Source organism: Piscinibacter gummiphilus (genome assembly GCF_032681285.1).
Classification (GTDB): Bacteria; Pseudomonadota; Gammaproteobacteria; order Burkholderiales; family Burkholderiaceae_C; genus Rhizobacter; species Rhizobacter gummiphilus_A.
Genome location: NZ_CP136336.1, coordinates 4,302,128 through 4,417,470 on the forward strand (window position 1 = coordinate 4,302,128; position 115,343 = coordinate 4,417,470).

Below are 115,343 nucleotides of genomic sequence, written 5' to 3' on the forward strand. Positions count from 1 at the left end.
CGGCATTCATCGACCGGCCGAGACGCTGAAGCAGCACCTCCCGACTGACGACCTCGCCTTGGGCGTCGACGAAGCATTCCATCACCGACAGGTCGGCCGCGCTCAAGTCCACCCGTGATCCGTCGGGTGCGACCAATTGGCTGGCGCGCCGATCGAGCTTCCACTGAGCCGCGTCCGCCGCCTTCACGCTGCCCGCCCGGCGCTGCACGGCGGCGATCGCCAGCGCGACCTGCTCGAACTGCACCGGCTTGGCGAGGTACATGTCGGCACCCGCGTCGATGATGTCCTTGAACACCTCCGGCGCATGGCGGCCCGACACGACCAGGATCCCGGCGTCGGTGCGGCGGCGCAGCACCTTGATCAGGTTCACCCCATCTACGCCGGGCAGCATCAGATCGACAACATAGAACCCATAGGCATAAGGCTCGGGGTGCACCAGCAGGTCAGCGCTGTCCCGGAAGACGTCGACCTGCACGCCGAGGCCCCGCAGGTGCTCCGAGAGGAATTCCGTGTATTCAAGGTCGTCGTCGACCAGAGCAAGGGTGGCGGGAAGCATTGTCTGTACTGCACTTTGCCAGCGTTGATTGAATCAGGCCGCCACAAGTGGTGGTACTGAAAGCAGGGGCTTTTATCCCACCTTATTCGCTTGACAGCTAATAAATTCGCTTAAGGATGATCTTGTTCGTTCGATAAGCAGTGGACAAGAAGATCTCCGTCATGAACTTCAGACGGCGATCCCTGTTGTGCAAGCCCTCCAATGAACGGAACAGGTATGAGAACCAACCTCCCCATCACCCAGCGCGAGTACCCCATCGGCCCCGACGTGACGCTGATGTCGACGACGGACTGCGACAGCCGCATCACTTACTGCAACGCGGCGTTCCTGCAGGTCAGCGGGTTCGAGCGAGAGGAGCTCATGGGCCAGCCGCACAACGAGGTGCGCCACCCCGACATGCCCACCCAGGCCTTTGCCGACATGTGGGAGACGCTCAAGGCCGGCCAGTCGTGGACGGGCCTGGTGAAGAACCGCCGCAAGAACGGCGACCACTACTGGGTGCGCGCCAATGCCACGCCGGTGCGCCGCAATGGCCGGGTGGTCGGCTACATGTCCGTTCGGACGACCCCTTCACGCGCAGAGATCGACACCGCGGAGACGCTCTATCGGGCGTTTCGCGAAGGGCATGCCGGCAACCGGCGCTTCCACCGCGGCCTGATCGTTCGCACCGGCGCGATGGCGTGGGCGTCGGCGCTGCAGCTCATGCCCGTGCGATGGCGGCTCCACGGCACCTTGCTGGCCGCGCTTCTCACGGCCATCGCGCTGGCGGCGAGCTTCGGCCTGGGCGGCGCGGCCTTGGCCGGATTCTCCGGCGCCACGGCGGGCATGACGGCGTTGCTGGCGATGTGGCTCGAGCGGCAGATCGCCCGCCCCCTCCAGTCGGTGCTGAAGCAGGCCCTGGAAGTGGCAGCCGGACAGCCTGCGGCCAGCGCAGACATGAACCGTGCCGACGAGATCGGACTCATCCTGCGTGCCATCAACCAGGCGGGCTTGAACCTGCGCTCCCTCATCGACGATGTGAGCGAGCAGGTTTCAGGCCTGCAGACGGCCAGCGGTGAAATTGCCCAAGGCAACAGCGAGCTGAGCTCGCGCACCGAGCAGGCCGCCTCCAACCTTCAGCAGACAGCGGCATCGATGGAGCAGATGACGGCCACCGTGGCGAAGAACGCCGACACCGCGCGTCAGGCGACCGTGCTCGCAGGCAGTGCGAGCGACGTCGCGGCCAAGGGCGGCGACATGGTCGAACTCGTGGTGCAGACCATGCAGAAGATCAGCACCTCGAGCAAGAAGATCGCCGACATCATCGGCGTGATCGACGGCATTGCGTTCCAGACCAACATCCTCGCGCTCAACGCCGCCGTCGAAGCAGCACGTGCCGGCGAGCAGGGGCGTGGGTTTGCGGTGGTGGCGGCCGAAGTGCGCAGCCTTGCGCAGCGCAGTGCCGAGGCGGCCAAGGAGATCAAGAGCCTCATCGGCGACAGCGTCGACAAGGTGGAAGCCGGCGCGAAGCTCGTCGACGACGCGGGACGCACGATGGAAGAAATCGTGGCGCAGGTGCAGCAGGTGTCCGACCTGATCGGCGGGATCAGCTCCTCGACCACCGAGCAAAGCACGGGCATCACGCAGGTCAATGCCGCGGTCGGGCAACTCGATCAGATGACGCAGCAGAACGCAGCGCTCGTCGAGCAAAGTTCTGCGGCCGCCGAAGGCATGAAATGGCAGGCGCACCGTCTTGTGGAAGCCATCAAGGTGTACGACAAGACGGTCTGATCAGTCGCTGTGGCTCATCAAGGCTTGCAGTGTCGCCAGCGTGTCGGCTTCGTGCAGCGGCTTGTCGGAACGGACGCGCAGCATGCGGGGGAATCGCACCGCGATGCCGCTCTTGTGGCGGGTGCTGCGGTTGATGCCTTCGAAACCGAGTTCGAACACCATGCTGGGCCTGACGCTGCGCACCGGGCCGAACTTCTCGAGCGTGGTGGCGCGGATCACACGGTCGACGTCACGAAACTCCTCGTCGGTGAGACCGGAGTAGGCCTTGGCGAAGGGCACGAGCTGCAGGCCGTCGGGCTGGGCGGGCTCGCGCCGCTCGATGGCGTCGAGCACGGCCTTCGCCTCTTCCGCATCGGCCGGCTGGCGGTTCCACACCGCGAAGGTGTAGTCGGTGTAGACGCTGGCACGGCGGCCGTGGCCGGCCTGGGCGTAGATGAGCACGCAATCGACCGAGAGCGGCGCAATCTTCCACTTCCACCAGGTGCCATCTGCCTTGGTGCGGCCGCTGCCGTAGCGGGCGTCGCGGTGCTTGAGCATGAAGCCTTCGACACCGCGGGCGCGCGACTCCTGTCTCACCTCTTCGAGTTCAGCCCAGGTGCGGCGCTCGACGGTCGGCGACACCATCAGCCCCGGCAGCGCCAGCAAGGCCTCGCGGCGCCGGTGCTGCGGCCAGCTGCGGATGTCTTCGCCCTGCCACTCCAGCAGGTCGTAGGCCATGAAGCTCACCGGGGCCTCGGCGAGGATCTTCTTGCCGAGCAGCTTGCGGCCGATGCGCTGCTGCAAGAGGTTGAACGGTGCCGGCTTGCCATCCTTCCACACGAGGATCTCGCCATCGACCACCGTGCCGTCGGGCCACTGGCCGGCGATGGCCATCACCTCTGGGAAGCGCTCGGTCACGAGCTCTTCGCCACGCGACCAGACCCAGATGTTGCCGGCGCGGCGCACCACCTGCGCGCGGATGCCGTCGTACTTCCATTCGACGAGCCAGTCGCTTGGCGGCCCGAGGCGCGTGTCGAACTCCGTCAGCGGCTGCTCGAGCGCATGCGCGAGGAAGAAGGGATAGGGCTGGCCCGAGCCGCTCGGCGCCTGCACCGACGCGTGGTCGAGCAGCGCCCTGTAGCCCGCCGCATCGGGCCGCGCGGTCTTGTCGGTGTAGCCCATCATGCGCTGCGCCACGAGCTTCGCGTCGAGACCCGCATGCGCGGCGAGCGCACGCTGCACCAGCAGCTTGCTCACCCCCACGCGAAAACCACCGCCGATGAGTTTGGTGAGCAGGAAGCGGCCCGTGGCGTCGAGCTCGCGCCAGTAGCCGGCGATGCGCTCGGCCTGCTGCTCGGGCGTGGCCGTGCGCAGCGGCAGCAGGCGTTGCTCGACCCATTCGGCCAGGCCCACATCGCTCGTGTGCATCGACATCGGCAGCACGTGCGCGATCGTCTCGGCGAGGTCGCCCACCGCCTGGTAGCACTCGTCGAAGAGCCAGGGCTCGATGCCCGCCTGGCGGCGCGCCATCTCGCTCAGCACGCCCGTCGGGATCACCTGCCGTGGCTTGCCACCGGAGAGAAAGTACACGGCCCAGGCGGCATCGGCGTCGGGCGCTTCGTCGAAGTAGCGCTTGAGGGCATCGACCTTCGCGTTGGTCGCGGTGCTCGCGTCGAGCTCGTTGAAGAGTTGCGCGAATCGCTTCATTCGTTGCTCTCGGGGAAACGCCGGGCCGCCCCCAAGTTTCCCGAGCCCCCCTGGGGGGCCGCCGCCGTACTCGGCGGCTCGGGGGTCTCATCTCCACCGGCGGGCTTCTCGACGTCGGCCCGCTCGTCGTCGTACTCGGTCTCGAAAGCCTCGGCCTGCAAGCCCTGCTCCTGCAGCCAACGCACCATGATCGCCTCGTAGCCGTGGGTCACGATCACCCGCTCGGCGCCGGTCTCTCGGATGGCGCGTTGCAGGCCCGGCCAGTCGGCGTGGTCGCTCAGCACGAAGCCGCGGTCGACGGCACGACGGCGGCGTGCGCCGCGCAGCTGCATCCAGCCGCTGGCGAAGGCATCGCTCGCATCGCCGAAGCGGCGGGCCCAGGCGGAGCCCTGTACCGAGGGCGGTGCGATGACGAGCGCACGTGACAGCGCGGCCTTGTCGAGATCGGTCACGCGGTGCGTGGCCGGCAGCGCCACACCGGCCGCGCGGTAGGCCTCGTTCAGCGGGTCAACCGCACCGTGCGTGACGATCGGCCCGATGGCCGGGTCGACACCCGCGAGGATGCGCTGCGCCTTGCCGAAGCTGTAGCCCATCAGCAGGCTCGCGCGGCCCGCGTCGGCGTTGCGCTGCCACCAGCGGTCGATGTCGTCGAACACCTCGCGCTGCGGCTGCCAGCGGTAGATCGGCAGGCCGAAGGTCGACTCGGTGATGAAGCAGTGGCAGCGCACGGGCTCGAAGGGCTCGCAGGTGGTGTTGTGGTCCTCCGCGCCGGAGACGAAGTAGTCACCCGAGGCCACCCACACCTGGCCGCCGTGTTCGAGCCGCACCTGCGCCGAGCCGAGCACATGGCCGGCGGGGTGCAGGCTCAGGCGCACGCCGTGGTGGTCGATCGTCTCGCCGTAGGCGAGTGTCTGCAGCTGGATGTCGGCGCCCAGGCGCGAGCGCAGCACGCCTTCGGACTTCTGCGAGGCGAGGTAGTGGCCGTTGCCCATGCGCGCGTGGTCGCCATGCGCATGCGTGATGACGGCGCGCGCCACCGGCCGCCACGGGTCGATGTAGAAGTCGCCCGCTGGGCAGTAGAGGCCTTCGGGGCGCTGGACGATGAGGTCGCCATTCATGTGCTCAGGCCGGCAAACGGCAGGCCGCGGTGCTGAAGCAAACCCTTGCAATTCTTCCCCACTCCTGGGGGAGGGGCGCGAGGCCGGGGGCTTTCGACAATCGCCGCTTCATTTTCACGGCGACCGAAGCGCCGACATCGATCCCCACCATGACCAAGACCGGACTCGCCACACTGCTCGCCACCTCGCTCTGCCTGACCGCCTGCGACAAGCCACTCGAAGAGCGAGGCTGCACCGACGAAGACGTGCAAGTGCTGGCGCGCAAGCTGCTCGTGATGCAGTTCAACGAGTTCGCCAAACCCATGACCTCGGGCGAGCGCCTGATGCAAAGCTATGGGCAGAGCAGCAGCACCCAGCCGATCCTCAACAGCATCAAGGCCAGCGCCTTGAAGCCCGACAGCGTGCAGCTCTCGGAGGTCAAGGCCTTGTTCGAGCCGAAGACACCGACAGCCGAGCGCCCGGTGGGCCTGCGCGAGGCGTCTTACCTGTATGGCTGCTCGGCGAAGGCGCGCGTCGAGCTGCCGGCGGCTTCGGCAGAGCGCATCGCGAAGATGCCGGTGCTGGCGAAAGTCACCCAGCTCGACGGCCAGGCGCTGACGCTCGACGTGCTCTACACCACCGAGCGCGAAGGCGATCGCCGCATGCAGGTGGGCGTGGCGATGACCCACCCGATGCTCAAGACCCTGCTCGCCGTGGCCTTGCGCAACGAGCGCGAGCCGAGCGCAGAAGAGAAGGCGGAGGCCGCCTCCGCGCCCTGATGCGCCGCGCGCTCAGTACCGCCCGGTGATGCCGGCCACACGAAGGTACACGTGCGCCACCCATGCCACGAAGCCGCGCCGCAGCACGCCACGCAAGCTGGCCCGCCGCGCATGCGCCGGGTCGATCTCGCGTGACGCCGACACCGCGTTGTCGAACTCCTCGGCCAGCGTGTTGACGAAGGCCGCATCCCGGATCACGACGTTGGCCTCGAGGTTGAGCAGCAACGACAACGGGTCGATGTTGGAGCTGCCGATCGTGGCCCACTCGTCGTCGACGAGGCCCACCTTGGCGTGCAGGAAGGCCGGCGTGTACTCGTACACCTTCACGCCGTTGCTCAGCAGCTGGTCGTAGAGCGCCTGCGCCGCCACCGCGGCGATGCGGTAGTCGATCTTGCCCTGCAGCAGCAGGCGCACCTGCACGCCGCGCCGCGCCGCGTTGATCAGCACGCGCATGAAGGCGCGGCCGGGATAGAAGTACGGCGAGATCAGGTCGACGCGCGTCTTGGCCTTGCGGATGGCGTGGATGTAGCTGCGCTCGATGGCGCGGCGCTGGCGCAGGTTGTCGCGCATCACGAAGGCGGCGCGCACCGGCGGCAGGTCACCCACCTCTTCGCCGGCCTTGACCCCCTTGGGCATGCGCAGGCGGCGCAACAGGCGGCGCGCGCGGGCGACGGGCTCGGCACTGCGCGCGAGTGCTGCCATCTCCTTCGCGAAGTTGCGGCCCACGTTGGCGCGTGTCCAGAGCGCGCGCACCGCCTGCTCGATGGGCGCGACGATGGGCCCGGCAAGCTCGACGGCGAAGTCGAGCCGGGGTTGGTCGGACCAACCATGCACCTGGTCGTAGCAGTCGTCGAGCAGGTTGATGCCACCCACGAACGCCACCCGACCGTCGACCACGCAGATCTTCTGGTGCAGGCGGCGCAGCTGGCTCGGCTGCAGCCAGGCCCACCAGCGGTCCATCGGCCGGAAGACGGTGAGCTGCACGCCGGCGTCGCACAAGGCACGCCGCAACTCGGGCAGGTTGGCGCGCGAGCCGAAGCCATCGACGACGAGCTTCACGTGCACGCCGCGCTCGGCGGCCTCGACGAGCGCCTGCGTGAGCGCGGTAACGCTCGCCACGTTGTCGTAGATGTAGGTCGCGAGCCACACCTCGTGGCGGGCCTGCTCGATGGCATGCGCCATCGCCGGGAAGAGCGCATCGCCGCCGCGCAGCAGGCGCGCCCGGTTGCCGCCGCTGTAGACCGCAGGGTGGATCACCCGCATCAGGGCAGCCCGCACGGCGGCGGCGCGCTGCTCGTCGGCGCTGGGGTTCGCCATCAGGCCAGTTCGAGCTCGGCCACCAGCGGCAGGTGGTCGGACATGCGCGCCCACACGTTGCCACGCGGCACGAAGGTGGCGGCGCAGCGGAATCCGCGGGTGTAGATGCGGTCGAGCGAGAAGAGCGGCACGCGCGACGGGAAGGTGCGCTGCGAGGCGCCCTGCTCGGCACGCTGCAGGCCCATCTGGCGCACGGGCACGTCGAGCTTTTCGCCCCAGTCGTTGAAGTCGCCGGCCAGCACCACCGGCTCGTGGTGCGGGATCTGGTTGGCGATGAAGGCCGCGATGCGCTCGATCTGGCGCACGCGGCTGGAGTGCATGAGACCGAGGTGCGCCACGATGCCGTGCACCACCTGCCCGTGCCAGTCGATCTTCACGTGCAGCAGGCCGCGCTGCTCGAAGCGGTGGTCCGACACGTCGTGGTGGCCGATGTCTTCGTCGAGTGGCCAGCGCGAGAGCAAGGCATTGCCGTGTTCGCCGTCGGCGGTGTAGGCGTTGGTGCGGTAGGCCACGTCGTAGCCCTCGGGTGCGAGGTGGTCGGCCTGCGGCACCCGTGGCCAGCCGAAGTGGGTGTCGGGAAAGCGCCGCGCTTCGGCGTTGTTGAAGCTGCGCACTTCCTGCAGAAAGACGAGGTCGGCATCGAGCGCTTCGATGCCCAGGCCGATGTTGTGGATCTCGAGCCGCTTGCGCGGGCCGATGCCACGCACGCCCTTGTGGATGTTGTAGGTGGCCACGCGCAGGATGTGGCTCGGGTGCTGGGTGATGGAGCTGGCGCCTCGTGTCATGTCGTCGTCACGTCAGATGAACTGTGGCAGCTGCAGGATGGCCTCGGCATTGGACGGTGAGAAGCACCGATCGGCGGCTTCCCGCCAGTCCAGCCACTGGTAGCGTAGGTGTTCACGGGGTGCGAGGGCAACTGGTGTTCCACCGGGCACCAAGAGGCCGAACACATGCTCGGTGTTGTGCGTCACGCCCGGCGCATAGCGATGCCGCCACACGGGGTAGATCTCGTAGACGTTGCTGAGTTGCCAGTCGCGCAGGTTGGAAAGCGGCACCTCGGGCGAGCCGATCGCGATGCCGGTTTCTTCGCCGACCTCGCGCACGGCGGTCTGGGTGAGCGGCTCGTCGAGGCGGTCTTTCGAGCCGGTCACGCTTTGCCAGAAGCCGGGGCGGTCGGCGCGCTCGAGCAGCAGCACCTGCCGGTCATCGGTGTGGATGACGACGAGCACGGACTCGGGGATCTTGTGCGGTCGGGGAAGGTCCATGGCATGAAAAAAGGGGCAGCGAACGCTGCCCCTCGATGATGCCAGCGCAACCGGAGGGCCACGCTTGCCGCAGATCAGCCGCCGGCCACCACCTGCGGGTTGCGCAGGCGGATGTGCAGCTCGCGCAGCTGCTTCTCGTCGACCGGGCTCGGCGCATGCGTGAGCAGGTCTTGCGCGCGCTGGGTCTTCGGGAAGGCGATCACGTCGCGGATCGACTCGGCCTTGGTCATGAGCGTCACCAGGCGGTCGAGGCCGAAGGCCAGGCCACCGTGCGGCGGAGCGCCGTACTGCAGCGCGTCGAGCAGGAAGCCGAACTTGAGCTGAGCCTCTTCCGGGCCGATCTTCAGCGCGCTGAAGACCTTGCTCTGCACCTCGGCGCGGTGGATACGGATCGAGCCGCCGCCCAGTTCCCAGCCGTTGAGCACCATGTCGTAGGCCTTGGCGATGCACTTGCCGGGGTCGCTGTCCATGTAGTCCTCATGGCCGTCTTTCGGCGAGGTGAACGGGTGGTGCACCGCGTTCCAGCGCTCGCCTTCGTCGTCGTACTCGAACATCGGGAAGTCGACCACCCACAGCGGTGCCCACTTGTCCTCGAAGAGGCCGTTCTTCTTGCCGAACTCGCTGTGGCCGACCTTGATGCGCAGGCCGCCGATGGCGTCGTTCACGACCTTGGCCTTGTCGGCACCGAAGAAGATCAGGTCGCCGTTGCGCGCGCCGGTGCGCGCGATGATCTCGGCGATGGCGGCGTCGTGGATGTTCTTCACGATCGGCGACTGCAGGCCTTCGCGGCCCTTGCCGGCGTCATTCACCTTGATCCAGGCGAGGCCCTTGGCGCCGTAGATCTTCACGAACTCGGTGTAGGCGTCGATCTCGCCGCGGCTCATCTCGCCGCCACCCGGCACGCGCAGGGCGACCACGCGGCCGTCCTTCGCGTTGGCGGGGCCGGAGAAGACCTTGAAGTCGACGTCCTTCATCACGTCGGTCAACTCGGTGAACTCGAGCTTCACGCGCAGGTCGGGCTTGTCGGAGCCGAAGCGGTACATCGCGTCGGCATACGTCATCACCGGGTAGCCCGGCAGGTCGACACCGATGGTGCTGCGGAAGACCGTGCGGATCATGCCTTCGAACATGCCGCGGATCTCTTCCTCGTTGAGGAAGCTGGTCTCGATATCGATCTGGGTGAACTCGGGCTGGCGGTCGGCGCGCAGGTCTTCGTCGCGGAAGCACTTGGTGATCTGGTAGTAGCGGTCGAAGCCGGCCACCATCAGCAGTTGCTTGAAGAGCTGGGGCGACTGCGGCAGCGCGAAGAACATGCCTTCGTTGACGCGGCTGGGCACCAGGTAGTCGCGCGCGCCTTCGGGCGTGCTCTTGGTGAGCATGGGCGTCTCGATGTCGATGAAGCCATTGGCATCGAGGAACTTGCGCACCTCCATCGCCACGCGGTAGCGCAGGATCATGTTCTTCTGCATGACCGGGCGGCGCAGGTCGAGCACGCGGTGCGTGAGGCGCGTGGTCTCCGACAGGTTGTCGTCGTCGAGCTGGAACGGCGGCGTGATGCTCGGGTTCAGCACCTCGAGCTCGTGGCAGAGGATCTCGACCTTGCCGCTCGTGAGGTTGGCGTTCTCGGTGCCGGCCGGGCGCGGGCGCACCTTGCCGACCATCTTGAGGCAGAACTCGTTGCGCACGCCCTCGGCGACCTTGAAGGTCTCGGCACGGTCGGGGTCGCAAACGATCTGGACGAGGCCTTCACGGTCGCGCAGGTCGATGAAGATCACGCCGCCGTGGTCGCGGCGGCGGTGGGCCCAGCCCATCAGGGTCACGGTCTGGCCGAGGAGCGCTTCGCTGACCAGGCCGCAGTAGGTTGTTCTCATGTTCTTGGCTCCGAAAAAAGGGATTGTGCGACGCCCGACGGGGCGTGCAACGGTGTAGGCGCTAGGTGCGAATGGGCTAACCGGAAGCCAGGCCGATCAGCCCGGCAGATTTCGCGCCGGCTCGGCCGCAGGCACCGGCAGCGGCGGGGCCACCACACCCATGGAAATGACGTACTTGAGCGCTTCGTCGACGCTCATGCCGAGCACGATCACGTCGCTGCGCGGCACCATGAGGAAGAAGCCCGAAGTGGGGTTGGGCGTGGTCGGCACGTACACGCTCAGATAGTCGCCCGACAGGTGGATGGCCGCCTCGCCGCCCGGCTTGCCGGTGACGAAGGCGATGGTCCACGAGCCCTGGCGCGGGTACTGCACCAGCACGGCTTCGCGGAAGGCGTTGCCGCTGCTGGAGAACAGGGTGTCCGACACCTGCTTCACCGAGCTGTAGATCGACTTGACGATGGGGATTTTGATCAGCAGCAGGTTGGCCCGCGTGAGCGCCCACTGGCCGAAGATGTTGGCCGCGAAGACGCCGGTGAGCAGCAGGCCGGCAATCATCACCACCACGCCCAGCCCAGGGATCTTGCGTAGCGCTTCGAGCGACTCGTGCGCGGCGGCCGGCAGCACGGCCTGGGTGCCGGAGATGAGCGCACCGAACACGTCGTCCATCAGGCCGAGCACCGAATGCAGGACCCAGATCGTGATGGCCAGCGGCAGCCAGACCAGCAGGCCCGCGATCAGGTATTTCTTCACATGGTTCCTTGGGAGGGGTCTGGCGGTCAGGGCGTGTCGGCGGCGGGAGCGCTGGCGGCCGGTGCGGGTGCGGGGGTGGCTTCGGTCTTGGCGGGCTCGGACGACGTCGATTCCGATGCGGTCGACGACGACTTGCCGTCGCCGGCGGCGGCCGCGCCGTTGTTGCCGCCGCGGAAGTCGGTCACGTACCAGCCGGAGCCCTTGAGCTGGAAGCCGGCAGCGGTCACTTGTTTCTTGAAGGCCGAGGCCCCGCAGGACGGGCAGGTGCTGAGCACGGGGTCGGAGATCTTCTGCAGCACGTCCTTGGCGTGGCCGCAGGCCTCACACCGATAGGCGTAGATGGGCATGGCTAAACCCTTGATTCAAAACGGGAAATTATAGGTGGCGCACGCCGGCGGGCGGCGTGCGGGGCCTATGTAGGGCCGCGTTTCAGTGCTTCAAGCCACAGCCTGGCGAGCTTCGTGACGGTTCTTGAGAACCTGCGGCGCCAACGAGCCGACGACCATGCCCACGATGGCCGCCAGCAAACCCGCCAGCTGGCCGGGGAAGGCTTCGCCGAAAGTCGAGATCTGCGGAAAGAAGACGATCCAGACCGCGATGCCGGCCGCCACCGAGCTGATCGCCCCCTGCGTGGTGGCGCGCTTCCAGTACAGGCCGAAGACCAGCGGCACGAATGCGCCGACCAGCGTGACCTGGTACGCCGCCGAGACGAGGTCGTAGATCGGCGTGCCCTTCATCGCGATCGCGTAGGCCAGCACCAGGCCGGCGAAGGCGACGATGGTGGCGCGCATGGCGAAGAGCTGCTCGCGGTCGCTCATGCCGGGGCGCAGGTTCTTCATGATGTTCTCGACGAAGCTCGTGCTCGGGGCGAGCAGCGTGGCCGACGAGGTGCTCTTGATGGCCGACAGCAGCGCGCCGAAGAAGATGATCTGCATGATCAGCGGCATCTTGGTGAGCACGAAGGTCGGCAACAGGCGCTGGTAGTCGTTCTTCGCCATCTCGAGGGCGCTGTCGCCCATCACCACCACGGCGCTCAGCACGATGAACATCGGCACGAAGGCGAAGAGGATGTAGCTGAAGCCGCCGATCATGGCGCCGTTGCGGGCGGTGTTGGCGTTCTTGGCCGACATCACGCGCTGGAAGACGTCTTGCTGCGGGATGCTCCCGAGCATCATCGTGAGCCCGGCCCCGACGAACATCGCGATCTCGGTGAAGGTGGGCGGCGGCAGGAAGTTCCACAGATCCTTCTGGCTCGCCAGCGCCAGCACCTTGTCGGAACCACCCGCGAGGTCGCTCGCGAAGATGGCGATGATCGACAGGCCGACCACCAGCACGATCATCTGGATGAAGTCGGTCCACGCAACGGCGAGGAAGCCACCGACCACCACGTAGATCAGCACCGCCAGGGTGCCCACGATCATGCCGGCGGTCTCGCTCATGGCCCCGTTGGTGAGCACGCTGAACACGAGGCCGAGCGCGGTGATCTGCGCAGCCACCCAGCCCAGGTAGCTCAGGATGATCGCCACCGAACAGAAGACCTCGATGCCCTTGCCGTAGCGCTGGCGGTAGAAGTCGCCGATGGTGAGCAGGTTCTGCTTGTAGAGCTTGGCGGCGAAGAAGACGCCCACGAGGATCAGGCAGGTGCCGGCGCCAAACGGGTCTTCGACGATCGCCCCCAGCCCGCTCTGCACGAACTTGGCCGGGATGCCCATGACCGTCTCGGCACCGAACCAGGTGGCGAAGGTGGTGGTGACCACCATGATCAGCGGCAGGCTGCGCCCGGCGATGGCGAAGTCGGTGGTGTTCTTGATGCGGGTGCCGGCCCAGACGCCAAGCGCCAGGGTGCCCAGGAGGTACAGCACGACAAAGGAAATGAGAGTGGTGTTCATTCGACCTTGGCTCGCGGATCGTGTTGGCTGATAGGCGGCGCCCGCCCCGGGCGGCCGGCGTGCATTATCTGTTCCAGGCAGGCGAAATGCGCCCGTTCACCCGGCGGACCAGCGCAGAGCCACCGTCGCGATCACCCCGACGGCAAAACCGAGCCCGCCGTAGATCAGCACCCGCAGCAGGTGGTTGGTGTGGCGCTGCTCGGCCAGGAGGGTCTCGACCAAGCGCGCATCGGCGCCCTGCCCGCGCTGCTGCAAGGCGTGGTGCACCAGGCGCGGCAGCTCGGGCACGATCTGCGCCCAATGCGGTGCTTCCTTCTTGAGGCGCTCGACCAGCCCGCGCCAGCCGATCTGCTCGTTCATCCAGCGCTCGAGGAAGGGCTTGGCGGTGCTCCAGAGGTCGAGTTCGGGGTCGAGCTGGCGGCCCAGGCCCTCGATGTTGAGCAGCGTCTTCTGCAGGAGCACCAGCTGCGGCTGGATCTCGACGTTGAAGCGGCGCGAGGTCTGGAAGAGACGCAGCAGCACCTGGCCGAGCGAGATGTCCTTCAGCGGCCGGTCGAAGTGCGGCTCGCACACCGCGCGGATCGCCCCTTCGAGCTCGTCGACGCGTGTGCCCGGCGGCACCCAGCCCGATTCCAGATGCAGCTCGGCGACACGCTTGTAGTCGCGGCGGAAGAAGGCGATAAAGTTCTGGGCGAGGTAGTCCTTGTCGACCTCGGTCAGCGTGCCCATGATGCCGAAGTCGAGCGCGATGTAGCGGCCGAAGGTCGCCCGGTCGACGCTCACCTGGATGTTGCCGGGGTGCATGTCGGCGTGGAAGAAGCCGTCGCGGAACACCTGCGTGAAGAAGATCGTGACGCCATCGCGCGCCAGCTTCTTGATGTCGACGCCGGCCTCGCGCAGGCGCTGCGTCTGGCTGATGGGCACGCCGTACATGCGCTCCATCACGATGACACCCGAGGTGCACAGGTCCCACACCATCTCGGGCACGAGCACGAGGTCCAGGCCCTCCATGTTGCGGCGAAGCTGCGCCGCGTTGGCCGCCTCGCGCACGAGATCGAGCTCGTCGTGCAGGTACTTGTCGAACTCGGCCACCACCTCGCGGGGCTTGAGCCGCTTGCCGTCGGCCGACAGCCGCTCGACCCAGCGCGCCAGCGTGCGCAGCAGCGACAGGTCGTCGTCGATCACCGCCAGCATGCCGGGGCGCAGCACCTTCACGGCGACTTCGCGGCCGTCTTTCAAGGTTGCGAAGTGCACCTGGGCTATCGAGGCGCTCGCCACCGGCTCCGCCTCGAAGCTCGCAAAGACCGACTCGATCGGAAGGCCATAGGCCTTCTCGACCAGCGCACGCGCCACCGGCGCCGGAAAGGGCGGGACCCGGTCCTGCAGCCGGGCCAGCTCATCGGCCACCTCGGGCGGCAACAGGTCGCGCCGGGTCGACAGCACCTGCCCGAACTTCACGAAGATCGGCCCCAGCCGCTCGAGCGCCTCGCGCAGGCGGCGGCCAGGTGGCGCGTCGAGGCGCCGGCCGAGCGTCATCACCCGCACCAGCGCGCGCACCCAGCGCTGCTTGAAGCCCGAGAGCGCCAACTCGTCCAGGCCGAAGCGCAGGACGGTGAAGACGATGAAGACCAGCCGGAAGAGATGCCTCATCGGGGCGGGCGCGACACAAACCCCTGCAGGACGCGCACCGCTTCGCGGAAGCCGGCCGAGATGGCCGAGGCGGCACGCGAGAGTTCATGCGCCGGCGCCTGGCCGATCACGCGGGCGACATCGTCCTCGATGTCCCAGCGCAGGTTGTCGATGAGCCAGTTCACGTCGGACGCAAGCGCGGAGTCCCCCTCGATCACGACCTGCGGGCGTTCGCCGGTCAGCCACAGGCCGGCCAGCTTCAGCGGGTTCGACGCATCGATGCTCACGCGCAGGTCGGGCTGCGCCGGCACCTGCTCACCACACCACTCGAACAGCCCCGCTGGCGTGATGGTGAAGGCCACCACGGGCGGCGGCGGCAGGAGCTGCGGCCAACCGGTCCACGCCAATTGCAGGCTGCGCCCACTGTGGGCTTTCAGCCGCTCGGTCGCCACGGTCTCGGCCGCGACCACATGGTTGAGCAGCAAGGTGATGCGCTCCATCGCGGCTGTGCCCAGCAACGCGGAAAAGCGCGCCCCGAGAGGGGTGTCGAAGGGGGTAGACATCGGGGAATTGTAGGGGCGGGGTTCTGTCACACCGACAGCGCCACAAGGCCATCCAACGCGCCTTTCCGGGGCCTCGATCCGTGACGCATTCAACGCATCGACACCTCCCTAAAACGAATGTCCCCCCACACTTGCGGGTCCGGTCGGTCACAGGTCTTGGGTGAGAATTCCTGCGGTCAAAACCCCTCGGTCGAGACACCTGGATGGAGGCCCCGCCTCGTGGACCAACCCGTAGCAATGTTTGAAGACCGACCGTACAAGCGAACGTTCTACAGCGCTCCGCAATCGGTGACCTCGCTCGCGGCTGCGTTCCTCGAGCCGACGATCACCGTCCTCACCTTCCTCGGTGCCAATCTCTACCTCGACGCGTTCATCGGGCGGCCCGAACTCGTGCTGTGCCTGCTCGTCTTCGCGCTGACCTTCCCCGGCCACAACCGCTTTCGCCAGAACCTGATCGCCGCCGGCGTCGACATCGTGTCGTCATGGGTGGTGCTCATGGGCGTGCTACTGCTGTGCGGCTACGTGACCCGCAGCCTGAGCTACTTCGAGCAGCAGGCCCTCGTCATCTGGGTCGTCGCCACCCCCATCGTGCAGTGGCTGGGGGTGTGGGTGGGGCGCCGCGTGGTGCTGCACCAGCTCTCTCAGCCGGAAGCGCGCCGCCGCGCCATCGTGATCGGTGCCGGGCCGCAGGGCGTGAAGGTCATGCGCGCCCTCACGCTGAGCGAAGACAAGGGCGTCGACTTCCTCGGCTACTTCGACGACCGCGCCGACGCGCGCGTCGACGGCCTGGCGATGGACCAGGTCAAGGGTGGCCTGAAAGACGTGGCCGACTTCATCCGCCGCCAAGGCATCCATGAGGTCTTCATCACGCTGCCGCTCGGCTCGCAGCCGCGCATCGTCGAGCTGCTCGAGCAGATGCAGGACACCACCGCCTCGCTCTTCTTCGTGCCCGACATCTTCGGCATCAGCATCATCCAGGGCCGCCTGCAGGACATGAACGGCCTGCCCATCGTCGGCATCTGCGAAACCCCCTTCACCGGCACCAACGAGCTCGTCAAGCGCGTGAGCGACGTGGTGCTGGCGTCGATCATCCTGGTGCTGATCTCGCCCATCCTGCTGGCGATCGCCATCGGGGTGAAGCTGAGCTCGCCCGGCCCGGTGATCTTCAAGCAGCGGCGCACCGGCCTCGATGGCGAAGACATCATGGTCTACAAGTTCCGCTCGATGACCACGCAGGACAACGGCGCGGTCGTCAAGCAGGCCACCAAGGGCGACGCGCGCATCACCCCCTTCGGCGCCTTCATCCGCAAGACCTCGCTCGACGAGCTGCCGCAGTTCTTCAACGTGCTGCAAGGCCGCATGAGCATCGTCGGCCCGCGGCCGCATGCGATCGCGCACAACGAGGAGTACCGTCGCATCGTCAAGGCATACATGGTGCGCCACAAGGTGAAGCCCGGCATCACCGGCTGGGCCCAGGTGAACGGCCAGCGCGGCGAGACCGACACGGTCGACAAGATGCAGGCCCGCGTCGAGTACGACCTGGAGTACCTGCGCAACTGGTCGCTAGCGCTCGACCTGCAGATCATTGTGCGTACCATCCGGCTCGTCTTCTTCGACCGCAACGCGTATTGAGCGCCCGTCTCTTCGGGGCGCGTGTCCCGCCTCGGAGCCATCATGAACAGAACCCCAAGAATTGACCGTGGTGCCATCTTTCGCCTGGCGATCTCAATCGGCTGCCTCGCGGTGGTCACCCCGGCGGGCGCCCAGACCACGACAGACGCTAGCCCGTACTACATCGGCGCCAGCCTGGGCTACACGCACGACTCCAACGTCAACCGGACGCGACCCGGCAGCGAGGTGGCCGACAGCTATCTGAGCTACGGCGTGCTCGGCGGCGTGAACCTGCGGTTCGGCCGGCAGCGCGTTTTTGCCGATGTCGACGCTCAGGTGAACCGGTACCAGGAAATTTCTGGACTGAACAACAAGAGCTACGCGGTCACGGGCGGCCTGGATTGGGAAACCATCGAAACGCTTTCCGGCACGCTGCGCTACATCGCACGCAACAACCTGGCAACGTTCTCCACCGGCGCCGGGGGCATCTTCGTCAGCGACCAGCAGAGCCAGCAGTTCGCCGCCACTGCGCGCTACGGGCTGCCCTCGCAAGTGACCCTGGACATCGGCTACGACCACCGCCTGCTGGAGGTGGCGTCCGCCAGTGACCGCGACTTCACGCAAGACACGGTGAGCGCGGGGGTGCGCTGGGCCGTGGGCGGCAAGCTCACGCTCGGCGCTGGCGTGCGCGCGAGCCGGGGCGAGCAGCAGACGGTGCCGGTCGACGAGACAAGGCGGCGCGACATCGACCTGACCGCCACCTACGCCACCGGCAGCTTCAGCACCTTCAATGCGCGACTGAGCGCCACCAAGGAGACGCACTCGCTCGCCACCGCGACCGACATCTCCGAAACCACCGGCGCCCTGAGCTGGAGCTACCGCCCGACCGGCCGATTCAGCTTCAACCTCTCGGCCACGCGCGACACCGGCAGAGAGAGCACCTTCTCCACCGCGACGGCGGGAGACGGTTCGACCGATGGCGTTGCCGTCGACTCCACACGGCTTGGCACCACGTTTGCTCTGGATGGCCAGTACGAACTCACCGGCAAGATTTCCCTGAACGGCAACCTGCGTCAGCGCAAAGGCACCCTCGGCAGCTCCGGAAGCGAGACCTTCCGAGGCTACGGCGTCGGCTTCAGCTACCTGCCCACCCGCAGCGTGGCGTTGCGCTGCAGCGTGGGCCGCGAGGACCGCAGCATTGGCGGCACCACCGCCTATGAGGTGACCATCACAGGGTGCACCGGTGAATTGACCTTCCGGTAACGCGCTCGGGCAACAATCCGACGCCTGCCTCGCCTGCACTCACCACATTCATGGCACCTACCTCCTCGTCTCCCATCGCCGTCCAGCCCGTCATCATGGCGGGCGGCAGCGGCACCCGGCTGTGGCCGCTGTCGCGTGCCCTGTACCCCAAGCAGTTCCTCGTGCTGCAAGGCAACCGAAGCCTCTTCCAGCAGGCGGCCAGCCGCCTCGCCGGCTTGGCCACCGAGGGTCTGTCCGTCGCCGCGCCCTGCGTGGTGGGCAACGAGGAGCACCGCTTCCTGGTCCTCGACCAGTTGCGCGAGCTCGACCTCCCGCCTGCCACGGTGCTCCTCGAGCCAATGGGCCGCAACACCGCCCCGGCCATGACACTGGCCGCCCTGCACGCGACTGCCGCGGGCCAGGATCCGGTGCTCGTGGTCACGCCCGCCGACCAGACGGTGGTCGATGAAGCCGCCTTCACCAACGCGCTGCGCCAAGCCGTGCGCGAGGCTGCCAAGGGCACCTTCGTGATCCTCGGCATCACGCCCGACCGCGCCGAGACAGGCTACGGCTACATCCGCGCCGATGGCAGCAAGGTCGCTCAATTCGTGGAGAAGCCCGACGCCCCCACCGCCGAGCGCTACCTGGCAGCGGGCGGCTACTTCTGGAACAGTGGCATGTTCGTCGTGCGCGCTTCGGTGTGGCTGAAGGCGCTGGAACGCTTCCGCCCCGACATCGCGAGCGCCACCCGCGCCGCGTGGGCCGCCCACAAGGTCGACGCGAGCTTCGTGCGGCCCGGCAAGGCGGAGTTCGCTGCCATTCCCAGCGAGTCGGTCGACTACGCGGTGATGGAGAAATGCCCCGGCTCCGGCGAATTCGACATCGGCATGGTGCCGCTGTCGGCCGGCTGGTCCGACCTCGGCGCATGGGACGCCGTCTGGCAGGTGGGCGACAAGGACGCCGACGGCAACGTCGCCATCGGTGACGCCATGCTGCGCGACAGCCACAGCACATTGGTGCACGCCACGAGCCGCCTCGTCAGCGTGGTCGGGCTCGACAACGTGGTCGTGGTCGAGACGCCTGACGCCGTGCTGGTGGCCGACCGCAGCCGCAGCCAGGACGTCAAGCACATCGTCAACCGCCTGCAGACCGACGGTCGCAGCGAGCAGACCCTGCACCGCCAGGTGCACCGCCCCTGGGGCTGGTATGACAGCATCGACGCCGGCCCGCGCTTCCAGGTGAAACGCATCATGGTCAAGCCCGGGGCGAGCCTCTCGCTGCAGATGCACCACCACCGCGCCGAACACTGGATCGTGGTGAGCGGCACTGCCGAGGTCACCAACGGCGACAAGGTCATCCTGCTCGGCGAGAACCAGAGCACCTACATCCCGCTCGGCCAGACACACCGGCTGGCCAACCCCGGCAAGGTGCCCCTCGAGATCATCGAGGTGCAGTCGGGCAGCTACCTGGGCGAAGACGACATCGTCCGCTTCGAGGACACCTACGGGCGCGGCTAGCGCCCAGCATTCATGGACAAGAACGCCAAGATCTACGTGGCCGGCCACCGCGGCATGGTGGGCAGCGCCCTGGTGCGCCGCCTGCAAGCCGGGGGCTACCGCAACATCGTCACGCGCACGCATGCCGAGCTCGACCTGCTCGACCAGAAGGCCGTGCATGCCTTCCTCGCCGCCGAGAAGCCCGACTACAGCTTCATCGCCGCTGCGAAGGTGGGTGGCATCCAGGCCAACAACGTCTACCGCGCCGACTTCCTCTATCAAAACCTGATGATCGAGGCCAACCTCGTGCATGGCGCCCACCTCGCGGGCGTGCAGCGCATGATGTTCCTTGGCTCGAGCTGCATCTACCCGCGCGACTGCCCGCAGCCGATCAAGGAAGACTACCTGCTCACCGGCCCGCTGGAGCAGACCAACGAGCCGTATGCCATCGCCAAGATCACCGGCATCAAGCTCTGCGACGCGTACAACGCGCAATATGGTCGCCAGTACGTGAGCGTGATGCCCACCAACCTCTACGGCCCCAACGACAACTACGACCTCGCCACCAGCCACGTGCTGCCGGCGCTGCTGCGCAAGGCGCACGAAGCGCGCGAGCGCGGCGACAGCGAATACGTGGTGTGGGGCAGCGGCACCCCCAAGCGGGAATTCCTCTATGTCGACGACTTGGCCGACGCCTGCGTGCACCTGGCCCAGCAGGGCTACGACGGCCCGCTGGTCAACATCGGCACGGGTGAAGACGTGACCATCCGCGAGCTCGCCGAGTCCGTCATGAAGACCGTGGGCTTCGAAGGCCGCATCGTTTTCGACAGCAGCAAGCCCGACGGCACACCGCGCAAGCTGCTCGACGTGAGCCGCCTCGCCTCGCTCGGCTGGCGCGCCAAGACCAGCCTGCAAGACGGGTTGCGCCTCACCTACGAGACGGCGCCGTTCCGCCAGTAAATTCCAAGACCATCCTCAAGAGACCGATCATGTCCCACAAGAAAGTTGCCCTCATCACCGGCGTGACCGGCCAGGATGGTGCGTATCTCTCCGAGCTGCTGCTGAAGAAGGGCTACGAGGTGCACGGCATCAAGCGCCGCTCCAGCCTCTTCAACACCGACCGCATCGACCATCTCTACCAGGACCCGCACGTCGACAACAAGAACTTCATCCTGCACTACGGCGACCTGACGGACAGCACCAACCTGATCCGCATCATCCAGCAGGTGCAGCCCGACGAGATCTACAACCTCGCCGCGATGAGCCATGTGGCGGTGAGCTTCGAGACACCCGAGTACACGGCGAATGCCGACGGCATCGGCACGCTGCGCATCCTCGAAGCGATCCGCATCCTCGGGCTGGAAAAGAAGACCCGCTTCTACCAGGCCAGCACCTCGGAGCTTTACGGCCTGGTGCAGGAGATCCCGCAGAAGGAAACCACGCCCTTCTACCCGCGCAGTCCGTATGCGGTCGCCAAGCTCTACGCCTACTGGATCACGGTCAACTACCGCGAGGCCTATGGCATGTACGCCTGCAACGGCGTGCTCTTCAACCACGAGAGCCCGCTGCGCGGTGAGACCTTCGTGACGCGCAAGATCACCCGTGCCATCGCCCGCATCGCGCTCGGCCTGCAGGACACCCTGCACCTGGGCAACATGAGCGCGCTGCGCGACTGGGGCCATGCGCGCGACTACGTCGAAATGCAGTGGCTGATGCTGCAACAGGACAAGCCGGAAGACTTTGTCATCGCAACAGGCGTGCAATACAGCGTGCGCCAGTTCGTCGAGTTCGCCGCCAAGGAGCTGGGCGTGACCGTCACCTTCACGGGTGAGGGCGTGAACGAAATCGGCACCGTCACCAAGGTCGAAGGCGACAAGGCCAAGTGCAAGGTCGGCGACGTGATCGTGCGCGTCGACCCGCGCTACTTCCGCCCGACCGAAGTCGAGACGCTGCTGGGCGACCCCACCAAGGCCAAGCAGAAGCTCGGCTGGGTTCCCAAAATCACGCTGCCGGAGCTGGTCAAGGAAATGGTCGAAGCCGACTACAACTCGGCCCGCCGCGACAGCCTGGTCAAGATGGCCGGCTTCCAGGCCTACGACTACCACGAGTAAGCGGGGCATCGGCATGGGCCGCCCTGCCCTGTTCCTCGACCGTGATGGCGTGATCAACATCGATCACGCCTACGTGCACAAGCGCGAAGATTTCGATTTCGTCGACGGCATCTTCGATCTCGTGCGCACGGCGCGCGAACGCGGCTACCTCGTCTTCGTGATCACCAACCAGGCCGGCATCGGCCGGGGCAAGTACACCGAGGGCGACTTCCACCTGCTGACCGACTGGATGTGCGGCGAGTTCGCCTCGCGTGGTGCACCCATCGACAAGGTCTACTTCTGCCCGTACCACGCCGAGCATGGCATCGGGCACTACAAGGCCGAATCCCCTTTCCGCAAGCCAAACCCCGGGATGATCCTGCAGGCGGCGCAGGAGTTCGGTGTCGACCTGGCGACGTCGGTGCTGCTGGGCGACATGGAGACCGACATCCTCGCCGGTGCCCGCGCAGGCGTCGGCAGCACGTTGCTATTCCGCCCGCCCGGCCATCCGCAGCCGGAGGTCACGCAGGCGCACGCTGTGGTTGCAGCACATGCCGAGGTGGAGGCCTTCCTGCCCCAGCACGTCGCCGCCTGATCCACCACGCTCCATGAAAAACGGCGCCCCACCAGGCGCCGTTTTCGTTTGAGGGCCAGCGCTTCAGCGCTTGACCTTGTCGGCATAACCCCGCGGGTACTTCTGGTGCCAGGCCCAGGCCGTCTCGACCGTGCGCTTGATGTCGTAGAACTCGGGCTTCCAGCCCAGCTGCGTCTTGAGCTTGGTCGGGTCGGCCACCAGCGCCGGGGCGTCGCCCGGACGGCGAGCCGTGACCTGCAACGGGATCTTCTTGCCCGTCACCTCTTCGCAGGCGCGGTGCACTTCCTTCACCGACTGGCCGTTGCCGGTGCCGATGTTGAACACCTCGGCCGTCGTCGGCGTGGTCGCCATGATGGCGAGCATGTGCGCCTGCGCCAGGTCATCGGTGTGCACGTAATCGCGGATGCAGGTGCCGTCGGGCGTGGGGTAGTCGTCGCCGTAAAGCATCAGCTTGTCGCGCTGGCCGAGTGCGACCTGCAGCAGCAGCGGAATCAAGTGCGTCTCGGGGTCGTGGGCTTCGCCGAACTCGCCGTCACGGTCGGCACCCGACGCGTTGAAATAGCGCAGCAGCGTGAAGCCCAAGCCGTAGGCATGCGCGAAGTCGCGGATCATCCATTCGACCGCCAGCTTGGTGCGCGCGTACGGGCTGCAAGGGATCTGAGCCGCGGTCTCGTTCATCGGCACCACCGGGTTGTCGCCGTAGGTGGCGCAGGTGCTGGAGAACAGCATGCGGTTGACCTTGGCCTCGCGCATCGCACGCAAGAGGCTCAGCGTGCCGGCGATGTTGTTGTTGTAGTGGTGGTCGGGGTTGGTCACCGACTCGCCCACGTAGGTGGCCGCGGCGAAGTGCATCACGGCTTCGCTGCCGTGCTCCTTCATCACCTTGGCGAGTGCAGCGGTGTCGGCGATGTCGCCCTTCACCAGCTTGCCCGCGGGCACGGCGGCTTCATACCCTTCGGAGAGGTTGTCGAACGCGATGGCGTCGTGGCCTTCGGCCAGCAACTTGCGCAGGCACGCGCTGCCCACATAACCCGCTCCGCCCGTCACCAGCACTTTCATGTCTTGTCCTCTTGTGAAATCAGTTGAATCGCCCCGCGAAGACACGCGGTGCATCGGCACGCGCGGCCTCCAGTGCATCGAGGTTGCCGATGTCGCGGTGATAACCCTCGTGCACGTGGCCTTGCATACGGCCGACGAACTTCGGCAGCACGTCGAAGCCGAGGTCGAAGGCCTTCGCGTCGGCCATCTCGCGCCACGCATCCGCGGTCACGGCATACACGCCCGCATTCGCCAGGTCTGACTTCGGTTCCGCCGGCTTCTCGACGAAATCCACGATGCGCCCGCTCCCGTCGACTTCGGCAATGCCGCAGGCCTTCGGGTTGGGGGCATGGAACAGCAGCATCGTCATCGGCAAGCCGTGTGCCCGGTGGCTGGCCATGAAGGCCGGCACGTCGAGGCTCGACAGGTTGTCGGCGTAGACGATGAGCACGTCATCGGCATCGTCGGCCCAGGCGCGGTTGTGCGCCACGGTGCCCGCCGAACCGAGCAGCACCGGCTCATAGGCCTCCACCGCATTGAAGCCTTCACGCTTCTTGGCATCGAGGAACGCCCGCACGGCCTCGGGCAGGTGATGGTTGTTGACCAGCACGTCGGTGATGCCGGCATCGCGCAGCGCCTGAAACCAGTAATCCAGCAAGGGCCGGCCGGCAATTTCAACCAGGCACTTGGGCACAGTGTTCGTCAGCGGGCGCAGGCGCGTGCCGAGGCCTCCGGCCAGCAGCACCGCCTTGGATTTGCGCTGGCTTGTGTTCACGCCTTGTTGACGTCGCGCACCACGTTGAGCGCGGCCATCTGCTGGTTGCAGTAGTCGAGGATCTGCGCTGCGTTGTCCGCAGTGGAGAGCCACGCCTTGTAGGCCTCGACACTCTCGTGGACGGTGCGCGTCGGCTTCCAGCCGAGCGACTTCAGCTTGCTCACGTCGGAGCAGATGTGGCGCGTGTCGCCGAAGCGGAACTTGCCGCAGGGCGCGGCCTGGTAGCCCTTGGCGCCGAAGACTTCCGCCACGACGGTCGCGAACGAGGCGACCGTGTGCGCCTTGTCGCCGCCGACGTTGAACATCTCGTAGTCCGCACGCTCGTCGCGCAGCACGAGCAGGTTGGCGTCGACGACGTCCTGCACGTTCACGAAGTCGCGCACCTGCTGACCGTCTTCGTAGATCATCGGCTCGCGACCCAGATGGAAGCTCAGCGAGAACACACGGCAGGCGCCGCTGTACGCGTTGTAGAAACTCTGGCGCGGGCCCTGCACGATCGAGTAGCGCATCGCCACGCTCGGGATGCCGTAGCGCTTGCCGAGCGACAGCGCCACACGCTCCTCGGCAATCTTCGACAGGCCGTACTGGTTCTGCGGGTTGGCGACCGTCTCGTCGGTCGGCTGCCATTTGAGCGGTCCGGTCGTGCCCTTGGGCGCCTGCACCTCCCACACGCCACGCTCGAGTTGCTCGGTCGGGCGGATGTCGGGCAGCACCGGCTTGCCGTTGGCATCGTGGTACAGGCCCTCACCAAGCGCCGCCTGGCTGGACGCCACGATCACCTTCTTCACCGGCAGCTTCTCACGCACGATCAACTCGTAGATCAGCGCGGTGCTGGTCACGTTGACGTCGAAGAAGCGGCTGAAGGTGGGCAGGTAGTCTTGGAAGGCGGCCAGGTGGTAGACGTAATCGCTGCCGCGCAGCGCGTCGAGCAGCACGGCTTCGTTGCGGACGTCGCCCTTGATGAATTCGATGCGCGGGTCGAGGTAGGCCGGCTTCGCGTGGCCGGGGTGCACCGGCTCTTCGAGCGAGTCGAGCACGCGCACCTGGTAGCCCTCGCGCAGCAGCGCGTCGGCGGTGTGGGAACCGATGAAGCCGGCGCCGCCGGTGATGAGCACTCGCACTTGGCCGTTCCTCTTATTGGTTGTGCAGCAGACGCTGATGGTCGCTGATGAAGATGACGCGACCGCCGCGGCGGTCGATGTCGAGCGTCAGCTCGCGCGGGTTGCCCAGCGCATCGCGGATCAGGTTGTGGCGCTCCTTGGGCGCAACCAGCAGCAGGAAGCCACCACCACCTGCGCCCAGCAACTTGCCGCCTTGCGCACCCAGCTTGCGTGCCTGCTCGTACCAGGCGTCCACGCGCTCCATGCTGATGCCGAAGCCGAGCGAGCGCTTGAGCTCCCAGCCCTGGTGCAGCAGCTTCGAGAACTCGTCGAGGCCGTTGGCGCCGGTGATGGCCACGCGCATCTCCTGCGCGAGGTCGCGCATCGCGCGCAGCACCGGCATGCGGTCCTTCGTGCCTTCGCTCTGGCGCTTCAGGATGCCGTCGGCATCGCGCTGCTGCTCGGTGTAGAGCAGCATCATGCGGCTCGACAGTTCCTTCATCGTCTCGGCCGGAGCCGGCACCGGCTCCACGTCGACGGTGTCGTCGGGGTTGAAGCGGATGTAGTTCAAGTTGCCGAAGGCGGCGGCGTACTGGTCCTGCTTGCCGATCGGCTTGCCGAGGATGTCGATCTCGATCCGGCAGGCCTGCTCGGCGACGTTCTTTGCGCTGACGATCTGGCCCTTGTAGGCATAGAGTGCCTGCAGTAGACCGACAGTCAGCGAGCTCGACGAGCCCATGCCCGTGCCCGCCGGCACGTCGCCCACGGTGGTGATCTCGATGTGGCGGCCGAGGCCGGTGATCTTGAGCGCCTCGCGCACCAGCTCGTGCTGGATGTCGTTGACCGACTCGGCGATCTCCACCTTGGTATAGGCCACACGCGCCGTCTTCTCGAAGCGCGGGCTCACCGTGACGTACATGTGCTTGTCGATGGCCATCGACAGCACGGCGCCGTATTCCTGGCGGTAGAAAGCGGGCAGGTCGGTGCCGCCGCCGGCAAAGCTCACCCGGTAGGGGGTCTGCGAAATGATCATGTCGTCACCCTGGTTGGTGTGGCCGGGCCCGTGCTGCGCTGGCCCGGGGCCGAGGCAGCCAGGCTCTGGCGGAATTTCTCGATCAAGGGCTCGAGGCAGTTGTTCAGGTCGAAGGTCTTCTTGAGCAGTCGCTGGCCGTTCTCGGACAGGCGCGCGGCCAGTGCGGGGTCATGCATCAAGCGGGCCATCGCATCGGCGAGCTGCGCCGGCTGGTTCGGCTCGACGAGCAAGCCGGTGTCTTCATGCTGCAGCAGGTCGGGGATGCCGACGAGCCGCGTCGAGATCGCCGGCAGACCGCTCGCCATCGCTTCCATGATCATCTGCGGCAGGCCGTCGACGTCACCATCGCTCGCCCACACGCAGGGCAGCACGTAGACGTCGCCTTCGTGCATGAAGTCGACGATCTTCTCCTGCAGCAAGGCCTTGCCGGTCACGCTGATGCGGTCGGCGAGGTTGAGGCGCTTGATCTGCGCGTTGAGTTCGGCTTCGAGCGGGCCGCTGCCGCCGATCACGCATTCGAACCTTTCGCCGCGGTCGACGAGGATCTTGCAGGCATCGATGAGGTCCGAGAAGCCCTTCTTCTCGACCAGACGGCCCGACGAGACGATGCGGTAGACCTTGTTGGGGTCGCGCGCTGCCGTCGGGGGATAGAACCACGAGAGGTCGATGCCGCAATAGGCGATCACCAGCTGCTCGGGCCGCGCACCATGCTTCAGGTAGAAGTCGCGGTGGAAGGTGGAGATGCAGATGATGAAGTTGGCTCGCTCGATCTTGTCGAGCAGAGCGCTGCGGTTGCGGAACAAGTCGGTCGCATGCCCCGTCCAGCTGAACGGCGCATCCAGCAGCCAGGCGCCATACATCGCGATCGTGCCGCAGGAGTTGATCCACTGCGAATGGATCTGCGAAACCTTGCGGCCGCTCTTCAGGATGCCGGTCGCCCAGTGCACCGCCACCACCAGATGCGCGATGCCGGCGAGCCGTGCGCGCACATGCTCGCGCCGGCCGAAGAAGGCATTCCACAACGCCGAGAAGAAGCGACCGCGGAAGCGCAAGGGCGCAGCCAGCAAGGAGAAGAACATCGCCACCAGCGGCAGCGGGTACATCAGCTCGGTGCGGCGGTTCATCGCCACCGCCCAGTCGGAGTCGTGCAGCAGCTTGTCGGGGGCGCGCATCGCGTGCAGCGCCACCGGGATGCCAGCCGCTTCGACGCGGCTCAGCTCGTTGGCAACCCAGGCGTTGCCGATGCCGTTCTGCGTGACGTAGTGGATCACCGGAACGTCACTTGCGCTGCTTCAGGTAGAACGCGAGGATCGATCCCGCGGCCATGTGCATGTCTTCGATCACGCCGTACTGGTCGCTCTCGACGTGGAAGCAGATGTCGACGTCCTTGCGAAGCTTGCCGCCGGTAAAGCCGGTGAGGCCCACGGTGGTGGCGCCCACGCTCTTCGCGTAGTCGTTGGCCTTGAGCACGCTCGGCGAGTTGCCCGAGCCCGAGATGATGACCACCAGGTCACCCTTGCCGCACAGGTTGCGCAGCTGGCGCGCAAAGATCTCGTCGTAGCCGAGGTCGTTGCCGATGGCCGTCATGAAGGCGGTGTTGTCGTTGAGCGAGATGCAGCGGATGAGCGGCTTGTTCACGCGCTCCGCCGTCTTCGACCAGTCGGTGGCGATGTGCGAGGCAGTGGCGGCCGAGCCGCCGTTGCCCATCACGAAGATGGTCTTGCCCGACTTCTCGACCTTCTCGATGGCCTTCGCGATCTTCTCGAGCGCGGCGTAGTCGAAACGCTCCCACTGCTCGAGTTCGCGGTCGCGGTACCACTCGGCGAAGGCACGCACCGACAGGCCGCCGGGGCCCGTGCCCGTCATGTTGGAAGCCGCGAGGCCCGGCGTCTTTTTCTCCTGGATCTTCGGGGCTTTGGACTTGGCATTCGCCTGCTTGCTCATGACGTTCTTTCGCTTCTGTGTGTGGATCGGGAAAGCTCGAAAGATTGTATTGGCGGGATCTCTCGGAACCCTCTGTCGGCAGCACTCGCGGGCCCCCCTAGGTGAGCGGGGACCAACAGGCAACCCGCGACATTCCGCACACGCCGCGCGCGATGCGCCGCTCGTCACGAAGGTTTCATGAAGGGTACGAAGAGATCGGCCTGCTGCTCGATCCACAGCGGGTCGAAGTGGCTCTCGTCGTAGTAGATGGGCCGCTTCAACGCTTCGTCGTACACGCGGCACGAGGTCTCGTTGCACAGGCGACCTCGCAGGCTCACGCGGTGAAAGCCCGGCGTCGACCCGAGCCCCTCGAACAAGGGTTCCATCCAGCCGGTCTGCGCCCGCAGGGTAGCCACCGGCAGGCTCAGACGCACCTGGCCGTACCAGAACTGCTCGCGGGCCACACGGTCGGCCACACGCAGGGTGGATTCGGGCGCACTGTCAACGAGCACGACGGTCTTGCCCTGCGCCAGCGTGGCCATCACCGCGGCGCGCAGTTCATCGAGCACCACGCGCTGCTTGGCCGACAGCGAGGCCGGCTCGGTGCAACTTCCGCTGGCCGACAGATGGCAATACGGCGCACCAGCCAACCCGATGGTGGCCCACCGCGCCGCGACGACCACGCTGTCGTAGGGCTCGTGCTGCGCCTTGCGCCAGGCCTCGGCCGCGTACTCCGCGCAGTGGTAGCCGGGCTGCGTGCGGCGCAGGTTCGGCACCGGCGGGCACTCGGCCGCGGTGTAGAAGTCGACCGAGCCCGGGCTGTGCGCCACGAACCAGGCATAGAAGTGCTCGGCATGCGAGTCGCCGATCACCAGCACGCGGGCGGGTGTGTGCTTCTCGATGCGGCAGGGCTTGATCTCCTGCAAGGGCTTCTTGTAGTTGCTGCAGGCATCGGGAAAGTAGCGTGAGTTCACCGAGGCCCAGTACCCGTCGTAGGACTCGCCACGACCCGGCTTGCGAAACGGCAGGCCTGCGGTCGCCAACACGGCGAACGCCACCAGGCCGGCCACCGCCATCGTCGCCATCGGTGCCGCCACGCTGCGCAGCCAACCTGCCCCGCGGTGCTTGAACGGGCGCTCGACGAAGGTGTACGAAGCCCAGCCCAGCAACACCGAAGCGCACGCGATGGCCGCGGCGCTGGCCCACGGGTAGGCCTGCGGAACGTCGGTGAGGCGCAGGCCGATGATGAGCGGCCAGTGCCAGAGGTAGATCGAATACGACCACAGGCCGAGGCCTTGCAGCACCGGGTGGCGCAACACGCGGTTGTCGGCATCGGCCCACAACACCATCGCCGTGCCGAGCACTGGCAGCACGAGCCAGGCACCGGCGCCAACGGTGCGCACGCGCGCGGCGGCGATCAGCAGCGCGCCGACGAGCACCAGTGCCAGGCCGAGATGGCTGACCCACGGCCGCCAGCGGCCGGCAGCGGATGGACGCGCGAGCAGTGCCACCAGCGCGCCCGCCAGCAACTCCCACATGCGCGCGGGCAACAGGAAGAAGCCACTCTCCGCCGCCCGGCGCGACAGCCACAGGTGCCACACGAGCGACGCCAGCAGCAGCAACGCCACGCCCGCCACGGCGAGCGTCTTGCGGCGTGCCGGTGGCGCCCAGCGCGTGATAACGATCAGCAGCAGCGGATACAGCAAGTAGAACTGCCACTCCACCGAGAGCGACCAGGTGTGCAGCAGCCACAACGAATCGCCCGCATGCGTGATGTAGCCGCTGTGCGCGAAGAAGTAGTGGTTCGACACGAACGCCAGCGCACGCACGCCCTGCTCGGCCAGTCGCTGCATGTCGAAGGGCGGCAGCCACGCCGCACCGGCCACGAGCAGCAGCAACACCAGCGCAGCCAGCGCCGGCCAGATGCGCGCGGCGCGGCGCGCGAGGTAGTCGGCGTAGCTGAAGCGACCAGCGTCGAGCCGACGCCACACCATCTGCGTCATCAGGTAGCCCGACAGCACGAAGAACACGTCGACGCCGATGAAGCCGCCGGTCGCCCCCTTGATCTGCAGATGGAACGCAACGACGAGCGCGACTGCCAGGCCCCGCAGCCCGTTGAGGTCGAGCCGGTAGTCGTCTCTGGCGGGGCTCATGCGGCGCGCGAGACGGGCGCCAGCCGGTCGAGCAGCGCGACTAGACGCTCGCGCGCTTCGAGCCGGGTGAAGGTGTGGTCGGCGTCGGGCACGAAGTCGAGCGACGCGAGCTGGCGTTCGATCAGCCGATCGATCGCGCTCCCACCCTGCTTGCGCAGCAGGTCGTAGCCGGGTGCACGCGCCGCAAAGACGAAGCGAAGGCGGATCCCCTGCCGCACCGCTTGCGAGAGCTCATCGGCCAGGTCGTCTTGCAGCGGGATGCGCAGCCGCCGCGCCAGACGCAGCAGATACGGCTCGATGTGCCCCCAGGTGCGCCTGAGCCCGACCTGCACGATGACACGCGCGTCGAGCTGCCCGCGCAGCAGCTTGAGCCAGGGCTCGCGGGTGAAGACCTTGTCGCGGTAGCGCGAGGTGAGTTCGGCCAGCTCGTAGTCCTTCACGTCGCGCAGCGTGTCGCCGTCATGCCAGAAGTAGGTGAGCGGGTTGATCACGGTCGACGAGACCACGGGCTGCCCCGCCACCGCCGCCTTGAACGCGTGGTAGCCGCCCGAGCACAGGCCCAGCAGGTGGCACTCGTCGGCGCCCAGCTCGCCGCGCAGGTAGGCCAGCGCGTCGGTCACGTCCTGCATCGCGTGGGCGGAGTAGACGACGTTCTCCGGCGCACCGGGGCGCGCGGGGCTGTCGCCCACGCCCGACAGATCGATGCGCAGCACCGTGACGCCCCGTGCGGCCCACTGGCGCGCGAGCCGCGTCCACAGGCGGTTGGGGCCGATGTGATGCACGGCGCCGGAGTTGAGCATCAGCACCGCCGGACGTCCGCGTTGCGGCAGCGTGCCTTCGGGTTCGGTGAGCACGCCGAAGATCGCCGACGACGCGCTGGTGGCGATGTGGACCGGCCGCTCCGTGACTGCGTCAGCGGGAAGCCGCAACACCTCGGCGCCGGCAGACGCCACCGGCACGACGGGGCGCAGCGCGAGCGCGTCGTCCCACATCTGCACACGCCGGATCACACCCTCCATCATGAGTTGTGGCGGCACGGTGCGCTGCGGGTCCTGCATCATGTCGGCGTAGCCAGGCAAGCGCTCGACCTGCACGTCCGCGCCGAGCGCCTTGAGCGAGGTCTGCCAATCGAGACCGTCTTCGAGGTCGTCGCGCGGAATGATCAGCACGCGCGGCGCGGGGGCCTTGGGCAGGCGGCGCAGGTCGAGCTGCGAAAGGTGCTCTTCCGTCGCGCGTGTCATCACGAACCCGGCCGATTCGAGCACGTCGGCCCGAGATACGGCGGCCGTGCTGCCGCCCTGCCCGAGCATCGTCAGTTCGCGGATGTAGCCGCGCCCTCGCACCACCGGCGCAATGCTCACGAGGCCCCCCACGTCGTCGCGCCCCATGCCCGCCAGGGCCGCGAGCGTGGCCCCGAGCCGCACGCCGAACAGCACCACCTGTTGCACGCCACCGGCCGCCTTGAGGGTGTCGATGGCGGCGTTCACGCCGGCCAGCCAGCGGGCCGGCACGTCGGGCTCGAATTCGTCGCCTTCGGAATCGCCACAGCCGGCATGGTCGAAGCGCAGGCTGGGCCAACCTGCCGCGCTGAAGACCATGGCGAACTGGCGCAGGCTGCGGTGGGCGCAGACCTCCTCGAAGCCGAAGGGGTTGCACACCACCACGCCGAGGCCTCGCCGGGCTTCCGGCGCCGGCAGGTGCAGCCAGCCGAAGAGCCGAGATCCTTCCGGGCCGAAGTACAGGGGCTGTGCCGGCAGTGGCTTCATGTCGGCACCACGATGGGCACGGGGCTCCTGGCGTTCAGTGCCCACACCCAGCCCTTCAAGGGGCGGCCCGTGGAGGCGCCGGTGCGCTGCAGCGCCAGCGAGCGAGCGGCACCTGGCGCGAGGTGGAAGTCGTTGTCGACCGGGAGGTGCTCGTCGAACTGCACGTGCACATGCTGCGCGGCATGTGTGGTCGCCAGCAGCAACTCGCGACGTTCGGGCTCGTAGCGTGCGCTCAGGCCGAGGTCGTCACGCACCGGCAGCATGGGGCCGGCCGGGAAGTGGAAGGCTTCGCCGACGACCTGGCCGTCGGATGCCTTCAGTTGCGCATGCACCAGCGTCACGGGCGGCGGCCCGAATCGGTAGGCATACGACACGTCGGTGAACCCGCCCAGGTGCTGCGCCAAGGCGATGCTGGCGTCACCCCGCGCGGCCACCGCAACCGGCAGCGTGGCCTCTTCGACGAGTGCGTCGCCGTTGCCGTAGAGGCGCAGCGAAAGTTCGCCCGCGAGCGGCTCGGCGCGCTCGTTGACGAGGTGCACGGCCACGCCGTTCACCCCTTCGTCGGTGATGAGCACCGCCACCGGCTGCAGCACGCGGCGCAGCGCATAGAAGCAGGCCTTGGGCAGGCCGGTGTCGTCGACCAGTCCCCAGCCGGCACCCGCCCACAGGTCGCGCAGGAACCAGACCAGTGCGCCGCCGCAGCGCGAACCGGGACGCCGCCATTCGGTGAAGGCCGAGGCCATCACCTCGCCCGTCACCACGCGGCTGAGCGCGAGGTAGCGCTCGTGGTCGACCGAGCGCAGTTGCACCGGGTCGACCTTGCAGAGCGAGGCGAGGTAATGGTCGCGCACGTCTTCGAAGTCCCAGCCGGCGTTGAGGTCGCGCGGCGTGCGCTCCTTCCAGCCGGGGTGGTGCACGCGCAGGCCGAGGCCCCCCGGCATGCGGGCCACGGTGCGCTCGTCGGGCATGTTGGCGAAGGCCAGGCACTCGGTGGCAAAGCTCAGCGCCGACCGGCGCGCGTCGTCGAGCGGCCGCAGATAGGCCCCCACGCCGTAGTACGACGCAGTGCCGGCGTTCGCCTGGTGCGGAAATGCACCGCCATGCGCGCTCGACGGCCAATAGGGCACGCCCGGCAGTGCCGCTTCCACCGCCTCGCGCAAGGTGGTGTGAAAGAGCGCCGGCGCCCACAGCTCGCGTGGCGCACCCCACATCGCCGCCTGCTGCTCGCCCTCGCTGTTGCCGCAGACGACGGCCACGCAGGCGCGGCCTTGCCAGCGGGCCGTCTGCTGCGCCACCTCGGCGCGCACGCTGTCGAGGAAGGCCTCGTCCTGCTCGGGGTAGTCCATGTTGGCGAACATGAACTCCTGCCACACCAGCATGCCGAGTTCGTCGCAAGCGTCGAAGAAGGCGTCGCCCTCGTAGACCATGGTGCCGCCGACGCGCAGCATGTTCATGCCGGCATCGCGGGCCTGTTGCACCGCGGCGTGCAGTGCTTCGTGGCTGCTCGTGAGCGAGACCACGTCGAGCGGCGTCCAGCAGGCGCCGCGGCAGAACACCGGCACACCGTTGACCTTCAGGCCAAAGCGGCCATCGGTGGTGTCGGCTTCGATGCGTCGAAAGCCAACGGGGCGAAGACCGTGGGTGGTGGGCCCCGGGGCGTCACGCCGCTGCGCGATCAGCCTCGCGTCATAGAGCGCGGGCTCGCCGTGGGTATGGGGCCACCACAAGGCCGGCCGCTCCAGGGTGAGCGTGCCCTCGAATCGCCCGTCGACGATGGTGAGGGGCAAGCGCCAGAGCTCGCCGCCCCGGCTCAGCTCGAGTTCGATGCGTTCGATCTGTGCGTCGGCGAGATTGCCCAGCCCCCCGTGGACACGCACCTGGCCGCGGCCTTCCGCGTCGACGCTTGAATGCAATTGCGGGCGCAGTCCGCCGAGCGGATCGCGCCGCTCCCACCAGATCGCGCCCACCGGCCCGACCGGCGCGGCCGGCGGCGACCAGCCCGGCGTGCGCCCGAGCAAGGTAGTGCGGTGCCAGCGCAGCTGCTGCTGCGGGACCATCGGCACGCGCCAGCGCGGCCGCGGGCGCTTGGCGGCCAGCAGCGTGTCGAGCGCATGAAAGCGGATGTCGAGCTGGTTCTCACCCGGCACCAGTTGCGATGCGACTTCGCATTCATGCGAGAGGAACATGTTGCTGCTGTGCAAGACGGGCTGGCCGTTGAGCCACACGTCGGCCACCGTCGCCAGACCGTCGAAGCCGAGCCAGAACGGCTCGCTGTCTTCGAGCGAGGGCGGCGTGAAGCGGGTGCGGTACCACCAGTCCTCGGAATCGAAGCGGCGCGCCGGGCCGTCGAGCGACCAGCGGCCCGCATCGCGCATGAGGGCGGCGGCCGTGCCGACGTGGGGGGACGTGAGCCACTCGCCGGGGGCGAGTGCATCGAGCTGCGTCGGGGAAGTAAAGCGCCCGGGCGCGGTGGCGCAGATCTGCCACATCCCGCCCAGCACGACCCGTTGCGGGTGGTCCTGGGCTGCGGGCGTCATGTCACGGGTCAAGCGTGCGTGAGTTCGGCAACCGCGTCGCGGATGGAAGCGACGCTCGTGAAGACACTGCGCTTGAGCATGTGGTCGGCGAATTCGATGTCGAACGCGCCTTCGAGCGCCAGCATCACGTTGACGCTGGCGTGCGAGGTCATGCCGGCCTGGTAGAGATCGGTCGTCAGGTCGATCTGATCGACGGGCTTGCTCAGGCGAGCATGGTCGCGCAGCACTCCCCGGATCTTGTCTTCTATTTCTTCAGCCGTGTTCATGTCGTACCTCAAAGAATGTGCGTTGTAGTAGTTCGTGAAGGCGTGTCCAGCAGGGCCGTCACCACCGCCGCAGCGAAATCGCCGTCGTGGCTCAGGCTGAGGGCGATCTCGCTGACGCCCAGACGCTCGACCTCGGCGGCCGCGCGGCCATGCAGCGCCAGGCAGCACGCACCATTGGGCAATTTGCGGACCTCGATGTCCCGCCAGGCCACACCCGCTTCGGCCAGGTCGAACGCCTTGATCGCCGCCTCTTTCGCCGCGAAGCGCGCGGCCAGCCGTTCGGCGGCCTGCCCTTCGCCGGACGACGCATAGGCGATCTCGTCATCACTGAATAGACGTTGAGCGAAACGGGGGCCAAACCGTTCCATCGATTCGCTGACGCGCCGGATGTCGACCACGTCGAGCCCGACACGCATCCGCGCCGCCGCGGGCGTTGCGACATCGAGTCGGGAGATGGCGTTGGACATGGCGAAAACGATCCTGCAGGACACTGCTGTTGCTTAGCATGGGCGATCCTGCCCGGTCATGAAATCCCCTTCATGGAGGGGGCCATCGGCATTGGGGGTAGCAAGTTCTGATGAGGCTGTGACGTACTGCACGCAAGCCTTACCGGCGCAGCCATCATCTGCGGGATGCGCCGGTGCGATACGCGGCGCTATCCTTGCCTGATGACGCCGACAAAGGCCATACCGCCGCTTCCATGACCGCACCGACACCCCGCTTCGAGACCCTGCTCAACGCCACGCGCGAGGTCAGCAACACTGTGGCGGCAAGGCATGCGGCAGACGTCGATGCGCAGGCGCGCTTCCCGGCGGAAACCGTGGCCGCACTGCGCAGCGCTGGCGTGCTGAGTGCGCCGGTGCCGCACGCCTTCGGCGGCGCCGGCTGCACGATGCAGGAGCTGGCCCAGCTGTGCGCCACCGTGTCGCAAGGCTGCGGCGCGAGCGGCATGGTGCTTGCCATGCACTACATCCAGGTGGCTTGCGTGGCGCGCCACGGTGCCGACGATCCTTACTTTGCCGAATACCTGCGTGATCTGGTCAAGTTCCAACCGTTGCTGGCGTCGATGACCTCCGAGGTGGGCACCTTCGGCGACACCCGCTCCAGCATCTGCGCCGTCGAACGCCACGGCGCCCGCTTCTCGCTCGACAAAGACGCGACGACCGGCTCGTACTGCGCGCATGCGGATGCCATCCTCGTGACCTGCCGGCGCGATGCGCAGGCACCCAGCAGCGACCAGGTGCTGGTGCTCGTGAAGCGCGAAGACGCCACCAAGCTCGAGCAGACCACCACCTGGGACACCCTCGGCATGCGCGGCACCTGCAGCCCGGGCTTCCGGCTCGAATCGTCAGGGCCGATCGAGCAGATCGTGCCCGGCTCGTTCGCCGACATCGCGGCCGACACCATGGTGCCGTACTCGCACATTCTGTGGTCGGCGCTGTGGTGGGGCATTGCCGCCGACGCGGTCAACCGCGCCGCGACCTATGTGCGTGGCGAAGCGCGCAAGAAGCCCGGCACCGTGCCGCCGACCGCCACGCGCCTGGCCGAGGTGTCGGCGCAATTGCAGGGCATGCGCCAGCAGTGGCAGGCCTCGGCCCAGGCTTTCGATGAGGCGAGCCGGCAGGAGCTGCTCGACATGGGCTGGGCGCTGCGACTCAACAACCTGAAGATTGCCTGCTCGGAGGCTGCACCGCAGATCGTGCACCGCGCGCTGCAGATCGTGGGTGTGCTCGGCTACAAGAACGACTCGCCCTTCTCGCTCGGGCGCCACTACCGCGACGTGCTGTCGGCGTCGCTGATGATCTCGAACGAGCGCATTGCGGCGAAGAGCGCCTCGATGCTGCTGGTTCACAAAGACACCTTGGGCATCTGACGTGGTCTACGACATCGACACCTTCTACCAGGGCCTGGTCGAACACGGCCTGATCCTTCCGACCGGCATCCGCGGCGGCTACGGCCGCGGGGCGGTGTTCGAGAAGATCCTGCGCGGCTTCAACGAGCTCGTCTCGCGCACCGCCGCCGACGATGGCGCCGAGGAGCTCATGTTCCCGCCCATCGTCGCGCGCCAGCTGATCGAGAAGGTCGGCTACATGAACAGCTTCCCGCAGCTCGCCGGCTCGGTGCACAGCTTCTTCGGCAACGAGTCGCAGGCCCGCGAGATCACGGCACGCACGCAGGCCGGCGAACGCTGGGAAGACCTGCTCGACATCACCGAGGTGATGCTCACCCCCGCTGCCTGCTACCCGGTCTATCCGATCTTCAGCGGCCTGCTGCCGCAAGGCGGGAGACTGGTCACGGTGCTGAACTGGGTGTACCGCCACGAGCCTTCGGACGAACCGACACGCCTGCAATCCTTCCGCATGCGCGAGTTCATCCGCGTGGCGAGCAACGAAGACGTGGTGCAGTGGCGCAACGACTGGCTGCAACGCTCGCTCGACCTGCTGCGCGGGCTCGGCCTCGATGCCAGCAGCGACGTCGCCTCCGACCCCTTCTTCGGCCGCGCCGGCAAGATGATGGCGGCCAACCAGGTCGATCAGAAGCTCAAGTTCGAGATCCTGGTGCCGGTGATCTCGCAAGAGAAGCCGACCGCGATCTGCTCCTTCAACTGGCACCAGGACCACTTCTCCGGCAAGTTCGGCATCCGCAACGCCGACGACACGCTGGCCAGCACTGCCTGCCTCGGCTTCGGGCTGGAGCGCGTGACGCTGGCGCTCATCAAGACGCACGGCTTCGACCCCTCGCAGTGGCCCGAGGCGGTGCGCCAGCAGCTCGCGCTGTGAGCACGCCGCGAGCCTGCACCCTGCCCGGCCTGTCGCCCGAGGGCTATGCGCGCCACAGCCTGCACGGCGAGGAGCGGGTCTGGGTCGAGAAGAACTGCTACGCCGATGTGTGGATCGAACTGCTCCACTGCCTGAAGCTCGAGCCGCTCGCGCTGATGCCCTTCACGCTGGCCGCCGACTTCGAAGGCGACCACTGGACCTTCTTCAAGCCGCCCCTGCCCGACCTGCAAAAGCTCTACGGCATCGACGTGCAGGAACTCAACGTCTGGCGCCCGCTGATCGAGCATGCGGCCGAGCACCTGGCAGCCGGAAAACTGGTGAGCACCGAGGCCGACGCCTTCTGGCTGCCCGACACCGCCGGCACCGACTACCGCCAGCAGCATGTGAAGACCACCATCGTGCTCAACGATCTCGACGTGGCAGCTGAGCGCCTCGGCTACTTCCACAACGCCGGTTATTACCGGCTCGAGGGCGAAGACTTCCGGCAAATCTTTCAGCCTCGCGAACTGCCGCTCTACGCCGAGCTCGTGCGCCTGGACCGGCTGCGGCGGCACACGCCTGAGGTGTCGGCCGAGTTGTCATGGCAACTGCTCAGGGAGCACTTCGCCTGGCGTCCGGCGAGCAACCCCGTCGAGCGATTCGCCGCGCGGTTTGCGAACGACCTGCCGCAATTGCACGAGCGCGGCCTGGCGCACTATCACGCGTGGGCCTTCACCACGGTGCGCCAGCTGGGCGCGGCCTTCGAACTGGCCGCGGCTTGCCTGCGCTGGCTGCAGCCGCATCGGCCCGAGGCCCCGCTTGCGGCCGCGGCGGATCAGTTCGACGTGATCGCGCAGGAGAGCAAGGCACTGATCCTCAAGGGTGCACGGGTCGTCAACGCGCGCCGGACGTTCGATGCCGGGCAGGCCCTGGCACCGGCAGCCCAGGCCTGGGCACAGGGCATGGCCCTGCTGGAACCTGCTCTCGGTCGATCCGAAAGTTAAGGCTTCTTCAGCGAGGCCAGCACCGCCTCGGCGATCACCTTGTGGCCGAGCGAGGTGGGGTGGCCGTCGGACGTGGGCGGGTAGATCTGCACGTGCTGGCGCACCTGCTCCTCCATCGCCGCGGTCGGGTCCACATAGGCAATGCCCTTGGCCTGGAAGGCCTGCAGCAGCTCCGTCTTGTTGGCCTCTTCCAAGTCGCACAGCTTCAGGTGCGCCGGCGGCAGGCTGGCCTTGGTGGACTTGAGATAAGCACAGTAGATGCGCTCGCGCGTGGGGATCAGCACCACGCGCAGCGGGATGCCCTGCTTGTCGGCCTCGTCCTTGATCGCGGCGAAGGCGCGCTTGGTGACCTCCATGCCCTCGCGCACGGTGGGCTGCGTCTGGTCTTGCGCCGATGCGCGCTGCTGTGCGGTGAAAACCGTCTTGATGTCGGGCGCGGCCGGGTCGGACCAGCTCATGCGCTCGTCGGGCGTCATCTTGTCGGCGAGCTTCTTCTGCTCGGCCACCGCGAAGGGTGCAAGCACCGTGGTGCGCAGCAGGCCGTAGAGCACGCTGTGGCGCGAGAGCCAGTCGCGCAAGGCACCGCCCCGCTTGGTCGGCTTGGGCGCGGCTTCGCTTGGTGCCACCGCGGGTGCCACGGCGGGTGCGGAGGCTGCACCGCTCGGCCGCCAGTTGGCCCAGTTCGGCAGGTTCTGCGGCAGCATGGCGGCGTCGATGAAGTCGTTGCCGAAATAGAAGCTCACCAGCAGCTGCTTGGGTTTGAACTGCTTGGCCTGGTGGCCGGCCAGGTGCAGGTACTGCAGCGGGCCGTAGCCGCCCAGGCCCATGTTGTAGACGCTGTCGCCACTCAAGGCGGCAAGTTGCTGCGGCCAGGCGCCGTCGCGCGGCGCACCGGAGCCGTAGGTCATCGAGTCGCCGATCGCGACGATGTTCGCCTGCGCCGGGACCGAACGGTTGCGAAAGCCCAGCTCGTCGTGCCCGCCGGCACCGGGTGCGAGCTTGTGACCGAGGTACGCATCGGGCACCGGGTCGACGTTGAGGAAGTCGGCCGCGTCGACCACCAGGCGCGAGGCGCCTTCAGCCAGCACCACGGACACCGCGATCGCCACGGCCGCGAGCCCGGCAGACTGCAGCTTGCTCTTCAAGGAACTCATCTTCCTGCTTTCCAAATGAAAAAGGCGGCCACGCGGGCCGCCCAGTTCGCTTCGACGCTCAGTCGAGTTCGAAGGCCGTTTCGTAGTTCTGCTTCAGCGACGGGTCCTGCTGCTCCTTGCGCAGGTAGCAGTTGCCGACCGCCAGCACATCGAGCTCCGTGCCCATGAAGCAGCGGAACGCGTCTTCCGGCGTGCCGACGATGGGCTCGCCACGCACGTTGAAGCTGGTGTTGACCAGCACCGGGCAACCCGTCTTGCGCTCGAAGGCCGACAGCAGGCCGTGGTAGCGCGGGTTGACGTTCTTCTCGACGGTCTGGATGCGCGCCGAGTAGTCGACGTGCGTCACCGCCGGGATGTCAGAGCGCGGCACGTTGAGCTTGTCGATGCCGAAGAGCTTCTGCTGCTCGGGCGTCATCTCGAGCCGGCGCGACTTGACCACGTCGGCCACCATCAGCATGTAGGGGCTGTCGCCGTTGAGCTCGAACCACTCGGCCACCTTCTCGCGCAGCACCGAGGGTGCAAACGGGCGGAAGGACTCGCGGTACTTGACCTTCAGGTTGAGCGTCTTCTGCATCGAGGGCGAACGCGGGTCGCCGATGATGGAGCGGTTGCCGAGCGCACGCGGGCCGAACTCCATGCGGCCCTGGAACCAGCCCATGGCCTTGCCTTCGGCGAGGTCGGTGGCCGACGTTTCGAGCAGCGCCTCATCCGACAGCGTCTCGAACTTCGCACCGGCGGCCTTCAGGCGGGCCTCGATGTCGGCCTGGTCGAACTGCGGGCCGAGGTAGGAGCCACGCATCTTGTCGCCGTCGACCGTGCGCGGCTGGTCGAGCTGCATGTGATAACCCACGAGCGCCGCGCCAAGCGCACCGCCCGCGTCACCGGCGGCCGGCTGCACGTAGACGTTCTTGAAGCGCGCATCGCGCAACACCTTGCCGTTGGCCACGCAGTTGAGCGCCACGCCGCCGGCGAGGCAGAGGTTCTCGATGCCGGTCTCCTCGCGCAGCGAGCGCGTGAGCTTGAGCACGATGTCTTCGGTCACGGCCTGCAGCGAGGCGGCCAGGTCCATGTGGTGCTGCGTCAGCGGTTCGCTCGCCTTGCGCGGCGGGCCACCGAACACCTTGGCGAACTTGTCGTTCGTCATCGTGAGGCCGGTGGCGTAGTTGAAGTAGCTCATGTCCATGCGGAACGAGCCATCGGGCTTGACGTCGATCAGGTGCTTGTAGATGAGGTCGACGTACTTCGGCACGCCATAGGGCGCCAGGCCCATCACCTTGTACTCGCCGGAGTTCACCTTGAAGCCAGTGTAGTACGTCATCGCCGAGTACAGCAGCCCGAGTGAATGCGGGAAGTGGATCTCCTTGCGCACCTCGAGCTTGTGGCCGCGGCCGATGGCCACCGAGGTGGTGGCCCATTCGCCCACGCCGTCCATCGTCAGCACCACAGCTTCTTCGAAGGGCGATGGGAAGAACGCGCTGGCCGCGTGGCTCAGGTGGTGTTCGCTGAAGAGCAGTTCGCCGTTCCACTTCTTGTCGGCGTCCATCTTCTTGAAGGCGCCTTGCAGCAGGTCCTTCAAGAAAAGCTTCTCGCGCAACCACAGCGGGATCGACATGCGGAACGACTTGAAGCCCAGCGGCGCAAACGCGAGGTAGGTTTCCAGCAGCCGCTCGAACTTCAGGAAGGGCTTGTCGTAGAACACCACGCGGTCGATGCCTTCGAGGCCGACACCGGCGCGCTTCAGGCAGTACTCGATCGCGTGCGTGGGGAAGCGCGCGTCGTGCTTCTTGCGGGTGAAGCGCTCTTCCTGTGCTGCCGCGACGATGACGCCGTCTTCCACCAGCGCCGCAGCGCTGTCGTGGTAGTAGGCCGAAATCCCGAGAATGCGCATCGTCGGCTCAGAACAGGGTGTAGATGAACGGGGCCACGGCCGATCCCTTGGCCAGCACGATCAGCACGCCCAGGAGCGCCATCATCCCGAAGATCGGCCACAGCCACACCTTCTTGCGGGCGCGCATGAAGGCCCAGAGTTCCTTGATCATCGACATCGTGTGTCTCCCTAAATTCAGAACTGGTTGGTCATCGACTGGGGCGGCGGGCCGGGAGGCTCGCGATCGATCCAGTACGACTTGGCATTGGGGTCGGCCTTCAGGCGCATCGGGTCCTTGCCGGAGAGACGCATCAGCAAGCCGATCGGCGTGAAGACAAGGTAGAAGAGGATGCCCAGCGCAATCGGGCTCACGATCTTTGCGAGCAGCAGGCCGAACTTCATCCACAGGCGATTGGGCACTGCAAGGATGCTCGGCACGGTGAAGGCGACCACTGCAAACGCGGCCGACACACCCACCGACCACCAGCGCACCGCGCCCGAATGCAGGAGCGGCAGGAATGCAACGATGAGGAAGACGACCGCAAACACGATGCCGAACGAGCGATCGGAAGAGCCCTCGACCTCTTCTTCGCGGGTCAGGTCTTCATGGGACATGCAAGCACTCCTGGAGGTCTGTTTTGAGCGCAGCGAGTGTATCCCGCTGCCTCTGAAAAGCTTGTTGCAGCGCGGCTCGAAACGAGGGGGTTCCCCCCCGAATACGGGCCCGCTCGGCATGCGATAAGTCACGCATCGGCGCAGTGCGTCGGCACTGCCTTCTGCACCGCTTTGAACTACTTGTATTCGATCAATCGGGCCGTCTGACCCGAGAGGCGCAGCCTCAGGAACTTGAGCTGCCCCGCCACTTCGGCGAACTTGCCGAGCACCATGAAGAAAGCGCGCGCGGCACGGCCTCGAGTCGAGCCAGCCGAGGCCACAAACACACGCAGCATCTGCACCGGGTAGAGCAAGAGCAGCGCAAGGAGCCAGGGGCTCACGACCACAGCACCCAGCACGGCCACGAGCGGGATCACGAGGCCCCAGATCCAGGTGCGGCGCGACTCCACCACACGGTGACGCTCGGGCGGCTTGCCGTGCATGTGCGCACCTTCGGCGAAGGTGTAGCCCGCGCGCATGGAGCGCTTCCACCACTGGCTGAAATGGAACATCGCCGCGTCATGCAGCGTCATCTCGGCGGCAAGGCGCCAGACCTTCCAGCCCTTGGTGCGCATGCGCACGCACAACTCCGGTTCTTCTCCGGCGATCAGCTTGGGGTTGTAGCCATCGACCGCGACGAGCGCCGCGGCGCGGATCATCACGTCGCCACCGCAGGCCTTGGTCTGGCCGGCGGCGGCCGAGCCCCATTCCTGGTCGCACAGCAGGTTGTAGATCGAACGCTCGGGGTAACGCTCGCGGCGGCGGCCGCAGACGGCGGCCACGTCGGTGTGGCTCTTCAGGAACTCTTGCGCAGTCGAGAGCCAGGCGGGATCGACGGCACAGTCACCGTCGACGAACTGGATGAACTCGATGTGCGGCGCGAGTTCGAGCACGCGGCGCCAGCCGGCGTTGCGCGCGAGCGCTGCGGTGAAGACCACGTCCTTGGGCAGCGTCACGACCTCGACACCCTTGGACTGCGCCATGGCGACCGAATCGTCGGTCGACCCTGAGTCGACATACACGACGACTTCGGCCGTGCCGACCACCGAGTCCAAGCAGGCGCGCAGACGCTCGCCTTCGTTGCGCCCGATGGCGACAACCGCGACACCCGGAAGGCTCATGACTGCGCCTGCTCGGCAGCCGCCGGGCGTTGCAGTTTCCAGAGCGTGTCGTCGACGAGCTTCCAGCCGTCCATGCCGCCGCGGCACAGCAGCTTGAACATCCACATGCTGTCGCCGCCTTCGACTTTCACCCGCGGCAGGCGTGCGAGCCGTGCACCCCGGCGCAGCACGCCGTGCTGGGCGATGAAGATGCTGTCGTAGCCGCATTCGCCCAGCACGCGCTCGGTCATCGTGCTCTCGTCGGTGCGCATGCCGAAGGGGTAGGCGAAGCTGCGAACCGGCGCACCGATGCATTGCTCCAGCAACTGCTTCGACCGGATGCCTTCTTCGCGGGCCTGTTCGACATCGAGCTTGGCAATCGAACAGTGGTGATGCGCATGCGACCCGATGGTGATGCCGGGCACCTTGGAGAGTCGAGCCACCTCATCCCAGGTGAGGTAGGGCTCGCCGGAGACACTCGTCGTGCCCATGAAGCTCGTGGTCATGTAGGCGACCGCGGGGATGCGATGACGCTGCAGGATAGGTGCGGCGACATGCAGCCAGCTGCTGAAGCCGTCGTCCATCGTGACGAGCACGGCGCCCTCGGGCAGGTCGATCTCGCCGCGCACAAACCGTTCCACCTGGTCGAGCGATACCGCGAGCTTGTGCTCCGCAAGCCAGCGCATCTGCTCTTCGAAGGCAGCTGCACTCACGCACCACGGGTCGCGCACCGCATCGCCGAAGCGGTGGTAGGTGATCACGCGGATGGTCGTCGTGCCTCGGCCTGCGAGGCGCCGCAGTGCGAGCGAGCCACTGACAAAACTGCCCAGCACCATCGCGGTCCGGGCAGTTTTCTTGACGATCCAACGCAGGGCGGAAATGGTCATGGGTGTCGTATGCGGTCGTGGCGCCTGTCATGGCGGAACAGCCAGCTGCGCACGATGCGGCCGAGGAATTTCGGGTTGCCGATGAGGTAGCGGCCCGCCTTGTGTGGCTGGCGGCTCAGCAGGTGCAGCCATTCGTAGCCGAGCTTGCGCACCCACCTCGGCGCACGCACGAGGTCACCGACCCAGTAGTCGAACAGCCCGCCCGTCGCCAGGCACAGCGGCACGGTCAGCTGGTCAAGGTGATCGTGGATCCACTGCTCCTGCTTGGGGTTACCCATGCCGACGAGCATGAGGTCGGCCCCCGAGGCGTTGATCTTTTCGATCACCTTGGCGTGGTCGTCGGGGCCAAGGTAGCCGGTGTGGTAACCCGCGAGCGTCCAGCCCGGGAACATTTCCTGTGCGCGCCTGGCCGCAATCTCGATGCGTTCGGGCGTGTTGCCGAGCAGGAAGTAACGCAGCCCCTGGTTGGCCCAGCGCTGGAACATCAGCGGCACGAGATCGGTGCCGTTGACGTTGTCCTTCAAGGTCACGCCGTGCAGGATGCGCGAAGCCCAGCGCACGCCAGTGCCGTCACCGAACACCCGGTCGGCCGACTGCAGCACCGCGCGGTAGGCGGGGTTGTCGCAGGCATTGTTGAGCGTGTGGGTGTTGACGAAGTACACCGAATGCGCGCGGCGCGGCTGCTCGTAGAGCATGTTCTGCAGCAGGCCGAGCGCATGCTCCATCGTCACGTCGGTCACGGGCACGCCAAGCACCGGCAGGATGCTGCTCTCGGCCGGCGGCGGCGCCGGCACGAAGACCGGCGACAGCGCACCGGGCACCGTGGCGATGTCGTGGGGGCTCATCGGGTTCATGCGACGGCCGCCGATTGCGAGAGCGATGCCAGCAGCGCCTTGCGGTCGACCTTGCCGTTCGCGTTGAGGGGAAATTCGGAGACCAGGCGCAGCTCGCTCGGGTGCATGTAGGGCGGCAAGCGCGAGATCACGCGCTGGCGGATGGCATCGACGTCGGCCGCGTCCGCCCCCAGGAAGCCGACGATGCCGTCGGCACCACTCGCGCTCACCGGCCAGCCGATGGCGATCGCGACATCGACACCGGCTTCCTGCCGCATCACGGCTTCGATCTCGCCAAGCTCCACACGGTAGCCCTGGATCTTGATCTGGTTGTCGATGCGCCCGAAGTAGACGAGCGGCTGGCCCGGCAGCGGGCGGCGCACGCGGTCGCCCGTGCGGTAATAGACCTCGCTCTGGCCCGAGGGTACGACGAAGGCGGCGGCCGTGCGGTCGGCGTCCTTGTAGTAGCCGAGGGTCAACTGCGGGCCGGTCATCAGCAGCTCGCCAGGTTCGCCCACCGGCACTTCGCGCAGCTGCTCGTCGGCCACCAGCACCTTCATGCCGGGATACGGCTCACCGATGGGCACGACACCCATCTCGGCCTGCGCGGGAGATGTCTCGTTGTCCCAGCGGTAGAGCGTGCAGGCGATCGTCAGCTCGGTCGGGCCGTAGAGGTTTTCGATGACCGATTGCGGCGCGGCCTCGGCCCACTTCTGCACGATTTCGACCGGCAGCGCTTCGCCGCAGAAGAGGCTGAAGCGCAGGCCCGGGTACTTGCCCGGCTTGAGCATCTTGAGCTTGTTCATCAGCACCGCCGTCGACGGCACCGAGAACCACATGGTGATGCCGCAGTCGGTGATGTACTTGCCCGGGAACATCTTCTGGCCGTTCGTGGGGGCGCACAGGCAGGCGCCACGTTCCCAGCAGACGAACATGTCGTGCACCGAGAGGTCGAAGGTCAGGTCGAAGGTCTGCGAGAAACGGTCGTGCTCGGTGACACCGTAGCGCTCAACCATCGCATCGACGTACGGCACCGCGTTGCGGTGCGCCACCATCACGCCCTTGGGCTGGCCGGTGCTGCCCGAGGTGAAGAGCAGATACGCGATTCCGCTCGGGTCCACCGGGCCTTCCGTCCAGGCGCTCCCGTCGACGAGATCGGCCTTGCCGAGGAAGCGATGCTGCGGCCACACGGAAGTCAGCTCGCTCACGTCATCGTGATCGGGCAGCAGCAGCACCAGCGGCCGCTCGACGCCTTGCAGCACTTCGCCAAGCTGCGCCGCGCCGTGGGCATCGACGATCAGGCTCTGGCACTCCGAACGGATCAGCATGCCGCGCGTGCGGTCGGTCGGGAAGCCGGGGTTCAGCGGCACATAGCCGTGGCCGCGGAAGAGCCCGCCCAGCACACCGGCATAGGCCGTGATGGAGCGGTGCGCGAACACGGCCGTCAGCGCAGGCTCGCCGGCCGGCGCGTGCTGCTGCAGCGTCTGCGCAAACGAGGCGGCACGGGCACGCAGCTCGCGGTAGCTCAGCACCAGCCCGTCGAGCTGCAGCGCCGGCCGATCGCCGTTCCGTGCTGCCGACTGGAGGAAGCCGCTGCGGAGGCTGCGTGCGTCGTGGGGCATCAGGCCACCTGGGTGAAGAACGCCGTGTACAGCGTGTTGATGCTGGTGAAGACCGCCGGCTCGATGTCGTCGGTGTCGATGTCTTCGCCGCGCAGGCTTTCGATGAAGAGCACGAACTCGACGATGTCGAGCGAGGACAGGATGCCCTCCTCGAGGATCTTGGTGTCGTCGCTGAAGTTCGCCTTGCCCGGGGCCTTGGAGTGCTTGACGATCCAGTCGCGGAGCCGGGCCCTGATCTCTTGTTCTTGCATGTGTTCAGTCCCCGCCGCTCAGAGCGCGGGCTCCTCGACCAGCAGGCCGGTCTTGATGAAATAGTTGACAACCTTGGAGGAGGCGCGCTTGCGGAACTCGGCGCACGCCGGGTGGCTCATGGCCATCTGGCGCAACTCGTAGGAATCGGCCAGGCCCGCGTCGCGGTACATAGTCGGGTTGTAGTAGTCGCCCCAGGAGGCGCGCAGGTAGTCGCCCAGCCACTGGCGGAAACCAGCCAGCGTCTCGGCCGACCAGCCGGGCGCGAACTTGTTGAAGAGCTCGGCCAGTTGCACGCGGCCGAAGGCCAGGTGGCGCGCTTCGTCGATGTGGTGCACCTTGTTGACCTCGCGCACCAGCGGGTCGCAACGCTCGTCCTTTTCGATCGCAAGGTTGTAGAAGTCGCCGAGCTCCTCGACGACCATCACCTTGCAGTAGAAGGCGACCTCTTCCTCGCCCTTGGCGTATTCGCGCGGCAGGACGATCTTCTTCTCGGGGTACACCTTGCCGACGTAGCGATTGCAGAACTCGCCGAACATCACCATGTGCTTGTTCTCTTCGTCGACGAAGTGGTGCAGGTACTCGTTGACGGAGGTGGTGTTGCCCTTGGAGTACAAGCGGTCGACCAGGCCGGCGACCAGCGGGCGCTCGCCCTGCAGCACGAGGCTGAAAAAATTACCGAGTTCGTAGAGGCTCAGCCGCTTTTGCTGTTCTTCGGTCAACGCATCCCAGGCGGGCGTACCGTAGAGCGAGATCAGCTCGGGCGGCATGTACCAGACGTCAGTCTGCAGGGCCTCGGGCCATTCGACGAAGTTGTAGACGTCCCAAAACTTCTTGCGCGAAGCCTTGGTCAGGCGGACGGCGAGTTCAGATGCGGTTTCCATGACGGCGTCCCGGGTAACAGGTTTTTTCGAGCCGAAAGTATCGGCACGAAGTCAAGTCAAAAGCAATCCCGCGAAGCCAGGGCACTACAGGGCCATGGGCCCGTGACCGTCCATATTTGTCAGGTGAAGGCCTTTTGACACGTCGGTGAAGGGCGCCAGCGCTTCCTGCAGCTGCGGCGAGATGGCGAAGAGTCGCTTGTTGGGTAATACCGCGTAGCCGTTCTGCGCAAAACCCTTGGCCCAGTCAGGGTGAGCCTGGTTGGAGACGACGATGTCCACACCCTTTGTCACCAGGTGCCGGGTTGCGGCATGCACCACCTCACCCGCCTGCGATGGCAAGGCCAGCGTGTCGACGATGGAGCCCACGTGCAGGTCACCGAAACGGTGCTCGCCTTGCATGTGCGTGTCCATCACCAGCGCCCATCCGATGACCTGGCCATCGCGCTCGACCTTGAGGCGAGTGACCGGAGGCCAAGCCCCTTCGGGGGCGAGCGCGTTCATCGAGGCGGCGTCGCGCACCGCGATGGCCCGGTAGCTGCTCTTGCAACGCTCCCACAGCGCATCGGCCCAGGGTCCGAAGTTGGGCACTTCCATCGCGCGGGCCTTGAAGCCACCGCCCTTGGCCTTGAGCCTGAGGCCGAGGTGGAGCGCCTTGAGGGCGAGCCAGCCAAGGCCGGTGAATGCACCAAGATCGAGCAACGCACGGCGCGCCGGCGTCTGGCGCAGCAGGGCGTTGAGGCGCAGGAAGCGGAAAGGCTTCACCACCAGCAGGCAAAACGGCGTGGGGTGCAGCAGCCAGTTCATCTTGCGCAGCATCTGCACCACCGGCTGGTCGTCACCCCCGTGGCCCCAGCTGTAGAGCAGCGGGCGCTTCTTGAGCATGTCGCGGATCATGCGCAGGCCGAGCATGCCGTGGCGGGTGTCGATCACGCCTTCGGAGAACGGGCCCTGCCAGTCGGTCACGACTTGGATCTGCCCGTTGATCAGCCAGTCTTGCGGCTTGAGCGCGAAGCAGCCGCGCACGGCGCTGCCGTCTTCTACGGCAAGGTGGTATTCGCGCCAGACGTTCTGGCCGTCGCGCGGCGGAATCCACTCTGGCACCGGGTCGACATAGAAGCTCCAGCCGGAGCCGCCGGCACGCATGCGCTCGTTGAAGGCCTGCACGGCCTCGCGCCATTCAGCGCTGTGGGGAACGATCTGGATGGCCATGGGAAGGAGAAGGCGAAACGGCCGCGTTGCCCGGCAGGCCGCGGTGGAACAGAGCGGAATGGCGCAGGAAGTCGCGCAGGAAGTGCGGAGGGTACTCGCCCGATTTGCGCTGCACGACGCTGCGCAGCTTGTAGGTGAGGAAGGCCAGCACCCAGACCAGGTCGGTGGCGGCCGCGTACGACCAGCCGTGGTTCTTGACCCAGTAACGGCGGCGCGACTCGAACCAGTACGCCGGCCTCCGGTTCTTCGCCGCATGGTGGCCGCTGACCTGCGTGCTCTGGCCGACGAGGTGCAGCACCACACTTTGCGGCACGTGCCAGGTCTGCCAGCCGGCGCGGCGGGCGGCGAGGCAGAAGTCGGTTTCTTCGAAATACAGGAAATAGCCCTCGTCCATGAGGCCGATGGTCTGGAAGACCTCGCGGCGCACGAGCAGGCTGGCCCCGGGCAACCAGTCCGCCTCGGCTGGTTCCTCGCCCATCGGCCGCAGGCCGGCGCGGTGCTTCAGCAAGCGGGCGACCAGGCTCAGCCGCAGACCGCCGGCGAGTTCGCTCCAGATGCTGGGGAAATGGAAGGCGTAAGGCCACGGTTCGCCGCTTTCCAGCAGGAAGCGGCTGCCGGCGATGCCAGCCTTGGGGTGCGCGTCGAGGAAGTCGACCAGCGTGCGCAGGGCACCCGGTTTGACGCGCGTGTCGGGGTTCAGCAGCCAGTAGTAGGCCGGGCCGTTCGGGTCGGCCAGCGTCGGCCGCACGGCGAAGTTGTTGCCATACGAGAAACCGCCGTTGACCGGCGCCGGGAGCAGCCGAGCCCACGACGACCACCCTTCGGCTTCGATCGCGCGGCCGATCAACTCGACCGAATCGTCGCCCGAGGGGTTGTCGACCACCGTCACCACCGTGCCCGGGACTGCGGCCACTTCATCGACCAGCGAACGCAGGCAATCGACCGCGAGCCGGCCGGTCTTGTAGTTGACGATGACGACCTGCACGCGCGCAGGCGGCATCGTCATGTCTCCGCGCGCCGCAACTGCAGCGGGCCGGGCTCTCCGCGCAGCACCGCGCTGTGGCGCATGAAGTCGCCGATGAAATGCGGCGCGTGGCGGTTGGGCTTGCGGCGCAGCGCATCCAGCAGGCGGCCGACCGGGTAGGCCAGCACGACGCCGAGGTCGGCCAGCGCCGTGTACAGGCGCCCATGGTGCAGCACGAAGTAGCGCCGGCGAGAGGCGAACCAATAAGCGGGCACCCGCTTTTTCGGCGCGTTGCGCACGGTCACGCCGCTCGACTGGCCCACGAGGTGCACGATGCGCGCCTGGGGCACGTGCCATACCTCCCAGCCGGCGAGCTTCGCGCGTCGGGTGTAGTCGGTCTCTTCGAAATAGAGGAAGTAGGTCTCGTCCATCAGGCCGATCTGGTCGATCACGGCCTTGCGGATCAGCATGAAGGCGCCCGACACCCAATCGACCGGCACCGGCTGCTGCGGGATGCCGATGCGCGTGAGGCGCGTGGCGAAGAGCCGGTCGAGCGCGCCGATGCCCAGGTAGCCGAGCACCTCGTTCACCGCGTTCGGAAAACGGAAGCAGCACATCTGCGGCGTGGCATCGAGGTCTTCGCTGCGGCCACCGGCGATGCCGACCTTGGGGTGAGCCTCGATGAAGTCGAGCAGCGTGCGCAAGGCACCGGGCCGCACGATCGTGTCGGGGTTGAGCAACAGCACGTGGTCGGCGTCCCGCCGCTCGCGGATGGCGATGTTGTTGCCGGCGGCGAAGCCGTGGTTGCCGGGCGCGCGGATCAGCGTGGCCCAGGCACCCCAGCCGTTGTCGGCGATGGCCTGCGCCACACGATCGGCCGCACCATCGGGCGAGGCGTTGTCGACCACGAGCACCCGCACGCCGGGCACCGACGGCAGCTCCGGCTCGATCGAGCGCAGGCAGTCGATGGTCAGATCGGCGCCCTTGTAGGCGACGATCGACACCAGCAGCTTCGGCGTGGCCGAAACGTTCATGCCCGCGCGTTGACCCGAATCGCCAGGTTGCCCGACGGGTGGGTGTTGGTGTGCAGCAGCTGGTGCGCCTTGCCCACTTCGTCGAACTCGAAGACGTCGGCCAGCGCCGGGTCGACCAGGCCGTCGATCACCATGTCGTTCAGCGCCTTGCACTGCTCGGTGTTGGCGAAGTGCGAGCCTTGCAGGCGCTTCTGGCGCATCCACAGGTAGCGCAGGTCCACGTCGGCGTTGTAGCCGGTGGTGCCGGCGCAGATCACCACCATGCCGGCGTTGTCGCACACGAGGATGGAAGTCGGGATGGTCGACTCGCCCGGGTGCTCCAGCACGATGCGCGGGCCCTGGCGCGAGCCCAGCACGTCAGACCACTTCTTGCGGAAGGCGTTGGCGCCCTTCATCCACTCGGCATAGGCCGCCGCATCGGCGGTGTCGGGCAGGCGGCCCCAGTGGGTGAACGACGGGTCGGTGCGGTTGATCACCCCGTGCGCGCCGAGCTTGCGGCAGTGCTCCATGCGGCTTTCCGACGAGACCACCGCGATCGGAATGCCCCCCTTGGCCTTCACGATCTGGATCGCCATCGACCCGAGGCCGCCCGAGCCACCCCAGATCAGCACCGGGTCGCCCGGCTTCACGGTGTGCGGCTCCCAGCCCATCAGCTGGCGGTAGGCGGTGGCGCCCACGAGCATGTAGGCGGCTGCAGCCTCCCACGAAAGCTTGGGTGGCTTCTTGAAGCACTGGTAGTCGTCGACCCGGGTGAACTGCGCGAACGAACCCCAGTTTTCCTCGTAACCCCAGATCTTGCAGCTGGTCGAGGTGATGGGGTCGGCGCCGGCCTGGATGTCAGCGGCGTTCTCGTCCCACATCGCACACGAGAGCACAACCTCGTCGCCCACGCGCACGTTGGTCACGCCCTCGCCCACCGCCCAGACGATGCCCGACGCGTCGGAGCCGCCGATGTGGAAGGCCTCGGCGGCCGGGTTCTGCTTGCGGCGCGCCGCGACCACGTCGACCGGCGTGCCGAGCGCCGCCCACACGTTGTTGTAGTTGATGCCCGCGGCCATCACGTAGACCAGCACCTGCCGCGGGCCAGGCTTGGGCGTGTCGACCACTTCCACCTTGAAGGCCTGCTCCGGCTCGCCATAACGCTCGGGGCGGATCAGACTCGCATACATCCGGGCCGGCACATGGCCGAGCGGCGGCATCTCGCCGAGTTCGTACAGGTCTTTGGTTTCGCTCACGCCACGACTCCCTTTTTCGTCTCTTGGTTGGAGCCCTTGCTCAGGCCCTCAATGACCCGCCGCAACAGCGACACCAGCACCCGCACGTTGGGCTCGAGCACCATGTTGTCGTGGTTGCCCGGCACCTCGAATACCTGAAGGTGGCCGACGTGCGGCGTCCAGAAGTTGTCTTCACGGACGTAGTTGCGGTAGGAATCCACCAGCCGTCCCCCCGACAGCCGGAACTTCACGTCCAGCTTGGGGCGGAACACCGCCACCTTCACCGGCACCTTCGGAATCTTGTATTTGGCCAAGGCGCGCAGGAAGGCATCGCCGATGCGGCGCGACTGGAAATTGGCGGTGTTGGCCTCGGCCGCCACGGCGTTGCCGTTGTTGGCGGCACGCTCCTCCTGGCGACGGCGCTTTTCCTTCTCCCATTCGATGCGCGCGGCGATCTTCTTGCCGACGATGCCCAGGCCCTCGCGCTGCGCGCTCTGCAGCAGCATCGTGAGCTTGTCGCCGAGGCTGAAGTTGGGGATCTCGCGCGCCGGCGTGTCGAGCATCAGCACGCCCTGCACTTCTTCGCCCTTGGCCATCAGCTGGCGTGCCATCTCGTACGCAATCAGGCCGCCACCCGAGAAGCCGCCCAGCAGGTACGGGCCCTGCGGCTGGATCTGCACGATCTCGGCAATGTAGTCGGCCGCGGCCTCTTCGAAGTTGTCATGCGGCTCGACGTCGCCATACAGGCCCCGCGCCTGCAGCGCATAGAACGGCCGGTCCTCGCCCAGCAGGTGAGCCAGGTGGCTGAGGTTGAGCACGTTGCCGAACATGCCCGCCACCACGAAGAGCGGCGTGCGGCCGGCCACCGGGCCGGTGTGCATCGGCACCACGTGGCGGAAGCGCAGTTCGGCCTTCTGGCGCGGCGCAGCGGTGGCGCCGCTCTCGGCTTCGGCCGCGGCGGCTTCTTCGCTGTAGGCCTCGCCACGCACGAGCGTCGCCAGGCCTTCGATGGTCGGCGACTGCATCAGCACCGACATCGGCAGGTCGACCTCGAACTTGTCGGCGATGTCGTTGAAGAGACGCACCGCGATCAGCGAGTGGCCGCCCAGGTCGAAGAAGCTGTCGTGAATGCCCACGCCTTCGACGCCGAGCAACTTGCCCCACAGCTCGGCCAGGCCCTTCTCGAAGCTGTCGCGCGGCGGCGCAAAATCGCTGTCGAGCTCCGGGCGCGAGAAACGCGCTTCGCCGGTGCTGAGCGCGGCGCGGCTCAAGGACTCGGCCTGTGCGATCAGCTCGTCGATCTTCATCGAGCTCACGATCACTTCGCTCGGCATGTCGCCGCGCAGGATGCGGTCGAGCGCCTTCAGGCCATCGGCCGGCGCAATGCCCTGGCTCACGTTGTGGCGCAGCGCAATCTCGCCGGGCGAGAGGGTCTTGGCACGCGTGGCGGGCTCGGTGGCGCCTTCGCCAGACGAATCGACGCCCGCTTCGGGCTTGGGCGCGTGCCACGGACCGTCGAGGCGGCGCAGCGTCAGACGGTCGACTTCTGCCAGCACATTGCCCTGCGCATCGGTCAGTGTCACGTCGAAGGCGGCAAAGTCACTCGTCACCGAGCCTTCGCTCGCCAGGCGCACCCAGCTGTGGACCTCGTCGGTGAGCGGCGCAATGAAGCGCAGGCCGCGGTAGGAGATCGGCGCCCACAGGTTTTGCACCACGTCCTGGTCGGCATAGCCGGGGATGAGGTCCATCGCGTAGCCGGTCGCGATGTCGAGCAGGCCGGGGTGCAGGCCGTTGGTTGCGAGGTCGCCATGGAATTCGGCGGGCAGTTGCAGCTGCGCAATCGCTTCCTTCTGGCCGAGCTGCAGGCGCTTCAGCACACGCCAGCGCGGGCCAAACCGGATGTGGCTTTCCTGCCGGGTGCGCAGCGCGCCGGAGCCGGCAGCGACTTCGCTCTTGCCGGTGCAGCGGGCTTCGATCGCGGCAATGTCGACCTGCGATGGTGCATCACTCTTGGCCGGTGTGACACGCGCGGTGGCGCAACGCACGAAGCGGCCTTCGCGTTCGCCGGCCGCGAGGATCTCGACGTCCCAGCGCTGCTCGTCGCCGCGCAGGCGCACGCGGAATTCGCGGCTGCTGCCGTCGGCCACGAAGAGCGGGTTCTCGAACACGAGGTTGCTCAGCTGCCAGCCGCTGGCCTGGCCCAGCTCGGCCAGCGCAGCGCGCACCAGTTCGAGGTAGCCGGTGCCGGGCAGCAGCGCTTCGCCGCTGCCGAGGCGGTGCTCGTCGATCACCCAATCGGTGCTCTTGAGCACGCCGGTGAAGAGTTCTAGTTGCGCCAGCCCGTCACGGGCCGAGAAGCGTTTGTCGAAATGCGGGTTGCCGACGGGCAGCGGCTCGCCCTGCGTGACGCCGGCGTCGTTGTTCAGCCCCGCATCGGCCGGCGCGCCCAGCTGGCCCACCATGCCGACATCCTTCCAGATGCCCCAGGCAATGGAGGTGACCGGATACGGCCGCGCACCGCGGCACGACTCGGCGAACGCGTTGACGAAGGCGCTCGCGCCCACGTAGTCGATCTGGCCGCTCGGTGCGATGTAGGTGCTGGTCGACGAGAAGAGCACCATGAAATCGAGTGGCTGCTCGCGGAAGATCTCGTCCAGCACCAGCGTGCCGTAGACCTTGGCCGAGAACACGTCTTCGATGTCGCGCGGGCTCTTCACCTGGATCAGGCTGTCGCGGATCGTGCCGGCGGCGTGGAACACGCCGTGGATCTGCTTGAACGCGGCGCGGGCCTCGTCCACCACCTCCTTCATGCGGTCGGCCACGGCCACGTCGGCCGACAGCGGCAGCACGGTCGCGCCCAGCGATTCGAGCTGGCGCACCTTGCGGATGCCCTGGGCGATGGAGTCGCCCGCGTCATGTTCGGCCAGCCACGCATCCCATTCGCCACGCGCGGGCAGCGGCGTGCGGCCCAGCAGCACGAGCTTGGCCTTGTACTCGCGGGCCAGCCACTCGGCCATCAGGCCGCCGATGCCACCCAGGCCGCCGGTGATCAGGTAGACGCCGCCTTCGCGCAGCTTGGTCGCGGGCAGCTCACCGGCCGGTGACTTGACGTTGCTCAGGTGGCGCTCCCAGCGCACCCCGTTGCGCCACGCGATGACGCGCGTGCCCGGCTCGGCCAGCAGCTCGCCGCTCACGTCGGCCGCCATCTTGGCGAGCGCGAGGTCGTTTTGCGAGGTGCGCTTGGTGCCGGCGCGTGGGGCGCCCAGGTCGACGTCGACGAAGGCGCAGGTGACGTTCGGGAACTCGCGCGGGATCACGGCCGCCGGGCCGAGCGCCGTCGCCTTGTCGGGGAACAGCAGCGCCTCGTCGCCGACGCGCAGTGCGCCGTTGGAGACGACCGTCATGTGCAGGCCACGGTCGGCGAGGCCCGCCTTGGCGAGCGCACGCGCCAGGTGGAACAGCGAATAGAAGCCGTGTTCCTGGTTGCGGTGGAAGAAGGTCGAACCGGCGCGGAAGGCACGGTCGAGCGTCACGAGCCAGGTGTGCAGCACACGGTCGGGCACGATGCCGCGTTCTTCCAGCGACTGCAGCAGCTCCGGGTAGCCCACGCCGCCCGCTTCGGCGGCGATGGTGTAGGTGTTGTCGTCGACCTGGGCGTAGGTGTCGCCGGGCAGCACCGAGATCACGGTGTGGCCGTCTTCGCGCAGGCCCGAGACCATTGCGAGCGACAGCGGCTCGCGGCCGTGGAAGGCGAGCCACGTCTTCGGCTCGTCGTCCGACTCGAGGATGCCCTGCTGGACCCAGCGTGGCTTCTTGAACCAGTCGGCCATGTCGGCCTGGCGCAGCGGGCGCTCGGCATCGGCGCGGCCGGCCCCGAGCTTGCCGGTGCCGGGCTCGATCCAGTAGTGGCCGTGCTGGAAGGCGTAGCTCGGCAGGGTGACGCGGTGGCGGTTCTTGCCCCACAGGCGCGTCACGTCGAAATCGACGCCCAGCGCCCACAGCCGGCCCATCACGGTGCGGAAGTACACGTGGTCGGGCAGCGGGTCGTTCGGGTGGCGCATCGACGACAGCACGCGCTGCGTCGGCGAGCGCGGGTTCTGGCGCACGAAGGAGCCGAGCATGTTGCCCGGGCCGACTTCGAGGAAGACCAGGTTGTCGTTCTCGAGCAGCGTGTCCACGCCGTCGGCGAAGAGGATGGAATTGCGGAAGTGCTGAACCCAGTATTCCGGGTCGCGTGCCTTGCCGGGCTCCAGCCACTTGCCAGTGAAGTTGGACACGAGCTTGATCTTGGGCTCGTGGAGCTGGATGCTCTGCAGGTACTGGCGGAATCGCGGCAGGATGCCGTCGAGCAGGCGCGAGTGGCCGGCCACGTCGACCTTGACGCGCTGGGTGTCGATGCCCTGCTCCTTGAGCTTGGCAGCGAGTGCTTCGAGCGGCGGCAGCGGGCCCGACATCACCGAGAGCTGCGGGCTGTTGGCGGACGCAAGGTCGAGTTCGCTGCCCAGCAGAGGCCACAGTTCCTTGGCGGCCATCGGCACGCTGATCATCGAGCCGCGCGGGGTCTGTTCGACCAGCTGGCCACGCAGCAGCAAGAGGCCCAGGCCGTCTTCGAACGAGAACACACCGGCGATGCAGGCCGCCGCGTTCTCGCCCATGCTGTGGCCGATCACCATGTCGGGCTCGACGCCGTAGGACTCCCACAGCTTGGTCAGCGCGATCTCGACCAGGAAGGTCAGCGGCAGTTGCGCCGAGGGTTTGGCAATGGCGTCGTTGAGTTCGGGCGTGACCTCTTTCGCCAGCAGCACCGGCGCGAGGTCGGCGTTGAAGCGGTTCTTGAGGATCGCGAGGCCCTTGTCGATCCACTCGCGGAAGACGGGTTCTTTCTCGTAGAGGCCGGCGCCCATGCGCACGTATTGCGCGCCACCACCCGGGAACATGAACACCACCTGCGGGTGCTCGAGGTCCTTGGTGTGGTTGAACACGCGCTTGGCATCGTTGCTTTCCAGCAGCGCGATGGCCTCATCGCGGTTGGTGGCGGCGAGCACGCGACGCTGTTCGAAACCGCGGCGGCCGACGTTCAGCGTGTAGGCCACGTCGGCCAGCGGCTGCTCGGGATGCTCTCGCAGCCAGGCGGCGAGGCGCTTGGCGTTGTCGTCCAGCGCCTTGCGGTTGCGGCCCGACAGCACGAGCAGCTGCGTGCTCTCGTCGATGGCGCTCGGCTTGCGGGCCGGCGCTTCCTGCAGCACGACGAAGGCGTTGGTGCCGCCCACGCCCAGCGAGTTGACACCGGCGCGGCGCGGGCCGCCGTCGGTGGTCCAGTCGGCGAGCTTCGACGCCACGGTGAAGGGGCTGCCCTCGAAGCCGATGCGCGGGTTGGGCGCTTCGAAGTTCAACGAAGGCGGAATCTGCTTGTGCTCGAGCGCAAGCGTGGCCTTGATGAGGCTCGCCACGCCGGCGGCGGTGTCGAGGTGGCCGATGTTGGTCTTGACCGAGCCGACCTTGCAGTAGCCGACCTTGTCGGTGGTGTCGCGAAAGGCCTGCGTGAGCGCGGCGATCTCGATCGGGTCGCCGACCGGCGTCGCCGTGCCGTGGCATTCGATGTAGCTCAGCGTGTCGGCGGTCACGTCGGACACGGCCAGCGCTTCGGTGATGCAGGCGGCCTGGCCGTCGACGCTCGGCGCGAGGTAGCCGACCTTGCGTGCGCCGTCGTTGTTGACCGCACTGCCCTTGATGACGGCATGCACGTGGTCGCCATCGCGCAGCGCGTCTTCCAGACGGCGCAGCACCACGACACCGGCACCGCTGCCGAACACCGTGCCCTTGGAGCGGTGGTCGAAGGTGCGGCAGTGGCCATCGGGTGAGAGCACCTCGCCTTCCTTGTAGTGGTAGCCCACGCCGTGCGGCACTTCGATGGTCACGCCACCGGCGAGCGCCATGTCGCACTCGCGTGAGAGCAGGCTCTGCACCGCCATGTGCGTGGCCACGAGCGATGTCGAGCACGCGGTCTGCACATTGACGCAGGGGCCGTGCAGGTTGAAGGCGTAGGAGACTCGCGTCGACAGGAAGTCCTTGTCGTTGCCGGTATGGCGCAGTAGGAAGAGACCCACCGAGTCGACAAGCTCGGGGTTGGAGAGCAGGTTGAAGGTGAAGTACGCACCCATGCCGCAGCCGGCGAAGAGACCGACGGCGCCCTCGAAGGTCTCGGGCGGGTGGCCGGCGCGTTCGAGCGCCTCCCAGCAGACCTCGTAGAACTGGCGGTGCTGCGGATCGAGGATCGCCGCTTCCTTCTGGCTGAAGCCGAAGAACTCGGGGTCGAAGGCATCCAGGTCCTGAAGCTGGATGCCGGCCTTCACGTAGTTGGGGTCGGCCAGCGTGCTCTGCGAAACCCCCTTGGCGAGCAACTCTTCGTCGGTGTACGGCCGCGTGGCTTCCACGCCATTGCGCAGGTTGGCCCAGAACTCCTCGGGGTTCGATGCCCCCGGCACGCGGATCGCCATGCCCACGATGGCGATGTCAGTCTCGTTCACCTCGTCGGTCATGCGTTCAATCCCTGCGGGCTGCCTGCCTCTGTCGAGCGGTTCATCGGTGGTCGTTGTCTGGAGATGGGGGTCAGACGCGTGAGGCCTGGCGGCGCGCCTGCATCACCGCGCGGCGGCCCTGCGCGCGCGCATTGCCGGCCTTCGCACCCGCATCGTCCACACCGCCCTCGCCCAGGAAGGCGCTGAGGCTCTGGATGGTGGGGAAACGGAAGATGTCGGTGATGGAGATGTCGCGCTGCAGCGTGTCACGCAGACGGCGGTGCGCCTGCACCGCCAGCAGCGAGTGGCCGCCGAGGTCGAAGAAGTTGTCGCGCGCGCCGACCTGCGGCAGCTTGAGCACGTCCTTCCAGATGGCGGCGATCTGCTCTTCGAGGTCGCTCGCCGGGGCCACGAAGGCTTCGTTCGCCACGGGGGCCTTGCTCGCTTCGGGCGCAGGCAGCTGCTTGCGGTCGATCTTGCCGTTGGGCGTCTGAGGCAGCGCGTCGAGCGTGACGAAGTGCGCCGGCACCATGAAATCGGGCATGCGGGTGCGCAGGTGCTCCTTCAGCTCGGCCGCGGGCGCGCTGTCTTTCGCTGACGGCACGATGTAGGCCACGAGGCGCACGTCGCCCGGCGTGTCTTCGCGTGCGACGACGACCGTCTCGCGCACGCCGGTGTGGCTCAGCAGCGAGGCTTCGATCTCGCCCAGCTCGATGCGGTAGCCACGCACCTTCACCTGGTGGTCGAAACGGCCGAGGAATTCGAGCGAGCCGTCGTCGCGCAGGCGCGCGAGGTCGCCGGTGCGGTACACCCGGCCACCGGCCGCGCCCTTGAGCGGGTGCGGCAGGAAACGCTCGGCGGTGAGCTCCGGGCGGTGCAGGTAGCCACGCACCACGCCCTTGCCGCCGATCACCAGTTCGCCCGGCACGCCGACCGGCGTGGGCTGCTGGCGTGTGTCGAGGATGTAGATCGCCTGGTTGGCGAGCGGCTTGCCGAGCGGCACGATGCCGTCGACGGTGTCGACCCGGTGCACCGACGACCAGATGGTCGTCTCGGTCGGGCCGTACATGTTCATCAGGTGGCCGTTGCTGGCGATCGCGCCCTTCAGCTCGCGGGCGAGCGGCGCCTGCAGCGCTTCGCCACCGACCATCATGCGCTTGAGGCCGCGCAGGCCGTCGGCCGCCGCCGGGTCGAGGAGCAGCATGCGCGCCATCGACGGCGTGCACTGCAGGTGCGTCGCCTGGTGACGCTTGAGCAGCGTGGGGATCGAGTAGTCGGTGTTGGCGTTCGCAGCCGTGCGGCGTGGCGTGGCGTTCTTGCGCAGCTCGTTGAGGTATTCGAGGTGGGCCAGCACCGAGGGCGAGTCGACACCGAAGTCGATCAGGCAGGCGACCTCGTCGACGCCGATCGCCTTGATCGCGTCGACCTGCTTCAGGCAGCTCTCGGGCGTGCCGAAGAGGCCGCTGGTCTCGTAGTAGCGGTTGAACGAGTGCTCCATCAGGCCCTGCATCTCCTCGTCACTGAGGCTTTGCAGGTCGAGGCTGGCGGTGGAGTTGGGGCCGTCCATGCCCTCGCGCTTCTTGAACGCAGGGAAGGACCAGGCGTATTGCTTGACGAGGTTGAGCGAGGTCTTGAGGTAGTCGATCAACGGCTGCTTGACCTTGGCGCGCACCTCGGCCTCGTCGGGCCCGACGAAGGTGTGCAGCATCAGCGTCACGTAGCCTTCGCCCGGGTGGCCGGCGTCTTTCCAGGCCTTGCGGTAGGCGGCGAGCTTGCCGTCGAGTTCTTCCACCGTCTGGCCCAGCAGGTGGGTCAGCACGTTGGCGCCCAGCTTGCCGGCGGCGATGAAGGTCTCGGGGTTGCCGGCGGAGGTGACCCAGTACGGCAGGTCCTTCTGCACCGGGCGCGGCAGGATGCCGACCTCGACCTCGCTGCCAGTGGCTCCGGGGAAGCTGCACTTCTCGCCGCGCCACAGCTTGCGCACGGTCTCGATGTTGCGCAGCATGATGTTCTTGTTGTCGGCGAAGTTCTCCGGCTTCAGCACGAAGTCGTTCGGCTGCCAGCCCGACGCGAACGAGATGCCGACACGGCCCTTGGAGATGTTGTCGACGACCGACCACTCCTCGGCCACGCGCAGCGGGTGGTGCAGCGGCAGCACCACGCTGCCGGCGCGGATCTTGATGCGCTCGGTGACGGCGGCAATGGCGGCGCCGGCCACGGCCGGGTTCGGATAGAGGCCACCGAAGGCGTGGAAGTGGCGCTCGGGCGTCCACACGGCCGAGAAGCCGTGCTGGTCGCCGTACTTGGCGCCTTCGAGCAGCAGCTTGTACTTGTCGTGCTTCTCCTGGCCTTCGCCTTCGGCTTCGTTGGCCGAGAAGTAGAAGAGGCTGAAGTCGAGCGGGCGGGCTGCAGCCGCGCCCCGCGGCGCGGACCCGGAGCGCTCTTCGCCGGTGGCGATGACGACGTGGAAGCCGCGGGTGAGCGTCCAGCAGAGTTCGAGCACCGAGATGTCAAAGCTCAGGCTCGTAACCGCCACCCAGGTGCCGGCGCCATCTTCACCGAGGTGGTGGTCCATCCCCGCGAAGAAGTTGACGACATTGCGGTGCTCGACCATCACGCCCTTGGGCTTGCCGGTCGAACCCGAGGTGTAGATCACGTAGGCCAGGTGCTGCGGCTCGGCGCCACCATCGAAGGGCTCGGCCGACTCGGTGGCGATCGAGGCCCAGTCGGTGTCGAGCTTGATGACCTTGGCGCTGTGCTTGGGCAACTCCACGCGGTCCTGCGTCAGCAGCACCGGCACCTTGGAGTCCTCGACCATGTAAGCGATGCGGTCCTTCGGGTAGCTCGGGTCGAGCGGCACGTAGGCGCCGCCGGCCTTGTGGATGGCGATCAGTCCGACCATCATCTCCACCGAGCGCTCGGCACACAGGCCCACCAGCACGTCGGGGCCGACGCCCAGCGACTTGAGTCGGCGCGCGAGCTGGTTGGCGCGGCGGTTGAGTTCGTCGTAGGTGAGCGACTGGTCTTCGCAGGTCACGGCCGTCGCGTTCGGCGTGCGGGCGGCCTGCTCCTCGAAGAGGCGGTGCACGCACGCATCGGTGCGCGCGGGAGCGTCGGTGGCGTTCCACTGGTCGAGCACGCGGCTGCGCTCGGCCGCATCCCACAGGGGCAGCTCGGCGAGGGCGCGCGACGCATCGGCATCGGCGGCCTTCAGCAACTCGGCGGCTTGCTGCTGCATCGCGGCGATGGTGGTGCGCGAGAGCTTGGCAGCGTCGAAGATCCAGCGGCTTTGTGCGCCATCGGCGGTGACGGCGATGGTGAGTTCGCTGCCCGTCAGCGCGGCGGCATCGTCGAGCTTGTCAACGATGAGCAGCGCAACCGGCTGCACACGCGGGTCTTTCTGCGCAGCAGCGGCGCGCAGCTCAGGCGAGCGGGCGACGATGTCGCTGGCATAGCCGACGCGCTTGCGCAGCGTGGCGAGTTCATCGGCAACGGCAGCGCGCAGCGCATCGAAGCCGCGCGAAAAATCGAGTGCAACGCGCAGCTGCACTTGTTGCGCGAACCAGGCGGGCGCAGCGCCCACAGCGCGGCGCAGCGCGGGGTCGGCGAAGCCGAGGTCGAAGCCGTCCTTGTCCGTGAGGCGTGCGAGGTAGCCCACGAGTGCCGCGATGCGTGCGTCGGCGTTACCCGCCGGCAGCGCCGCATCGAGCTGCTGCCACTGCGTGGCGACCGGCGCGGCGCTGCGGTCGATGTAGGGCAGCTCGAGCGGGGTTTGCGTCTCCAGGCGGCGCAGCCAGAACGTCTCATGCGCGGACAGCGAGGCGTTGATGGCGCTCAGCTGGTCGGCCGCGGCCGCATCGAGCACTTCGAAGCGGGCGCCCGTGCGCAGGTTGAGCACCGGGCAGTTGAGGAAACGCGGCTTGCCGTCGAGGGTTTCCAGGCGCGGGATGCGCACGTCGAAGTCGCCGGTCGTGACGACCAGGGCATCGTCGTTCACCGAGACGATGGTGCCGGCCGGCAGGCCCGAGCGGTCTTCGAGCACCGTGAGTTCGGGCACCAGCACGAGCTGGCCGTTGTAGAGCGCCTTGGCCGCACCGATGGGGTTGGCGTAGGTGCCGAAGTCGAGCGCACGCACGAGCGTGGCGATCTTCGAGGCGGGCTCGTCCCAGCGGATGGCACAGGCCGCGGCGGGGCGGTCCTTGCGGCCGAAATACTTCTGCACGCCTTCGGTCTGCGGGCGGCCTTGCAGCGTGCCGTCGGCGAGGCCCTTCACCAGTTCCTCGAAGCTCTCCATGCCGGCTTCGAAGCACTTGGTGTTGAGCGTGAGGGCGGTCTCGCCTTCGGAGAGATCGAAACGGCGCTGCACCAGGATGTCGCCCTGGTCGACGGCGCTCGTCATCAGGTGCCAGGTGATGCCGTGGCGGCCCTCGCCGTTGAGCATGGCCCACACGGGCGTGTTGAGGCCGGCGTATTCGGGCAGCGGGCCGTCGTGGAAGTTGATCGCGGCGCGCGTGGGCATCGCGATGACTTCTGGCGACAGCACCGAGAGGTTGGTGATCGAGAAGAGGTAGTCGAAGGGGCGGATGTCTTGCGCGGCGAGCAGCGCGGCCGAATCGGCCAGCACGCGGATGCCTTTTTCGGCAGCCCAGCGGCGGATGGCGGCGCGCGTCGTGACCACGGCCACGATCTGGTGGCCTGCCTGCTCGAGGACCTGCCCGCACTGAATCAGCAGGGACTCCGAACCGATGAGGACGCTACGCACTGAGTTCGCCATGTTTTCTCTTGTTCAATCGCCGGTCGGCCAGGGCCTGGGTCGTGACACGATGCACATCGTGCGTGGCCGAAAAAACAAGCCGATGACGGGCCCAAACTACGCAAAAACCCGCGGAATTATGTGCGGCATTACCGGGGGTCCAGACCCCCTAGTTGAGCGTAAGACCGTGGGGCCAAACGAGAAGGATTTGGGCCGCGAGTGAAATAATCCGCAGCCTTCTGATCGATTCGCGCCGTGACCCACACGCCCGCTCCACCCGAGCGCCCCGCACGCCGGAGATTCCTCGCCGTCACCACTCTCGCGGGCAGCGGGCTCATGCTCGGCCTCGCGTTGCGCTCCTCGGGTGACGCGAGCGCCGCCGCCCCGTCGCGAGACCTCCTGCGTTCGCAGGAGGTCTTCAAGCCCAACGTCTTCATCCGCATCGCCCCCGACGGCGTGGTGACGCTCATCGCCAAGCAGATGGAAGTGGGCCAAGGGGTGAAGACTTCGCTGCCCATGGTGCTCGCCGAAGAACTCGAGGTCGACTGGAAAGACGTGGTCGTCGAACAAGGCGATCTCGACGAGGCCTACGGCAACCAGTTCAGCGGCGCGAGCAGCTCCACGCCCAGGAACTACCAGGCGTTCCGCGTGCTCGGCGCCACCGCGCGCACCTTGCTTGTGCACGCGGCCGCGAACGCGTGGGGCGTGCCCGTGCGCGAATGCCATGCGGCGATGAGCGCGGTGCACCACCGCGCCTCGGGCCGCTCTCTCCGTTACGGTGAACTGGCGGCCAGCGCCGCCACGCTGCCCGTGCCCACGGGGCGTGCGGTCAAGCTGAAGTCGCCCCGCGACTTCAAGCTGCTGGGCACACGCATCGGCGGTGTCGACAACAGCCACATCGTGCGCGGCGCGCCGCTTTTCGGCATCGACGTGCGCGTGCCCGGCATGCGCTATGCGGTGTACGAGAAGTGCCCGGTCTTCGGCAGCACCGTGCGGAGCGCCAACCTCGACGAGGTGAAGGCCCTGCCCGGCGTGCACGATGCCTTCGTCGTGGCCGGCATCGGCGGCGTGCTCGGCCTGCGCCCGGGGGTGGCGATCGTGGCCGAGTCGACCTGGGCGGCCTTCAGCGCGCGCAAGAAGCTCAAGGTGCAGTGGGCCGACAGCCCGGTGGCGCGACAGGGCTTTGCCAGCTTCGCCGAACAGGCCGCGCGCATCGCACGCCAACCGGGGGCGACCGTCTCGCGCCAGGAAGGCGACGTGGCGAAGGCGCTGGCCTCGGCTTCGCAGCGTGTCGAGGCGTTCTACACCTACCCGTTCATCGCCCATGCGGCGCTCGAGCCGCTCAACTGCACCGCCTCGTTCAAGGACGGCACGCTGCAGCTCTGGACCGCCTCGCAGGCGCCGTCATGGGCGCGCGATCACGTGAGCAAGAGCCTGGGCGTGCCGCCCGCCGCCATCCGCATGCACATCGTGCGCGGCGGCGGGGCCTTCGGGCGGCGGCTCTCCAGCGACTACGTGGTCGAAGCCGCGGCCATCGCGATGCGCTCGCCGGTGCCGGTGCAGCTCGTGTGGTCGCGCGAAGACGACCTGCAGCACGACCACTTCCGTCCCGGCGGCTTCCACCTGCTGCGCGGCGGCCTCGGCCGGGCGGGCGAGGTGGTCGCCTGGCACGACCACTTCATCGGCTTAGGGCGCGGCGGCCCGATCGACCCGCAGCTCGGGAACGAATTCCCGGCGCCCTGGGTGAGTGACTGCCGAGTGGAGCAAAGCGCCATCGACTGCGGCATCCCGATGGGTGCGTGGCGGGCCCCGCATGCCAACGTGAGCGCGTGGGTCGTGCAGAGTTTCGTCGACGAGCTGGCCCATGCGGCCAGGCAGGACCCGTTGGCCTTCAAGCTCTCGTTGCTCGGCGATCGACAAGCCATGCGGCCGGCCGGCTTCTTCTCGCGCCAGGGCGTCTACCAGGTCGCCCGCATGCGCCGCGTGCTGCAGGCGGTGGCCGAGAAGAGCCAGTGGGGTCGCGCCCTGCCGCAAGGCCAAGGCCAGGGCATCGCCTTCCATGCAAGCTACGGCGGCTACGTGGCGCAGGTGGCCGAGGTCGCGGTGTCGCCTGAAGGTCAGCTGCGCGTCAACCGCGTCGTCTGCGTATGCGACGTGGGCGAGCAGATCGTCAACCTGAGCGGCGCCGAGGCGCAGGTGCAGGGCTCCATCCTCGATGGCCTGAGCGCGGCCTGGCTGCAGGTGGTCGACATCGAAGGCGGCCGGGCCAAGCAGAGCAACTTCCACGACTACCCGCTGCTGCGCATGGCCGACGCACCGGCGATCGAGGTGCACTTCCTGCACTCCGACAATCCCATCGGCGGGCTCGGCGAGCCGGCCCTGCCGCCCGTGGCGCCGGCCGTGTGCAACGCCATCTTCCGCGCCACCGGCCACCGCGTGCGCACGCTGCCGATCAGCCGCACCCGCCTGGGCTGGGCGTGAGGTCCATCACACCGGAATCGGCCCTCGATTGAGTGGGTTCCTGCCACGCCAGCAGCGGCAACAATGTGCCGCTGCACGATGCCCAGGCCGGTTCACACCATGAAAGATTCCAAGCGGGTTGTCATCCTCATCACGGTGCACCAACCCACCTTCACGCCGCTGGAAGAGATCTCGCTGCGGCAGTGCTTCGAGGTGCTGGGGCACTACCCGATCAAGCTCGTCTGCCCCGAGGGCATGGACACGAGCGCCTACCGCGCCGTCATCCCGCAGATCGAGGTCGACCACATCCCGCCGCACTGGCAGTCGAGCTACGCGAACTTCACGCTGATGAAGATCGAGCCCTTCCTGTACCGCCGCTATGCGCAGTACGAGTACGTGCTCTTCTATGAACTCGATGCCTTCGTCTTCCGCGACGACCTCGCCGCCTGGTGCGACCGCGGGCTCGACTACATCGGCGCGCCCTGGTTCGAAGGCATGGTCGCGGCAAAGGAAAACGCCGCCGTGCACGGCGTGGGCAATGGCGGCTTTTCGCTTCGCAAGGTCTCGGCCATGCTGCGCGGGCGGCTCTCGAAGCGGCTGTGGCTGCGCCTGCTTGCCACTGAAGCTCGCCAGAAGCCGCTGCAGGCACTGCGGCGTTTCATCGTCGACCTGCCACGCATCGCCTTCGGCCGCGACACGACGATCAACTACCAGCGTGGCGAAGACAGCTTCTGGGGCCTGGTGGTCAACCGCCACCTGCCTTGGTTCAAGGTGGCCTCGTTCGACGAAGCGCGCCAGTTCTCGTTCGAGACGCTGCCGCGCCGGCTCTACAAGCTGAACGGCGAGCGCCTGCCTTTCGGCTGCCACGCCTGGACGCGCTACGACCTCGAGTTCTTCCGCCCGCACATCGAAGCCTGCGGCTACAACCTGGATGGGCTCGTGCCGCGCAGCACATTCCACACATTGGAAAAGGTCGGCTGATCGCGGGCCCTTCACGGCGCGCAATTACACTGACTTTCCGCCGCCTTCGCGGCCTCCCTGCCCGTACCGGAGAAGCCGGTTGCCTGAGCATCTAAGAGCCCTCTGCTTCATCCTGCCGATCGCCTGGGTGGTGTTTCTCTTCGCCAAGAAGACGATCATCCCCAATGGCCTGGTCACGCCCCAGGACTTCAACCGGCGGCGCAACCTGTGGTTCGCGCTGACGCTGTCGGCGTTCCTCGCGCACAACTTCTGGATCTTCGCGGCGGTCGCCGCAGTCGCGATCCTCATCCTGTCGCGCGACGAGCCGAACAAGGCGGCGATGCATTTCGCGGTGCTCGTGTGTCTGCCGCGGCTGACGGCCTCGATCTCCGGCGGCGGTTTGGTGAAGGAACTCTTCGCACTCGACCCGCTGCGCATCCTTGCACTCCTCATCCTGGTGCCGGTGTGGTGGCAACTGCGCAAGCGGCCCGACGTCGAGCCTTTCGGCAAGCTGCTGGTCGACAAGATCATGATCGTGATGTTCGCGCTCGAGATCGTGCTCACGCTGCCCGAGCGCACCTTGCCGAGCGTGCTGCGCGACAGCGTCTTCTACGCGTTCACCAATGTCTTCCTGCTGTACTACGTCAGCAGCCGTTCCTTGCGGTCGATCCAGCACTTCCGGGAGTCGCTGAGCATGCTCACCGCGGGCTTGTGGGTCTTCTGTGCGATCGTCGCCTTCGAATTCCTGCGTCGCTGGCTCCTCTACTCGTCGCTCGAGCGGGCACTCGGGGTCAGCATCGGCGACCGGGGCTATCTGATCCGCTCAGGCATGCTGCGCGCCGAAGGCACGGCGGGGCAATCGATCATCGCGGGCTACGTGGCCGCGGTCGGCATCGGCATCTTCCTGTACGTGCGCACGCTGATCCAGAACCCCTGGATGCGGCGCGCGGGCATGGCGCTGATGTTCGCGGGGATCGTCGGCGCGTTCGCCCGCGGGCCTTGGGTCGGTGGCGTGGCCATCATCATGGTCTTCCTGCTGCTCGGGCCCTCGCCGTTCGGCAGCATCGGCAAGCTGGCCGGTGCGATCCTGCTGTCGCTGCCCGTGCTGCTGACGACCGACGCCGGACTGGCGATGATCGACCACCTGCCCTGGATCGGCACGGTCGACGCCCGCAACGTGGACTTCCGCGAGAACCTCTTCGACGTCGCCATCCGGGTGATCTTGCAGTACCCGTTCTTCGGCAACTACGACTTCGCCACCATTCCCGAGATCGAGTCTCTGCGTGGGAGCGACGGGATCATCGACGTGGTCAACACCTACATCATGATCGCGCTGCGAGGTGGCATCGTGTCGTTGACTGTCTTCGTCCTGCTGGTCGCCGCTGCCATGTGGGGCGTCTTCATGAGCCTGCTGAAACTCGACAAGCACGACGAGCGCCATGTGCTCGGCCGGGCCCTGCTGGCGACGATGGTCGGCGTGCTCGTGACCATCGCCACCGTGAGCCCGATCTTCCTGGTCTATCCGCTCTATTGGTGCCTGACCGGCCTCATGGTGGGCTTCACCCAGCTGGTGGCGCGTGGCGAGCCGGTCCGGAAGCAGGTCGGGGCGGGGCCGGTGGGCGCGGTGCGCCCGGTCCCGCAGCCTTTGCGCACGCCGGGCCGCGCCACCTGGCGGTGATCGGCGGGACCTAACGCGCGCAGACGCCGCGCGTGGCGGCCTCGCCGGCCAGCGTCAGGTTGTCGCTGACATCCGCGGCCGCGGAGGCCAGCCGCACGGCCACCTGGTTCGACGCGCCCGAGGGGAAGCACGCCACGTTGCCACGCACGACCGCGTCACGGTCTTCCGCGTCGCCGGGGGTCCGGTTGCCGCGGGTGATCATCACGGCGACGTGAGGGCTCTTCTGGTCGTTGAAAACACGGTTGTTCTCGACCACGATGCCAGGCGAGGCGTTGATGCAGAAGGCGCACTCGCCCAGGTTGACCACCGTGTTGTTGCGCACCACGAAGTTGCGGAACCACTCGGCCGTCTTGTAGCCGCTCGTGATCGAAATGCCCCAGCAGCTGCGTGCCGACGCCCGCTGCTCAATGGTGTTGCCTTCGATCAGCATGCCGTCCATCTGGCCGTGCATGGTGACGTTGCCGCCCTTGCACACACCGTCGACCACCGAGTTGTGGCGGAAGGTGTTGCCGCGCACGACGTTGCGGCGCCCGCCCGCTTCGTTGCCCGACAGGTAGATGGCGTGGTCGTAGTCGCTGCCCGAGAAGTTGTTGGCCTCGAAGAGGTTGTCTTCGATCAGGCTGTCGTTGAACTGGCCAAGGATGCCCATGCCCTTGTTGCGGCTGATGACGTTGCGCCGGATCACCACGTGGTTCACCCCTTGCGGCGCCCTGGCCTGCGAATGGATGCCGATGTGGAAGCCGGTGATCTCGCTGTCCTCGATCGTCACGTGGTGCAGGTTGTGGATCAGAAAGAGGCCCCACTGCCCGGTGCCGCGGCCGTCGAGCTTGAGGTTGCGCAAGGTGTAGCCACCGTCGTAGGAGGTGTTGTTGTACTTGCCGAACATGAAGACCGCGTTCTTCACCCCCGGCGCCTGCAGCCACGGCCGCTCACCGCGACCATAGGCGTCGATCACGAGCGGAGCCTCGGCGGTGACGCGCGGGTTGTCGAGGACCAGCATGTCCTGCACCCAGACACCGCCACGCGCCAGAAGCAGCTTGCTGCCGGCGGGCAATGCGTTGATGGCGACACTTTCGAGCCGCCGCTTGGGTGAGCGCGGGCTCTTGCCGTCGTTGGCATCGTTGCCCTGCACGCAGCCGGGTGCCGCACCCGGCTGGCAATCGGAGAAGTAATAGGTGGCCGCCGCCTGCGCCTGCGCTCCCCACGAGACGGCGCCTGCCAGCGCCAGGGCGCTCAGCGTTGCGCGCACACGCCGGTCTTGGCTGCAGCGCCGGTCAGCACCACGTTGTTGTCGACCTTGCTGCTCGATGCGAGCACGCGCGCCGCAGCGCCGTTGGTCGAGGCGAAGCAGATGGTGTTGTTGCGAACGATCGCATCACCGTCGGGCACGTCGCCGCCTTCGTACTTGCCGGCGCCGATGAAGACGGCGTTCTGCTGCGTGGCCTGGGTGTTCACGATGACGTTGCCTTCGATCACGATGCCGGGCGCCGACTGCACCGCGATGCCGGTGTTGCCGGAATTGACGATGCGGTTGTTGCGCACGACGAAGTTGCGGAACCACTCGGCCGACGTGTAGCCCTGCGTGATGGACATTGCCCAGCAGCCGGGCGTGGCTGCGTCTTGCACGATCTGGTTGCCTTCGATGAGCACGCCGTCCATCTGGCCGTGGAAGGTCATGTTGCCGCCCTTGCAGACGCCGTCGACCGTCGAGTTGCGGATGTAGCGGTTGTTGCGCAAGACGACGTTCTTGCCGCTGTGAGGGTCGCTGCCGGAAAGGTAGGTGCCGTGGTCGAAGGTGCTGCCCGAGAAGTTGTTGGCCTCGAAGAGATTGCCTTCGATCACGCTGTCGCTGAACTGGCCGAGGATGCCCATCCCCTTGTTGCGGCTGATGCTGTTGTTGCGGATGACGACGTTGGTCACGCCATGCGGCCCGCGCGCCTGTGAATGGATGCCAATGTGAAAGCCCGTGATCTCGTTGTCTTCGAGGGTCACGTGGTGCAGGTTGTGGACCAGGAACAAGCCCCAGTCGGCGATGCCCATGCCGTCGATCTTGAGGTTGCGCAGCGTGTAGCCGCCGTCGTTGGTGGTGTTGTTGTAGCCGCCGAAGACGAAGGCGGTGGCTTTTGCATGCGGCACCTGGATCCAGGGGCGGTCGCCCTTGCCGTACGCGTCGATGACGATCGGCGCTTCGGCGGTGGCGCGCATGTTCTCGATCAGCATGAGGCCTTGCACCCACACGCCGCCGCGGGCCAGCAGCAGCTTGCTGCCGGCAGGCAAGGCGCTGAAGTCGACGCTCGCCAATGTGCGCTTGGGCGAGCGCTCAGACGTGCCGGAATTGCTGTCGTTGCCGGGCACGCAGTCCTTGGCGGCTCCGGGCTGGCAGTCCGAGAAGTAGTAGGTGCGGCCGACCGCCGAGGCTGAGCTGGCGCAGCCTGCGGTGGCCAGCACGGTGAGTGCCATCAGCCAGCCAGCCACCCCGATCCCGCTTGTCTCACACTGCGCGCGAATTCCCATTTGCAATCTCCATCGACGTCCAGCCGAAATCGGGCGCCGCAAGAATACACGCGGGACATGAAATGAAAAAAGGCCTCGCAGCATGCTGCGAGGCCTTGGGGCTTGACGCCCTGGGGGTCAGTTCAGACCGGCGATCACTGTGCGCACACGCCGGTGGTGGCAGCCGCGCCGCTCAGGACCACGTTGTTGGTGACCGTGGAGCCCGGCGAGTTGATCGAGGTCACCGAGCCGCTCGCACCGCCGCCGGCCAGGCAGAGGGTGTTGTTGCGGACCACGGCGTTGCCGTCTGCCACGTCACCCCCAGCGTACTGGCCGCCGATGCTGATGCTGGCCGTGCCGATGGCTTGCGTACGGATGGTGCGGTTGCCTTCGATCAGGATGCCAGGAGCCGACTGGGCGACGATGGCGCTGCCTCCGTTGATCAGGGTGTTGTTGCGAACGATGGCGTTGCGGAACCACTCGGCCGTCGTGTAGCCCTGGGTGATCGACATCAGGTAGCAGCTCGGCGCCGAAGCACCTTGCTCGATGGTGTTGCCTTCGATCGTCAGACCGTCGATCTGGCCGTGGAAGGTCATGTTGCCGCCCATGCAGGTGCCGTTGACGGTCGAGTTGCGAACGTAGCGGTTGTTGCGCAGGGTGATGTTGTGGCCGCCACCGATGTAGGTGCCGTGGTCGAAGATGCTGCCGCTGAAGTTGTTGGCTTCAATCGTGTTGCCTTCGATCAGCAGGTTGTCGTAGTGGCCCAGCAGACCCATCGAACGGTTGTGATGGATGTTGTTGTTGCGCAGGGTCACGCCGGAGACGCCGTACGGAGTGCCTTCGTTGGAGTTGATGGCGATGCGGAAGCCGGTGATCTCGTTGTTCTCCATGATCACGTCACGCACGTTCTGCACGAACCAGACGCCCCATTCGGCGGTGCCCATGCCGTCCAGCTTCAGGTTGCGGAAGGTGTAGCCACCGTCGTTGCTGGTGTTGTTCCAGCCGCCGCCGAGGTTGAACATGTTGCCGGAGGCGACGCGCAGCGTCGGAGCTGCACCGGTACCCCAGGCGTCGAATGCCAAGGGGGCAGCAGCGCTGGCGTTCGGGTTGTCGATCGTCACGGCGAAGTTCGCCCAGGCGCCACCACGCTTGAAGAGCAGGCGGGTGCCGGCCGGCAGAGCGTTCACGTTGATGCCCGACAGGTTCTGCTTGGGCAGGGCCTGGGTGCCGGGGTTGCCGTTGCTGCCGGGGATGCAACCCGTGGCGGCGCCGGCTTGGCAGTCGGAGAAGTAGTAGGTCGGGGCGCCAGACGGAGCCGGGGCGGGAGCGGGAGCGGGAGCCGGTGCGGGCGCAGGAGCAGGAGCAGGAGCCGGTGCGGGCGCAGGTGCCGGAGCCGGGGCGGGGGCAGGCGCGGGAGCCGGGGCGGGAGCCGGCGCGGGGGCAGGAGCCGGTGTAGGTGCCGGAGCGGGCGCAGGGGCCGGGGCCGGCGCAGGCGTCGGTGCCGGAGCGCTCGTGGGCATCGCGTAACAGGCCTTCGCGTACTGCGGACGCGGGTCACGGTAGAAGAGCGCATTGCCGCAGGTGTACGTCCCGGCGGCCAGGGTGCGCTGGACGTAGAGGGTGCCCGAGCCATAGCGCAGGGTGGTGGTGGTCGTGAGGGTGAAGCGCTGACCCTCGTTGGCCACACGCGTCCAGCCGGTCGGTGCGGACACCAACTGCGGCACGACGCCGAGGGCGCTTTCGGTCTGGGTTTCAGATTCGGCTTGTGCACCTTCGGTGGTGGAGGTGTCGCTGCCGCCGCAGGCCGCCAGGGCCATGCACAGGGCAGACAGGGGGATCAGCTTGAATCTGGTTTCGATCGAGAAAGACAACATTTCAAATTCCGGTAAGTTGACGCCCGTTTCAGGGCTGCTTCGGGCGTCGCACAAGGGTTTGCAACACGCTTCAATTGAGGACTACCAACCTGAGCGGCTGCCACCATTTCGGTGCATCACCATCACGCAGAGACCTCGGCCTATCCAGCCTGAGCCCCGACTCATTCGTTCGGGACTGCAGATTTGGTATGAGCAGTTTCGGCGCGGCCGACCTAGGCGCTGTAAGTCGAACTGTCAACACGTATCCGCCGGGGTTTTCTCTAGAAGGCAACGGAACAGGTCCTACACCCCCATAACTAGGGGGTTTGCGAGCACTGGCCCTCCGAGGCGGTGTTTCGGAAAACTTACAAACCAGAACCGTCGTAACAGGCGGGCACAGGCAGGCCACCCCGAGGACGAGGGAGATGGCCGGTATTTCCACCGCATTTGTCGGGGTTCAACCGTGCCGGCACCGACGGGCGTCTGCAGTGCGGGGCAGAATCCGCCCGGGCCGGTGCCCGGGGAAGTTCGCTCATGGTGTCCAGGCTTCGAATCGCTGCGGTGCTGGCCACGCTGATGTGCTCGGCGTCGGTCATCCTGGCCTTTGCGCCACAACCGCAAGCGCTCGCAGCCCGGAAGGAAGCGCCCAGCATCCTGCTGGAGCAGGCGATCCCCCAGCAGTTCGGCAATTGGCGTCTCGACCCGGCGCAGTCTGTGCTCGTGGTCAATCCGCAGACGCAGCAGCTGCTCGACAAGCTGTACGGCCAGGTGCTCACCCGCACGTACGTGAGCCCAAGCGGCTACCGCATCATGTTGTCGGTCGCCTACGGCAACCACCAGCGCGGCGCCATGCAGGCCCACAAGCCCGAGGTGTGCTACCCCGCCCAGGGCTTCAACCTGCTCCACAGCGAGAGCGCCGAGATCGGCACGCCCTACGGTGCGATCCCGGGGCGGCGCATGAGCACCCACAAGGGCAGCCACTTCGAGCCGGTCACCTATTGGTTCACGCTCGGCGAACAGGCCGTGCGCTCGCGCTTCGAGCAGCGCGTGGCGGAGATCCGCTCCACGCTCACGGGGCAGATTCCCGACGGGCTGCTGTTTCGCGTGTCGTCGATCGACACGGACACGAAGCGCGCCTACGCCGAGCACGATCGCTTCGTGGCCGATCTGTTGGGCGCGACGGCAACGGCGGATCGTGTGCGGCTGAGTGGCCTGTCAGGCACGGGCGGACATGCCAAGACCCTGTGATCCAGTGCACGCGCAGTGAACATTTCACGCCTCTGACACGGGCTCCATTTCGCCCCCTCAATCCGGGTGCGGGACGGAACATCCTCAGCCGCTACACTCAAAAACTTCAGGGTCTCAGCGCGCGCCTGCGAGCACTCAGGCCCGCTTCCGATGCAACGCGATCCCCTTGACGAACCCAGTCCGGAGACAGCCTGAATGAACCCGCAGCGACAACCCGGCAAGCAACCCACATGGCCTGCCGTCGCTGCCAGCGTCATCGCGGTGTTTGGCGTGCTTCTCGCAGGTTGCAGCAAGTCCGACGACAAGCCTGCCTCGCAAGTCGTCGCCAAGGTCAACAAGCAAGAGATCACGATCCATCAGGTCAACTTCCTGCTCGAGCAGCAGCGCGGCCTTCGGCCTGACCAGGCCGACGCGGCGCGCAAGCAGGCCCTCGAGCGCCTGATCGATCAGGAGCTGGCGATTCAGAAGCTCGGCGAGATCAAGCTCGATCGCGACCCGCGTGTGATGCAGCAACTCGAAGCCGCGCGCCGCGAAGTGCTGTCCCGTGCCTATTACGAGCGTGTTGGCGAAGGCGCCAGCAAGCCGAGCGATGCGCAGGTCTTCAAGTACTTCAACGACAACCCCGCGCTCTTCGCGGAGCGGCGTGTGTATCGCCTGCAAGAGTGGCTGATCGAAGCCACGCCAGCACAGCTCGATGCGGTGCGCGAGAAGGCCCAATCGGGCAAGGCGCTGAACGAGCTGACCGACTACCTGCGCGCCAACAGCTTCAAGTTCGATTTCAACCAGGCCGTCCGCCCGGCCGAGCAGCTGCCGCTCGACAGCCTCGCTTCCTTCGCCAAGATGAAGGACGGCGAGACGCTCGTCATCAACAAGCCCAATGGCCTGCTCGTGATCGCGGTGGTCAACTCGCGCCTCGAGCCGGTGGAGCTGGCCCGCGCCAAGCCCGCCATCGAGCAGTTCCTCCTCAACGAACAGAAGCGGCGCATCATCGCCGACGACATCAAGGCCCTGCGCGCGGCGTCCACGATCCGCTACGTCGGCAGCTTCGCGAATCAGGCCGAGACCGCTGCATCGCAACCGTCGCCCGTCGGCGCCGTGCAAGGCGCAGCCTCCGGCAACAGCGAGAGCCCGAAATGAAGAACCTGAGCCATCTGACTCGCCACCTCGCCTGTGCCGTTGCGCTGCTGGCAGGCCTGTCGCTCCTCAGCTTCAGCCAACCTGCGTCGGCTCAGGCCGGCGGCACGGCCAACGCGCAGTACCGGCTGGCGTCTGGCGACGTGATCCGCATCACCGTCTTCCAGAACCCCGACCTCACGCTCGAAGCCCGCGTCAGCGAAACCGGTGTGATCTCGTTTCCGCTCCTCGGCTCCGTTGCGATCGGCAACCTGACCCTGCTGCAAGCCGAGAAGAAGATCGCCGACGGGCTGAGAGACGGCAACTTCGTGAAGCAGCCGCAAGTCTCCATCCTCGTCACGCAGGTGCGTGGCCACCAGGTTTCGGTGCTCGGCCAAGTAGGCCGCCCGGGCCGTTTCCCCCTCGAACTGGCCGACACCAAGCTAACCGACATCCTGGCCACGGCCGGCGGCATCGCCGCTGGCGGCTCTGACACCGTGGTGCTGGTCGGCCGCCGCAATGGCCAGCCCTACCGTGTCGAGATCGACCTGCCGAGCATCTTCGGCCCGGGTCGCCGCGGCGAAGACGTGGTGCTGCAGAACGGCGATGTGATCTGGGTCGAGCGTGCCCCCGTGGTCTACATGTACGGCGAGATCGCCCGCCCGGGTGCGCTGCGCCTGGAACGCGGAATGAGCCTCGTACAGGCCCTCGCAGGCGCCGGTGGCATCACCCAGCGCGGCACCGCCCGCGGCCTGAAGGTGCACCGTCGCGATGCAAACGGCAATGTGCAGATCATCGACGTGCAGATGAACGACTCTCTGCGCGCCGACGACGTGGTCTACGTCCGCGAGTCCGTCTTCTGATCGCATGCCATGAACGGCCTCAACCTTCGACAAATCCTGCTGATTCTGCGGCTGCGCTGGCCACTGGTGCTCGCGCTTTTCGTGCTCGTGATGGCTGTCGCCTTCGTGGTCTCGCTGCGAATGCCGAAGAAGTTCACCGCCGAGACCTCCCTGCTGCTCGACGTCCGCGCCGACCCGCTCGTGGCCACGCTGATGCCTTCGATCGCCTCCCGCGAGTTCCTCGGCACACAGGTGGAAATCATCCAGAGCGAACGCCTGGCCGGCCGCGTTGCCAAGATGCTGGGCATGACCGAAGGGCCCGCCGCCGTCGAGCAGTGGCGCCAGGCCACGCAGGGCCGCGTGCCGATCGAGACCTACTACGGCACCATCCTGCGCAACGGGCTGAGCGTCGTGCCGGCGCGCAACACCAACCTCATCGACATCGGCTTCACCGGCGGCGACCCGCGCTTCGTGGCCGCAGCCGCCAACGCCTTCGCCAAGGCCTACATCGAATTCAGCGTCGAGCTGCGCATCGAGCCCTCGCGGCAGTACGGCACCTTCTTCGACGAACGCCTCAAGGTCCTGCGCACCCAGCTCGAAGACGCACAGCGCAAGCTGTCGAACTTCCAGCGCGAGCGCGGCATCATCGCCACCGAGCGGGTCGACCTCGAAAGCTCACGCTTGGCCACCACGATGGCGCAACTTGCGGCGGCCCAGGCGGAACTGGCCGACACCAACAGCCGCCAGCGCAACACCGGCACCGAGACGTCTCCCGACGTGCAGTCCAGCACCGTGGTCCAGGGCCTGAAGTCCGAGCTAGCCCGTGCGGAAACCAAGCTCCAGGAAATCAGTTCCATCGTCGGCTCCAACCACCCGCAGCGGGTGCAGCTCGAAGCGCAGATCGCCAGCATCAAGCAGCAGATCAGCTCCGAGATGCGCCGTGTGTCGGGCGTGACCGCGACCGTGAACCGCGCGACCGGCCAGAAGATCGCCGAACTCACCGCGGTGGCCGAAGCGCAGAAGCGCACCGTGCTCGGCCTGCGCGCGCAGCTCGACGAAATGGCGCTGCTGCAGCGCGACGTCGAAACGGCACAACGTGCCCACGATGCCGTGGCCAACCGCCGCAGCCAGGTCTCACTCGAAAGCCAGGCCGACCAAGCCAGCGCCCGCGTGCTGACACCTGCCGTTGAGCCACTGGCGCCGTCGAGCCCCAAGATTGCGAAGAACATGGGTGCCGCGGCCTTGCTCGGGCTGGCGCTGGCGATCGCCGCCGCCCTCGGCTGGGAGCTGCTCGATCGGCGTGTGCGCAGCCCAGCCGACCTCGACTTCGTCGAAGGCGTGCCGGTGCTCGGCGTGGTGTCGCCGTGGGCCGACGCCCACCGCCGCTGGCCGCACCGCCCGCGCGGGCCGCAGGGCCTGCCGCCGGCGGACCGGAACTACCCACCGCAACTCACCTTGGAAGAGGGCACCTGATGGCGACGATGTCCTCGGGCAAGGCGCGAGAGGCAGACCGATCAATTGGGGCGATTCTGGTGAGTTCAGGGCGTCTGGCGATCGAAGACGTCGAACGCATCATCAATTTCCAGAAGGAACGGGACCTTCGCTTCGGCGATGCGGGCATGCAGCTCGGGCTGCTGACCGAAGCCGACATCTTCTATGCGCTGTCCCTGCAGTTCGACTACCCGTACCTGAGCGGGCCGGGCCATCCGGTCAGCGATGAAGTGGTGGTGGCCTACCGGCCCTTCAGCGCCGAAGGCGAACGGCTGCGCTCGTTGCGCAGCCAGCTCCAGCTGCGCTGGTTCCGCGAAGGCGCATCGCGGGTGGCGCTCGCCGTGGTCGGCACGCGCCCTGGCGAAGGCCGCAGCCTGCTGGCCGCGAATCTTGCCGTCACCTTCGCGCAGGCGAAGGAGCGCACGCTGCTGATCGACGGTGACCTGCGCAACCCGCGGCAGAACTCGCTTTTCCGCGTCGAGAACCAGACGGGCCTGTCCAATCTGCTGACGGGCCGCATGCACGAGCAGGTGATCAAGCTGGTGCCGGGTATCCCGGGCCTCGCGGTGCTGCCGTCCGGGCCAATTCCGCCCAACCCTGAAGAGCTGCTGGGTCGGGCGTCGTTCGCCCGCATCCTCGAGCAGAGCATGTCGGCCTTCGACGTGATCATCATCGACACGCCCGCCATCACCTGCGGAGCCGATGTCACGCTGCTGGCGCGCTTTGCCGGCGCTGCCCTCGTGGTCGCGCGCAACAACATGACCCGCACGGCCGAGCTTCGAGATCTCGTCGCGCACATGCAGGACGCGGGGGTCAAGGTCGTCGGCTCCGTGCTGGTGGACGCTCCCTTCACGAAGCCTGCCAAGCTGAAGAAGCAGGGTGAGGCCGGTGGGCGCTGAACCTTTTCGTGCGGTGGCGGAGGTGCGCCCCCTGTCCCCGTGGTGGCTGCTGGTGGCGGGGCTGGCCGCCATGTACCTGCCCGTCTATTGGGCGGCCAGCCAGACGCTCTGGCAAAGCGAGGAAATGGGTCATGGCCCGATCATCCTCGGGCTGGTGCTTTGGCTGTTCTGGCGGGCACGCGAGCGCATCGCCGCGGAATCCACGCCCCCATTTCACGCCCTCGGGTGGCCGCTCTTCGCGTTCGGCGTCGTGCTGTACGCGTTCGGGCGGACCTTCTCGGTTGCCAGCATCGAGTTCATCTCGCAGATCTTCGTGCTGGCCGGCGGCCTCGCACTGCTGGGCGGCCGCGGCGGGCTAAAGGCGGCGTGGTTCCCCCTGCTGTACCTGCTCTTCCTGGTGCCGCTGCCGGCCAGCGTCATCGACGCCATCACCGGCTCGCTCAAGAATTGGGTGTCGGTCCTGGTGGTGGACCTTCTCTACGCCCTCGGCTATCCGATCGCCCGCACGGGCGTGATGATCTCCATCGGCCCCTACCAGCTGCTGGTGGCCGATGCCTGCTCGGGGCTCAACTCCATGTTCAGCCTGACCGCCATCGGGGCGCTGTTCATCTACTTCAAGCACCGCGCACAAACTTTGCATAACGTGCTCATGGTTTCGGCGATCCTCCCGATCGCGTTCGTGGCCAACATCGTGCGCGTGACGATTCTTTCACTGATTACTTACCACTTCGGTGATGAAGCCGGAGCCGGATTCCTCCACAGTGCGGCGGGCTTCGTCCTGATGGCGGTGGCGGTGGGTCTTCTCTTCGCGCTCGATGCGGTGCTGATGACCTGGCGGGAAAAGGCCGCGAGCGCAACATGAAGATCACCACCTCACTGCGCAGCAGAGCCTTGCGCGCCGGCGCCTGGGCCGGCGGCGGCCACATCAGCGGCCAGCTGCTGCGGCTCGTGGGCAACCTGTTCCTGACCCGGCTGCTGCTGCCCGAGGCCTTTGGCCTGATGGCCACCATCGCGGCCTTGACGCTCACGCTCAACCTGATCTTCGACGTCGGCAGCGGCCCGGTCATCGTGCAGAGCAAACGCGGAAGCGACCCCGCGTTCCTCAACACGGCGTGGACGCTGCAGATCATTCGCGGATTGGTGATCTGGTCGATTTCCATCCTGGTGGCGCTTCTGATCGCCTATGGCCAGACCCACGGCATGTTCAAGGAGGGCTCGGTCTACGACGACGAGCGCCTGCCCTGGCTGATGGTCGCGACCATCTTCTCGATGGTGCTGCTCGGCTTCGGCTCGGTGAACAACAAGGTGGCCGAGCGCAACCTGGACCTCGGCAAGACGACGGCCATCGACCTGGGCGCCCAGCTGTTCTCGACTGCCGCCATGATCGCCGTGGCCGCTGCCACCCATTCGATCTGGGCGCTGGTCATGGGCAACCTGCTGTCGGCCGGCCTGCGCTGCGCCATGAGCCACATCTACCTGCCCGGCCCGCCGCCGCGGCTGCGGCTGGAGCGCAACGCGCTGCACGAGCTGATCAGCAAGGGCAAGTGGGTCATGGTCTCGTCGGTGCTCGGCCTCATCGCGCTGACGGGCGACCGGCTGCTCTTGAGCGGTCTCTTCGACGGCACGACGATGGGGCTCTACTCCATCGCGTTCGGGCTGGCGAGCATGGCCACGTCCGCCGTGGGCAGCGTGTTCGGCCGGATCATGCTGCCGAGCTTCAGCGAAGTCGTGCGTGAACGCCCTGCGGAATTGCCCGAGACCTATAGGAAGTTCCAGCAGCTGACCGACCTGGTCATCGGCCTCGTGGGCAGCTTCATGTTCATGGCGGCGCCGGCCATTATCGGCGTGCTGTACGACGATCGCTACCAGGGCGCGGCACAGATCTTCTCGATGCTGGCGGTCGGCGCCATCGGGTCGCGCTTTCTGGTGGCCGAGCAGATCTACGTCGCGATGGGCCGCACGGCGCTGTTGCCTGCATCGATCTTCCCGAAGGTGCTGCTGCTGCTCATCGGCCTGCCGCTGGGCTACTCGATCGACGGGCTGCAGGGCGCACTGGTCGCGATCGTGGCGAGTTCCTTCGTCCAGTGGCCCATCGCCCTCTGGTTCCGCCATCAGCATGGCCTGAACCACTGGCGCAACGACATCGTGCTGCCGTTCGCCGTCGCCGCCGGGCTGTCGCTCGGCTGGGCGGCCAACGCGCTCTGGCTCGTCGTGAGCACGTGAGCGTACGCATGAGTGCGAACGCCGAGACCCAGCGCATCCCGGCCCTCGACGGCTGGCGCGCCATCAGCATCCTGCTGGTGATCATCGGCCACCTGGTCAACTATCGGTACCAGAGCGGCCCGCCATCGCCGATCGCGGCGTACCTGTCGGTGATGGGCGTCAAGGTCTTCTTCGTCATCAGCGGCCTGCTGATCGCCGGGCTGGCCCTCAAAGAGGAGGCCACCACCGGCACGCTCAGCATGAAGGGCTTCTACCGGCGCCGCGTCTACCGCATCCTGCCGGCCTACTTCGCCTACCTGGCAACGGTGCTGGTCTTTTCGCTGCTGGGCTGGATCCAGCAGGACGCCGCCGGCATCGGGCTGGCCGCCGTCTTCGTCTGCAACGCCCCCGGGCTCGATTGCGGGTGGTTCGTCGGGCACTCGTGGTCGCTGGCGTACGAAGAGCAGTTCTATCTGGTGTTCCCGCTGCTGTTCGTTCTGGTGCCACGGCACGTCAAGCCCAGGCTCTTTGCCGCGATCCACGCGTTCCTCGCCGCCACGCCGCTCCTCAGCCTGCTGCTGATGCCAGACACCCCCGAGTGGGCAGCCTATCGTGTGCTCGCGTCGCACTTCTGCTGCATCTCGGCCGGCGTGATGTTGGCGCACCACCGCGAAACGCTCGCCAGGCTCGCTCGGCACCATGCACTGGTGAGCGCTGCCGCGCTCGTGGTGGTGGCGGGCTGCATCGCCGTGACCAGCGGCCACTTCGGCCACCTGCCCTATCACCTGCGCAACGCCATCGAAACGCTGGTGCTGCCGGTGTCGATCGCCTGGCTCGTCTTCCGCACCACGGTCCACCGCGGGGCCGTGACGGCCTTCCTCGACTGGGCTCCGCTGCGCTACATCGGCAAGATCTCGTTCAGCCTCTACCTCTGGCAGCAGATCTTCACCGCCGCGCCGGCGACGGTCACGTTCTCGGTCTTGTGGCTGCTGCCAGTGGCGATGTTCTCGTACCACTTCATCGAGCAGCCAATGGTGCGGCTCGGCCGCGCGAGGTCGCATCCGCCGGAACTGCTGAGGCAGTCTCTGGCGCGCTGAAGGCAGAACACTGCAAGCGGAGGTCCAACTTGCTCCCCACAACGCCATGACACGCATCATCGCCATCGTCGGCGGTGGCCTGAGCGGCACGCTCACCGCCGTCCACCTCATGCGGCACGCAGTCGAAGCCGATCTCAAGGTCGTGCTGATCAACCGCTCGGGCCTGCTGGCCCGCGGCGTGGCCTACGGGACGCGCAGCGCCGATCATGTGCTGAACGTGCCGGCGGCGCGCATGAGCGCCTTCGACGACGACGAGGGTCACTTCCTGCGCTACGCCCAGGCGCAGGAGCCCGGTGTGCAAGGCGGCACCTTCGTGCGCCGCGAACTCTACGGCGACTACCTGGAGTGGACGCTTCAGCAGGCACATGCGCAGTTGGCGGAGCCAGAGCGCTTTGAGCACCGCTGCGAGCATGTCGAGTCGCTGGAGCTCACCGACCACGGCACGGTGCTGCACTTCGGCCAGGGCGCGTCGCTGGAGGCCGACCGCACGGTGCTGGCGCTCGGCCACTTCGCACCGGCCGACCCGCGGCTCGACGACAACACCGTGCTGGCCAGCACGCGTTATGTGCGAGACCCGTGGCGTGCCGATGCCTTGTCGCGCATCGGTCATGACGAGCCCGTGCTGCTGCTCGGCACCGGCCTCACCATGGTCGACATTGCGCTGGCGCTCGAGGCACGCGGCCATACCGGCCCGATGATTGCCCTCTCGCGACGCGGGCTGCTGCCGCAGCCGCACCGCACCGGCGGGGCGCCGCCCATTGGCATCACCCTGCCCGACGAACTGCTGGCCGGGCCACCCGATCTCAAGCGTTGGCTGCACATGATTCGCACCCAGTGCGACACCCTGGCCGGCCAAGGGATCGACTGGCGCGAAACCCTCGCGTCGCTGCGCAACGCCACGCCCGACCTGTGGCAGCGCCTCGACCAGCGGCAACGCGCGCAGTTCCTGCGCCACGTGCAGGCCTACTGGGACGTGCACCGTCATCGCCTCGCGCCGACACTCAACCAGCGCCTGCAAGCCCTTCTCGAGAGCGGCCGGCTACAGGTGCGCGCCGGGCGACTGCAGTCGCTGCAAACCGGCCAGGCCGGCGGCCTTGCGGCGATCTACCGGCCCCGCGGCGCGCACGGCGCAGTCTCGCTGCGTGTGGCCCACGTCATCAACTGCACCGGCCCGAGCACGGACCTGAAGCGTGCACGTGAGCCGCTGATGCAATCGCTGCTGGCCTGTGGCCAGGCCACGCCCGACACCCTGGGCCTCGGATTGGCCACCGGCGAGCACTACGCGCTGCTCGACGCCAAGGGCAGGCCCTCGCCGGTGCTGCGTTATCTCGGCCCGTTCCTGCGGGCACAGTATTGGGAATGCACCGCGGTGCCCGAGCTGCGCCGGCACGCCAAGGCGCTGGCCGAGGTGCTGTGTGCCGAACGCCTGGGGGCGGTGGCGCACTGACGCGCCACCGAGGCGACCGGCGCCTCAGGCAGCGCTGGCGACGAAGTGCGGATTGTCGAAACCGGGCTTGCCGTAGCGCAGCGCCGCGCCAGCGAGCGTCTCCACCTTGCCGCCCGCGGCGGCCAGCACGGCATGGCCGGCCGCGATGTCCCACTCCATCGTGCGGCCCAAGCGCGGGTACAGATCCGCCTCGCCTGCCGCTACGAGGCACAGCTTGAGCGACGAACCGGCGTTGGCCAGTGCCGCCACCTTGCGGCCTGCGAGGAACTGGTCGAGCGCTGCGGCGTCGCCGTGCGAACGGCTGGCCACCACAGTCAAGCCCTCGGCCGGCACGGCGCGGCATCGGATCTCCCGCCGGCCCTGCGCGTCTTCCACGTAAGCCCCGGCGCCAGCGCGCCCTGCGAACAAGCGCTGCAGCGCCGGCGCCAGCACCACACCAAGCGTCGGCTTGCCGTCTTCGACGAGCGCGATGTTGACCGTGAACTCCCCATTGCGGTTGATGAACTCCTTGGTCCCGTCGAGCGGGTCGACGAGCCAGAAGCGATTGCCCACCTGCGGGATCTTGCCGGCCGAGACGGCCTCTTCCGCCACGATGGGAATGTCGGGTGTGAGAGCCGTCAGCGCGGCCGTGATCACGGCCTCGGCCCGCTCGTCGGCCTCGGTGACCGGTGATGCATCGGCCTTGCCGCGCGCGCTGAAGTCAGTGGCGTAGATGGACAGGATCACCTCGCCCGCGTCGCGCGCGATCTTCACGATCGCGTCGAGCAAGGGGCCCGCTGAGTTGAGGGGGAGCGTCACAATTTTCCTTTGTAGTCGTCAGTGATTCGAATAAGGTGCACGAAGTTTTTCATGCGTCCATTCCCGTTCATTAAATCTTAATTGTCGCGATGAGTCTCGAGACCACCGCCAACCTGGAGCAATGGAACGCCCGTCGCAAGCGCGCGGTGGAGTTGCGTCTCGCCGGCAAGTCGCTGCCTGACATCCGCCGCGAAACCGGCCTGAGCGCCCCCACCGTGATCGCCGCGCACAAGGCCTATCTCGCAGGCGGCTGGGATGCCGTTCCCCTCGAAGGCCGTGGGCGCAAGCGCGGCGTGGGCCGGGTGCTGGATGCCGCGCAGGAGCATGCGACGCATGCGGCGCTGCTACAAGCCCCCGAAACGGTAGGTGCCGGCGGCGGGGTGTGGACTTTGTCTACTACCGCACGCTGGGTGAACGAGCGCTTTGGGGTCGCCATCGAGGAGCGCACCCTGTCGCGCTACCTGGTGCGCTGGGGGCTTGTGCTGGCGCCGTGGCGCAAGGTCGCGAGCGCGAGCGAGGCCGGCATGCAATGGTGGAACACCGGGCTGCCGGAGCTGCTCAAGACGGCACGCGCACGCGGCGCGCAGGTGGCCTGGTGCTGCGCATCGCTCCTGCCGAGCGGCGACGGCCTTCTGCTGCGTGCGCAGACGCTCAAGGGCCGCATGGCTTGGCGCGCCATGCCCGACGACACCGATGCGGGCGCGATATCGCGCTTCCTCGCTCAGCTGTCCGAATCGTTCGACGCGCCGTTGTGCGTCGCGCTGCACGCCCCTCACCTGCCACCTGCGGGCTGGCCCGATGCCACCTGGCCCTGCCCTGTCGGGCCCGAGCTGCCGGCTTCGGCGCCCACACCCGCAGCCCTCATCGCCCCCACTCCGGCCCCGCGCGCGCCGCTCAACGTGTCTCCTTTTTCCGAGGCCTCCGCTGCCATGAACCCAAAGCTGACCCACCTGCAACGTCTCGAAGCCGAGAGCATCCACATCCTCCGGGAAGTGGTGGCCGAGTGCGAGAACCCGGTGATGCTGTATTCGATCGGCAAGGACAGCGCGGTGATGCTGCACCTCGCGCGCAAGGCCTTCTACCCTTCGCCACCGCCCTTCCCGCTGCTGCACGTCGACACGACGTGGAAATTCCGCGACATGTACGCGATGCGCGAGCGCATGGCAAAAGAGCTCGACATGAAGCTCATCGTCCACCAGAACCCCGAAGCGCTGGCGCTGGGCATCAACCCCTTCATGCACGGCTCGCAGATCCACACCGACTTGTGGAAGACGCAAGGGCTCAAGCAGGCGCTCGACCTCTACAAGTTCGACGCCGCCTTCGGGGGCGCGCGGCGCGACGAGGAGAAATCGCGTGCCAAGGAACGCATCTTTTCCTTCCGCTCGGCACAACATCGCTGGGACCCGAAGAACCAGCGACCCGAACTCTGGAACCTCTACAACGCGCGCATGCACAAGGGCGAATCGATGCGCGTGTTCCCGATCTCCAACTGGACCGAACTCGACGTCTGGCAGTACATCTACCTGGAGAACATCCCCATCGTGCCGCTCTACTTCGCGAAGGAGCGGCCGGTGGTAGAGCGCGACGGCACGCTGATCATGGTCGACGACGACCGCATGCCGCTCAAGCCCGGCGAGACACCGCAGATGCGCCGCGTGCGCTTCCGCACGCTCGGCTGCTACCCACTCACCGGCGCGGTGGAATCGAACGCGCAGAACCTGCCCGAGATCATCCAGGAGATGCTGCTCACCCGCACCTCGGAGCGGCAAGGCCGCATGATCGACCACGATGCATCGGCGTCGATGGAGAAGAAAAAACAAGAAGGCTACTTCTAAGAGGATCACGACATGGCCCACGTTTCAGACCTCATCGCGACCGACATCGACCAGTACCTGCGCAAGCATGAGCACAAGAGCCTGCTGCGCTTCATCACCTGCGGCAGCGTCGACGACGGCAAGAGCACACTCATCGGCCGGTTGCTGTACGAATCGAAGATGCTGTTCGACGATCAGCTGGCCGCCATCGAAGCCGACTCCAAGAAGTGGGGCACGCAGGGTGGCGAGATCGACTTCGCGCTGCTCGTCGACGGCCTGGCGGCCGAGCGCGAGCAGGGCATCACCATCGACGTCGCCTACCGCTTCTTCTCGACCGACCGGCGCAAGTTCATCGTCGCCGACACCCCCGGCCACGAGCAATACACCCGCAACATGATCACCGGCGCGTCGACGGCCGACGTGGCGGTGATCCTGGTCGACGCGCGCCGCGGGCTGCTCACGCAGACGCGCCGCCACAGCTACCTCGTCTCGCTGATGGGCATCCGCAAGGTGGTGCTGGCCATCAACAAGATGGACCTCATCGACTACTCGGAGAAGACCTTCCGCAGCATCGTCGAGGAATACCGCAACTTCGCTTCGCAGTTCGGCCTCGAAGACATCACCGCGATTCCGATGTCGGCGCTGCGCGGCGACAACATCATCGAGCACAGCGCCCGCATGCCCTGGTACCACGGCTCCACGCTGATGGGCTACCTGGAGACGGTGAGCGTCGGCGAGTCACAGCAAGCGAGCAGTGCCTTCCGCCTGCCGGTGCAATGGGTCAACCGGCCGCACCTCGACTTCCGCGGCTTCTGCGGCACCGTGGCCAGCGGCAGCATCAAGCCGGGCGATCGTGTGCGCGTGCAGCCCTCGGGGCGCGAGAGCCGCGTCGCACGCATCGTCACCGCCACCGGCGACCTGCCGATCGCGGTGGCGGGTCAGGCCATCACGCTGACCCTCACCGACGAGGTCGACGTCTCGCGTGGCGACATGATCTCGGCGGCCACCAGCCCCGCGGAAGTGGCCGACCAGTTCGAGACCACGCTCGTGTGGATGTCCGACGAAGCCATGCTGCCCGGCCGACCCTACCTGCTGAAGATCGGCACCCGCACGCTGAGCGCCACCATCACCGAGCCGAAGTACAAGATCAACGTCAACACGATGGAGCACCTGGCGGCCAAGAAGCTGGAGCTCAATGAGATCGGCGTGTGCAACATCGCGCTCGATCGCCCGATCGCCTTCGACGCCTACAAAGACAACCGCGACACCGGCGCCTTCATCCTCATAAACCGGATGACCAACAACACGGTGGGTGCCGGCATGCTGCACTTCGCGCTGCGCCGCGCACACAACGTGCACCTGCAGCCGGTCGACCTGGACAAGGCGGCACGCGCCCGCATCAAGGGGCAGAAACCGGCGGTGCTGTGGTTCACGGGACTCTCGGGTGCCGGCAAGTCGACGATCGCCAACATCGTCGACAAGAAGCTGCATGCGATGGGCCGCCACACCTACCTGCTCGACGGCGACAACCTGCGTCACGGTCTCAACAAGGACCTGGGCTTCACCGACGCCGACCGGGTGGAGAACATCCGGCGCGTGGGCGAGGTGGCGCATCTCTTCGTCGATGCGGGGATGATCGTGCTCACCGCGTTCATCTCCCCGTTCCGCGCCGAGCGGGCGCTGGCGCGCGGCCTCTTCGAGCAGGGCGAATTCATCGAGGTGCACGTCGACACACCGCTCGACGTGGCCGAGGCGCGCGACGTGAAAGGCCTGTACCGCAAGGCCCGGCGCGGTGAACTCCGCAACTTCACCGGCGTGGATTCGCCCTACGAGCCGCCGGAAGCGCCGGAGGTCCGCGTCAACACCGCGCAGCAGAGCGCCGAAGAAGCGGCCGACCTGGTGATCGAGAAACTGCGCTCGATGGGCCTGCTCGACTGAGGCCGGCGCGGAGCCGACGGGATGGTGGTGGCGCCTTCGGCACCGCCGCCATCACTTGAGCGTCTTGGCCTTGATCGGGAACATCCTCAGCCGGGCAGCGCGCACCATGTTGCGCAGGCCGAGATGGCGGGCGACGACGTCCTGCATCCAGTTGCCGAAGCCGTAGGTTTGCAGACCGACGCGGTGGCGTTTCACCGTGTTCTGCACCTTCAGCGAGAGAAGCGTCCACCAGCTCAGACGCGGTTGCGTCGGGTGCACGAGCTCATAGCCGCGTGCGGCCATCATCGGAGCGACGCGCGCTTCGATCAACTCGACATCACGCGGGCTCATGCTGCGACGCCACTGGTTCGCGAAGCGTGGCGAGGGCGGCTCGTAGGTGGTGCCGCTCAGGTCCATCATCTGCGGCTCGAACTCCAGGCCAAGGAACTCGCAGATCTGCGTCAGCACCTTCTCAGGCTCCGACACCAGCTCTTCGTAGCGCACTTCGATGTACTGCTCGGGCTTCAGACGGGGCAGCAGGCGGTCCCAGCTCTCTTCCGAGTTCAGCCAGGGTTCCAGCCCGTGGTACACGTTGCCGGAGAAGGAAGCCGCGACGGCCGACTTGGCGCAATCGCGCGCGTCGCGCAGCAGATGGATGAAGCGCGCCTGCGGAAAGATCTCATGCGCGCTGACGAAATTACGGTGGATCGACAGCGCGAGGCACGGCACGCCCTGCGCGTAGCGACTGACCAGCTCATGCAGGCGGTCGGGCACCGGCCCGGATGGCCCGAGCTTGTATGGCGAACTCAGAAAGCCGCGGTGGTCGCTGAAGAAGTCGTCGAGCTCTTCGGAGCTCATGGCCTGCGCTTCTGCAAGGCCCCCATCAACGCCGAAGGCATCGAAGAGGAAATCGAATTCGCCAGGATTCTTGAGGGACGAGTGCCTGTCCAGCATCAAGGTCAACAGCGTCGACCCAGAGCGAAGCGGGCCCGCCACAAAGACCAACGAGCAAGGCAGGCGATGGGGCGCCTGGGCTTGCATCACGTGGTCTCGCACTCCACGGCTGAGAGGGCTGGGCAGAACGTTCATCAATCTGGTTGACTGGATGATCAGCGCACCGATGGCGCCACGGTCACCGCAGCAAATGCGGAAGACTCATTTGCTTCGAGGGAAATTGTAAGACAAGGGGTCAGATGACACCCCCTTCATCCGAGCGTCTGACGTTCGAAATCCACACGTTTGCGCTGCGAAAAGCGGCACTGCGTCACACATCTGCAACGACTTTGACGTCCGTTTGCCGGTGACCGGTAGCGCCGCACAACTCGCCCCACGCCGCCACGACGGACCGGCCTTCCACTTCCTTCGAGTAGTGCGCATGCAGAAACGTGGCGTACGCGCTGGCTTGCTGCTGCAGGCGCTGCGGGTCTCGAGTGAACTCGGCCAGCACGGATTCCAGCGTCTGCGCGAAGCCCAGCACATCGCCCTGCGCGATGGGGTAGCAGTACTGCGGCAACATGAACTCGCGCGCTGCATAGCCGGTGTACCCGACCACGATGCAGCCGCTGGCCCCGGCTTCGAGCGGAGGGAGACCGAAGCCTTCGTCGTGGCAGGTCGACAGGAAGATCGCCGATTCACGCAACGACGTCGCCACGTCGGCTTCGCTCATGCCGTCGATGGGGCACAAGGTCCAGCCATCGAGCGAACCGCGCCCGCGCAGCATCTGCAACACCTGCACGATGCTGCCCGGCAACTTGCGGGGCATGAAGGCAATCTGCTTCTTCTTCTCGCCCTGCGAAGGGAAGAAGCGTGTGCCGTCAACACCGTTCGGCGTCAGCAGCACCGGCAGTTCACGAAAGGCGAACTTTAGGTAGTCGCAGATGTGCTGAGAGACACCTAACGCGCCGAGCACGTGCCCGCGGTAGATGAAGCCGTTCAACGGGTCCGAATGCGCGAATCCGGTGAACGTGTAGTGCGCGTTCTGGTTGAACACCACGAGCTTGGAGCCGAAGCCGCACGGCTGCAGTGCTTTGCCGAAGTACTCCGGCAGCACGATGATGTCGCTCGCACCGAGGCGTCTCTCGAGCGAGCGTTGGCCCGGCCGGGCAATCTCGATCTCGGGGCCAACCGGTGCAGTGAGCCAGGGAATCTGGTTCTTGCGTCGTGCGGAGCGGCGCAAGTCCCAGAAGCGCCGCTGCACCTTGACCTTGGCGACCGCGGCCGAAGAGTCGAACCACGAAGGCATCTTGGTTTCGAGCGCGAGCACGTAGGCATCGAACCCGCCCGCGTTCAGGGCCTCGACGTGGCGGAATATCTGCTTGATCCCGCCGGTCGGCTTGGGCGACCACGGGCAGATATAGAAGATGGTCAATTCGCGTCCAGTCGCTGAAATCGGTGGGGAGAGCGCGCCGCGAAGTGTGGACGTCGCGGGCAAGCCTTGTGCACCCCCCAACAACAGGGTTTTCCAGGGCGGGGGCCACGGCCATACTCTGCCCGGGCTGGGGCGACCGCCGCGGGCGCCGCTTCGGCCCGGCAACTGTGGTCATGGCGCAAGCCATGCATCCGCACGCAGCCCACGCACACGCACACGGCCTGTGCCATCGCGCTGACAAGCCAAGCCAACGCCCTGCACATCGGCCATGAATTTTGCCTCGCTCGAGTTCACCTACTTCCTGCTCATCGGTTTCACGCTTTACGCGCTGATCCGCAACCACGAAGTCCAGAACCTCCTGCTGCTGGCCGGCAGCTACTACTTCTACGCCTGCTGGGACCCGCGCTTCCTGATCCTGATCTGGGTGGTGACGGGTGCAAGCTTCATCGCCGGCCGCGCGATCGGGCAGACCGAAGACCACCGCAGGCGCATTCGCTACATCGTGGTCTACACGGTGTTCGCACTGACCATCCTCGGCTACTTCAAGTACTTCAACTTCTTCATCGACTCGGCGCAGACAGCGCTGCAGGCACTGGGCTTCAAGGTCAATCGCATCTACCTCGACATCGTGCTGCCGCCGGCGATCTCGTTCTACATCTTCGAGTCGCTGAGCTACATCATCGAGATCCACCAGCGCCACATGCCGGGCACCACCAAGCTACGGCACTACGCGCTCTTCATCGCCTACTTCCCGAAGCTCGTGGCCGGCCCGATCGAGCGCCCGGCGGTGCTGATCCCGCAGATCCAGAAGCCGCGCACCATCACCGAAGAGTTCCTCACCCGCGGCTGCTTCCTGATCCTGCTCGGGCTCTTCAAGAAGGTGGTGGTGGCCGACGGCCTGTCACCCACGGTCGACTCGGTGTTCAACAGCGTGCAGACGCCCAACGCCGCCGCGATCGTGCTGGGCAGCTACGCCTTCGCGCTGCAGATCTACTGCGACTTCTCCGGCTACACCGACATCGCGCGCGGCGTGTCCAAGCTCTTCGGCATCGAGCTCAGCCAGAACTTCCGCTTCCCGTATTTCTCGTCCAACCCGAGCGAGTTCTGGCGGCGCTGGCACATGTCGCTGTCGTCGTGGCTGCGCGACTACCTCTACATCCCGCTGGGCGGCAACCGCATCAGCGCCGTGCGCACCAAGGTCAACCTGATGATCACGATGCTGCTGGGTGGCCTGTGGCACGGCGCCGCCTGGAACTTCATCCTGTGGGGCGCGTACCAGGGCGGCCTCCTGATCGTGAACGACTTCATCAAGCCGCCGCTGCTGAGCGGGTGGAAGGCGCTGGTGGCGCGTGTGCTCGCCACCGTCGTGTTCTTCCAGTTCGTCTGCTACGGCTGGCTGCTGTTCCGCGCCAAGTCCTTCGAGCAGATCAAGGCCTTCACCGTGGAGCTGGTGACGCTCTCGCAGCCGCTTGCCGCCTCGGTGGCAAGACCGCCGCTGGCCGCCCTGCTGGGCGTCGCGATGCTGTGCCTCTACGATCTCGCCGCCTACCGGAGTGGCCGTGCCACCTTCTACCGCGCCTTGCCCGTGCCGCTTCGCGCCGCCTTCTACGCCGCCCTCGTGTTCCTCACGCTCATGGGCATGGCCAACGCCCGCAGCGCGTTCATCTACTTCCAGTTCTGACCATGGGCCTCCTGAAAACGATTCTGCTCGGGCGCAGCGCCAAGATCGTGCTGTGGGTCATCTTGTGGCTGGCCCTGGCCGATGTGGCCGTCAACGTCGCCTTCGGCTCGCGTTCAGCACGGCAAACCACCCTCGGCCGCTACTTCGAATATGGCCGCTCGGTGGAAGGCAAACTGGCCGAGGCCCTCAAGGAAGAACGCAAGAAAGGCTCGCTCCTGAGCGCCGGCTGGATCGACCCCGAGCTCTTGAAATCGGTCTCGTGGGACCGCAACGAAGGCACCGACCTGACGGTGGCCGTGTACGGCCAGTCGTTCTCGATGCAGGCCACCAACGCAGCCGTGGCGCTCGACGGGAAGATCACCTTGCGCGGCTTCGGCGGCCCGGGCGCACCGCCCAATCATTCCTATGCGGGCTACACGGCCGACACGCCGTTCCGCAAGGCCGACGTGGTGGTGTTCGGCGTGCTTTCGGCGAGCGTGCCCGACATGGGCTCGATATCCGGCCTGCTCTGGCAGTTCGAGAGCCCGGCGCCCTTCACCTTTCCGCGCTACCGCCTGGCGGGCACTCAGCTGACAGAGGTCACGCCCCTGATCCGCAGCGAGAACCAGTTCCGCCAGGCGTTCGGAAAAGAGGAGTGGCGCCAGTTCAAGCAGCAGCTGGCCACCAGCGACCGCGGCTACGACTGGTTCGTCTTCGACCAGTCACCGCTCGACCGTTCAGCGATCGTTCGCCTCGTGCGCCGCGGCTGGGTGGCGCACCACGAGTCCTACGACCAGGGCGTCTACGATTCACACAAAGGCTTCAACACGGAATCGGACGAAGTTCGCGTGCTGAAAGAGATGCTGGTCGATCTGCAGCGCCGCACACAGCAGCGCGGCGAACGGCTGATCGTGCTGCTGCTGCACACGCGAGGCCAGTCGGATCACCTGGCGCAGGCGATCGAACCCACGCTGAAGGCCGCGAAGATCGACTACATCAGCACCCACACGCTGTTCTCCGCCAACGACCCGACCAATTTCCTGCCCGACGGTCACTACGTGCCCACCACCAACCAGAAGCTTGCCACCGTGCTGGCCAGCAAGCTCCGTGGCCGAAACACCGATCGATAGACATACTCTCGCTCACACCATGCCGACAACCGTGCCCCAAATGCTCTACATCGCACCCGGCGACCCGTGGGACCGCTGGACCAACTCCGGCACCACGGTGGCGCTGATCGAGGGGCTGCAACGAAACGGTCGGCTCTTCGGCGCCCTGAGTCGCTTCGACACCGACCTCAAGGAGTTGCACGGCCGCAGCGCGACCCGCCAGTTGATGCGGCGCTTGCAGCGCAAGCTGGGGCACGCACATCAGCCGACGGACGACTCGTTGGCTACCGACGAGACAAGCCCGCTGCTCGCGCCCCTGCTGCGCAAGCTGCCCGAAGGCAGCTGGGTGATGTACCACTACGCCATTCCCAAGATCGACCGCTCGCTGCCCATCAAGCGCGTGTTGTTCCAGGACATGACGGTCGACGACGCCGTGCGCGCCGGCGGCTTCGGCTGGGGCTCACGCACGAAAGAGCAGATCGACGCAAGCCGGGCAGAGATCATCCAGGCCAACAAGGATGCGGACGCGATCGTGTCCTTCGGCAGCTTCGTGGCAGACACCATGCACGCGCAGTACGGCATCCCGAAGAGCAAGGTGTTCGCGTTGGGGGGCGGCCCCATCCGCCGCTGGGATCATCCGGTGCCGGCAGACCTCGCGCGCTACAAGAAGCGACAGATCCTCTTTTGCGGGCGCGCGTGGGAGCGCAAGGGCGGGCCCGTCCTGATCGAGGCGTTCCGCAAGGTTCGCCGCGAGTTGCCCGATGCCACGCTCACCGTGGTGAGCGCCGGCGCGCCCCCGCTCAACGAACCGGGCGTGGAGCAATTCGGGCATGCGAGCGACGAGAAGCTGCACGAGCTGTACGCCACCGCGTCGCTCTTCTGCATGCCCAGCATCTGCGAGTCGTGGGGGCTGGTCTATGTCGAGGCCGCCGCCCATGGCCTGCCGACGGCCAACTGGAGCAACTGGGCATTGCCCGACATCGTCGACCACAACGTGACCGGCGTGCTGAGCGACAGGCACGACGTCGACGGCCTTGCCGAAGCCATCATCGAAGCGCTGCGCGATCCAAAGCACCTGATGGACATGGGTCAGAACGCCGTCAAGCGTGTCCGTGACGTGCTGGATTGGCCCCACTGCGTGGACCGCCTGCTGGCAGCCACCATGCCCGACGCGCTGCAAGGGCGCGAGCCGGTGTGGATGCGGCCGAGATAACGATCTACCGCTGGAAAAGCAAACGGCCGGAGCGATCCGGCCGCTTGCTTTTGGAGGAGCGCAGTGTCAGCGGGCGCAGACACCGGTGGTCGCCGCCGAGCCGGTCACCACCACGTTGTTGCTGACCGTCGCACCTGGAGACAGGATGTTGGTGACGTAGCCCGAGGAACCGCTCGAGACACGGCAGACGGTGTTGTTCCGCACGACCGCGTTGCCATCGGCCTCGTCACCGTTGACGACCACGCCGCCGGCGCCAATCATGAAGCTGTTGAGCACGCCGCCCGTGGTGTTGATGGACACGTTGTCCTCGACCACGATGCCAGGCGCGGATTGCACCACGACTGCACTGCCGCCGTTGATCAGCTTGTTGTTGCGCACGATGGCGTTGCGGAACCACTCGGGCGTCGAGTAGCCCTGGGTGATGGACATCAGGTAGCAGCTGGGTGCAGAAGCGTCCTGCTCGATGGTGTTGCCTTCGATCAGCAGGCCGTCGATCTGGCCGTGGAACGTCATGTTGCCGCCGGTGCAGGTGCCGTTGAGCACCGAGTTGCGCACATAGCGGTTGTTGCGCAGGGTGATGTTGTGGCCGCCACCGATGTAGGTGCCGTGGTCGAAGATGCTGCCGCTGAAGTTGTTGGCTTCGAACAGGTTGCCCTCGATCAGCATGTTGTCGTAGTGACCCAGCAGGCCCATCGCACGGTTGTGGTGGACGTTGTTGTTGCGCAGGGTGATGCCCGACACGCCGTACGGAGCGCCATCGTTCGAGTTGATGGCGATGCGGAAACCGGTGATCTCGTTGTTCTCGAGGACCACGTCGCGCACGTTCTGGATGAACCAGAAAGCCCACTCGGCCGTGCCCATGCCGTCGAGCTTGAGGTTGCGAACCACGTAACCGCCGTCGTTGCTGGTATTGCCCCAGCCACCCCCGACGTTGAACATGTTGTTCGCACCGAGGCGCAACAACGGAGCGACACCCGTGCCGTAGGCATCGAAGGTCAGCGGCGCTGCGGCCGTGGTGTTGGGGTTCTCCAGCATCAAGGTGAAGTTCGCCCATGCGCCACCGCGGTTGAACAGCAGGCGGGTGCCGGCAGGCAGCGCGTTGACGTTGATGCCGGACAGGTTCTGCTTCGGCGCCGCCTGGGTGCCGGGGTTGCTGTTGCTGCCCGGGACGCAGCCAGCGGCAGCGCCAGCTTGGCAATCGGAGAAGTAGTAGGTCGGCGCTGCGCCAGGGGCGGGAGCCGGTGCGGGACTCGGCGCTGGTGCTGGGCTCGGTGCCGGAGCAGGACTCGGTGCCGGAGCAGGACTCGGTGCTGGAGCAGGACTCGGTGCGGGAGCAGGACTCGGAGCCGGAGCCGGACCGGGTGCGGGCGCCGGGGCAGGGCCGGGAGCGGGCGCCGGATTCGGCGCAGGAGGCGTCGGCGAGGTCACCGGGGGGATCGGGGTCCCGCTCGTCTCGTTGACATCACCACCGGCACCACAGCCGGCAAGAGAGGCCAGAGCAGCAACCGAGAACCAGAGCGTGGTCGTCTTGAGCGCCGTTTTGCGTGCAGTCATATTCTGTGTTTCTCGCAGCCGTCTCGATGGCGGACGACGTTGCAGATTGCATGCCGGCGGTTTCAGCCTCGAATCTTGACCAGTTTGGTCACGACTCTCAGAGAGGTCGCCAGCCCTAGGCTGATGGGCTGACATTATTCGGGCGGACAGTGCCGCTCACGCGGCGCAATTGTCGCAAGAGGTAAACAGGCTCAAGCGCCCAGTCTGCGGGCGATAGCCTGCCCTCACATCGCTGGATGGCTCGGTTTTACGAGAGCGATGCCTTCCCGGTCATCGGCGTTTGGGCGCATTCCTCGGCCGCGCGCTTCTTGCCCACGAGCAAGGCTCTTCGTTGGTACGCGCGCAGGAAGGCCCGGAACTCCGGGTCCTGGTAGCGCGGCTTGCCCTGCAGGAAGCTGTAGATCCAACCCCAGAGGATGGTCAGCTGGCCCAGCACATAGGGCTTCTGGTTCAGGCGCGACACGACGCTGGCCGTGAGGAACAGCAGGCCAGTGCCCATGTAGTACTGGCCGTAGCCCTGGCGGTAGCGGCCGGTGTAGATGCCCTTGTGGCTGGCGCCCATGGTGCGCAGGTGCACGAAGCGCAGCTCGGGCTCGTCCCAGCTGATGGCCGTCCAGCCTTTCATGCGGCACTTGTGGCCGTCGATGCCGTCCCAGCCGACTTCACGCACGAAGCCGCCGATGTCCTTGAAGCACGACACGCGGTAGAACTTGGTCATGCCCAGCGAGTTCTCGTCGCCGTGGCGCTCGCTGATGAGCTCGCCGTTCTCTTCGAGGTACGCCTTGCCGCTGCAGGTGCCCAGGCGCGGGTTGGCGGCCATGCGGTCGACGAGGATCTCGAAGTAGCGCGGCGGCAGGCGCAGGTCGAGGTCGAGCTTGCAGACGAAGTCGTAGTCGTCGGGGATGATGGCGGCGTAACCGCTGTAGAACGCATCGACCACGCCAGGCCCCACCGCACGGTGGCCGCGATCGGCACGCGTCACGATCTCGATCCACTCGTGCTTGTTCGCATACTCCTTGAGAATCTCTGGCGTCTCGTCGGTCGAGCCGTCGTCGACGATCACCCACTTGGTCGGACGCAGCGACTGCGCGACCACGGTGTCGAGCGTCTGTCGCATGTAGTCGGCTTCGTTGCGACACGGCGAAATCAACACGTACTTGGCGGGCTTCTCACGCATGGCGGCTTTCATGGGGTGATCATGTGCACTTCGATCCCCCTGTACACAGGGGGAAGTCACAGCAAGGGCTTGCTGGCAACATGCCGCATCGCCTGCGACAGTCAGTGCCTCGAAATTGTAGACAGCGCAGGCTGTGCGACACCCCCGCAACTCGGGCGGTTCACGCACCTCCAACCCGCGAGAAACAGTGACTTCGCGCACGACAATCGCCACCCAACACCAGCGGAGTAGAACGAGTGAAAGTAACGATCATCGGGACGGGCTATGTGGGTCTCGTCACGGGCGCCTGCTTGTCGGAGATGGGCAACCACGTGGTGTGCCTGGACGTCGACGCGAAGAAGATCCAGGTGCTCAACGATGGCGGCATCCCGATCTACGAGCCGGGCCTGAAAGAGGTCGTCCAGCGCAACGTCAGCGCCGGCCGCCTGCAGTTCACGACCGATGTGCAACTCGCGGTCAACCACGGCACGCTGCAGTTCATCGGCGTGGGCACGCCGCCCGATGAAGACGGCTCGGCCGACCTGCAGTACGTGCTGGCCGCCGCCCGCAACATCGGCCGCTACATGACCGACTACAAGGTGGTGGTCGACAAGAGCACGGTGCCCGTGGGCACGGCCGACAAGGTGCGCGCCGTCATCGCCGAAGAGCTGGCCAAGCGCGACAAGCAGGTCGACTTCGCCGTCGTCTCCAACCCCGAGTTCCTGAAGGAAGGCGCCGCTGTCGAAGACTTCATGCGCCCCGACCGCATCGTGGTGGGCGCCGACGACGAGCGCTCCATCCTGCTGATGCGCGCCCTGTACGCGCCGTACATCCGCAGCCACGAGCGCCTGCTGGTGATGGACGTGCGCAGCGCCGAATTCACCAAGTACGCCGCCAATTCGATGCTGGCCACCCGCATCAGCTTCATGAACGAGCTGGCGCTCCTGGCCGAGAAGGTCGGTGCCGACATCGAGCTCGTGCGCAAGGGCATCGGCAGCGACCCACGCATCGGCTACCAGTTCCTCTACGCCGGCACCGGCTACGGCGGCTCCTGCTTCCCGAAGGACGTGAACGCGCTGATGCGCACGGGCAAGGAGTACGGCATCGACCTGAAGGTGCTGAACGCCGTCGACCGTGCCAACCAGCACCAGAAGACCGTGCTGGTCGAGAAGGTCGTCGCTCGCTTCGGCGCAGACCTCACCGGCCGCCGCTTCGCGATGTGGGGCCTCGCCTTCAAGCCCAACACCGACGACATGCGCGACGCGCCGAGCCGCGACGTGATCCAGGCCCTGGCCGAGCGCGGCGCCACCATCGTGGCCTACGACCCGGTGGCCGCCGAAGAGGCCCATCGCGTGCTGAGCCACGTGAAGTCGCTGCAGATCGTCGACAACGTGGCGGCCACGCTGGAAGGCGCCGATGCGCTCTTGATCCTCACCGAATGGCGGGAGTTCAAGAGCCCCGACTTCGACCAGATCAAGCGCCTGCTGAAGCAGCCCGTCATCTTCGACGGCCGCAACCTCTACGAGCCCGCCCTGATGCGCGACCTGGGCTTCGACTACCGTGGCATCGGCCGCGGCACCGCGCAGCTCAAAGCGGCCGAATGAGCCTCAGCACTTGATGCCGACGTGCAGCGCCACCACCCCGGCGCTGAGGTTGTGCACGTCCACGTGCCCAAAGCCCGCCGTCTTCATCATGGCCTTCAGCTCCTGTTGGCCCGGGTGCATGCGGATCGACTCGGCCAGGTAGCGGTAGCTGTCGGAATCCCCGGCGATCAGCTTGCCCAGCGCCGGCAGCACCTTGAACGAGTACCAGTCGTAGGGCTTCTGCAGCGGCGCAGCGACCTTCGAGAACTCGAGCACCAGCAAGCGCCCGCCCGGGCGCAGCACACGGCACATCTCGGCCAGCGCCCGGTCCTTGTGGGTCATGTTGCGCAGGCCGAAGGCCACGCTCACGAGGTCGAAGCTGCCGGTGGCAAACGGCAGCGATTCGGCGTCGCAGATCGACGTCGGCAGCGCGAGCCCCTTGTCGAGCAGGCGGTCGCGCCCCTGGCGCAGCATGGCTTCGTTGATGTCGGTGTGCACCACGGTGCCGCGCTCGCCCACTTTCTTGGCGAAGGCTTTCGCGAGATCGCCGGTGCCGCCAGCGAGGTCGAGCACCTTGTCACCCTCGCGCAGAGCTGCCACGGCCACCGTGTACGCCTTCCAGGCGCGGTGCAGGCCGAGGGACATCATGTCGTTCATCACGTCGTAGCGCGACGCCACCGAATCGAACACACCGCGCACCTTGCCGGCCTTCTCGGCCTCGTCGACGGTCTGGTAGCCGAAATGCGTGCTGCTCATGCTCGAACTCCAATCAATGGTGATGGCCGCAGCCGGGGGCGGCTGGCGCCGGCATCGCGTCGTCGCGGCTGGCGCCGGCCTGGCGCAGGCGCTCTTCGTAGTCGCGCCAGAGCTGTGCCTCTTGCGAGCCCAGGAAGTACAGGTACTCCCAGGAAAAGATGCCGGTGTTGTGACCGTCTGAAAAGGTCGGCTGCACGGCGTAGTTCCCCACCGGCTCCAGCGACACCAGTTCCACCAGTCGCTTGCCGGTCTGCAGCGTCTCCTGCCCCGGGCCGTGGCCCTTGACCTCCGCCGAGGGCGAATACACCCGCATCAGCTCGAACGGGATGCGGAACTGCTGCCCGTCGGCGAAACCCACCTCCAGCACGCGTGACTGCTGGTGCACGGTGATCGAGGTCGGCTGCGGAGCGGGCATGGGCACGTGAACGGGTGGTGAGACGGGCAGTGTAGACCAGCGCACCGCCTGCCTGTGCTATAAGGTGAACACCTTATTTTCGTGCTCATCAGCAGGCCTCGCCATGACCGCCCCCTTCGATTTCCAACCCATTCACACCGCCATGAAGCGCTATGTCGACGGCAACCTGCTGGCGGGCGTCTCGTGCGCCGTACTGCGCGGCCAGGACCTGCTCGACGTGCACCACGTGGGCCTGGCCGACAAGGAGAACGGCGTGCCCATGCGCGACGACACCATCTTCCGCGCCTTCTCCAACACCAAGCTCGTCGCCACGATCGCGGCGCTGCAGCTGCTCGACGCGGGCAAGTTCCAGCTCGACGACCCAATCGAGCGTTTCATCCCCGCGCTGGGCAACCGCCAGGTGCTGCGCGAGGGCGCCACCTCGCTCTCCGACACCGAGCCGGCCACCCGCCCCATCACCATCCGCCAGCTGATGAGCCACAGCTCTGGCCTGAGCTACGGCCTGCTCGACCCGGGCACGCTGCTCTTCAAGGCCTACGCCGAACGGCAGGTGCTGTCGCCGCTCCTGAGCCTCTCGCACATGATGGAAGCGCTGTCGGGCCTGCCGCTCGCGAGCCAGCCCGGCACCCGCTGGGAGTACTCGGTGGCAAGCGACGTGCTGGCCCGTCTCGTCGAGGTGGTGAGCCGAGAGCGGTTTGGCGACTACCTCCAGGCCCACATCCTCGAACCGCTGGGCATGGTCGACACGAAATTCGTCGTGCCCGCCCAAGACCTGCCGCGGCTGGCCGCGATGTATGCGGGTGCCGCGCCGACCAACCCGATGGCGCCGGGTCTGACCCGCGCCGACGACTGGCCCTACCCCAAGGCCTTCACCGTGCCCGTGCCCAGCCAGTCCGGCGGCGGCGGCCTGGTGACCACCCTGCCCGACATGGTCGCGCTGATGCGCAGCCTGATGCCGGGCGGCAAGGCCCTGCTCAAGCCCGAGACACTCGCGCTGATGATGAGCAACCAGCTGCCCGAAGGCGTTTCGATCCGCTTTCCGACCGTCGGCCCGGTGCCGGGCAAGGTCTTCGGCCTGGGCGGCGCGATCACGGTCAAGCCGAGCGCCTACGACCCGCCCGGCGGCCTGGGCGAATTCGAATGGGGCGGCATCGGCGGCACGCACTGGTGGATCAACCCACGGCACAACATCGCAGGCCTCGCGATGACGCAGCGCCAGCACGGGTTCTGGCACCCGTTCTCGTTCGAGTTCAAGCGCCTCGCCTACGCGGCGCTCGGGCACTGATCAGGCGGAGCGCGCCGCCCCATCCAGTGCCGCCACCACAGCTTCGTCCAAGGTCCCCAGCGGCATGGCCAGCCGGGCCACCGCCGGCGGCGTGACCTCACGCTGCTTGGCGCCCCAGATCGGCTGGGGGAAGTGGCTGTCCCAGTCGAAGCGGGCGACTACATGCCAGTGCAGATGCGGGACCATGTTCCCGAAAGCCGCCAGGTTGACCTTGGTCGGTCGCAGCTGGCTCAAGAGCACCTTCTCGACCACCGCGACCAGCTGCATGCAGCGCTGGCGCTCCGGCCCTGGCAGCTGGGAGAACTCGGCCACGTGCCGCTTGTAGATCACCCGGTAGAAGGCGGGGAAGGCCTCATCGTTCACCCGGATCACACGCCAATCGCCCTGCTGCCACAGCAGCTGGCCTCCAGCGTGCTGACAGAGTTCGCATGCCTGCGGTGCATCAGGAAGGGGCTGAAAGACGTGTGTCATGGTCACATTGTTGCGGGGATTGTCAGGCAGGCGAAACCGCATGAAAGTCGGCACGCTCGCGCGCACGCCGGCCGCGATGCAGTCGGAACACCCATCACACAAACCCGCCGCACCAAGGGAATTCCTTGAGCACCGCAACTTCGCACGACCTGATCTTCGACGTCGGCACCCACCGGGGAGAAGACACCGAGTTCTACCTGAAGCTGGGCTACCGCGTGGTGGGCATCGAAGCCAACCCCGATCTGGCCGCCGAGCTGAAGAGCCGCTACCGCCAGGAAATCGAACGCGGCACCTTCGCCATCGTCGACAAGGCCATCAGCGAGACGCCGGGCACGATCAGTTTCTGGGTCAACAAGAAGCTCTCGGTCTGGGGCACCGCCGACCCCCAATGGGCCGAGCGCAACCAGGGCATGGGCGCCGACTCGGAAGAGATCAAGGTCGAGAGCATCCGTTTCTCCGAGGTGATCGAGCAGCATGGCTGCCCGCACTACCTGAAGATCGACGTCGAAGGCGCCGACATGCTCTGCGTGCACGGGCTCGAAGGCATGAGCTGCCGCCCGACCTACATCTCGGTCGAATCGAACAAGACCTCGTGGCGCGGGCTGCTGGACGAGTTCGACACCTTCGAGCGCCTCGGCTACCACCGCTTCAAGGTCGTCGACCAGCGCCTCCACCGCGACGGCCAGTACAAGGCGCTCGACGGCAGCATGGTCCATCACCAGTTCGTCGGCGGCACCACCGGCCCCTTCGGCGAAGACCTCGAAGGCCCGTGGCTGACCCGGCAGCAAGCGATCCGCGCCTACATCCCGATCTTCATCCTCTACAAGACGCTGGGCGACAACACGCTGCTGCGTCGCCTGCTGAAGAACGTGCCCGTCCTGCGCCGCCTGGTCGACAAGGTGAGCTGGTACGACACGCACGCCAAGCACGGCTGAGGCGCCTTGCGGCGCGGGCGCTCGATAAGATGTCCCACCCCATCTCCCTCGAGCGCACCCCATGACCGCACCCCTCCTGAACCGACGCCTGCTGGGCATCGCCCTTGCAGGCGCTCTCGCCGCCCCTGGCCTCGCCTTCGCCGACACCTGGCCCAGCAAGCCCGTGCGCTGGGTCGTGGCCTACCCGGCCGGCGGTGGCTCCGACTTCCTCGCCCGCCAGCTCGCACCGCAACTCGGCAAGCAGCTCGGCCAGACGATCGTGATCGACAACCGCCCGGGCGCGGCCGGCATCATCGGCACCGACAACGCGGCCAAATCCCCACCCGACGGTTACACCATCGTCACGGGCGACAACGGCGCGATGGTGTTCCACAGCGCGATGTACAAGAAGCTGCCCTACGACCCGAAGGACCTGGCGCCCGTGGGCTTCATGGCGCGCTTCCCGCTGATCCTTGCCGTCAACCCGGGCGCGGGCTTCACGAGCGGCAAGCAGCTGCTCGACGAGCTGAAGAAGAACCCCGGCAAGTACAGCTACGCCTCGCCCGGCATCGGTAGCCCGCACCACCTGGCGATGGAGCTCTTGAAGGACCGCACCAAGAGCTTCGTCGTGCACGTGCCCTACCGCGGCACGGCGCTCGCGGTGCAAGACGTGATCTCCGGGCAGGTGCCGATGATGGTGCTCGACACCGCCGCCGGCCTGCCGCAGATCCGCAGCGCCAAGGTCAAAGCACTGGCCGTGATGTCGAAGAAACGCATCCCCTCGCTGCCCGACGTGCCCACGCTCGACGAGCTGGGCGTGAAGGACTTCGAGGTGACCGCCTGGCAGGGCCTCTTCGTCCCGAAGGGCACGCCGGCCGACATCACCACGCGCCTCACGGCCGAGATGAACAAGGCGATCGCCACGCCCGAGGTGAAGGCCAAGCTCGAAGACTTCGGCCTCGAAGTGACCCCGTCCGACGGCCCCGCACTCGCGAGCTTCCTGCAGAAGGAAACCACCTTCTGGCACGCGCTCATCAAGGAGCGCGGCCTGTCGGCGGAATAACTAGACCAGCACGCGCTCGATGCCGCCGTCGTTCGCGCGTTCCACATACTCGGGCATCCAGTCGGGCCCGAGGATCTGGTTGGCCATCTCGACGACGATGTAGTCGGCTTCGAGCAGGCCGTTCTGCAGGTCGTTGCCGTAGCGGCTCAGGCCTTGCAGGCAGCTCGGGCACGAGGTGAGGATCTTCACGTCGGCCTTCTCGGCCACGGCGCCGGTCGCACGCAGCTGGGCCTCCCCCTTGCGCAGCTCTTCTTCCTTGCGGAAGCGCACCTGCGTCGAGATGTCGGGCCGGGTCACCCCCAGCGTGCCGCTCTCGCCGCAGCAGCGCTCGTTCTTCAGCACGTTGTCGCCGACGAGGGCCTTCACCGTCTTCATCGGGTCCTGCAGCTTCATCGGGCTGTGGCAGGGGTCGTGGTAGAGGTAGCCACCACCGCCTTGCAGCGTGATGTTCTTCTCCAGCAGGTACTCGTGGATGTCGATGATGCGACTGCCCGGGAAGATCTTGTCGAACTGGTAGCCCTGCAGCTGGTCGTAGCAGGTACCGCAGCTCACCACCACGGTCTTGATGTCGAGGTAGTTGAGCGTGTTGGCGACGCGGTGGAAGAGCACCCGGTTGTCGGTGATCATCTTCTCGGCCTTGTCGAACTGGCCCGAGCCGCGCTGCGGGTAGCCACAGCACAGGTATCCCGGCGGCAGCACGGTCTGCACGCCGGCATGCCACAGCATCGCCTGGGTCGCGAGGCCGACCTGCGAGAAGAGTCGCTCCGAGCCGCAGCCCGGGAAGTAGAAGACGGCCTCGGTGTCAGCGCTCGTCTTCTTCGGGTCGCGAATGATCGGGACGTAGTTCTTGTCCTCGATGTCGAGCAGCGCACGCGCCGTCTTCTTCGGCAGGCCACCCGGCAGCTTCTTGTTGATGAAGTGGATCACCTGCTCCTTGATCGGCGCGGTGCCCACCGTCGACTTCGGCGCAGCCGTCTGCTTCTTCGCGAGGCCGCGCAGCAGGTTGTTGGCGGCACGCTGGGCCTTGAAGCCCACGTCGACCATGCCGGCGCGCAATAGCTTGATCGTCTCGGGATTGGTGGCGTTGAGCATCAGCATCGCCATCTTGTTGCCCGGGCGGAAGCTCTTCTTTCCCATCTTGCGCAAGAGGTTGCGCATGTTCATCGACACGTCGCCGAAATCGATGTTGACCGGGCACGGCGTCAGGCACTTGTGGCAGACGGTGCAGTGGTCGGCCACGTCTTCGAACTCGGCCCAGTGCTTGATGGAGACGCCGCGGCGCGTCTGCTCTTCGTAGAGGAACGCTTCGACCAGCAGCGAAGTGGCGAGGATCTTGTTGCGCGGGCTGTAGAGCAGGTTCGCGCGCGGCACGTGCGTCGCGCACACCGGCTTGCACTTGCCGCAGCGCAGGCAGTCCTTCATCGACGCGGCGATGTCGCCGATGTCGCTCTGCTGCATGATCAGCGACTCGTGCCCCATCAGGCCGAAGCTCGGCGTGTAGGCGTTGGTCAGGTCAGCCTTCAGAGAGGGATCGCGCAGCAGCTTGCCCTTGTTGAAGCGCCCTTCGGGGTCGACACGCTGCTTGTAGGCGGTGAAGTCGGCGATCTCCTCGTCGGTGAGGAATTCGAGCTTGGTGATGCCGATGCCGTGCTCGCCCGAGATCACGCCGTTGAGCGAACGCGCGAGCTTCATGATGCGGGCCACGGCCTCGTGCGCCGTCTGCAGCATCTCGTAGTTGTCGCTGTTGACCGGGATGTTGGTGTGCACGTTGCCGTCGCCGGCGTGCATGTGCAGCGCCACCCACACGCGGCCGCGCAGCACTTCCTTGTGGATCCGCTGGGCTTCGGCGACGATGGGCTTCAGGGCCGAGCCGGCGAAGATGGACTGCAACTTGGCACGGATCTGCGTCTTCCACGACGCGCGCAGCGAATGGTCCTGCAGGTCGGCGAAGTACGTGCGGCCGCTCTGGGGGTGCATGTCGTCGAGGTGGTGCAGCCAGTGGCTCCACAACTCGCGCACCTCGCGCAGCAGCGTCAGCGCCTGCTGCACACGGTCTTCGAGCAGCTCGGCGCTCGCGATCTCGCCCGCGTCGTCGCTCTTGCCCAAGGGCAGGTTGCCGCGCTGGAAAAAAGCCTCCAGTGCATCGACCAGCGCCAGCTTGTTGCGCAAGGAGAGCTCGATGTTGATGCGCTCGATGCCGTTGGTGTACTCGCCCATGCGCGGCAGCGGGATCACCACGTCTTCGTTGACCTTGAAGGCGTTGGTGTGGCGGCTGATGGCCGCCGTGCGCTTGCGGTCGAGCCAGAACTTCTTGCGTGCATCGGCGCTCACCGCCACGAAGCCTTCGCCGGCTCGGCCGTTGGCCAGGCGCACCACCTCGCTGGTGGCGCGCGCCACGGCGTCGGGGTCGTCACCGGCAATGTCGCCGATCAGCACCATCTTCGGCAGGCCGCCGCGCTTGCTCTTGGTCGCGTAGCCCACGGCCTTGAGATAGCGGTCGTCGAGGTGCTCCAGGCCCGCGAGGATCGCGCCGCCGGGCTTCTTCGCTTCGGCGAACATGAAGTCCTTGATCTCGACGATCGAGGGCACCGCGTCGTGCGCATTGCCGAAGAACTCCAGGCACACCGTGCGCGTGTGCGCCGGCATCTTGTGCACCACCCAGCGGGCGCTGGTGATGAGGCCGTCGCAGCCTTCCTTCTGGATGCCGGGCAGGCCGGCGAGGAACTTGTCGGTCACGTCCTTGCCCAGGCCTTCCTTGCGGAAGGTGCGGCCGGGGATCTGAAGCGTCTCGGTGCGCTCCAGCGTCTTGCCGCTGGCATCGAAGTAGCGCAGTTCGAAGGTTGCGGTCTCGACATCGTGGATCTTGCCGAGGTTGTGGTCGAGGCGCACCACCTCCAGCCACTTGGCTTCGGGCGTGACCATGCGCCAGGAGGCGAGGTTGTCGAGCGCGGTGCCCCACAGCACGGCCTTCTTGCCACCGGCGTTCATCGCGATGTTGCCGCCGATGCACGAGGCCTCGGCCGAAGTGGGGTCGACGGCGAAGACATGGCCGCCGCGCTCGGCGGCATCGGCCACGCGCTGCGTGACCACGCCGGCTTCGGTCCAGATCGTTGCCACCTCGCGGTCGAGGCCCGGCAGCCTGACCATCTCGATCTCGGTCATCGCCTCGAGCTTCTCGGTGTTGATGACCGCGCTGTTCCAGGTCAGCGGCACGGCGCCGCCGGTGTAGCCGGTGCCGCCCCCACGCGGGATGATGGTGAGACCGAGTTCGATGCAGCTCTTCACCAGCGCCGCCATCTCGGCTTCGGTGTCGGGCGTGAGCACGACGAAGGGGTACTCGACGCGCCAGTCGGTCGCGTCGGTCACGTGCGACACACGCGAGAGCCCGTCGAACTTGATGTTGTCCTTCGCCGTGTGGCGGCCGAGCACCTTGGTCGCACGGCGGCGCAGCTCGGCCGTCTTGTCGAACAGATCGGCGAAGGACTTCACCGCCGCATGGGCCAGCGTCAGCAGTTCGCCCACCGACGCATCCCGCACGCCATCGCCCTCGGGCTTTCGGCGCGCCTGCACCTCGCCCAGGCGATGGTTCAGGGCGTCGATCAGCTGCTTGCGGCGGCGCGGGTTGTCGAGCAGGTCGTCTTGAAGATACGGATTGCGCTGCACCACCCAGATGTCGCCCAGCACCTCGTACAGCATGCGCGCCGAGCGGCCGGTCTGGCGCTCGTCGCGCAGCCGGTTGAGGAGTTCCCAGGCCCGCGAGCCCAGCAGGCGGATGACGATCTCGCGATCCGAGAACGACGTGTAGTTGTACGGAATCTCGCGCAAACGCGGCGCGTGAGGCGCGGCATGTGCCGCGGCAATCTGGTCGAGCGGAATGGGTGCGTTCATGGATTCCAGGCGACCCTCTCGCCTGCTCAGCACTTGGACGCGAATGATACCGCCCGCCTCCAGGGCACCCGGGGCGCCCACCACTTGGCCCTGTCGGCGGGTTATCCCCGTTGATCAGCTTGCACGCGCACGACATAAACACGCCTGTCACGAGCTCGACTCAAACTGTCGGGCTGGCCAAAAGCCAGTCCTGACCCATCCCCGGAGACTCCATGAAAAAGATCGCTCGCATTGCTCTCGCCGCCCCCCTCTTCGCGCTCGCCCTGGCCGCCCCCGCACAGGCCCAGGTCGAAATCCAGTGGTGGCATTCCATGACCGGCGGCCTCAACGACTGGGTCGTCGACCTGGCCAACGGTTTCAACGCCAGCCAGAAGGACTACAAGGTCGTGCCCACCTACAAGGGCCAGTACGACGAGTCCATGACCGCCTCGATCGCCGCCTTCCGCGCCGGCAACGCACCGCACATCGTGCAGGTGTTCGAAGTGGGCACCGCCACCATGATGGCCAGCAAGGGCGCCATCGTGCCGGCCGGCAAGGTGCTGGCCGATGCCGGCTACAAGTTCGACCCGAAGGGCTATATCTCCGCCGTGGTGGGTTACTACACCGCACCCAACGGCCAGATGCTGAGCTACCCGCTCAACAGCTCCACCACCGTGCTCAACTACAACAAGGACGCCTTCCGCAAGGCCGGCCTCGACCCCAACAAGCCGCCCGCCACCTGGCCCGAGCTCGTGTCGGCCGCGGCCAAGCTGAAGGCCTCGGGCGTCACCTGCCCCTTCACCACCAGCTGGCAGGGCTGGACGCAACTCGAAAGCTTCTCGACCTGGCACAACACGCTCTTCGCCAGCCAGAACAACGGCTTTGGCGGCAACAGCGCGCGTTTGCAGGTCAACAGCCCGCTGCACGTACGCCACATCGAGAACCTCGCCAACATGGCCAAGCAGGGTCTCTTCATCTACCGCGGCCGCAACAACCTCGGCGATGCGCCCTTCTACTCGGGTGAATGCGCGATGGCCACCGCCTCGTCGTCCACCTACGCGACCATCAAGAAGACCGCCAAGTTCGACTTCGGCATCGCGCCCCTGCCCTACTACCCCGACGTGCCCGGGGCACCGCAAAACACCGTGATCGGCGGCGCCTCGCTGTGGGTGATGTCGGGCAAGAAGCCGGCCGAGTACAAGGGCGTGGCCGCCTTCTTCAACTACCTGAGCGACCCCGAGGTGCAAGCCAAGAGCCACCAGCGCACCGGCTACCTGCCGGTCACGATGGCCGCCTTCCAGCTCACCGAGAAGTCGGGTTTCTACAAGCAGAACCCGGGCACCGACACCGCGGTCAACCAGATGATCCGCAAGACCACCGACAAGTCGCGCGGTGTGCGCCTGGGCAACATGGTGCAGATCCGCTCGGTGGTGGATGAAGAGCTGGAGCAGGTCTGGTCCGGCAAGAAGGGCGCCAAGGAAGCGCTCGACAGCATCGTGAAACGCGGCAACGAGCTGCTGGAGCGCTTCGAGAAGGCCAACAAATAAGCCACCGTGGCCTCCGAAAAGCGAGTCGTCTTTCGCTCCGCCTGGCTGCCCTGGGTGCTCGTCGCACCCCAGGCGGCCGTGATCGGTGCCTTCTTCTTCTGGCCGGCGGCGCAGGCACTGCTGCAGTCGTTCCAGCAGTCGGACGCCTTCGGCACGTCCACCGAGTGGGTGGGGCTCGAAAACTTCCAGCGCCTCTTTGCCGACGACACCTACGTCGCGAGCTTCAAGACCACCGCCGTCTTCTCGGTGCTGGTCGCGGGGCTCGGCCTGAGCCTGTCTCTGCTGCTCGCGGTGTTTGCCGACCGGGTGGTGCGCGGCGCGCTCGTCTACCGCACGCTGCTGATCTGGCCCTATGCGGTGGCGCCGGCGGTGGCGGGCGTGTTGTGGCTCTTCATGTTCGCGCCCTCCATCGGCATCGTGTCGTATGCATTGCGGGCCTTCGGCATCGACTGGAACCACCTGCTCAACAGCGAACATGCGATGACACTGATCGTGCTGGCCGCGGTGTGGAAGCAGATCTCGTACAACTTCCTCTTCTTCCTCGCGGGCCTGCAAAGCATTCCGCGCTCGCTGATCGAAGCCGCCGCCATCGACGGCGCGCGCCCGTGGAGGCGCTTCTGGACCATCCAGTTCCCGCTGCTCTCGCCCACCACCTTCTTCCTCTTCGTGATCAACGTGGTGTATGCCTTCTTCGACACCTTCGCCATCGTCGACGCGGCCACGCAAGGCGGCCCGGGCAAGGACACCGCCATCCTCGTCTACAAGGTCTACTACGACGGCTTCAAGGCGCTGGACCTCGGGGGCTCGGCGGCACAGTCGGTGGTGCTGATGGGCATCGTCATCGCGCTCACCGTCATTCAGTTCAGGTTCGTGGAAAAGAAAGTGAGCTACTGAGATGGTGGAACGCAGACCCACCCTCGGCATCCTTGCCCACGTCGTGCTCATCCTTGGCGTGCTCATCGTCGCCTTCCCGCTCTATGTGACCTTCGTGGCGTCCACGCAGACGGCCAACGAAATCCTGCAAGCCCCGATGTCGCTCGTGCCGGGCTCGCACCTGGTCGAGAACTACGTGGCCGCGCTCAAGGGCACCGGCATGGGCGCGGCATCGAACGCGCCGGTTGGCCGCATGATGTTCATCAGCCTCGTCACGGCACTCGTGATCGCCCTCGGCAAGATCGCGATCTCGCTGCTGTCGGCGTTTGCCATCGTCTACTTCCGCTTCCCGTTCCGCATGGCCGTGTTCTGGGCCATCTTCGTCACGCTGATGCTGCCGGTGGAGGTGCGCATCGGGCCCACTTACCAGGTGGTGTCCGACTTCGGCATGCTGAACACCTACGCCGGGCTCACCGTACCGCTGATCGCCTCGGCCACCGCCACTTTCCTCTTCCGGCAGTTCTTCCTCACCGTGCCCGACGAGCTCGCCGAAGCGGCCCGCATCGACGGTGCCGGCCCGATGCGCTTCTTCCTCGACGTGCTGGTGCCGCTCTCGGCCACCAGCTGCGCCGCACTGTTCGTCATCCAGTTCATCTACGGCTGGAACCAGTACCTCTGGCCGCTGCTCGTGACCACCGATGAAAGCATGTACCCGGTGGTGATCGGCATCAAACGCATGATCAGCGGCGGCGACGCCGCCACCGACTGGAACATCGTCATGGCCACCGCCATCCTCGCGATGCTGCCGCCCGCGGTGGTGGTGCTGCTGATGCAACGCTGGTTCGTCAAGGGCCTGGTCGATACCGAGAAATAAAACATGGGCGCCATCTCACTCCGCAAGGTCATCAAGCAGTACGGCAAGGGGCCGAAGGCCAACCAGGTCATCCACGGCGTCGACGCCGAGATCGCCGATGGCGAGTTCATCGTCATCGTCGGGCCCTCGGGTTGCGGCAAGAGCACGCTGCTGCGCATGGTCGCGGGCCTGGAAGAAATCTCCGGCGGCGAGATCTCCATCGGCGGGCGCGTGGTCAACGACGTCGAGCCGTCGGAGCGCGACATCGCGATGGTGTTCCAGAACTACGCGCTCTACCCGCACATGACCGTGTTCGAGAACATGGCCTACGGCCTCAAGATCGCCAAAGTGCCGAAGGACGAGATCAAGACACGTGTCGACAAGGCCGCCGCCATCCTGCAGCTCGCGCCGTTTCTCGCGCGCAAGCCGCGCGAGCTGTCGGGCGGGCAGCGCCAGCGTGTGGCGATGGGCCGCGCCATCGTGCGGCAGCCGCAGGTGTTTCTCTTCGACGAGCCCTTGTCCAACCTCGACGCCAAGCTGCGCTCGCAGACGCGCATCGAGATCCGCAAGCTGCATGCGGACCTCGGCGTGACCTCGCTCTTCGTCACGCACGACCAGGTCGAGGCGATGACGCTCGCGCAGCGCATGATGGTGATGAATGCCGGCCGCATGGAACAGTTCGGCACCCCTGAAGAGGTGTACGCACGCCCGGCCACCACCTTCGTCGCAGGCTTCATCGGCTCGCCGCCGATGAACCTGATTCCCGGCCGGGTGGAAGGGCAGAGCTTCCTGCTCGACGGGCTGAGCCTGCCACTGCCGGCCCCGGCACCACGCCAAGGCGAATTGATCCTCGGCCTGCGGCCCGAACACGCGAGCGCCGCCACGAGTGGCTGGCCGCTCAAGGTGGAGCTGGTCGAGATGCTCGGCGCCGAGCGGCTGGTGCACGGCCTGCTGGGCCATCACCCGTTCACGCTGCGGCTGGAGGGCACGGCGGTCGCACCTGAGACCGGCAGCACCGTGTCGCTGCACGTGCCGCCTTCGCAGGTGCACTGGTTCGACCCGGCCACGCAGCAGCGGGTGGACGCGGCATGAACGACTGGCCCTATCCGAAGTGGATCGCCCACCGCGGCGCAGGCAAGCTCGCCCCGGAGAACACGCTCGCCGCCTTCCGGCTCGGCGCCTCGCACGGCTACCGCGCCTTCGAGTGCGACGTGAAGCTCTCTGCCGATGGCGTGCCCTTCCTGCTGCACGACGCGACCCTGCAGCGCACCACACCCGAAGAAGGCGTGGCGGCCGATCGCAGCTGGTCGGAGCTGTCGCGCCTCGATGCGGGCGGCTGGCACAGCCGCGCCTTTGCCGGCGAGCCTTTGCCAACGCTCGACGCCATCGCCACGTACTGCATCCGCAACCGCTTCGCGCTCAACATCGAGATCAAACCGACCCCGGGCCACAACGAAGCCACCGGGCGGGTGGTGGCCGAACACGCCGCTGCGCGGTGGGCCGGTGAAACGGTGAAGCCGCTGCTGAGTTCCTTCCAACCGGACGCCCTGGCCGCCGCGCGCGCGGCACGCCCCGAGCTGCCGCGTGCCCTGCTGCTCGACAGCCTGCGCGACGGCTGGCTCGCCGAAGCGCTCGGCCTCGACTGCGTGGCCATCGTGGCCAACCACCGCGTGCTCGATGCCGACGTGATCGCGCAGGCGCATGGGCGAGGGTTGCGCGTGCTGAGCTACACGGTCAATGAATCCGACGATGCACAGCGCCTTCTCGATGCCGGCATCGACGGCGTGATCACCGACGCGGTGGACCGTTTCCCGCCTTTCTAGAATCGGCGGGCCGGCTCGAAGAAGCCGGTATCGATCAACAGAGGGAGGATCCCATGAACAAGTCTCGCGCCCGCGTCTGGGCGTTGTGCGGTGCTGTGCTGTTTGTCAGCGCCTGCGGTGGTGGCGGTGACAGCGGCGCAAGCAGCGCCCCCAGCACACCGACGCCTCCGCCGCCCCCGCCGCCTGCGCAGGAAGAGCTGCTGGTCGCTGGCTTCGGCTTCAACGGCCCCACCGAAACCCTGGTGGTGGTGGACCCGGCACAGCCCACGCCCTTGCGGCTCTCGACGCTCGTCGACCAGCACCTGGAGGTGTCGCACCTCACCTTCGACACCACTGGCCGCCGCATCACGCTTGGCAGCAGCACCGCGGTGTACTACGTGCGCAACGGGCGCTTGTTCCAGGTCAGCCTTCGCAAGAACCAGAGCAACCAGCCGCGCCAGATCTCCTCGGTGGCCGACGCGTGCTCCGTCGACGACTGGCACCCCTTCTCCTATAGCACTGGCGACGACGGCTGGGTCGAGGTCACCACCTCCGGCGCCGACGGCAGCTGCTTCCCGGGGCCCGACAACCGCAAGGTGTTCGTGCGCCGAGGTACGCCGGCCACCGATCTCCCGACCTCGCTGCCCGATGGCGTGCGCATCACGAGCGCGTTGCCCGATCCGGCCAGTGCTGCGCTGCTCGGCTTCATCGCCTACGACACCCGCGCGGTCCCATCGAAGCTTGCGCTCTACAGCCCGACCCTCACCCACGTGAGCGACGTGGTCGGGGGCACCGGGCGACTGCCGCTTGAACTGCTCTCCTTCCGGCCGGGCGGCCCACTCACCACGAGCGCCTATGCGAAATCGGGCAGCAGCGTGGTCCGCCTCGACTGGTCGGCCAGTTCGGCCACACTGTCATCGCTTTCCATGCCCTTCTCCATCACCGTCGACATCGATGGCAACGCCGAGTGTCTGAGCGATGACGCCGCCATGTATTGCGTCAGCGGGTTCCTGCTGCGGCGCCTCGACGCAGCCGGCACGGTAAGCACACTCGCCACGATGGCCAACACCGATGGCAGCAGCGTGACCCTGCGGGGCCTGACTGCCGGCCACCTTGTCGTTCAGCAAAGCACCGACACCAGCAGCGGCCAGGTGTTCGCCGTGCCCAAGCTGGGCGGCACGCCGCTGGCGCTGGCACCCGCCTTCGGGCAGAAGTACGTGGTCGGCGTGCACGGCAACGAGGTGGTGTACAGCACCCTCGGCAGTTCGAGGGTGATACGCCGCATCGGCATCGACGGCAGCAACGACCGCCTGATCACCATCCTCAACAGCGGCTACCCGATGCCGGTGAGCAACCCGACGGTGCCGAGCGTGTCCGTCGGGACCCTCGACACAGTGATGTGGTGCGATGTGCCCAGCGCAGGCCACTGCACCAATGGCACGATCAGGTCGTACGACCTTCAGTCCGGCACCACCACGGCGCTCGGCACCCTGTCACACAGCAGCGCCGACATCTTCAGCCTCTACGTCAGCGGCTGGGGCTTCAGCGGCCGGCCCACCGTGCTCACCGCTTCGGCGGCGCTCATGTCGACGCCCGGGTTCGTGACGGACTTCTACCTGGCCCACCCCGGCACGGCCAACTCGCTGGTGCGCCTCACGACCAACATCCCCTGACGACCGTCAGGCGCGATCGAACACCGAGGCCGGCGACACGCTGGCCTCGGCACCGATCCAGTCGTCTACCGGCTCCGGCTTGGGCAGCGCCTTCACCTGCGCAATCGCCGAGAAGCGCCACGCCAGCAGCGCGAGCAGCACGGCCGTCACGCCGGCAAAGGCCATCGCCGCCTGCAGGCCGACGGTCTGCCCGAGGTAGCCGCCCAGCAATGCGCCCGGCCCCGCGGGCATCAGCGTGAACCAGCGCATCGCACTCGTCATGCGTCCGAGCAGCGGCTCAGGCGTCACCGCCTGGCGCATCGCAAGGAAGTTGATGAAAACCAGCACCGCGCCCGCGCTGAAGAGCACCAGCATCGCCGCAAAAGCCGCCACACCCCAGCGGTTGGCCGGTGCGACCGCGAGCAGCAACCAGCCGGCGCCGCACACCGCAAAGCCGATCAGGAGACTCGGCCCCGGGCCCACACGCCGGCTGATGCGGTTGCCCAACACGCTCGCGACGATGGTGCCTGCGCCCATGCCCACATAGCTCAGCCCGACCTGCTGTTCGCTCAAGCCGAGCGTGCGCGTGGCCACCAGGATCTGCACCACGATGGCCGCGTGATGGCACATCTGCCACAGGCCCATCGCGACCGCCAGCGACACCAGCAGCGGCGTGCCCAGCACGAAGCGCACGCCGGTCTTGAGGTCACGCCAGAAATCGGCGTCCTGCAGCGAGCGGCGGTCTTCCTTGATTTCGATGCCGCGCAGGATCAACGCCGACAGCACCAGCAGCACCGCATCGGCCAGCAGGGCGAGCGGCGCCCCGACGAGCTTGATGAGCGCCCCGGCCACGCCTGGGCCGGCGACCTCGGCGCCCGAGGTGGCGAGCGCGTTCTTCGCATGCGCTTCCACGAGGCGATCGCGCGTGACCACCTGCGTGAGCACGATCTGCGCGGCCGAGCCCGCCACCGTGTACACCGAGCCGATGATGAAGCCGACGACATACAGCCAGGTCATCGTCAGCCAATCGAGCCACCACGCCAGCGTGACGCTGGCCACCACCAGCGCTAGCAGGCACTCGCCGAAGGCATAGACCGGCAGCTTGCGCACGCGATCGAGCCACACGCCAGCCGGCAGCGAAAAGAGCACGAAGGGCACGATCTCCGTCGCCGTGAGCAGGCCCATCTGCATCGGCGAGGCGTGCAGCAGCACCGCCGCCGTGAGCGGCAAGGCCAGCATCGTGACCTGTCCGCCGAACGAGCTGATGAGGATCGAACTCCACAGGCGCCGATACGCGGCATCGCGCAGCAGGTCGTGCGGCGGCAGGGCGAGCCAGCGCTGCCGGTGTCTCCACAGCCTGCCCAGCCTCTTCAGCATCGAACGTCTCC

General features: G+C 66.8%; 90 protein-coding genes and 1 pseudogene (1 of these 91 cut by a window edge). 39 read left to right on the forward strand and 52 right to left on the reverse strand.

Annotated elements, in window-relative coordinates; all coding sequences use genetic code 11:
- A protein-coding gene (locus tag RXV79_RS20300) for a response regulator transcription factor (RefSeq protein ID WP_316699920.1) crosses the window boundary here: on the reverse strand, positions 1–556 show its 5' portion. The gene continues 137 nt to the left of window position 1, outside the view; 556 of the gene's 693 nt are visible here — the first part of the coding sequence; it begins with the start codon at positions 554–556; its stop codon lies beyond the left edge, outside the window.
- A 216-nt stretch (positions 557–772) separates the two neighbouring features.
- Between RXV79_RS20300 and RXV79_RS20305 the strand changes: the two genes are divergently transcribed.
- Positions 773–2,326 (forward strand): methyl-accepting chemotaxis protein, encoded by a 1,554-nt coding sequence (locus tag RXV79_RS20305; protein WP_316699921.1) that lies wholly within the window; start codon positions 773–775, stop codon positions 2,324–2,326.
- On the opposite strand, the gene RXV79_RS20310 is transcribed toward RXV79_RS20305, so the two are convergent.
- Positions 2,327–4,012, reverse strand: coding sequence for an ATP-dependent DNA ligase (locus RXV79_RS20310; protein WP_316699922.1), 1,686 nt, complete (start codon positions 4,010–4,012; stop codon positions 2,327–2,329).
- Entirely contained in the window at positions 4,009–5,130 is a 1,122-nt protein-coding gene (locus RXV79_RS20315; protein ID WP_316699923.1) for a ligase-associated DNA damage response exonuclease, read from the reverse strand. Before RXV79_RS20315 ends, RXV79_RS20310 begins: the two co-directional genes overlap by 4 nt.
- 149 nt (positions 5,131–5,279) lie before the next feature.
- Between RXV79_RS20315 and RXV79_RS20320 the strand changes: the two genes are divergently transcribed.
- Positions 5,280–5,888: a hypothetical protein gene (locus tag RXV79_RS20320; protein WP_316699924.1), complete on the forward strand. Its 609-nt coding sequence runs from the start codon at positions 5,280–5,282 to the stop codon at positions 5,886–5,888.
- Positions 5,889–5,900: 12 nt separating this feature from the next.
- Here RXV79_RS20320 and clsB read toward each other — a convergent pair whose 3' ends face one another.
- The 9 genes from clsB to RXV79_RS20365 all read right to left on the reverse strand — a co-directional run bounded on the left by clsB (position 5,901) and on the right by RXV79_RS20365 (position 15,172).
- Positions 5,901–7,205, reverse strand: a complete 1,305-nt coding sequence (gene clsB / locus RXV79_RS20325; protein WP_316699925.1) for a cardiolipin synthase ClsB — start codon at positions 7,203–7,205, stop codon at positions 5,901–5,903.
- Positions 7,205–7,990 carry an endonuclease/exonuclease/phosphatase family protein gene (locus RXV79_RS20330; protein ID WP_316699926.1) on the reverse strand — a complete coding sequence of 262 codons (786 nt, stop codon included), beginning with the start codon at positions 7,988–7,990 and terminating at the stop codon, positions 7,205–7,207. Before RXV79_RS20330 ends, clsB begins: the two co-directional genes overlap by 1 nt.
- A gap of 12 nt (positions 7,991–8,002) precedes the next feature.
- A complete protein-coding gene (gene nudB, locus RXV79_RS20335) occupies positions 8,003–8,470 on the reverse strand; it encodes a dihydroneopterin triphosphate diphosphatase (RefSeq protein WP_316699927.1) in 468 nt (155 codons plus the stop codon).
- 74 nt (positions 8,471–8,544) lie between these two features.
- Positions 8,545–10,341, reverse strand: a complete 1,797-nt coding sequence (gene aspS, locus RXV79_RS20340) for an aspartate--tRNA ligase (protein ID WP_316699928.1) — start codon at positions 10,339–10,341, stop codon at positions 8,545–8,547.
- Positions 10,342–10,437: 96 nt separating this feature from the next.
- Complete coding sequence (locus RXV79_RS20345; RefSeq protein ID WP_316699929.1) at positions 10,438–11,091, reverse strand: DUF502 domain-containing protein; 654 nt, start codon at positions 11,089–11,091, stop codon at positions 10,438–10,440.
- 26 nt (positions 11,092–11,117) lie between these two features.
- Positions 11,118–11,438 (reverse strand): FmdB family zinc ribbon protein, encoded by a 321-nt coding sequence (locus RXV79_RS20350; protein ID WP_316699930.1) that lies wholly within the window; start codon positions 11,436–11,438, stop codon positions 11,118–11,120.
- A gap of 90 nt (positions 11,439–11,528) precedes the next feature.
- Complete coding sequence (locus RXV79_RS20355) at positions 11,529–12,980, reverse strand: high affinity choline transporter 1 (RefSeq protein ID WP_316699931.1); 1,452 nt, start codon at positions 12,978–12,980, stop codon at positions 11,529–11,531.
- A gap of 96 nt (positions 12,981–13,076) precedes the next feature.
- Entirely contained in the window at positions 13,077–14,630 is a 1,554-nt protein-coding gene (gene ubiB / locus RXV79_RS20360; RefSeq protein WP_316699932.1) for a ubiquinone biosynthesis regulatory protein kinase UbiB, read from the reverse strand.
- Positions 14,627–15,172: a hypothetical protein gene (locus RXV79_RS20365; protein ID WP_316699933.1), complete on the reverse strand. Its 546-nt coding sequence runs from the start codon at positions 15,170–15,172 to the stop codon at positions 14,627–14,629. Before RXV79_RS20365 ends, ubiB begins: the two co-directional genes overlap by 4 nt.
- A gap of 237 nt (positions 15,173–15,409) precedes the next feature.
- Between RXV79_RS20365 and RXV79_RS20370 the strand changes: the two genes are divergently transcribed.
- The 6 genes from RXV79_RS20370 to RXV79_RS20395 are packed head-to-tail and all read left to right on the forward strand — an operon-like array spanning position 15,410 to position 22,206.
- Complete coding sequence (locus tag RXV79_RS20370; RefSeq protein WP_316699934.1) at positions 15,410–16,804, forward strand: undecaprenyl-phosphate glucose phosphotransferase; 1,395 nt, start codon at positions 15,410–15,412, stop codon at positions 16,802–16,804.
- Between the two features lie 42 nt (positions 16,805–16,846).
- Positions 16,847–18,046 (forward strand): hypothetical protein, encoded by a 1,200-nt coding sequence (locus RXV79_RS20375; protein WP_316699935.1) that lies wholly within the window; start codon positions 16,847–16,849, stop codon positions 18,044–18,046.
- A 50-nt stretch (positions 18,047–18,096) separates the two neighbouring features.
- The gene (locus RXV79_RS20380) at positions 18,097–19,542 is read left to right on the forward strand and encodes a mannose-1-phosphate guanylyltransferase/mannose-6-phosphate isomerase (RefSeq protein ID WP_316699936.1); all 1,446 of its coding nucleotides are present in this window, start codon (positions 18,097–18,099) and stop codon (positions 19,540–19,542) included.
- Positions 19,543–19,554: 12 nt separating this feature from the next.
- The gene (locus RXV79_RS20385) at positions 19,555–20,481 is read left to right on the forward strand and encodes a GDP-L-fucose synthase family protein (protein ID WP_316699937.1); all 927 of its coding nucleotides are present in this window, start codon (positions 19,555–19,557) and stop codon (positions 20,479–20,481) included.
- A 29-nt stretch (positions 20,482–20,510) separates the two neighbouring features.
- A complete protein-coding gene (gmd, locus tag RXV79_RS20390; RefSeq protein ID WP_316699938.1) occupies positions 20,511–21,632 on the forward strand; it encodes a GDP-mannose 4,6-dehydratase in 1,122 nt (373 codons plus the stop codon).
- A 13-nt stretch (positions 21,633–21,645) separates the two neighbouring features.
- Entirely contained in the window at positions 21,646–22,206 is a 561-nt protein-coding gene (locus RXV79_RS20395; protein ID WP_316699939.1) for a D-glycero-alpha-D-manno-heptose-1,7-bisphosphate 7-phosphatase, read from the forward strand.
- Positions 22,207–22,269: 63 nt separating this feature from the next.
- Here RXV79_RS20395 and galE read toward each other — a convergent pair whose 3' ends face one another.
- The 11 genes from galE to acpS all read right to left on the reverse strand — a co-directional run bounded on the left by galE (position 22,270) and on the right by acpS (position 35,264).
- Entirely contained in the window at positions 22,270–23,265 is a 996-nt protein-coding gene (gene galE, locus RXV79_RS20400) for a UDP-glucose 4-epimerase GalE (RefSeq protein WP_316699940.1), read from the reverse strand.
- Between the two features lie 19 nt (positions 23,266–23,284).
- The gene (locus RXV79_RS20405) at positions 23,285–24,019 is read right to left on the reverse strand and encodes a nucleotidyltransferase family protein (RefSeq protein ID WP_316699941.1); all 735 of its coding nucleotides are present in this window, start codon (positions 24,017–24,019) and stop codon (positions 23,285–23,287) included.
- Positions 24,016–25,140: an NAD-dependent epimerase/dehydratase family protein gene (locus tag RXV79_RS20410; RefSeq protein WP_316699942.1), complete on the reverse strand. Its 1,125-nt coding sequence runs from the start codon at positions 25,138–25,140 to the stop codon at positions 24,016–24,018. The genes RXV79_RS20405 and RXV79_RS20410 overlap by 4 nt, the downstream gene beginning before the upstream one ends.
- A gap of 13 nt (positions 25,141–25,153) precedes the next feature.
- Positions 25,154–26,152 carry a GHMP family kinase ATP-binding protein gene (locus tag RXV79_RS20415; protein ID WP_316699943.1) on the reverse strand — a complete coding sequence of 333 codons (999 nt, stop codon included), beginning with the start codon at positions 26,150–26,152 and terminating at the stop codon, positions 25,154–25,156.
- Positions 26,149–27,423 (reverse strand): glycosyltransferase family 4 protein, encoded by a 1,275-nt coding sequence (locus RXV79_RS20420; RefSeq protein WP_316699944.1) that lies wholly within the window; start codon positions 27,421–27,423, stop codon positions 26,149–26,151. Before RXV79_RS20420 ends, RXV79_RS20415 begins: the two co-directional genes overlap by 4 nt.
- A 7-nt stretch (positions 27,424–27,430) precedes the next feature.
- Positions 27,431–28,096, reverse strand: a complete 666-nt coding sequence (locus RXV79_RS20425) for a D-sedoheptulose-7-phosphate isomerase (RefSeq protein ID WP_316699945.1) — start codon at positions 28,094–28,096, stop codon at positions 27,431–27,433.
- A gap of 164 nt (positions 28,097–28,260) precedes the next feature.
- Positions 28,261–30,228, reverse strand: coding sequence for an acyltransferase family protein (locus tag RXV79_RS20430; protein WP_316699946.1), 1,968 nt, complete (start codon positions 30,226–30,228; stop codon positions 28,261–28,263).
- Entirely contained in the window at positions 30,225–31,994 is a 1,770-nt protein-coding gene (locus RXV79_RS20435; RefSeq protein WP_316699947.1) for an alpha/beta fold hydrolase, read from the reverse strand. The genes RXV79_RS20430 and RXV79_RS20435 overlap by 4 nt, the downstream gene beginning before the upstream one ends.
- A complete protein-coding gene (locus RXV79_RS20440; protein WP_316699948.1) occupies positions 31,991–34,531 on the reverse strand; it encodes a glycoside hydrolase family 2 protein in 2,541 nt (846 codons plus the stop codon). The genes RXV79_RS20435 and RXV79_RS20440 overlap by 4 nt, the downstream gene beginning before the upstream one ends.
- 8 nt (positions 34,532–34,539) lie before the next feature.
- Positions 34,540–34,797: an acyl carrier protein gene (locus tag RXV79_RS20445; protein ID WP_316699949.1), complete on the reverse strand. Its 258-nt coding sequence runs from the start codon at positions 34,795–34,797 to the stop codon at positions 34,540–34,542.
- Positions 34,798–34,805: 8 nt separating this feature from the next.
- Complete coding sequence (gene acpS, locus RXV79_RS20450; protein WP_316699950.1) at positions 34,806–35,264, reverse strand: holo-ACP synthase; 459 nt, start codon at positions 35,262–35,264, stop codon at positions 34,806–34,808.
- A gap of 233 nt (positions 35,265–35,497) precedes the next feature.
- Between acpS and RXV79_RS20455 the strand changes: the two genes are divergently transcribed.
- From RXV79_RS20455 to RXV79_RS20465, 3 genes are read left to right on the forward strand one after another with little or no spacing between them, the layout of a single operon-like run.
- Positions 35,498–36,670, forward strand: a complete 1,173-nt coding sequence (locus RXV79_RS20455; RefSeq protein WP_316699951.1) for an acyl-CoA dehydrogenase family protein — start codon at positions 35,498–35,500, stop codon at positions 36,668–36,670.
- 1 nt (position 36,671) lies between these two features.
- Complete coding sequence (locus RXV79_RS20460) at positions 36,672–37,577, forward strand: amino acid--[acyl-carrier-protein] ligase (RefSeq protein ID WP_316699952.1); 906 nt, start codon at positions 36,672–36,674, stop codon at positions 37,575–37,577.
- Positions 37,574–38,560: a DUF1839 family protein gene (locus RXV79_RS20465; RefSeq protein WP_316699953.1), complete on the forward strand. Its 987-nt coding sequence runs from the start codon at positions 37,574–37,576 to the stop codon at positions 38,558–38,560. The genes RXV79_RS20460 and RXV79_RS20465 overlap by 4 nt, the downstream gene beginning before the upstream one ends.
- Here RXV79_RS20465 and RXV79_RS20470 read toward each other — a convergent pair.
- The 16 genes from RXV79_RS20470 to RXV79_RS20545 all read right to left on the reverse strand — a co-directional run bounded on the left by RXV79_RS20470 (position 38,557) and on the right by RXV79_RS20545 (position 63,523).
- The gene (locus RXV79_RS20470) at positions 38,557–39,714 is read right to left on the reverse strand and encodes an SGNH/GDSL hydrolase family protein (protein ID WP_316699954.1); all 1,158 of its coding nucleotides are present in this window, start codon (positions 39,712–39,714) and stop codon (positions 38,557–38,559) included. The genes RXV79_RS20465 and RXV79_RS20470 overlap by 4 nt on opposite strands.
- A gap of 58 nt (positions 39,715–39,772) precedes the next feature.
- On the reverse strand, positions 39,773–41,602 hold the full coding sequence (locus RXV79_RS20475; RefSeq protein WP_316699955.1) for a carbamoyltransferase family protein: 1,830 nt from the start codon (positions 41,600–41,602) through the stop codon (positions 39,773–39,775).
- A 7-nt stretch (positions 41,603–41,609) separates the two neighbouring features.
- Entirely contained in the window at positions 41,610–41,759 is a 150-nt protein-coding gene (locus RXV79_RS20480; protein WP_296728208.1) for a DUF5989 family protein, read from the reverse strand.
- Between the two features lie 17 nt (positions 41,760–41,776).
- On the reverse strand, positions 41,777–42,196 hold the full coding sequence (locus tag RXV79_RS20485) for an SxtJ family membrane protein (RefSeq protein ID WP_316699956.1): 420 nt from the start codon (positions 42,194–42,196) through the stop codon (positions 41,777–41,779).
- 176 nt (positions 42,197–42,372) lie between these two features.
- Positions 42,373–43,356, reverse strand: coding sequence for a glycosyltransferase family 2 protein (locus RXV79_RS20490; RefSeq protein ID WP_316699957.1), 984 nt, complete (start codon positions 43,354–43,356; stop codon positions 42,373–42,375).
- Positions 43,353–44,222 (reverse strand): polysaccharide deacetylase family protein, encoded by an 870-nt coding sequence (locus RXV79_RS20495; protein ID WP_316699958.1) that lies wholly within the window; start codon positions 44,220–44,222, stop codon positions 43,353–43,355. Before RXV79_RS20495 ends, RXV79_RS20490 begins: the two co-directional genes overlap by 4 nt.
- A complete protein-coding gene (locus tag RXV79_RS20500) occupies positions 44,219–45,076 on the reverse strand; it encodes a WecB/TagA/CpsF family glycosyltransferase (protein ID WP_316699959.1) in 858 nt (285 codons plus the stop codon). Before RXV79_RS20500 ends, RXV79_RS20495 begins: the two co-directional genes overlap by 4 nt.
- Positions 45,073–46,677, reverse strand: coding sequence for an amino acid adenylation domain-containing protein (locus tag RXV79_RS20505; protein WP_316699960.1), 1,605 nt, complete (start codon positions 46,675–46,677; stop codon positions 45,073–45,075). Before RXV79_RS20505 ends, RXV79_RS20500 begins: the two co-directional genes overlap by 4 nt.
- Positions 46,677–46,928, reverse strand: coding sequence for a hypothetical protein (locus tag RXV79_RS20510; protein ID WP_316699961.1), 252 nt, complete (start codon positions 46,926–46,928; stop codon positions 46,677–46,679). Before RXV79_RS20510 ends, RXV79_RS20505 begins: the two co-directional genes overlap by 1 nt.
- Before the next feature lie 18 nt (positions 46,929–46,946).
- Positions 46,947–47,810: a diiron oxygenase gene (locus tag RXV79_RS20515; protein WP_316699962.1), complete on the reverse strand. Its 864-nt coding sequence runs from the start codon at positions 47,808–47,810 to the stop codon at positions 46,947–46,949.
- A gap of 84 nt (positions 47,811–47,894) precedes the next feature.
- Positions 47,895–49,019, reverse strand: coding sequence for a hypothetical protein (locus RXV79_RS20520; protein WP_316699963.1), 1,125 nt, complete (start codon positions 49,017–49,019; stop codon positions 47,895–47,897).
- On the reverse strand, positions 48,988–50,025 hold the full coding sequence (locus RXV79_RS20525) for a glycosyltransferase family 2 protein (protein WP_316699964.1): 1,038 nt from the start codon (positions 50,023–50,025) through the stop codon (positions 48,988–48,990). The genes RXV79_RS20520 and RXV79_RS20525 overlap by 32 nt, the downstream gene beginning before the upstream one ends.
- A complete protein-coding gene (locus RXV79_RS20530; RefSeq protein WP_316699965.1) occupies positions 50,022–51,017 on the reverse strand; it encodes a glycosyltransferase family 2 protein in 996 nt (331 codons plus the stop codon). Before RXV79_RS20530 ends, RXV79_RS20525 begins: the two co-directional genes overlap by 4 nt.
- Positions 51,014–52,252, reverse strand: coding sequence for a crotonyl-CoA carboxylase/reductase (ccrA, locus tag RXV79_RS20535; protein WP_316699966.1), 1,239 nt, complete (start codon positions 52,250–52,252; stop codon positions 51,014–51,016). Before ccrA ends, RXV79_RS20530 begins: the two co-directional genes overlap by 4 nt.
- Positions 52,249–58,770, reverse strand: a complete 6,522-nt coding sequence (locus RXV79_RS20540) for a type I polyketide synthase (RefSeq protein ID WP_316699967.1) — start codon at positions 58,768–58,770, stop codon at positions 52,249–52,251. The genes ccrA and RXV79_RS20540 overlap by 4 nt, the downstream gene beginning before the upstream one ends.
- 70 nt (positions 58,771–58,840) lie before the next feature.
- Positions 58,841–63,523, reverse strand: coding sequence for a MupA/Atu3671 family FMN-dependent luciferase-like monooxygenase (locus RXV79_RS20545; protein WP_316699968.1), 4,683 nt, complete (start codon positions 63,521–63,523; stop codon positions 58,841–58,843).
- A gap of 234 nt (positions 63,524–63,757) precedes the next feature.
- On the opposite strand from RXV79_RS20545, the gene RXV79_RS20550 reads away from it, so the two are divergent.
- The 3 genes from RXV79_RS20550 (at position 63,758) to RXV79_RS20560 (ending at position 68,600) form a co-directional block, all read left to right on the forward strand.
- On the forward strand, positions 63,758–65,983 hold the full coding sequence (locus tag RXV79_RS20550) for a xanthine dehydrogenase family protein molybdopterin-binding subunit (RefSeq protein WP_316699969.1): 2,226 nt from the start codon (positions 63,758–63,760) through the stop codon (positions 65,981–65,983).
- 99 nt (positions 65,984–66,082) lie between these two features.
- Positions 66,083–66,943 carry a DUF5672 family protein gene (locus RXV79_RS20555; RefSeq protein WP_316699970.1) on the forward strand — a complete coding sequence of 287 codons (861 nt, stop codon included), beginning with the start codon at positions 66,083–66,085 and terminating at the stop codon, positions 66,941–66,943.
- 79 nt (positions 66,944–67,022) lie between these two features.
- Positions 67,023–68,600: an O-antigen ligase family protein gene (locus tag RXV79_RS20560; RefSeq protein WP_316699971.1), complete on the forward strand. Its 1,578-nt coding sequence runs from the start codon at positions 67,023–67,025 to the stop codon at positions 68,598–68,600.
- Positions 68,601–68,610: 10 nt separating this feature from the next.
- Here the strand turns inward: RXV79_RS20560 and RXV79_RS20565 are convergent, their stop codons facing one another.
- From RXV79_RS20565 to RXV79_RS20575, 3 genes are all read right to left on the reverse strand, one after another.
- Positions 68,611–69,849 carry a right-handed parallel beta-helix repeat-containing protein gene (locus RXV79_RS20565; RefSeq protein ID WP_316699972.1) on the reverse strand — a complete coding sequence of 413 codons (1,239 nt, stop codon included), beginning with the start codon at positions 69,847–69,849 and terminating at the stop codon, positions 68,611–68,613.
- Positions 69,834–71,060, reverse strand: a complete 1,227-nt coding sequence (locus RXV79_RS20570; protein ID WP_316699973.1) for a right-handed parallel beta-helix repeat-containing protein — start codon at positions 71,058–71,060, stop codon at positions 69,834–69,836. Before RXV79_RS20570 ends, RXV79_RS20565 begins: the two co-directional genes overlap by 16 nt.
- A 188-nt stretch (positions 71,061–71,248) precedes the next feature.
- Complete coding sequence (locus RXV79_RS20575; protein WP_316699974.1) at positions 71,249–72,967, reverse strand: right-handed parallel beta-helix repeat-containing protein; 1,719 nt, start codon at positions 72,965–72,967, stop codon at positions 71,249–71,251.
- Positions 72,968–73,480: 513 nt separating this feature from the next.
- On the opposite strand from RXV79_RS20575, the gene epsI reads away from it, so the two are divergent.
- The 9 genes from epsI to RXV79_RS20620 all read left to right on the forward strand — a co-directional run bounded on the left by epsI (position 73,481) and on the right by RXV79_RS20620 (position 83,285).
- The gene (epsI, locus tag RXV79_RS20580) at positions 73,481–74,194 is read left to right on the forward strand and encodes an exosortase-associated protein EpsI, B-type (RefSeq protein WP_316699975.1); all 714 of its coding nucleotides are present in this window, start codon (positions 73,481–73,483) and stop codon (positions 74,192–74,194) included.
- 195 nt (positions 74,195–74,389) lie between these two features.
- The gene (locus RXV79_RS20585) at positions 74,390–75,331 is read left to right on the forward strand and encodes an EpsD family peptidyl-prolyl cis-trans isomerase (RefSeq protein WP_316699976.1); all 942 of its coding nucleotides are present in this window, start codon (positions 74,390–74,392) and stop codon (positions 75,329–75,331) included.
- Positions 75,328–76,170 carry a polysaccharide export protein EpsE gene (gene epsE, locus RXV79_RS20590; protein WP_316699977.1) on the forward strand — a complete coding sequence of 281 codons (843 nt, stop codon included), beginning with the start codon at positions 75,328–75,330 and terminating at the stop codon, positions 76,168–76,170. The genes RXV79_RS20585 and epsE overlap by 4 nt, the downstream gene beginning before the upstream one ends.
- 9 nt (positions 76,171–76,179) lie before the next feature.
- Positions 76,180–77,622 carry a chain length determinant protein EpsF gene (gene epsF / locus RXV79_RS20595; RefSeq protein WP_316699978.1) on the forward strand — a complete coding sequence of 481 codons (1,443 nt, stop codon included), beginning with the start codon at positions 76,180–76,182 and terminating at the stop codon, positions 77,620–77,622.
- A complete protein-coding gene (epsG, locus tag RXV79_RS20600; protein ID WP_316699979.1) occupies positions 77,622–78,539 on the forward strand; it encodes a chain length determinant protein tyrosine kinase EpsG in 918 nt (305 codons plus the stop codon). Before epsF ends, epsG begins: the two co-directional genes overlap by 1 nt.
- A complete protein-coding gene (xrtB, locus tag RXV79_RS20605) occupies positions 78,529–79,401 on the forward strand; it encodes an exosortase B (protein ID WP_316699980.1) in 873 nt (290 codons plus the stop codon). The genes epsG and xrtB overlap by 11 nt, the downstream gene beginning before the upstream one ends.
- A complete protein-coding gene (locus RXV79_RS20610) occupies positions 79,398–80,762 on the forward strand; it encodes an oligosaccharide flippase family protein (RefSeq protein ID WP_316699981.1) in 1,365 nt (454 codons plus the stop codon). Before xrtB ends, RXV79_RS20610 begins: the two co-directional genes overlap by 4 nt.
- Before the next feature lie 8 nt (positions 80,763–80,770).
- Positions 80,771–81,838, forward strand: a complete 1,068-nt coding sequence (locus tag RXV79_RS20615; RefSeq protein ID WP_316699982.1) for an acyltransferase family protein — start codon at positions 80,771–80,773, stop codon at positions 81,836–81,838.
- A 46-nt stretch (positions 81,839–81,884) separates the two neighbouring features.
- Positions 81,885–83,285: an FAD/NAD(P)-binding protein gene (locus tag RXV79_RS20620; RefSeq protein WP_316699983.1), complete on the forward strand. Its 1,401-nt coding sequence runs from the start codon at positions 81,885–81,887 to the stop codon at positions 83,283–83,285.
- Between the two features lie 24 nt (positions 83,286–83,309).
- On the opposite strand, the gene cysQ is transcribed toward RXV79_RS20620, so the two are convergent.
- Positions 83,310–84,083: a 3'(2'),5'-bisphosphate nucleotidase CysQ gene (gene cysQ / locus RXV79_RS20625; protein ID WP_316699984.1), complete on the reverse strand. Its 774-nt coding sequence runs from the start codon at positions 84,081–84,083 to the stop codon at positions 83,310–83,312.
- Between the two features lie 89 nt (positions 84,084–84,172).
- On the opposite strand from cysQ, the pseudogene RXV79_RS20630 reads away from it, so the two are divergent.
- From RXV79_RS20630 to cysN, 3 genes and pseudogenes are all read left to right on the forward strand, one after another.
- A pseudogene (locus tag RXV79_RS20630) lies at positions 84,173–84,553 on the forward strand (hypothetical protein); the annotation flags it as partial.
- A 207-nt stretch (positions 84,554–84,760) separates the two neighbouring features.
- Positions 84,761–85,918, forward strand: coding sequence for a sulfate adenylyltransferase subunit CysD (gene cysD / locus RXV79_RS20635; RefSeq protein ID WP_316704169.1), 1,158 nt, complete (start codon positions 84,761–84,763; stop codon positions 85,916–85,918).
- 12 nt (positions 85,919–85,930) lie between these two features.
- The gene (gene cysN / locus RXV79_RS20640) at positions 85,931–87,835 is read left to right on the forward strand and encodes a sulfate adenylyltransferase subunit CysN (RefSeq protein ID WP_316699985.1); all 1,905 of its coding nucleotides are present in this window, start codon (positions 85,931–85,933) and stop codon (positions 87,833–87,835) included.
- 51 nt (positions 87,836–87,886) lie between these two features.
- Here the strand turns inward: cysN and RXV79_RS20645 are convergent, their stop codons facing one another.
- Both RXV79_RS20645 and RXV79_RS20650 read right to left on the reverse strand, forming a co-directional pair.
- On the reverse strand, positions 87,887–88,903 hold the full coding sequence (locus tag RXV79_RS20645; RefSeq protein ID WP_316699986.1) for a sulfotransferase family protein: 1,017 nt from the start codon (positions 88,901–88,903) through the stop codon (positions 87,887–87,889).
- A gap of 175 nt (positions 88,904–89,078) precedes the next feature.
- Positions 89,079–90,245, reverse strand: a complete 1,167-nt coding sequence (locus RXV79_RS20650; RefSeq protein ID WP_316699987.1) for a glycosyltransferase — start codon at positions 90,243–90,245, stop codon at positions 89,079–89,081.
- 205 nt (positions 90,246–90,450) lie between these two features.
- Here RXV79_RS20650 and RXV79_RS20655 point away from each other — a divergent pair, with 205 nt between their 5' ends.
- The 3 genes from RXV79_RS20655 to RXV79_RS20665 are packed head-to-tail and all read left to right on the forward strand — an operon-like array spanning position 90,451 to position 94,164.
- Positions 90,451–91,863: an MBOAT family O-acyltransferase gene (locus RXV79_RS20655; RefSeq protein ID WP_316699988.1), complete on the forward strand. Its 1,413-nt coding sequence runs from the start codon at positions 90,451–90,453 to the stop codon at positions 91,861–91,863.
- 2 nt (positions 91,864–91,865) lie between these two features.
- Positions 91,866–92,972, forward strand: coding sequence for a single stranded DNA-binding domain-containing protein (locus RXV79_RS20660; protein ID WP_316699989.1), 1,107 nt, complete (start codon positions 91,866–91,868; stop codon positions 92,970–92,972).
- Between the two features lie 19 nt (positions 92,973–92,991).
- Complete coding sequence (locus tag RXV79_RS20665) at positions 92,992–94,164, forward strand: glycosyltransferase family 4 protein (protein WP_316699990.1); 1,173 nt, start codon at positions 92,992–92,994, stop codon at positions 94,162–94,164.
- Positions 94,165–94,230: 66 nt separating this feature from the next.
- Here RXV79_RS20665 and RXV79_RS20670 read toward each other — a convergent pair whose 3' ends face one another.
- Together RXV79_RS20670 and RXV79_RS20675 are read right to left on the reverse strand one after the other, a co-directional pair.
- Positions 94,231–95,199, reverse strand: coding sequence for a right-handed parallel beta-helix repeat-containing protein (locus RXV79_RS20670; protein WP_316699991.1), 969 nt, complete (start codon positions 95,197–95,199; stop codon positions 94,231–94,233).
- Between the two features lie 766 nt (positions 95,200–95,965).
- A complete protein-coding gene (locus RXV79_RS20675; protein ID WP_316699992.1) occupies positions 95,966–96,907 on the reverse strand; it encodes a glycosyltransferase in 942 nt (313 codons plus the stop codon).
- Between the two features lie 224 nt (positions 96,908–97,131).
- Here RXV79_RS20675 and RXV79_RS20680 point away from each other — a divergent pair, with 224 nt between their 5' ends.
- The gene (locus RXV79_RS20680) at positions 97,132–98,478 is read left to right on the forward strand and encodes a UDP-glucose dehydrogenase family protein (protein ID WP_316699993.1); all 1,347 of its coding nucleotides are present in this window, start codon (positions 97,132–97,134) and stop codon (positions 98,476–98,478) included.
- 3 nt (positions 98,479–98,481) lie between these two features.
- Here the strand turns inward: RXV79_RS20680 and ubiE are convergent, their stop codons facing one another.
- Together ubiE and RXV79_RS20690 are read right to left on the reverse strand one after the other, a co-directional pair.
- Positions 98,482–99,213 carry a bifunctional demethylmenaquinone methyltransferase/2-methoxy-6-polyprenyl-1,4-benzoquinol methylase UbiE gene (ubiE, locus tag RXV79_RS20685; RefSeq protein WP_316699994.1) on the reverse strand — a complete coding sequence of 244 codons (732 nt, stop codon included), beginning with the start codon at positions 99,211–99,213 and terminating at the stop codon, positions 98,482–98,484.
- 13 nt (positions 99,214–99,226) lie between these two features.
- Positions 99,227–99,628 carry a gamma-butyrobetaine hydroxylase family protein gene (locus RXV79_RS20690; protein WP_316704171.1) on the reverse strand — a complete coding sequence of 134 codons (402 nt, stop codon included), beginning with the start codon at positions 99,626–99,628 and terminating at the stop codon, positions 99,227–99,229.
- Between the two features lie 103 nt (positions 99,629–99,731).
- Here RXV79_RS20690 and RXV79_RS20695 point away from each other — a divergent pair, with 103 nt between their 5' ends.
- A complete protein-coding gene (locus RXV79_RS20695; protein WP_316699995.1) occupies positions 99,732–100,913 on the forward strand; it encodes a serine hydrolase domain-containing protein in 1,182 nt (393 codons plus the stop codon).
- Here RXV79_RS20695 and RXV79_RS20700 read toward each other — a convergent pair whose 3' ends face one another.
- The gene (locus tag RXV79_RS20700; protein WP_316699996.1) at positions 100,914–101,384 is read right to left on the reverse strand and encodes an HIT family protein; all 471 of its coding nucleotides are present in this window, start codon (positions 101,382–101,384) and stop codon (positions 100,914–100,916) included.
- A gap of 125 nt (positions 101,385–101,509) precedes the next feature.
- Here RXV79_RS20700 and RXV79_RS20705 point away from each other — a divergent pair, with 125 nt between their 5' ends.
- Together RXV79_RS20705 and RXV79_RS20710 are read left to right on the forward strand one after the other, a co-directional pair.
- Positions 101,510–102,319 (forward strand): FkbM family methyltransferase, encoded by an 810-nt coding sequence (locus tag RXV79_RS20705; RefSeq protein ID WP_316699997.1) that lies wholly within the window; start codon positions 101,510–101,512, stop codon positions 102,317–102,319.
- A gap of 61 nt (positions 102,320–102,380) precedes the next feature.
- Positions 102,381–103,361 (forward strand): Bug family tripartite tricarboxylate transporter substrate binding protein, encoded by a 981-nt coding sequence (locus RXV79_RS20710; protein ID WP_316699998.1) that lies wholly within the window; start codon positions 102,381–102,383, stop codon positions 103,359–103,361.
- On the opposite strand, the gene RXV79_RS20715 is transcribed toward RXV79_RS20710, so the two are convergent.
- The gene (locus RXV79_RS20715) at positions 103,362–107,249 is read right to left on the reverse strand and encodes a DUF3683 domain-containing protein (protein WP_316699999.1); all 3,888 of its coding nucleotides are present in this window, start codon (positions 107,247–107,249) and stop codon (positions 103,362–103,364) included. It lies immediately after the preceding gene.
- 212 nt (positions 107,250–107,461) lie between these two features.
- Here RXV79_RS20715 and ugpB point away from each other — a divergent pair, with 212 nt between their 5' ends.
- The 6 genes from ugpB to RXV79_RS20745 are packed head-to-tail and all read left to right on the forward strand — an operon-like array spanning position 107,462 to position 113,976.
- A complete protein-coding gene (gene ugpB, locus RXV79_RS20720; protein ID WP_316700000.1) occupies positions 107,462–108,775 on the forward strand; it encodes a sn-glycerol-3-phosphate ABC transporter substrate-binding protein UgpB in 1,314 nt (437 codons plus the stop codon).
- A gap of 6 nt (positions 108,776–108,781) precedes the next feature.
- The gene (gene ugpA / locus RXV79_RS20725; protein ID WP_316700001.1) at positions 108,782–109,669 is read left to right on the forward strand and encodes a sn-glycerol-3-phosphate ABC transporter permease UgpA; all 888 of its coding nucleotides are present in this window, start codon (positions 108,782–108,784) and stop codon (positions 109,667–109,669) included.
- 1 nt (position 109,670) lies between these two features.
- Positions 109,671–110,522 carry a sn-glycerol-3-phosphate ABC transporter permease UgpE gene (gene ugpE, locus RXV79_RS20730; protein WP_316700002.1) on the forward strand — a complete coding sequence of 284 codons (852 nt, stop codon included), beginning with the start codon at positions 109,671–109,673 and terminating at the stop codon, positions 110,520–110,522.
- Between the two features lie 3 nt (positions 110,523–110,525).
- A complete protein-coding gene (locus tag RXV79_RS20735; protein ID WP_316700003.1) occupies positions 110,526–111,593 on the forward strand; it encodes a sn-glycerol-3-phosphate import ATP-binding protein UgpC in 1,068 nt (355 codons plus the stop codon).
- The gene (gene ugpQ / locus RXV79_RS20740) at positions 111,590–112,324 is read left to right on the forward strand and encodes a glycerophosphodiester phosphodiesterase (protein WP_316700004.1); all 735 of its coding nucleotides are present in this window, start codon (positions 111,590–111,592) and stop codon (positions 112,322–112,324) included. The genes RXV79_RS20735 and ugpQ overlap by 4 nt, the downstream gene beginning before the upstream one ends.
- Positions 112,325–112,377: 53 nt before the next feature.
- Positions 112,378–113,976 (forward strand): hypothetical protein, encoded by a 1,599-nt coding sequence (locus RXV79_RS20745; protein WP_316700005.1) that lies wholly within the window; start codon positions 112,378–112,380, stop codon positions 113,974–113,976.
- Positions 113,977–113,982: 6 nt separating this feature from the next.
- On the opposite strand, the gene RXV79_RS20750 is transcribed toward RXV79_RS20745, so the two are convergent.
- Positions 113,983–115,332 carry an MFS transporter gene (locus RXV79_RS20750; protein ID WP_316700006.1) on the reverse strand — a complete coding sequence of 450 codons (1,350 nt, stop codon included), beginning with the start codon at positions 115,330–115,332 and terminating at the stop codon, positions 113,983–113,985.
- Between the last annotated feature and the right edge of the window lie 11 nt (positions 115,333–115,343).

Coding starts and splice junctions, on each gene's coding strand:
- RXV79_RS20305 (WP_316699921.1), top strand. CDS start 773: ATGAGAACCAACCTCCCCATCACCCAGCGCGAGTACCCCATCGGCCCC.
- RXV79_RS20310 (WP_316699922.1), bottom strand. CDS start 4,012: ATGAAGCGATTCGCGCAACTCTTCAACGAGCTCGACGCGAGCACCGCG.
- RXV79_RS20315 (WP_316699923.1), bottom strand. CDS start 5,130: ATGAATGGCGACCTCATCGTCCAGCGCCCCGAAGGCCTCTACTGCCCA.
- RXV79_RS20320 (WP_316699924.1), top strand. CDS start 5,280: ATGACCAAGACCGGACTCGCCACACTGCTCGCCACCTCGCTCTGCCTG.
- clsB (WP_316699925.1), bottom strand. CDS start 7,205: ATGGCGAACCCCAGCGCCGACGAGCAGCGCGCCGCCGCCGTGCGGGCT.
- RXV79_RS20330 (WP_316699926.1), bottom strand. CDS start 7,990: ATGACACGAGGCGCCAGCTCCATCACCCAGCACCCGAGCCACATCCTG.
- nudB (WP_316699927.1), bottom strand. CDS start 8,470: ATGGACCTTCCCCGACCGCACAAGATCCCCGAGTCCGTGCTCGTCGTC.
- aspS (WP_316699928.1), bottom strand. CDS start 10,341: ATGAGAACAACCTACTGCGGCCTGGTCAGCGAAGCGCTCCTCGGCCAG.
- RXV79_RS20350 (WP_316699930.1), bottom strand. CDS start 11,438: ATGCCCATCTACGCCTATCGGTGTGAGGCCTGCGGCCACGCCAAGGAC.
- RXV79_RS20355 (WP_316699931.1), bottom strand. CDS start 12,980: ATGAACACCACTCTCATTTCCTTTGTCGTGCTGTACCTCCTGGGCACC.
- ubiB (WP_316699932.1), bottom strand. CDS start 14,630: ATGAGGCATCTCTTCCGGCTGGTCTTCATCGTCTTCACCGTCCTGCGC.
- RXV79_RS20365 (WP_316699933.1), bottom strand. CDS start 15,172: ATGTCTACCCCCTTCGACACCCCTCTCGGGGCGCGCTTTTCCGCGTTG.
- RXV79_RS20370 (WP_316699934.1), top strand. CDS start 15,410: ATGTTTGAAGACCGACCGTACAAGCGAACGTTCTACAGCGCTCCGCAA.
- RXV79_RS20375 (WP_316699935.1), top strand. CDS start 16,847: ATGAACAGAACCCCAAGAATTGACCGTGGTGCCATCTTTCGCCTGGCG.
- RXV79_RS20380 (WP_316699936.1), top strand. CDS start 18,097: ATGGCACCTACCTCCTCGTCTCCCATCGCCGTCCAGCCCGTCATCATG.
- RXV79_RS20385 (WP_316699937.1), top strand. CDS start 19,555: ATGGACAAGAACGCCAAGATCTACGTGGCCGGCCACCGCGGCATGGTG.
- gmd (WP_316699938.1), top strand. CDS start 20,511: ATGTCCCACAAGAAAGTTGCCCTCATCACCGGCGTGACCGGCCAGGAT.
- RXV79_RS20395 (WP_316699939.1), top strand. CDS start 21,646: ATGGGCCGCCCTGCCCTGTTCCTCGACCGTGATGGCGTGATCAACATC.
- galE (WP_316699940.1), bottom strand. CDS start 23,265: ATGAAAGTGCTGGTGACGGGCGGAGCGGGTTATGTGGGCAGCGCGTGC.
- RXV79_RS20415 (WP_316699943.1), bottom strand. CDS start 26,152: ATGATCATTTCGCAGACCCCCTACCGGGTGAGCTTTGCCGGCGGCGGC.
- RXV79_RS20425 (WP_316699945.1), bottom strand. CDS start 28,096: ATGAGCAAGCAGGCGAATGCCAAGTCCAAAGCCCCGAAGATCCAGGAG.
- RXV79_RS20430 (WP_316699946.1), bottom strand. CDS start 30,228: ATGAGCCCCGCCAGAGACGACTACCGGCTCGACCTCAACGGGCTGCGG.
- RXV79_RS20435 (WP_316699947.1), bottom strand. CDS start 31,994: ATGAAGCCACTGCCGGCACAGCCCCTGTACTTCGGCCCGGAAGGATCT.
- RXV79_RS20440 (WP_316699948.1), bottom strand. CDS start 34,531: ATGACGCCCGCAGCCCAGGACCACCCGCAACGGGTCGTGCTGGGCGGG.
- RXV79_RS20445 (WP_316699949.1), bottom strand. CDS start 34,797: ATGAACACGGCTGAAGAAATAGAAGACAAGATCCGGGGAGTGCTGCGC.
- acpS (WP_316699950.1), bottom strand. CDS start 35,264: ATGTCCAACGCCATCTCCCGACTCGATGTCGCAACGCCCGCGGCGGCG.
- RXV79_RS20455 (WP_316699951.1), top strand. CDS start 35,498: ATGACCGCACCGACACCCCGCTTCGAGACCCTGCTCAACGCCACGCGC.
- RXV79_RS20470 (WP_316699954.1), bottom strand. CDS start 39,714: ATGAGTTCCTTGAAGAGCAAGCTGCAGTCTGCCGGGCTCGCGGCCGTG.
- RXV79_RS20475 (WP_316699955.1), bottom strand. CDS start 41,602: ATGCGCATTCTCGGGATTTCGGCCTACTACCACGACAGCGCTGCGGCG.
- RXV79_RS20480 (WP_296728208.1), bottom strand. CDS start 41,759: ATGTCGATGATCAAGGAACTCTGGGCCTTCATGCGCGCCCGCAAGAAG.
- RXV79_RS20485 (WP_316699956.1), bottom strand. CDS start 42,196: ATGTCCCATGAAGACCTGACCCGCGAAGAAGAGGTCGAGGGCTCTTCC.
- RXV79_RS20490 (WP_316699957.1), bottom strand. CDS start 43,356: ATGAGCCTTCCGGGTGTCGCGGTTGTCGCCATCGGGCGCAACGAAGGC.
- RXV79_RS20495 (WP_316699958.1), bottom strand. CDS start 44,222: ATGACCATTTCCGCCCTGCGTTGGATCGTCAAGAAAACTGCCCGGACC.
- RXV79_RS20500 (WP_316699959.1), bottom strand. CDS start 45,076: ATGAACCCGATGAGCCCCCACGACATCGCCACGGTGCCCGGTGCGCTG.
- RXV79_RS20505 (WP_316699960.1), bottom strand. CDS start 46,677: ATGCCCCACGACGCACGCAGCCTCCGCAGCGGCTTCCTCCAGTCGGCA.
- RXV79_RS20510 (WP_316699961.1), bottom strand. CDS start 46,928: ATGCAAGAACAAGAGATCAGGGCCCGGCTCCGCGACTGGATCGTCAAG.
- RXV79_RS20515 (WP_316699962.1), bottom strand. CDS start 47,810: ATGGAAACCGCATCTGAACTCGCCGTCCGCCTGACCAAGGCTTCGCGC.
- RXV79_RS20520 (WP_316699963.1), bottom strand. CDS start 49,019: ATGGCCATCCAGATCGTTCCCCACAGCGCTGAATGGCGCGAGGCCGTG.
- RXV79_RS20525 (WP_316699964.1), bottom strand. CDS start 50,025: ATGACGATGCCGCCTGCGCGCGTGCAGGTCGTCATCGTCAACTACAAG.
- RXV79_RS20530 (WP_316699965.1), bottom strand. CDS start 51,017: ATGAACGTTTCGGCCACGCCGAAGCTGCTGGTGTCGATCGTCGCCTAC.
- RXV79_RS20540 (WP_316699967.1), bottom strand. CDS start 58,770: ATGACCGACGAGGTGAACGAGACTGACATCGCCATCGTGGGCATGGCG.
- RXV79_RS20545 (WP_316699968.1), bottom strand. CDS start 63,523: ATGGCGAACTCAGTGCGTAGCGTCCTCATCGGTTCGGAGTCCCTGCTG.
- RXV79_RS20555 (WP_316699970.1), top strand. CDS start 66,083: ATGAAAGATTCCAAGCGGGTTGTCATCCTCATCACGGTGCACCAACCC.
- RXV79_RS20570 (WP_316699973.1), bottom strand. CDS start 71,060: ATGGCACTCACCGTGCTGGCCACCGCAGGCTGCGCCAGCTCAGCCTCG.
- RXV79_RS20575 (WP_316699974.1), bottom strand. CDS start 72,967: ATGTTGTCTTTCTCGATCGAAACCAGATTCAAGCTGATCCCCCTGTCT.
- epsI (WP_316699975.1), top strand. CDS start 73,481: ATGGTGTCCAGGCTTCGAATCGCTGCGGTGCTGGCCACGCTGATGTGC.
- RXV79_RS20585 (WP_316699976.1), top strand. CDS start 74,390: ATGAACCCGCAGCGACAACCCGGCAAGCAACCCACATGGCCTGCCGTC.
- epsE (WP_316699977.1), top strand. CDS start 75,328: ATGAAGAACCTGAGCCATCTGACTCGCCACCTCGCCTGTGCCGTTGCG.
- epsF (WP_316699978.1), top strand. CDS start 76,180: ATGAACGGCCTCAACCTTCGACAAATCCTGCTGATTCTGCGGCTGCGC.
- epsG (WP_316699979.1), top strand. CDS start 77,622: ATGGCGACGATGTCCTCGGGCAAGGCGCGAGAGGCAGACCGATCAATT.
- RXV79_RS20610 (WP_316699981.1), top strand. CDS start 79,398: ATGAAGATCACCACCTCACTGCGCAGCAGAGCCTTGCGCGCCGGCGCC.
- RXV79_RS20615 (WP_316699982.1), top strand. CDS start 80,771: ATGAGTGCGAACGCCGAGACCCAGCGCATCCCGGCCCTCGACGGCTGG.
- RXV79_RS20620 (WP_316699983.1), top strand. CDS start 81,885: ATGACACGCATCATCGCCATCGTCGGCGGTGGCCTGAGCGGCACGCTC.
- cysD (WP_316704169.1), top strand. CDS start 84,761: ATGCCCGACGACACCGATGCGGGCGCGATATCGCGCTTCCTCGCTCAG.
- cysN (WP_316699985.1), top strand. CDS start 85,931: ATGGCCCACGTTTCAGACCTCATCGCGACCGACATCGACCAGTACCTG.
- RXV79_RS20645 (WP_316699986.1), bottom strand. CDS start 88,903: ATGAACGTTCTGCCCAGCCCTCTCAGCCGTGGAGTGCGAGACCACGTG.
- RXV79_RS20655 (WP_316699988.1), top strand. CDS start 90,451: ATGAATTTTGCCTCGCTCGAGTTCACCTACTTCCTGCTCATCGGTTTC.
- RXV79_RS20660 (WP_316699989.1), top strand. CDS start 91,866: ATGGGCCTCCTGAAAACGATTCTGCTCGGGCGCAGCGCCAAGATCGTG.
- RXV79_RS20665 (WP_316699990.1), top strand. CDS start 92,992: ATGCCGACAACCGTGCCCCAAATGCTCTACATCGCACCCGGCGACCCG.
- RXV79_RS20670 (WP_316699991.1), bottom strand. CDS start 95,199: ATGCTGGAGAACCCCAACACCACGGCCGCAGCGCCGCTGACCTTCGAT.
- RXV79_RS20675 (WP_316699992.1), bottom strand. CDS start 96,907: ATGAAAGCCGCCATGCGTGAGAAGCCCGCCAAGTACGTGTTGATTTCG.
- ubiE (WP_316699994.1), bottom strand. CDS start 99,213: ATGAGCAGCACGCATTTCGGCTACCAGACCGTCGACGAGGCCGAGAAG.
- RXV79_RS20690 (WP_316704171.1), bottom strand. CDS start 99,628: ATGCCCGCTCCGCAGCCGACCTCGATCACCGTGCACCAGCAGTCACGC.
- RXV79_RS20695 (WP_316699995.1), top strand. CDS start 99,732: ATGACCGCCCCCTTCGATTTCCAACCCATTCACACCGCCATGAAGCGC.
- RXV79_RS20700 (WP_316699996.1), bottom strand. CDS start 101,384: ATGACACACGTCTTTCAGCCCCTTCCTGATGCACCGCAGGCATGCGAA.
- RXV79_RS20710 (WP_316699998.1), top strand. CDS start 102,381: ATGACCGCACCCCTCCTGAACCGACGCCTGCTGGGCATCGCCCTTGCA.
- RXV79_RS20715 (WP_316699999.1), bottom strand. CDS start 107,249: ATGAACGCACCCATTCCGCTCGACCAGATTGCCGCGGCACATGCCGCG.
- ugpB (WP_316700000.1), top strand. CDS start 107,462: ATGAAAAAGATCGCTCGCATTGCTCTCGCCGCCCCCCTCTTCGCGCTC.
- ugpE (WP_316700002.1), top strand. CDS start 109,671: ATGGTGGAACGCAGACCCACCCTCGGCATCCTTGCCCACGTCGTGCTC.
- RXV79_RS20735 (WP_316700003.1), top strand. CDS start 110,526: ATGGGCGCCATCTCACTCCGCAAGGTCATCAAGCAGTACGGCAAGGGG.
- ugpQ (WP_316700004.1), top strand. CDS start 111,590: ATGAACGACTGGCCCTATCCGAAGTGGATCGCCCACCGCGGCGCAGGC.
- RXV79_RS20745 (WP_316700005.1), top strand. CDS start 112,378: ATGAACAAGTCTCGCGCCCGCGTCTGGGCGTTGTGCGGTGCTGTGCTG.
- RXV79_RS20750 (WP_316700006.1), bottom strand. CDS start 115,332: ATGCTGAAGAGGCTGGGCAGGCTGTGGAGACACCGGCAGCGCTGGCTC.